The organism is Bacillus sp. 2CMS4F, from assembly GCF_023161785.1.
In the GTDB taxonomy this organism is placed as follows: domain Bacteria; phylum Bacillota; class Bacilli; order Bacillales; family Bacillaceae; genus Bacillus; species Bacillus halotolerans.
In genome coordinates, this window is the sequence record NZ_JALNTO010000003.1 from 56,659 (window position 1) to 172,001 (window position 115,343).

Below are 115,343 nucleotides of genomic sequence, written 5' to 3' on the forward strand. Positions count from 1 at the left end.
TTGATGCCGCGTTCTTCGGCTTGGCGCAAATGGATCGCAATATCGTGCTGCGGCACAGGCTGAATGCCGAGGCGGTCTTTTCCCTTTACCTGCATTCTGTATATGCCGACATTTTGTTTGCCGAAGTTGTCAGGGTCCTCAAGGTCGCGGGAGATGACGCATGCTTTGTCTAAATAGTAACCGCCGTCTCCTTGGTTAATTCTGAAAAGAGGCAGGATATCGAACAAATTGATGTCCTCTGTGATTTCATTTTCATGAAATGGCGCTGTTTCTTCGCGTTTGACCGGCATCGGAAACTGTTCATATCGCTTCGCAAATTCAAAAAACTGCTCTTTCACCGGTGTATCTTTCGGCAGTCCCAGCATCATCGCGTGGTTCGGCCAAGAGCCGATGACATTCATCGCGATTTGCGCATTGTTGTAGCCGTAAATATTGTTAAATAGAAGTGCAGGGCTTTTATCGCCAAGGTTGCTGGCTGCCCGTGCAGCTGCTCCCAGATCAGGCTCAGGCTTTACCTCTTCATTCACCGTTAACAATTGTCCCTCTTTTTCAAGGGCAGCGAGAAATTCTCTGAAATCTTGATAAGCCATCATCAAGCTCCTCCTTTTTGTTTTTCAATTCCATTCCAGCGCTTTGCCTCAGAAAGGCGCAGGCCGAATTGGTCCAAAGTTCTGAATACAATATGGTCAACCATTTCTTCTAAGCTGCTCGGCTGATTATAAAACGCCGGCATCGGCGGAAGAATAATCGTCCCCATTTTTGTGAGTGCAAGCATATTTTCGAGATGAATCTGGTTCAAAGGTGTCTCTCTTGTTAAGAGAACGAGCTTTTTCCGCTCTTTCAGCATGACATCAGCCGAGCGAGTCAGCAGATTATCCGCCATCCCGGTACGGATGCTCGCAAGCGATTTCATACTGCACGGCGCCACAATCATGCCATCGGTATCAAACGAGCCGCTGGAGATGGCAGCCGCCTGGTCCTTGTGCGAGTATGTGTATGTGGCCAGCTTTTCAACTTCTTTTAACGTGTAGCCTGTTTCATGTTTGATGGTAACGTTAGCCCAAGGAGACACAACGAGATGGGTTTCCACTTCCGCTGCCTTCAGCCATTCTAATAGCCTGACACCGAAGATAGCCCCTGTTGCCCCTGTCATTCCGACAACGAGTTTCAAATTTTGCCCCTCCTTTACGCTTGAATTCTGTCTTCATTTCAATCATACTCCTGATATATCCATATGAAAAATATTCGTTAAATCTATAATCAATACCTAAAAGGTATATAAAAGGAGGCCCTTCTTTGGACATTCGTCAGCTGCGATATTTCATTACCATTGCCCAAGAACAAAAGATCACCTCTGCCGCCAAAAAACTCCATATGGCGCAGCCGCCGCTAAGCAGGCAGCTCAAACAGCTGGAGGATGAGCTGGGTGTTGTATTGTTTGACCGTAATAAGAAAAAACAAATGACTCTTACATATGAAGGAAGCATTTTTCTCAAAAGAGCCAAAGAGATTCTGCACAGGTTTGAAGATGCGGTCATTGAGGTACAAGAGCTGAGGGAGGAGGTTGCCGGCACGCTGGCTGTGGGTTCGACGATTTATTGCGCCGCTCTTATGCTTGAGAAGGTGACGCAAATGAAAGAAAGATATCCGCACCTCACCTTTAATATTTGGGAGAACGAACCGGCAACGCTGTTAGAGCTGCTGGAAAGCCGGCAAATCGACGCCGCTGTCACGACAACCATGATAAAAAGCGATACCGTCCAATTTAAAAAGCTTGACGACATTCCATGTGTGCTCGTTCTTTCTGATGATGCCGGGTATACATGCGGAGACACCATTCAAATGGAGGACATCCCTTCTTTCCCGCTGATTCTGCTGCGGCCTGTGAACGGAAAAGGCGTTTATAACCAGGTTATGAATGAATTTCAGCGTCTTCAGCTGGAGCCGCGTATTGTTTGTGAATGCCACGACTCAGCAACACTGCTCAGTCTCGTCTCATCAGGATTTGGCGCGTCCATTCTGCCCGTCACCATGATTCCTGTTCATATGAGAAACCACATTCACACAGTTAAAATCGAAAACAACCCCTTCGTTATGACACCGGCTGTCATGTGGAGAACTGACAGTTATTTGCCAAAACCGGTACAGCAATTTTTGAATTTATTTTAAGTGTTTTTGTCTCATGAAAACCAAATACTTGACTCATACTAAAAAAAAGTTATCCTTTAAATTTGTAAGCTATTTTTTCATTTCAACAAAATTAATCAGAAAAGTGGGGAATAGAATGAAAAAAGCACTTTTAGCTTTATTCATGGTCGTAAGCATTGCAGTTCTCGCAGCTTGCGGAGCAGGAAATGACAATCAGTCAAAAGATAACGGAAAAAACGGCGATCTTTGGGCTTCAATTAAGAAAAAAGGCGTACTGACAGTCGGTACAGAAGGAACGTACGAACCGTTCACTTATCATGACAAAGACAATGATAAGCTGACTGGCTATGACGTGGAAGTCATCACAGAAGTCGCAAAACGCCTTGGACTGAAAGCCGAATTCAAGGAAACACAGTGGGACAGTATGTTTGCAGGATTGAATTCCAAACGGTTTGACGTCGTTGCCAACCAAGTCGGAAAAACAGATCGTGAAAACCAATATGACTTCTCAGACAAATACACAACATCAAGAGCCGTTGTCGTGACGAAAAAAGACAACAACGATATTAAGTCTGAAAAAGACGTAAAAGGAAAAACGTCAGCTCAATCACTGACAAGCAACTATAACAAACTAGCTACAAATGCCGGCGCGAAAGTAGAAGGCGTTGAAGGCATGGCGCAGGCCCTTCAAATGATCCAGCAAGGCCGCGTCGACATGACGTACAACGATAAGCTTGCCGTATTAAACTATTTAAAAACATCAGGCAACAAAAACGTAAAAATCGCGTTTGAAACAGGCGATCCGCAGGAAACGTATTTCACGTTCCGTAAAGGAAGCGGCGAGGTTGTTGACCAAGTCAACAAAGCATTAAAAGAAATGAAAGAGGACGGGACTCTTTCTAAAATCTCTAAAAAATGGTTCGGCGAAGATGTTTCTAAATAATATACCGGCACTGACGCTTGGCACGGCGATCCCGTGGGATCTGGTGCAGCAGTCATTCTGGCCGATACTTTCAGGGGGAATCTACTATACGATTCCCCTTACGATTCTTTCCTTTATATTCGGAATGATACTGGCGCTGATTACGGCGCTTGCCAGAATGTCGAAAGTGAGACCTTTGAGATGGGTGTTCAGCGTATACGTATCCGCCGTACGCGGCACTCCACTTCTCGTTCAATTGTTCATCATTTTCTATCTGTTCCCGGCCTTTAACATTACACTAGATCCTTTTCCAAGCGCAGTCATTGCCTTTTCCTTAAACGTCGGCGCCTATGCATCTGAAATCATCAGGGCATCTATTTTATCCGTGCCGAAGGGGCAATGGGAAGCTGGCTATACCATCGGCATGACACACCAGAAGACGCTGTTCCGCGTCATTTTGCCGCAGGCGTTTCGTGTGTCGATCCCGCCATTATCCAATACCTTTATCAGCCTGATCAAAGATACATCTCTTGCATCTCAGATTCTCGTCGCTGAGCTGTTCAGAAAAGCTCAGGAAATCGGCGCGCGCAATCTCGATCAGATTTTAGTCATTTATATTGAAGCGGCCTTTATTTATTGGATTATCTGCTTCTTGCTTTCGCTCGTCCAGCATGTCATCGAACGGCGTCTTGACCGCTACGTGGCCAAATAAGGAGGTTCCGAGTATGCTTTCCGTTAAAGGATTAAACAAATCATTCGGTCAAAATGAAATTTTAAAAAAGATAGATATGAAGATAGAAAAAGGAAAAGTCATCGCTATACTTGGGCCTTCCGGTTCAGGGAAAACGACGCTGCTTCGCTGTCTGAACGCGCTGGAGATCCCGAATCGCGGGGAGCTTGCATTTGATGATTTCTCCATCGATTTTTCAAAGAAAGTGAAGCAGTCGGATATCCTTCAGCTCCGCCGGAAATCGGGAATGGTGTTTCAGGCGTATCACCTCTTCCCTCACCGCACAGCCCTTGAAAACGTGATGGAAGGCCCTGTTCAGGTGCAAAAACGAAACAAAGAGGAAGTCAGAAAAGAAGCGATTCAGCTTCTTGATAAAGTCGGATTGAAGGACAAAATGGATTTATATCCGTTCCAGCTTTCCGGAGGCCAGCAGCAGCGCGTCGGCATCGCCCGTGCACTGGCAATTCAGCCTGAGCTGATGCTGTTTGACGAACCGACCTCAGCGCTTGACCCTGAGCTTGTGGGTGACGTACTGAAGGTTATCAAGGATTTAGCCAATGAAGGCTGGACCATGGTCGTTGTTACCCACGAAATCAAATTCGCCCAGGAAGTGGCGGACGAAGTCGTCTTCATTGACGGCGGCGTCATCGTGGAGCAGGGGCCGCCTGAGGAAATTTTCTCTGCTCCAAAAGAAGAACGGACCCAGCGGTTTTTGAATCGAATTTTGAACCCGTTGTAAAACCTTAAACAGGGCGCCTGCCGGCGGCCCTGTTTTTTTGTTGAGCCCCTTTCGCCTATTCCGCCCTTTTGTCAGATATGCTACAATGACAATCGATTGATTTTTACGAAAGAAGGGACTTCACGTGAAGCGAGAACTTGTTCTGCGCTGGACATTTTATTTTGCCGGTCTGCTTATTTTGTCTTTTGGTGTATCCCTTACGATAGAAGGAAAAACGCTGGGGATCAGTCCGTGGGATGCATTTCATTACAGCCTGTTTCAGCACTTCGGGCTTACCGTCGGCCAGTGGTCCATCATTATTGGAGCGCTCATCGTCGGATTCACGTCATTGTTTACGAGGGCTTGGCCAAAAATTGGGGCGATCCTGAACATGGTGCTCATTGGTGTTTTTATAGATTTTTTCAATTTTCTTCTGCCTGCCCCCTCCACCTACACAGGCTCCGTCATCGTCTTCTCTCTCGGCGTGCTGCTGATCGGCTACGGCGTCGGTGTTTATGTATCAGCGGGCCTTGGCGCGGGGCCGCGTGATTCACTGATGATGCTGATTACAGAAAAAACCGGCTGGAATGTGCAATGGGTGCGGAACGGCATGGAAATAACAATTTTGTTTGCAGCATGGGGCATGGGCGGTCCGATCGGGTTAGGTACAATTTTAACCGCCATCCTCACCGGTATCATTTTGCGCTTTTCGTTGCCGCAATCAATCCAGCTGCTGAATTATGCTGTGGCAAGGCGGACAGCCGCTGTGAAAGCAACTCCGCCTATACACTAAAACAAAGCCGCTTCGGCTTTGTTTTTTTATTTTCTCCTCTATATGAGTCTTGTTGAAGTATGATAGGATGGTTTTGACAATCTTTTGCAGACGGAGGATCTAGAATGAAAATTTACGGAATTTATATGGACCGCCCGCTTTCACAGGCAGAATCGGATCGGCTGATGTCTTTCGTTTCCGCTGAAAAACGGGAGAAATGCCGGAGATTTTATCATAAAGAAGATGCTCACCGCACCCTGCTGGGAGATGTGCTTGTTCGCTCTGTCATCAGCGAGCAGTACCAGCTGAATAAAGCTGATATCCGATTCAGCGCGCAGGAATACGGGAAGCCTTGCATCCCTGACCTCCCCAATGCCCACTTTAACATTTCCCACTCCGGCCATTGGGTCATCGGCGCGTTTGATTCAGATCCGATCGGCGTCGATATTGAAAAAATGAAGCCAATCAGCCTCGGGATTGCCGAACGTTTCTTTTCGAAGAACGAGTACAGCGATCTTTTATCCAAACATAAAGACGAGCAAAACGATTATTTTTATCATCTATGGTCTATGAAAGAGAGCTTTATTAAGCAGGAAGGCAAAGGCCTGTCGCTGCCGCTTGACTCCTTCTCCGTGCGCCTGCATGAGGATGGCCGAGTATCCGTCGAGCTTCCGGAACACCATACGCCTTGCTTTATCAAAACGTATGAGGTAGATCCCGGCTATAAAATGGCTGTGTGCGCCGCCCGACCTGATTTCCCGGAGGACATCACGATGATCTCGTACGAAGCGCTTTTATAAATGGCTCATCAGCAGCTTAATGCCGCGCTCAATATCTTCAGTCTTCACATTGGAAAGATTGATTTTTAATAGATTTTCTTTCGGATAGTCTGATAAATAATGGCGGTCAATCGCTTCAAGGAGAACCTCTTGTTTTTTCATCTTTTGAATCACTCTTGATGCCGGCAGGTCCTCAGGAAGCACCAGATGGGTATGCATGCACGGGGCCTGGCCGCTGGAAAATAGAAAGCGGCCGCGGCTCGATTGTCCGTGAGTTTGAATGGCTTCATGAAGCCTGAGGAACCGTTCCTTATAGGAATTTCTGATTTTCTCCTTGTGCCTGCCGAACATTCCGCTTTTGATGTAAATTTCTAACGCAGCTTGGGAAATCATCGAGCAGTCAATGTCGTTCAGCTTTTTGTACGTATGAAATGTGTCAGTCAGCGCATTTGGCAAAACGGCGGCCCCCACGCGAAGGCCGGGAAATATCATTTTTGAAAAGCTTTTTAAATAAATCACATGTGAGGACAGATCGTATGCGTACAGGGGGTCTGCCTTTTTATTTTCCTCGAGATCACCGAGATAGTCATCCTCAACAAGATAGACGTCATAGGCTTCCGCCAATCTTACCAGCTCTTGTTTGTCCCGTTCGGCCAGTGAGCTCCCAAGCGGGTTATGGAAGCGTGGCATCGTATAAAAAAATTTGATCGGTTCTGTTTGAAACAGCCGCTCGACTTCCGCTAAATCAAGCCCCTGCTCCGTTCTTTTTATCCCGAATGCAGGGATGCCCAGTGTCTCCAGCTGTTCAATCATCAAATGATAGCCTGGTTGTTCAATAGCGATCTTCTCTTTCCCATTGGGAAACGGCATTGCACATAGCAGGGATAGTGCCTGCTGGACGCCGGATGTGATAAACATATGCCGCTCGTCCGCAAATACCTGCTGATCAGCAAACAGCTTTTGCAGAACATGGATGAGCGACGGGAGGCCCTTCGGCGTTCCGTAGAGAAACAAATCATGCTTGTATGTATCAATCGCTTTGTTGATGCAATGCTGAAAATCCACATACGGAAAAATATCAGGGTCCGGCGCAGACGTTGCAAAGTCGATTGGGCCTGACTTGCCGTGATGCGGCTTCCTCGTCTTTTTCACAAGATAATAGCCGCTTTTCGGAACAGAATAGATAAGATGGCGTTTTTCCAGCTCTTGCAGCGCGCGGATCACCGTGCTTTTGCTGACTTGATAGCGGGCGGACAGCTGCCTGATGGAAGGCAGCCTGTCTCCTTCTTGATAGACACTGCTTTGCATCATTTCCTCTATCTGTATGAAGAGACTGATATACTTCTCCATTCTTTCTCCCCCTGTTTTGTACCGGTACAGTTCATTGTTTTTCTCATTGTACCGTTCCTATCCACCCCATACAATAAAAGGGAGCGGCCGGCTCTATTATTTATATAAAGGAGCACTTCCTGTATGTATAAAAACCAGCAAACCTCAGCTTATCTTGCAGCTATGTTAAACGCTTTGATTATCGGGTTATCCTTTCTTTTCGTAAAAATCGCGCTGCAATCGGCAGAACCATTTGATATTCTTGCACACCGGTTCACCCTTGCGTTTGCAGCGGCTACTATACCTGTCTTATTCGGATGGGTGAAGCTGTCCATCCGTTTAAAAGATGTAATGGCTATTTTGCCGCTCGCCCTGCTGTATCCGGCGCTGTTTTTCAGCTTTCAGGCATTCGGCCTGGTGTACTCGTCATCCTCTGAAGCCGGGATCATTCAGGCATCGATTCCGATTTTTACAATGGTCTTTGCCGCTTATTTTTTAAAAGAGCGATCGACGTGGGCTCAAAAAGGCTTCACCGTGTTATCAGTTGCGGGGGTCATGTTTATTTTTGTGATGAAGGGTGTGAACGTTGAATCGGCCAGCCTAAAGGGATCTGTACTCATTCTCTTGTCCGCTCTGTCTTCAGCTATGTACAATACCGCCGCAAGAAAAATGACACAGCGTTTCCGGCTGATAGAGCTCACCTACATCATGTCAGCGATTGGATTTGTCGTCTTCAATGCCATCGCCTTGGTTCGGCACGGCGCTTCCGGAACGGTCGGCACTTACTTCCATCCATTCCGGGAACCCGGCTTTATCCTCGCGATAGTGTATTTGGGCGTGTTATCCTCGCTCGTGACTTCGTTTATGTCCAACTATGCGCTGTCCCGGATTGAGGCGTTTAAAATGAGCGCCTTTAATCATTTGTCCACCATCGTGACGATGATTGCCGGAGTTGTGGTTTTGAACGAAAGCCTAGCCTGGTATCACCTTGCCGGTGCGGTTTGTATTATCATCGGCGTGCTGGGAAGCAATGCCGGTCTCCGAAAAAGAAAGCAAACCGAAAAATCCATTTCTATGAACAAATGAGATGTTATGTTAGAGTTGAAGAAAAAATGGTTTGAGGTGCAGTGTAAGAATGATTCAACACAGTGTCTTCCTAGAGGGAGCCATTTCATTACAAGATATGAGATGTTACTTTTTATCCCGGCAAAGAATATCAGCATTGTTTTATTTTATTTATATTTTTCTTCTATCTTTATTGGTGTATTCGCTTTATGGATTTCCGATTACCGTTTATGACAGCGAAACACTCGAAGTGATATATAATGGTATTTTCATAGCGATTCTATCCTTGATCTTTACATTGCTTTTGATTGCTTTTCATTATATAAGGCTGCGTACCAGCTATAAGAACAATAAACGGCTAAAACGCAAAAGGACATATACCATTAACCGGCAAGGCATTCAAATTCAATCCAAAAACTATAGTACATTGTTTGAATGGGATGAAATAAAGGCAGTTGCAGAATATAAACACTTTTTCTCTATCAAAACTTCTAGTCACCAGGTCATCTTAGTTCCTAAACGTTTTTTTGTATTCGAAAATGAGCTCCACTCATTCAGACAGCTTGTAAAAGAACATGTACGTGCCAAAAAAGTAAAATGACAAATTTAAAAAGAGGGTTTTCCCTCTTTTTTATGTTAATGAGATATGCCGCTCCATTGAGTAACATTCTCTTCAGCTAATGGAGATTTACCCCTCAACACTCTCTTCGTTATGAACATGATTGTTTTTTTTTGATTGGCGCCAGCTCCAATAATGCTGATAAACTTACAAGCACCAAACACACAACAATAATCAGCAAATAATTATGATTCATGTCAAAAAACAATCCGCCCACATACACACTGAGAGCGCCGGCGATTTGATGGATAAAGAAATTGATGCCTAGGAGCGAGCCGATAAGCCCGGTTTGAAAGCTTTCAGAAATGGACGCAGCGGTCAGCGGGATCACGCCTGTGTAGCTGAGTCCGAATAACAGCGTAAAGCCCAAGTACCAGAGCTCACTGTTATGAATGCCGAGTGCGGGAACGAGCAGGCAGATCAAGCTGATGAGACGAATGAAAAACAAAATGGACAGCATCATGCTTCTGCTGCCAAGCAAATCTGACAGCCAGCCTGCCAATAATCCCCCGATGATAATAAATGCCCCGAATGCAGCCATCATTCCGTTGATATGAGAGACATGCGCATCCTCCAGCATTGGAACGAGATGAGCATCAATGATTCCCATCGTAAATCCGCACGTAAATACGCCGAAGTACAGAATATGAATGAGGCGGGACTGCTTTAACACCTTCCAAAATCCCTGCCAGTCATAAGATTTTTTCACGGACTGACCTTGAACATTGGGCGGGTGCTTCATTCCGAAGGCCAAAAGAGGCAGCAGGACAGCCGCTAAGAAAATGCCCAATATTGTATACGCAGTTTGCCAGCCTGCATAGTAAGGAGCCGCAGCCCAAATCGGTGACAGCAGCAGCAAACCGGCTGAATTTGCATTGGTCAAAATGGCGAGCGCCAAGCCTTTATGCGTGTCAAACCAGCGGCTGATAAAATACTGTGTCGTCACGCCAACCGCGCAGGAATAGCCGATTCCGCCGAGCACTCCGTAGATCACAGAAAATATATGGACATTCGGCGAATGCGGGAGCGTCAAAAAGCTTGCGCTGATACAAATGGCGCCGATCCCCATAATCTTTCTGACGCTGAACCGGTCAATAAAAAAGCCGACAAAAAACTGAACGACTCCCGTTGTGATCATAAAAATGCTGACGGAAGCCGAAATCAGCGACCGATCGGCGTGAAAGGTCTCTGCCATCGGGAGCATAAAAAATTGAAAGGAATTTCTGAATGAGTTCATTCCGATGGCGAAGACAAACGTGAACAGCAATATTAACCATTTCATCTTAGGAGACGCGCGAAGGATATGCCGAGACATGTTTTCCTGACCTGCCTTTATTTGAGTATTGCGACTATTATATCATGAAAAAATTTACATTCTATATAAAAAAAGCGAACAGCACAGTGCTGTCCGCTTTTTCATTGGGAACTGGAAATCGGATGCTGATTCAAAATCGCAAAAATCCGTTCCGCCACTTCCTCCGTATTTGACAGCAGAAACATATGCCCGCCGTCAAATTCATGGAACGTGATGTGTTTCGCCCACTTCTTCCAGCCTTCCGCATCCCGGATGCATTTTTCGTCATTCAGTCCGTTAAAGACGTGGACCGGCGATTGGATCGGTGTCATGTCGTTAAGCTCGAATTGTTCAAGAGCCCGGTAATCCGATCTGAACGAAGGAAGAAAAAATGACATAACTTCTTTATTTTCAACGAGCTCTGCGGGCATTCCGCCTAATTTGATAATATGATCGAGAAATTGATCATCAGGCAAATGCGATACTTTTTTCCGCTGAATATGCGGCGGCTGAATCGCAGAAATAATCACAGCCTGCGGAAAAATGCCTTCACGCTCCAGTTTTTGCGCCAGCCTGAAGGTGATCATGCCGCCCATGCTGTGCCCGAACAGCACAAACGGCCGATCTGGATGCAAATGTAATTCTTGCTTGTACAAATCAGTCAGCTGCTCGAGATCCTCAACGGCTGACGTCTGATTCGTGCCGTGCCCGGGCGGTTCAGCTGCAAGCATTTCACACTCCCCCTGCAAAAAAGCATGGAGAGGGCGAAATGACGCCGAGTAGCCGCCGGCAAACGGAAAACAGATCAGCTGCGTTTTTTCCGATGCATCAAATGATTTGAAGAGTTGGCTCATTGGCCGGCTCCCCCTTTCATCGCTTCCTTAAGAAAGCGTTATGGTTTGTTTATTAAGAAATTCGCGCAAAATCCCGGCATTCCTATCAAGACATTCGCCCTGCAGCATTTCGGCGTGTGTACCGAAGCCTTTTTTCACACGATAAGCGCCCGTTGTCGCCTCTTCCCACGATGAAAGCCATTCAGGCATTTCAAAGTCAAGATCAGAGGTCAGCAAATCAATGTCCGCTTTCACTTGGCCCGAGCTGATAAGGTTGACGTAGTATGAGTAGAAGGCATGTGTTTTTTTCTTGAGCCCCTGCTTGACGGCTTCGCTATTGAGCGCTTCATTGTCCCGATTTACATTCATCAGCGCCTCGACATCGTTTTCGACCGTGCGCCCGTCCAGATCACTGACGCCTTGTTTTTTATAGGAATCCACCATGATAATCCGCTGTACAGTGCGTCCCTGCTCTTCAAGTTTTTTAGCGGCTTCAAACGCCAGGCTGCATCCTGCTGAATAACCAAACAGTGTCACAGGACCTTCCGGCTGAAGCTCCTTGATCAGAGCGGCATAACGGTCAAGACGGTTTTCCTCTTCAATGAAGTCAAAGGCGCACAGCTTGTATGACGGCAATTGCTTGGCCAGATTCTGATACATTAAGCCATATCCCAATACCGGCGGGAATGCGAAAATGATGTCATCCTGATCCTGATTCATGATTGTAACGTCCTGAAGTCCTTCTGAGCCTCCGTTTTTCAGATATGCTGAAATGCCGGCAATCGTCGGCGCTTCAAACAATAGCTTCACCGGGAGGTCAATTCCGAGCTCTTTTTTGATGCGAGAAGCGGCTGTCATCGCCTTTAAGGAATGGCCGCCAAGCTCGAAGAAATCGTCATGGATGCCGACTTGCTTTCTGCCAAGAAGCTCGGACCAGATTTGCGCGATTGTTTCTTCCGTTTCATTTCGAGGCCCAATCCATTCTTGCGATATCTGATCTTGCTCCGGTTTTGGCAGCAGACGTTTATTGACTTTTCCGTTTGTTGTTAAAGGAAGCTCGTCCAAGAACGTAAATGTCTGCGGCACCATATAAGCAGGAAGCTGTTTTTTCAGGTGTGCCTTAACGTCTCCTGCTGAAAGCTGTGTCCGGTTCACGAGGTAGGCGTTAATTGATGCGTCCCCAGACTCGCGGCGGTCCACCACGACGACCGCGTCTTTTACTCCGGGATATTCCTGCAGCTGTTTTTCGATTTCTTCCAGCTCGATCCGGTGTCCCCGTATTTTCACTTGATCATCAATACGGCCGGCGTATTCAATTGTTCCGTCAGGCAGCCAGCGAGCGAGATCCCCTGTGCGGTAAAGTGTTTCTCCCGGTTTGAACGGGTTGGCGGTAAATTTCTGCTTGGTCAGCTCATCACGGTTTACATAGCCTTTTGATACACCCATTCCGCTGATGCATAGTTCACCGACCGCTCCGAATGGCTGGAGCTGATTTGATTCATTGAGAATATAAATACTTGCGTTGCTGATCGGCTTTCCGATCGGCAGTGAGGAGATAGACTCCGGAATCTCGTGCACGACGTGAGCCGTTGCAAACACCGTGCCCTCAGTCGGGCCGTAGCAGTTAATCAGCTTGCCCGGCCCCATGATCCGCAGCGCTTTCCTGACGTGAGGCACAGACGCGCGTTCCCCGCCAAATAACACACAGCGAAGCCCCTTCAGCCAATCCTCTCCTGCATCTGTGAGAAGATTAAATAAAGCTGTGGTCGCAAACATGACGCTGACATTCTCTTGACGGATGAGACTCGTGAGACGGTCTGTATCAAGCAGTGTATTTTCATCTGCGATAATCAGCCTTGCTCCATTCAAAATGGAAGCATAGAAATCAAAGGTAAATGCGTCAAAAGCGTAATTCGATACAGATAAGAACGTGTCTTTTTCAGAAAACGTCATGTAGTCAACGTACTTCACTAATCCTTGAATATTGGCATGCGTCGTGATATTTCCCTTTGGTTTTCCGGTTGTGCCTGATGTATACATGATATACGCCGCATCATCGGGTGCAATCGCGGTTTCAGGATCGCTTGCCTCTTCTTCAAAACGGATGGGATCATCAATGATGAGTGTTTGGCCTGTAAATGGCAGCCGATTCGCTTGCTCTTTCATCTCTTGATGTGTAAGCAGACAAGCCGCCCCGCTGTCGGTCAGCATATATGAAATTCGGTCATCCGGCAGCTTAGGATCAACCGGCACATAAGCAGCTCCCGCTTTTAACACACCGAGAATCCCAATCACCAGTTCCAGCGAGCGCTTCGTGTACAATGCAACAACTGAGCCTTTGCCTGCCCCTTGCTTTTGCAAACGGCGTGCGAGGCGGTTCGTTTCCTCGTCTAATTCGTGATAGGACAGCGTTCGGCCTGCAAATGTGAGCGCCGGTGCACTTGGATTGACGTCCACCGCCTCCTTGAACCAATCCGTCAGAGGTTTTGGCTCACACGTTTGAGGTGCCGGATTTAAGCCGTTAAGCAAGTACTCTTTTTCTTTTTCGTCAATGAAATCAATGGTGCTGACAGGCTGATCCGGATGCTGAATAAGCTGCTGAATCGCTGTGAGAAGCTGGGATTTTAAGCGCAGCATAAACGCTTCATCAAACACATTCTCATTATAGGCAAGCTTGATCAGCATTTCGTCACCCGGGGAGGCCATCAAATTGAGATCGTAATTTGACTTCTCAAATACATGGACATCCTCCATATCGAATCCGTTTTGACTGCTTTCTTCATTGCTTGCATCCTGAAGCGGATAATTTTCAAACACGATGATGTGGTCAATCAATTTCGGCTGGTTGGCTTGGCTTTGGATGTCATAAAGCGGCACATATTGATGCGGTTCTGACTCAAGTGACTGCTCCTGAAGCTGCTTGAGCAAACCGTTGAATGTCATGTTTTCAGCCAATTTCACTCTTCTTGGAACAACGTTGATAAACAGGCCGACCATATGTTCAACGCCTTTGATTTCCGCGGGACGTCCGGAAACGACTGTACCGAAAGCCAAATCGTCAGACCGCTGATAACGGCTGATCAGTACGCTCCAAACTGCCTGTAAAGCGGTACTCAAAGTGGTGTGCTGAGATTTCGCAAGCTCTGTAAAAGCTTTTGTTTCCGCTTCCGGCAGTGAGAAGAGAAGTTCTTTCGGTTCGTACCCTTCCTTTTGTTTCTTTCTTTGCTCCGCAAACGTCGTCTGTCCTTCAAAGTCTTCCAAGTACTCGCGCCAGTAGCGGAGCGATGCTTGTTTATCCTGCTTTTCAAGCCACTTGATGTATTCCTTATACGGTTTGACAGGCGGCAGACTGTACGGCTTTTGTTCGCGCAAAGCATTGTATACCTTAAACAGATCCTGCACGACGATGCCGAAGCACCATCCGTCCAAAATAATGTGGTGGTAGCTCCACACCCATTCAAAGCTGTTGTCAGCTTTTTTGAAGATGGCTGCCCTCATCGGAATATCCCGCGTTAAATCAAAGCCTTTGATCTTATCCTGTGCTTTGTATTCATTGATTTTGTCCGTTTGTTCACTTTCGGATAAATGTGTCAGATCCATTTCTTCTATATGAAATTGACGTTTTTTTAATACGACTTGGACGGGCCTTTTTACTTTTTCGTGAATGAACACGGTACGAAATACATCGTACCGGTCCATGATGACATTCATGCTTTCTTCAAGGCATTTGATATTGAAGTCGCCCTTTACTTTCATCGTAATTTGTTCAAGGTAAAAGCTCTGGCCGGGATTAAGGATGGTATGAAACAGCATCCCCTCCTGCATCGGCGATAGGTAATACATATCTTGAACCTGATCTTTGCTAAATTGACTCATATGTTTCGCTCCCGCCTTCTGTAATTCCCTTGCATTTTTATTTCAAATTCTCCTCAAGCATGTCAAAGATATCGCCCATCTCATCCATTTCAAGGTCTCCCGCACTGAAGTCGCTCGGTGTGAATTCCTTGTCCTCTTTTTCCGTACAATGGCGGATGATCAGGAGGAGGTTTTCTTTAAACCGCTCCATTTGTGCTTCGACCGTTGCTCTTTCATATTCCTTCTCATTGTAGGAGCAAGAAAGGACAAAACGTCCGTTTCTGATCATGCCGCTGAAGCTTAAAGCGTACAGGGCTTCTGATTCTTCGCTCACTTGGCGTCCCATATCGAAAGCAGACGGTTCAAAGAAATCCGTTTTCACTTCACTGTCGAATTGGCCTAAATAGTTAAAGCTGATTTCCGGTGTGAAGCCTTGCGCTCCCGCTTGTTCTGTAAAGTAGCGGAGAATGCCGTATCCGACGCCTTTGTCCGGAACGCGGCGCAGGTTTTCTTTGACTGCTTTGATGACCGCTGAGACATCTGTTTCAGACATGTCGAGCACAACAGGATATTGTGCCGTAAACCAGCCAACCGTTCTGGAGATGTTCACATTCGGGATGATGTCTTCCCGTCCGTGCCCCTCAAGATTGATGCCGATTTTGACACCGTCTGTCCATTCTTTCATCGTTAATCCGAGCGCACTGAGGAGAATATCATTGATCTCGGTTCCATATGGCTGATGAACATCTGTTAAGAGGTGTTTAGTGTCTTCTTCATTTAATTCGCAGATGACGGATGATGTATGTTTGACAATCCGCTCCTCTGTTTCATCATCCTTCGGTACAGCAGAAACCTCTTCAGCGTCAATTTGCGCCCAGTATTCAGCCTGCTGCAAAAGGTGTGCTGATTGGCTGAATGCCGCCAATTCTTCCGCCCAATCCTTGAAGGAATTCGTTTTTTGCGGGAAGACGATTTTCTCTTCGTTCTCAGCCTGCACGTAGCCTGATGCAAAGTCCTCAAGTAAAATCCGCCATGATACGCCGTCGACCACGAGATGGTGTACAGCGATGAGCAGATGATCCCCTGCTTCCGTGCGGTATAGCTCCCCTTTCAGAAGCGGACCGTTTTGCAGGTCGAGACTGCTTTGCAGACTGTCAGCGAGAACCTTAATCTGGCTTTTCAGCATATCTTCATCTGAGCCGTACAGATCAACGATTTCGAAGCTGACCTCGCATTCGTCTATCCGTTTATACGCTTGAATGATATCGCCGTTTTCTTCACGGTAGACCATGCGCAGCGCGTCATGATGTTCAATCAGTGCCTGCAATGTCTTTTCAACCCGTTCCGGATCGAAGCCCTTCGCAGAATGAAGCATGACCGACTGATTCCAGTGGTGTTTGTTTGTGAAGTTCTTTTCAAAGAACCAGCGCTGGATCGGCGTCAGGATAACTTCGCCCTCCACAGGGCCTTGGTCTGCCTGTTTGCCTTCGGCACGCTCCACATATTGTGTCAGTTCTTCAATCGTCGGGTGCTGGAAGAGATCCTTCATTTCCAGCTTCCAGCCGTGCTGGTTCAAGCGGCTCGCCATCTGGATTCCTTTAATGGAATCTCCGCCGAGCGAGAAGAAATTGTCGCTGACACCGACTTCAGAAATACCGAGCACGTCCTGCCAAATGCCGGCAAGCAGCTCTTCCATGTCAGTGGACGGCGCTTTGTATTCTCCGCTTCCTGCTTCGATGTCCGGCTCCGGCAGCACTTTGCGGTCTACTTTTCCGTTTGCGGTAACCGGAAGCTCGTTTAATGTCACCCAGAACGCCGGGATCATGTAGTCCGGCAGGGTTTCCTTCAGAGCTGACTTCAGCGCTTCTATGTCAGCTGTTTCCGGTGTGACATACGCCGCGATCGCTGTATTGCCGCCTTTATCTTTTACAGCTGTCACTGCCGCATCCTGCACCTCAGAAAGCTGGGCCAGCTGCACTTCAATTTCTGACAGCTCGATTCGGTAGCCGCGGACTTTGACCTGCTGGTCGATCCGGCCGATGTATTCGATGCCGCCGCCAGTCCATTTCACCAAATCGCCTGTTTTGTACATGCGTTCACCCGGCACGAACGGATCGGCGACAAACCGCTTCGCGGTTTCGTCTTCCCTGTTCAGATAGCCGCGCGCCAGTCCGCGTCCCGCCACACAAAGCTCTCCGGCCACGCCTTCCGGCTGAACCTGATGGCTTTCGCTGAGAATGTACACTCTCGTATTGGCGATCGCGCGACCGATGGAAAGCGAGCCTTCCTCCGGATTGATTTCTGTGCTCGTCGCAACGACAGTGTTTTCGGTCGGCCCGTAGTTGTTGACAATCGTGTACGGCTGCTTAACCGCACGCTTCAGCTTGTCCCCTCCGGTCAAAAGCACGCGAAGTGATGTGTTCTCAAGCTCCATGAACTGTTCCGCCAGCTGTGTCGGCAGGAACGTGATTGTGACGTTGTGCGTTTCGAAATAGTCATTCAGGCGGGTGATATCAAGGCGGATCGCTTCATCAATGACGTGAAGCTCAGCGCCGATCGTCCAGGTCGGGAACATCTCCCAAATGGAAGCATCGAACCCGAAGCCCGCGTACTTCGCACTGCGGTCCTCCGCCGTCATGCCGAACGCGTCATGATGCCAGAAGCACAGATTCACAAGCGCATGGTGCTCGATCATAACACCCTTCGGCTGTCCGGTCGTTCCTGACGTATAAATCATATAAGCAAGGTGATCCGCGGTTGTGTCGGTCTGCGGATTTTCCTCATCGTTTTCATCAAGCGGCAGACTCAGGATCGTGCGGTTGCCGTCAAGAAGAATGACCTCGCCCGTGTAGCTGTCCGGCACTGAGATGCCTTCCTGTTTCAAGAGAAGCGTCGCGCCGCTGTCCTGTAGGATATATTCAATCCGCTGATCAGGATAGTCAGGGTCAATCGGCACAAATGCCGCTCCTGCCTTCAGGACACCGAGCACCGCAGCGGACATTTCAAGCGACGGCTTCGTGAGAATGCCGACGCGTTCATCCGCACTAATGCCGCAGTCAATCAAAATCCGCGCCAGACGGTTCGCCTTCGCATTCAGCTCGCCGTACGTCCATGACTGCCCGTTATACGTGACAGCCGGGCGGTCCTTGTGGCGCTGAACGGTTTCTTCAAACAGCTGATGAACCGTTTTGTTTGTCGGCACAGGCAGTGTTTTTCCTTTCCATGCCTCCAAAAGCGTTTGTTTTTCTGTCTCGTTGACGAGCGACAGGCTGGAAAGCGGCTGGTTTGGATTTTCCGCCGCAACCCGCAATAATCGCAGGACGTATTCGCTCCATTGCTCAGCAGTTTCTCTTGAGAATAGGTCAGTCGCATATTCCAGCTGCAGACCGATGCCGTTTTCGTCAGCGAAACCGCCTAATGTGAGGTCAAACTTGGATGTTCCTTGATGTGCCTCATAAGGTGAAATTGTGAGATCTTGCAGCTCAAGCTGTTCTTTATCAGGGTTTTCTGTCGTAACCATCACATTAAACAATGGATTCCGGCTCATATCCCGAGGGAGGTCTAACTGGTTGACCAGGTCTTCAAACGGATACTCCTGATGCTCAAGCGCTGACAGATTTGTCTCCTTCGCTTGCTCCAAAAGCTCTGCAAATGTCTGCTCTTCCCTTGCTTCCATTCTCAGTGCGAGCGTATTGACGAACATACCCGGCATGTTTTGCACGTCGGCATTCGTGCGGCCTGCTGTAACCGAGCCGATCACGATATCCCGCTGTCCGGAGATTTTGCTTAAAAAGACATGGAAGACGGTGTGAAGCACCATATGCAAAGTCGTTCCCGTTTCTGCTAGGAGTTTCTCAATCGCCTTTGCCGTTCCGCTTTCCGCACGGAAACGGACAGTATCCCCTTCAAAGCTTTGAACAGGCGGTCGGGTGTAATCGAGCGGAAGGTCAAGCTCCGGCAGTTCGCCTGAGAGAACTGAAAGCCAGTATTGCTCATGCTCCTTCATCCGTTCTTTCTGTCCGGCTTCATTTTGCCAAACAGCGAAATCTTTATAATGAAGCTTCGGCTCCGGAAGCTGTTCGCCTTTATAAAGCAGTGCCAATTCTTTAACGAAAATACCTCTTGATACACCATCCGCGATAATGTGATGCATATCCAATAGAAGCAGATGTTTTTGGTCTGCGATTCGGAGTAATGCCGCGCGAATGAGCGGAGCGCCGCTTAAGTTGAATGGCCGGATAAATTCTTTAATCTTCTGTTCCGCCTCGCCCTCTTCTGCATCAAACACGTGAAGATCAATTGATGCCTCCTCAACAATGCGCTGGACAGGCTCTCCGTCTGCTTCTGTAAATGATGTGCGCAATGATTCATGACGGTTTACGAGCTGGTTGAGTGATTCCCGCAGGCGCGAAATGTGAAGCTCGCCTTCCATAAGAAGAACCGATGGCATATTATAGCTGATCGTCTGCCGGTCAAGCTGATTGAGCACGTACATCCGTTTCTGCGCGGATGACAATGGATACACATCCTGTTTGTCAGCAGGCTTCAGCATGCGATAGCCGCCTGATGCTGCCGATTCCTCCATATAAGCCGCCAGCTGGCGTACAGTCGGCTGCTCGAACAGCGCTTTAAGCGGCACGGTTTTCTCCAATTCTGCCTGTATATTGGCGATGAGCATCATTCCTTTTAGTGAATGGCCGCCTAAATCGAAGAAGTTGTCATCTATTCCAATCGCTTCAATGCCGAGTGTTTTCTGCCAGATGCGGCAAAGGCTTTCTTCAAGCGCTGTTTCCGGAGCAGCTGACGCTTCATATCCGGATTGCGCTGCGTTCGGCTTCGGCAATGCGTTTTTATCGGTTTTCCCATTTGCCGTGAGCGGGATGGCGTCCACCTGCACAAAGAAGGCAGGGATCATATGAGACGGCAGTATTTGTGAAAGCTGTTTCCGGATCTCTGCTTTTTCAATGGCTTGACCCGCCGTATAATACGCGCAAAGCTCTTGAAGCCCGCCCTCAGAAACCGCAAGCACAACCGCTTCCTGAACTTCGCTGAGGCTAAGCATGACCGTTTCAATTTCTTTCGGCTCTATGCGGTAGCCGCGGATTTTCACCTGATCATCAGCCCGGCCGATAAATTCAATCGTGCCGTCAGCCAGTCTCCGGACGACATCTCCGGTCTTGTACATCAGGCTGCCCGGCGCATACGGGTTTTCCACAAATTTCTCGGATGTGAGCTGAGGACGGCTGAGATATCCTCTGGCAAGCCCCTGCCCCGTGATATATAGCTGGCCGCTTGCTCCCGAAGGCACAAGCTTCAATGATTCATTTAAGACAAGTGCGCCGGTATTGGCAATCGGCCGTCCGATTGTCGGCCGTTTCGCGAATGTGTCAGGTTCAGTCAGGTCAACCCGTCCGGCAATGGCGCCGATCGTTGCTTCGGTCGGACCGTAGTGATTGATAAATTCGGTATGCTGATATACCTTGCTGAAAGCTAAAACATCAGCCGGAATGATCTTTTCTCCTCCCAACACAATCAAGCGCAGGGATTCAAAGTGCGGCTCCTTTGTAAAGCTGGCCGTGTTCACCATCGTATGGAACAGGGACGGTGTCAGCTTGATATACGTGATGCTATGTTCCTTGATATAACGGCCAATCTGATCGGGCGCCGTATATGTTTCTTTCGGCACAATGTGAAGCTCACCGCCTGCTTGAAGCACAGGGAAAATGCTTGTATACCCCAAGTCGAATGCGTAAGACGAAAGCAAGACAGACTTATCCGTTTCAGCCAGCCCTGCCTCTTTGCTAAACCAAGAAACATAGTTTGTCAGATTGCGGTGCTCAATCTGCACACCCTTCGGTTTCCCGGTCGTGCCGGATGTGTAAATGATATATGCAAGATTCTGAGGCCCAGAAATCGGTTCCGGACGCTCCTTGCTTTCGTTCCGCCAATCCGCTTGATCGATGCTGATGACGGTTCCTTGATATTTCCCTATGGCAGTCATATTTCTTTCATTCACGACTGTAAATCTCGCACCGCTGTCTTCTAATGAATAGCGGATTCGTTCCTCAGGCGTATCCGGATCAATCGGAAGGAAAGCTGCTCCCGCCTTCATGACACCAAGAACAGCTGTCATTAGGTCAGCTGAACGATCCATGACGACGGCTACGATGTCTTCACTTCCTGCCCCGTGCGCGCGCAAATGATGCGCCAGCTGGTTCGCCTGTTCATCGAGCTCACGGTAGGTCAGCTGATTTCCGCCACAAATCACAGCCGGATGATCAGGTGTTTGCTGCACCTGTTTTTCGAAAAGTGACGCAAACGTATCATTGCCAGAATGAGTGGTTTGTTTTTTCTCTTCAAGCAAAGCTGCCGTTTCAACTGGTGAAAGAATCTCTAAATCAGACAGCCGTACGTTCGGATTAACCGCAGCTGCTTTGATCAAATTGACGAAGTGGCTGCTCCAGCGGCGGATCGTCTCGTCCTTAAACAAGGCAGTTGCGTAGTCAAAGCTTAAACCGATTTCTTCTTCCCGTTCGACAGCTTCCAAGGACAGATCAAATTTCGCCACGTGATGAAGCATGGAATAAGAAGAAATCTTCAAATCTCCTAATTTCAAAGAAGGAATCTCCATGTTCTGCATGTTGAACATGACGCTGAACAGCGGGCTTCGGCTTGTGTCCCTTGTGAGCGGCAGTTTTTCAATCAGTTCCTCAAGCGGATAGCTTTGGTGCTCGAATGCTTGAAGACTGACCGTTTTGACTTCGTCTAGGAATTGCGCAAAGGTTTTGTCCCCCGCAGGCGCTGTCCGTAATGCCACCGTGTTGACAAACATACCCGGCACACCTTGCAGATCAGGATGCGTTCTGCCCGCAGTCGGTGAGCCGACGATGATGTCATCCTGTGACGCGTACTTAGAAAGCAGTACATGAAATGCGGCTAAAAGGAACATGTACATTGTTGTGTCCGTTTCTGACAGCAGCGATTTGATTTGAGCTGTGATTTGTTTATCCAGCCCGAACATGACGCGCTCCCCGGAAAAGCTCCGTTCTGCAGGACGCGGGAAATCCGCCGGAAGATCAAGAACCGGCAGCTCGCCTTTAAACGTATCCAGCCAGTATGCTTCATCCTTTTGATGATCCGCATGTTCTTTTTGCCAGACAGCGTAATCTTTATAGTGAATCTGCGGGAGCTCCAGATCTGCGCCTTGATAGATTTTGGCGAGATCGCCGATGAGAATGCCTGTCGAGCTGCCGTCCGTAATGATATGATGCATATCAATGAGCAGCAGATGGCGTTCTTCTTCAAGCTGGATAAGCTTCGAACGGACGAGCGGCGCGCGGTTTAACTCAAACGGCTGAATAAACGATTTGATCAGCTCTTCCGCGTCTTCTTCCCGTCCCTTGGCAGCCTCCAGCTGGAACGATATGTTTTTATGAACGGTCTGTACGACTTCTCCGTCTATCATGTCAAACGACGTACGGAGAATTTCGTGCCGGTTGATTAATTGCTGAATCGCATGTTCAAGCCGGTCTTTGTTTACTTCTCCCTCCAGCAAAAGTACAGCAGGGACGTTGTAGCTTGTGCTTGCTTGTCCAAGCTGATTGAGGATGTACATTCTCCGCTGGGCCGGGGAAACAGGATAATGCTGCTGATAAGGTGCTTGCCTGATCGGTTCAAACGTCTGCTCCTCCTTGCTTTCGCTCTCTTCCAAATACAGTGCCAGTTCTTGGATGGTCGGCTTTTCAAAAAGCACTTTAATCGGTACTTCCTTGTGGAAATGCTCTTGAATTTTCGCCGTCATCATCATGGCCTTCAGAGAATGTCCGCCGATCATAAAGAAGTTATCTGTAACGCCTGCTTTAACGCCGAGTATCCCTTCCCAAATCTCGGCTAATTTCTTTTCACTCTCTGTTTTGGGTGCTGCATATTCAGACTGCACAGCGTCTGATTGAGGCGCAGGCAGTTCTTTTTTATTGATTTTTCCGTTTGGTGTAAGCGGCAGGCTGTCCATCTGGATCAAATGGGCAGGAACCATATAGTCAGGCAATGATTGAGACAGCGTTTTTCTCAGCCCGCTCACAGACACTTCGCGATCCGCCGTAAAGTACGCGCAGATTTCATTTTCATCCGCTTTGTTTTTGCGAATGATCACGGCAGCCTCTGTCACATGTTCGGCCATGTTCAATTTGGTTTCGATTTCGCCAAGCTCAATCCGGAACCCGCGCACCTTCACCTGGTTATCAATTCTTCCTAAAAACTCGATATTCCCGTCCGGAAGCCATCTCGCCAAGTCGCCAGTTCGATAAATTTTTTCACCCGGTCTGAATGGATCTTCGAGAAATTGCTTCTTCGTCAGCTCTGGGAGGTTGACGTAGCCCCGTGCCACGCCGCTTCCGCCGACACACAGTTCACCGGGCGCGCCGATCGGCTGCAGGCGCTGCTGCTCATCCATGATGTATGCAGTGGAATTTCCGATTGGCTTCCCGATTGGAATTGAACCGCTGTACTCGCGATCAATCAGAAAGCTTGTAGAAAATGTCGTATTTTCTGTCGGTCCGTATCCGTTCCACAGAGCAAGCGACGGCGATGCCTGTTTCACTTTACTTACAATATGCGGCACGAGCGCGTCTCCGCCGATGATTAAATGGCGCAGTGTGCCGAACATGCCGGCATCCTTTGCAGCAAGCTGGTTGAATAATGGCGATGTCAGCCACATCGTCGTAATTTTCTGCTCACGGAGGAACGCTGAAAACCGTGTCGCGTCAAGCAGTGTCTCTTTTTTCACCGGATAAAGCGCAGCCCCGTTCAGCAGCGCGCCAAAGACCTCAAATGTACCGGCATCAAAGCTGACAGCTCCCGTTTGCGCCATGCGGTCTTCTTCATGAACAGGAACGTATCCTGCATTTTTAACGAGACGCAGAATGCTTTTATGTTCGATCATGACGCCTTTCGGTTTTCCGGTCGAACCTGACGTGTACATGATGTAAGCCAGGTCAGACGAATCGGCGGGCAGATTCAGATTGTCAGCTGTTTCATTCCCTTCAAAGACGCCTTCCAGCGGGAGAACCGGTACTTGCAGCTGCTTTGCCTGTTTTGTATATGCCTCTCCAGCTAAAGCGATCCGAATCGAGCTGTCCTCCGCCATGAAACGGAGCCGATCCTCCGGAAGTGCGGGATCAAGCGGCACATATGCGGCGCCTGCTTTTAAAACAGCCAGCATGGCGGCAACAGTGTCTGCCGAACGGTCATTCATAATGGCTGCCGCTTCACCCTTTTGCAGACCTTGCCCAATGAGCTTTCTCGCCAGGCGGTTCGCCGCTTCGTTCAGCTCGCGGTATGTCAGCTCGGCTCCTTCATATACGAGGGCAGTACTTGCCGGTGTCCGCTTTGCTTGTTCTTCAAATACTTGATGAACAGCCATTCCTTCAGGGAGTTCTGATGAAGTGCTGTTAAAGGTCTCCACAATTTGCCGCTGCTCTTCTTCTCCCACAAGCCCGTGCTCACGCACAAAAGCGTCCGGCCGCTCAACAGCGGCTGTCATCATGCGGGTGAGATGTCCTGCTGTCCGTTCAATAAAAGCAGAATCAAATGCAGCGCCGTTATATTTGATTTTGACGGTCCATGTTTTACCCGGGTAAACAATGAGGTTGAAATCAAAGCTTGTTTGTTCAAATGCGCTCTCAACCTTAATAGAGAACCCGAGCCGGTCTTCCATGCTGCCGTTTTCAAGCTCTTGATCAAGCGGATAATTTTCAAAAGCGACGAGATGGTTCAAAAGACTGCTGTCCAAGGCTGAACGTTTTTGAATCTCGTAAAGCGGCACGTAATCGTAGCGCTCCGCCTCCACCGCATGCTGCTGAACGTCTGTGAAAATATCAGCGAATGTAGACTGCTGATCAACCTTTACACGCACCGGAATGGTATTGATAAAGAGCCCCGCCATTGTTTCAATTCCGTTGATTTCAGACGGCCGTCCCGATACGACCGTGCCGAAGACAACATCATTTGTAAAGTTATATTTGCTGAGGACGATTCCCCAGATCGCCTGAAACAGGTTAGGCCCCGTCACTTGATGGCGGTTCGCCGTTTGCTGAATGCGTGCAACCAGTTCCTCATCCCATGTAAATGAGTATTCTCTGTTCACATACTCTTCTTTTTTCTCCGGCAAGCGGCCCGGGAGCACGCTTGGCTGTTCAAAATCCGCCAAGCGTTCGCTCCAGTAGCCTTCCGCTTCTTCATTGTCCTGTTTTCCAAGCCACTTAATATAGTCGGAATATGGCTTGCCCTGCCCGTTTGCAGGTGTGCGGCCTGCTCTGAGCGCTTCGTAGTTTTGGAACAGGCTTTTCATCAGCACGCCCATGCTCCAGCCGTCCATCATAATATGGTGATTGCTCCAGACAAGATACAGCTGATCTGCATCAAGGCGGAAAACTGCCACCTTGAACAAAATGTCTTTGGCCAGGTTAAAGCCTTGGCGCTGAACGTCTTGTTTGTAACGCTCAATGTGGTCTTTCTGGCGATCCTCATCTGCATGACTGATATCTTCATAGTGCACCTTTGTCTTGCGTTCCGCTAACACAACCTGACGCGGCTTTTGCAGCTGCTGGTGCACAAATACCGTACGGAGAATATCGTATGACCGGATCAGTTCATTGACGCTTTTCTCAAATATTCCCAGATCAAAAACACCTTGAATGCCAAGCTCTAATTGTGTGAAGTAAGAGGAAGAATGCGGATCAAGCATCGCATGATACAGCATTCCTTCCTGCATCGGTGTAAGTGCATACACCTTTTGAATCGATTTTTTGCTCATATGCCACCTCTATTAAAAAATTTCCATTAATTTATCAAGCTCATCCAGCGTCAAATCGTCGTCGCCAAGGTCACTCGGCGTCAGTTCCGTGCCATCTTGAGATAGGCAATGTTCAATGATTCTATGAAGATGGGCCTTAAAGCTGTCACTGAATGTCTGTATCGTTTTTTCATGAAATTCGAGAGAGTGATAGGCCAGTGACATCGTCAGTTTTCCGTTTTCAATATATCCGACAACATCAAGCGCGTTCGGTTTTTCCGTTTCCGGGCTTAATGACTGTCCTGATGGCAGCTCTGATCTCGTGAATAAACCTGCATCCGACATTTCATCGAACTGACCTAAATAGTTAAAGCTGATATCCGGCTGAATGGAGAACGCCACATCTTCTTTATGCTCCGGCTCCGTCAAATAGCGCAAAATGCCGTAGCCCACTCCCTTATTCGGGATATGTCTGATGTCTTCTTTCATTTGCTTCAGCTGATAAGCCAGATCATCCGCATGCTTCATATCCAGCACCATCGGGAACATACTCGTAAACCAGCCGACTGTCCGGGAAATGGTCAGGTCTTCTACTATATCTTCACGTCCATGCCCCTCTAAATGAACACTCACTTGCTCCTGACCTGTCCACTCCTTCATCGCCAATCCGAATGCCGTCAGCAAAATATCATTCATTTCTGTGTGATAAGCCTCATGCACCTTGGTGGTAAGCTGTTCTGTCTCTTCAGCAGTCAGCGAAAATTCAATTGTCTTTGTATGTTTCATTCGCTGATCACTAGATTCGCGGTCCTTCGGAAGCTTCACCGGGACAGTCTGTTCTTCAAGCAGTTTCCAATACTCTTTTTCTTTCAAAAAAGCCTTGGAATTTGCGAAGTCTTGTAATCTCTCTGCATACTCCGCAAACGAATGGGTTTTCTGCGGAAGAACCGGCTCGTTCCCTTGCTCCAGCTGTGTATAAACCGCGGCGAAATCCTCCAGTAAAATCCGCCACGATATACCGTCAACCACTAAGTGGTGAATCACAAGCAGCAAGTGATCTCCGTCTTCTGCTTGGAACAAGCCTGCTTTTAACAAGCCGCCTTCATTCAAATCGATGCTACTTTGCAGACACTCCGCTTCTCTCTCTATGCGGTCTTCATGATCTATAGCCTGCCCCTCAAGCTTGGCGATCTCCAAGTGGACAGACACAGCATCAAGCCCTTTATTAAACTGAACGATCTCCCCTTGTTCCTCGCGGTAGACCATGCGAAGCGCGTCATGATGTTCAATCAGTGCCTGCAATGTCTTTTCAACCCGTTCAGGATCGAAGCCTTTCGCAGAATGAAGCATGACCGACTGATTCCAATGGTGTTTGTTTGTGAAGTTCTTTTCAAAGAACCAGCGCTGGATCGGCGTCAGGATAACTTCGCCCTCCACAGGGCCTTGGTCTGCCTGTTTGCCTTCGGCACGCTCCACATATTGTGTCAGTTCTTCAATCGTCGGGTGCTGGAAGAGATCCTTCATTTCCAGCTTCCAGCCGTGCTGGTTCAAGCGGCTCGCCATCTGGATTCCTTTAATGGAATCTCCGCCGAGCGAGAAGAAATTGTCGCTGACACCGACTTCAGAAATACCGAGCACGTCCTGCCAAATGCCGGCAAGCAGCTCTTCCATGTCAGTGGACGGCGCTTTGTATTCTCCGCTTCCTGCTTCGATATCCGGCTCCGGCAGTGCTTTGCGGTCTACTTTGCCGTTTGCGGTAACCGGAAGCTCGTTTAATGTCACCCAGAACGCTGGGATCATGTAGTCCGGCAGGGTTTCCTTCAGTGCTGATTTCAGCGCTTCTATGTCAGCTGTTTCCGGTGTGACATACGCCGCGATCGCTGTATTGCCGCCTTTATCTTTTACAGCTGTCACTGCCGCATCCTGCACCTCAGAAAGCTGGGCCAGCTGCACTTCAATTTCTGACAGCTCGATTCGGTAGCCGCGGACCTTGACCTGCTGGTCGATCCGGCCGATGTATTCGATGCCGCCATTCGTCCATTTCACCAAATCGCCTGTTTTGTACATGCGTTCACCCGGCACGAACGGATCGGCGACAAACCGCTTCGCGGTTTCGTCTTCCCTGTTCAGATAGCCGCGCGCCAGTCCGCGTCCCGCCACACAAAGCTCTCCGGCCACGCCTTCCGGCTGAACCTGATGGCTTTCGCTGAGAATGTACACTCTCGTATTGGCGATCGCGCGCCCGATGGAAAGCGATCCTTCCTCCGGATTGATTTCTGTGCTCGTCGCAACGACAGTGTTTTCGGTCGGCCCGTAGTTGTTGACAATCGTGTACGGCTGCTTAACCGCACGCTTCAGCTTGTCCCCTCCGGTCAAGAGCACGCGAAGTGATGTGTTCTCAAGCTCCATGAACTGTTCCGCCAGCTGAGTCGGCAGGAACGTGATTGTGACGTTGTGCGTTTCGAAATAGTCATTCAGGCGGGTGATATCAAGGCGGATCGCTTCATCAATGACGTGAAGCTCAGCGCCGATCGTCCAGGTCGGGAACATCTCCCAAATGGAAGCATCGAACCCGAAGCCCGCGTACTTCGCACTGCGGTCCTCCGCCGTCATGCCGAACGCGTCATGATGCCAGAAGCACAGATTCACAAGCGCATGGTGCTCGATCATAACACCCTTCGGCTGTCCGGTCGTTCCTGACGTGTAAATCATATAAGCAAGGTGATCCGCGGTTGTATCGGTCTGCGGATTCTCCTCATCGTTTTCATCAAGCGGCAGACTCAGGATCGTGCGGTTGCCGTCAAGAAGAATAACCTCGCCCGTATAGCTGTCCGGCACTGAGATGCCTTCCTGTTTCAAGAGAAGCGTCGCGCCGCTGTCCTGTAGGATATATTCAATCCGCTGATCCGGATAGTCAGGATCAATCGGCACAAATGCCGCGCCTGCCTTCAGGACACCGAGCACCGCAGCGGACATTTCAAGCGACGGCTTCGTGAGAATGCCGACGCGCTCATCCGTGCCGATGCCGCAGTCAATCAAAATCCGCGCCAGACGGTTCGCCTTCGCATTCAGCTCACCGTACGTCCATGACTGCCCGTTATACGTGACAGCCGGGCGGTCTTTGTGGCACTGAGCCGTTTCTACAAACAGCTGATGAACCGTTTTGTCTGTCGGCACAGGCAGTGTTTTCCCTCTCCATGCCTCCAAGAGCGTTTGTTTTTCTGTCTCGTTGACGAGTGACAGGCCGGAAAGCGGCTGGTTTGGATTTTCTGTTACTGCTCCTAAAAGCTGCACCCAGTATTGCTTCCATCGTTCAATCGTTTCCGGTGTAAACAGCGCCGTATTGTATTCAAGAACAAATGTGAGCCCTTCGCCGGTTTCGTCAGCTGTCAGCGTGATATCAAACTTGGCCGTTTTCCGCTCAAACGGATGCGGTTCAAGCTCGATTCCTTTCATTGTTAAATCTTTAATGTTCGCATTTTGCATAGAAAATACTGCGTCAAATAAAGGGTTTCTGCTTGTATCACGGTGAACCTGAACTTTTCCGATCAGGTCCTCAAGCGGGTAATCCTGCGCTTCAAATGCGCTAAGTGCTGTTTCTTTCACTTCGCCAAGATAATCCGCAAACGTCTTATCGCCCTTCGGATACGTGCGCAGCGCCAGCGTATTGACAAACATGCCGATGACGCGGCTGATGTCTGCTTGAGAGCGTCCGGCTACCGGCGAGCCAACAATGATATCGTTTTGCCCGCTCAATTTTGATAAAAACGCACTGTAAGACGCCAGAAGAACCATATACAATGTGGAATCCGTTTCCTTCGCAAGCTTGCGAAGAGCATCTGCTTTTCTTGCATCTAATGAAAATGCAATCCGGTCTCCCTCAAACGTTTGAACCGCAGGACGGCTGTAATCAGTTGGAAGAGTCAGCACCGGCAGCTCTCCTTCAAGCTCCTTCAGCCAATGCTCCTCTTGCTTCCGGTACAGCTCGGACTGAATAAACTGCTGCTGCCACACGGCATAATCCTTATATTGAATATGAAGCGGCTCAAGGCTTTCTCCGTCGTACAGCTTCGAGAGTTCATCAATCAGCACGCCGACAGACGCTCCGTCAGAAATAATATGGTGCATATCAAACAGCAGGAGATGCTCAGTTTCTGAAAGCTTGATCAGCCCTATTCTGAACAGCGGCAGCCGGTCAAGTGTGAACGGACGGATAAACTCAGAAACGATCCGCTCGGTCTCATCTTCTGGAGCTTCGAAATATGCCATATCAAACGCTGCTTCATCCCAGATTCGCTGCACCGTTTCTCCGTCTTTTATTTCAAAGGTTGTTCTGAAGGCTTCATGGCGCTCCATTAACTGATTCATTACGCATTTGAGCCTTTCAACATCCAGATGACCCTTCAGGCGCAGAACCGACGGCATGTTGTAGCTTGTGTCCGCTCCTTCAAGCTGCTGAAGCACGTACATCCGTTTTTGCGGAGAAGAAACAGGATAAGTCTCTTGTTTCTTTGCCGGTCTGATACTGATCGCTGTTCCTTTTTCAGCGGCGGCAATAGCCTGCGCTAAGCTTTCAACGGTCGGTGATTGGAAAAGATCCTTCAGAGAAAGCTCGGCGCCCAGTTCCTGATGAATCAAGGCAAGCATCTTCATCCCCGCTAACGAGTGTCCGCCGATATCAAAGAATTGGTCATAGATGCCGATCTGTTCAACCTGAAGCACCTGTGCCCAAATGTCTGCGACTTTTTGTTCTATTTCATTGCGCGGCGCAACATATGAAACACCATTTGAGATGTTGGCGTCAGGAAGCGGAAGCGCCCGACGGTCGATTTTTCCGTTTCCGGTCAGAGGCAGCTCGTCCATTTGGATAAATACCGCAGGAATCATGTAAGCCGGCAGATCCTTTGCCGTATGCTCTCTCAGCTCTTGCGCTGTAATTTCACCCTGTCCGACAAAGTACGCACAAAGCAGTTTGTCTCCCGCACCTTGATCGACGGCAAGCACAACGCTCTCCTGCACACGATCGTGGTTTTGCAGCTGGTGCTCAATTTCTCCGAGCTCAATGCGCTGTCCGCGGATTTTCACCTGGTGGTCGATCCGTCCGATAAATTCGATATCGCCATTCGGCAGCCATCTTGCCAAGTCACCCGTTTTATACATGCGTTCGCCTTTTTTAAACGGATGCGGCACAAATTTCTCCTCAGTCAGTTCAGGTCGGTTGTAATAGCCTTTCACCAGGCCTTCCCCGCTGACACACAGTTCTCCGGCGATGCCGGCAGGCTGAACATGTCCCGCGCGGTCAAGAATGTATACTTCCGTATTGCTGACCGGTTTTCCAATCGGAACGGACATCGTGTGCTCATCCAATTCATCAACCGGATGATACGTCGCGAAAACCGTGCTTTCAGATGGGCCGTACATGTGAAGCAGCTTGCCTTTTCCAACGGTCTGGAGCGCTTTTTTCACATGATCTACAGAAGCCCGTTCTCCTCCGAACATAATCTTGCGCAAAGTCGACAAGCATGTCGGATTCAAGTCCACAAGAAGGTGGAACAGAGCTGTCGTGATCATGAGAATGCTGATGTTCTCCCGCTCAATGACGCGAGAAAGACGAGCCATGTCCAGAACTGTTTCTTTCGGAACGATGACAAGTTTCGCGCCGTTTAAAAGAGAACCGAACACATCAAACATAAATGCGTCAAATACATAGTTTGAGAGTCCGAGTATCGTATCCTGTTCCGTAATGCTGAGATAATTCGTCTGCTTAACCGTGCGCAGAATATTGGCATGTGTCACGATATTCCCCTTTGGCGTTCCTGTCGTTCCGGATGTATACGTCAGGTTGGCCATAGCCGCCGAATCAAACGGCAGAGCGAGGTTTTGCGCATCGTCGTGATAGCTATCATCCTCATCAGCGAGCACGATGACGCCTTCGAATTCCGCTTTTTCCGCTAACGCCTTTAATTTCTTCTGGGTGAGAAGCACTTTCGCTCCGCTGTCTTGGAAGAAATGCTGCATCCGCTGAATCGGGTGTTCCGGATCAATCGGTACATAAGCCGAACCTGATTTTAATACCGCCAGGATTGACACAATCATGTCCATTGACCGTTCACATAGGACGGCCGCTGTCCTGCTTTCGCCTGCTCCCATTGAAAGAATGCCGCGCGCTAAACGGTTGGCCCGTTCATTCAGCTCACGATATGTGAGCGATTGCCCTTCATATTGAAGTGCCGGACGATCCGGCGTCTTGGCAGCCTGCTCCTCAAACAGCTGAACAATCGTTTTGTCTTTCGGATAAGGCGTTCTTTCCGGGTTAAACTGCTGAACTTGTGAAGCGGCTTCCTGTTCAGAAAGAAGATTGTATTCAGAAATTGGTTTCTCAGGCTCAGCCGCTACATCTTCAAGCAACCGCGCAAAATGCGTGAGCAGCCTGTCTGCCGTGCTTCGTTTAAACAGTTTTGTGCTGTAGTCTAAATCAAGATCAATGCCTTGGTCCGTTTCTCTGGCCTGAACCGTTACATCAAATTTGGCAATGTTGAAATTGGTCTCATGAATCGACAATGTCAAATCACCGACAGCCGGAATGCCCGCCGTTGCGTTTTGAAGACTGAACATCGTGTCAAACAATGGATGCCTGCTGATATCACGCGGTATGTTCAGGTCTTCAACGAGCCATTCAAATGGATAATCCTGATGAGAAAAAGCATCCAGAACCTGCTGGCGCACACGTGTGAGCAGGCTGTTAAAGGTCTCATCCTGCTTCACTTCGCTGCGAATCGCGAGCGTATTGACGAACATGCCGACAATGCCCTCTGTATCAGAATGATGTCTGCCCGCTGACGGGGTGCCGACAATGATGTCATCCTGCCCCGTATATTTAGACAGGAGCGTATAGTAGGCTGACAGCATGACCATATAAAGTGTGGCTCCATTTTTTTCAGCTAAACGATACAGGCGATTCTTTAACTCCGCATCCAGCTTGATGGAAACCCGGTCTCCTTCAAAGCTTTGGACAGGCGGTCTCGGATAATCGGATAGAAGCTGAAGCACTGGAAGCTCACCCGCAAAGGTTTTCTTCCAATACGCCTGATCCTCCTGGTATCCTTTAGCAGCCTGCACGCTTTGCCAGACAGCGTAATCTTTATACTGAAGACGGAGCTCAGGAAGCTGTTCACCGCGGTAAATCTGTGCCAGTTCCTCCAAAATAATGCCGATGGAAACACCGTCAGAAATCAAATGGTGCATATCAAACAGAAGCATATGACGGTTTTCTTCAAGCTCCATCAATCCGATTCTCAACAGCGGCGCTTTCGATAAGTCAAACCGGCGGACAAAAGAAGTCATAACCTCCTCATTTGAGCGGCCGCTTCTTTCAATCATCTCGATGTTGAACTGAACACTGTCATGAATTTTCTGTCTCGGCGTACTGCCTTCAAGCACAAATGACGTCCTCAGCGACTCGTGGCGGCTGATTAACCCGTCAAATGCGCGTTCCAGTTTTTGAATGTCTAAAGGCCCCTCTAAAATAGCTGCCGCCGGCATGTTATATCCGACTCCCGCATCTTCGAATTGGCTGACAATATACGTCCGCTGCTGCGCCAAAGAAAGCGGGTAATGTTCCTGTTTTTCAGCTGGCTCAATTGCCGCAAACGTCCTGCCTTCTTCACGCTCGGCCGCCTCAGCAAGAGCGGCAATGGTCGGATGCTCAAACACATATTGCAGCGGGATGTCTGCGCCCGTTTCCTTATGAATCTTTGTTAAAAGCGTCATGGCCTTCAATGAATGACCGCCCGTTTCAAAGAAATTGTCAAAGACCCCGGCTTTCTCAACGTTCAGCACATCCTGCCAAATCTCAGCGATTGCTTTTTCCATTTCGTTTCGAGGTGCGGTATAAGCTGTTCCGCTGACCGCTTTTACCTCAAGTGCAAACAGCTTGCGGCGGTCAACTTTACCGCTTGGTGTGAGCGGGATTTCTTTGATTTCTGTGATGTAAGCCGGCACCATATAGTCAGGAAGCTGTTTTGCCGCGTGTTCCCGCAAACGTGCTGGAGCAAATTCGCTTCCCTCCTTTTGCACAACATACGCACAAACCTCAAGATTCCCTTGGTCGTCAGGCCTCGCCAAGACGACAGCTTTGGCAACATCAGGCGCCTGCTGAAGCACGGCTTCAATTTCTCCAAGCTCAATGCGGTATCCGCGAACTTTGACCTGATCATCTTCTCTTCCTAAATATTCGATCGTTCCATTTGGAAGCCAGCGCACCACATCTCCAGTACGATACATGCTGTCACCGGGCACAAACGGGTCTTTTGAAAATTTCTCAGCTGTCAATTCCGGAAGGTTTAAGTAGCCTCGTCCTACACCGTCACCCGCGATATACAGCTCGCCCGCCACGCCTTCCGGCTGCAGACGGCCTTTTTGATCCAAAATATACAAGCGGTTATTCCCAAGTGCTTTACCGATTGGCACATACGCTGATTGAACTGAACTGTCCGGGTGGACCGGATGAACGGAAGCATCCACACACGTTTCAGTCGGCCCGTACACATTGGTCAAACAAGGAACGGCACCCGCTTCTTTGAACAATGTCAGAAGCTTGTCCGCCACAACAGAAGAAAGACCTTCCCCGCCAATCAGCAGGTGTTTGAGCTTAAGACCAGTCAAATCTCCCGCAGCAATCAGCATTTGCAGATGGGCCGGTGTTCCGTCCGTCGCCTCAATCCCGTGTCTGCGGTAATACTCGGCAAGAGCAGCGCCATTTGTCACCGTTTTCTTCGGTACAATATAAAGAGTCTGTCCCAAAAGAAGCGACGCGAAAATCTGTTTCACTGACGCATCAAAGTGGAACGGCGCAAGCAATGCCATCCGCAGGGTTTGGCTCTCACTCTGATAAACGGTCTGCTGCAGAGATTCAACCAAATGATGAACCTGGCGATGCTCGATCATCACTCCTTTTGGACGTCCGGTTGTTCCCGACGTATAAATAATGTAGGCAAGATCACCAGCATTCAGATTGACATCCGAAATAGCATCTGTACCGCCTGCAATCGCCTGATCAAAGTCAATAAGCTCAGCAGATGCACCTGGAGACGCAACCTTCGATTCAGTCAAGACGAAATCCGCACCGCAGTCCTCCAAAATAAATTGGATGCGCTCTGCCGGAAACTCGGGGTCAATCGGCACATAGGCTCCGCCGGCTTTTAAAATCCCCATAATGGCCGTGATCATTCGTTCAGAACGTTCGAGCAAAACGGCAACCGGGCTGTCTGCACGGACACCCTTCTCTTTCAGCACACTGGCAATGCGTGATGATTGTTCATGTAACGTTCGATAGGACAATGCTCGATTTTCAAACACAACCGCAGGCTGATCAGCAAGCGATTCAGCCTTTTCTTGAAACAGCGCCGGAATCGTCATGTTCTTGCGGTAATTGACCGGTTCACCGCCAGCCCGCAATAGCAGCCGCTCTTTCTCCGCCTCAGAAATCAGCGTCAATTCATCAATCGTATGATTCGGGTGCGTAAGTGCGTTCTCAAGCAATGTCATCATGCGTTCACAAACAATTTTGATTTCTTCGCTCGTCATTACATCAGTACGGTAGTCAAAGTCAATTGTAAGTTTCCCAGTATCCCATCGATCCTTCACATGAATCGAAACATCATTTAATCCGCTTCCGCTGAAAATAGGCTCCGTCAAAAAGGCAAGATTTTCTTCTTTCTGCCACTGCATCACCTGATACTCAAGAGAAACGGTAAACAGCTTTGTCACAGAGCTTTTTGTTTCACGAAGATCATTGATGAGAAGATTATACGGGTACTTTTGATGGCGAAGAGTTTTCATTAAATCCTTCATCCGGTCTTTAACAAAATCAAAAAACGCCTGTCCGCCGTCAATGTTTGCCCGAAGCGGAACCGTAGAAACAAACATGCCGAGCATCTGCTTCTCTTTCGCATTTGTCCGGTTGCCCATAAATGTACCAGTTACCACATCATTCTGCCCGCTGACTCTGTACAAGTAGGCGGCAAGCACCGATTGAAATACCGATAAAACGCTGACCTTGTGCTGCTCACAAAAGGATAAAATTTGCTTATGCAGCGCCTCAGGCACATCTTGAGAGAATCTCTCAGCATCTAAACTTCCGCCTGCAGGAGCATTCCGTTTCAGGGAAACGAGTTCAGGCACCGTTTCGAATTGCTTGTTCCAGAACGCTTTATCTTTTTCAAACCGCTTCGATTGAGCATAGTCCTGTTCAGACAAAACATGATCGATAAATGAATGCGAGATTCCTTTTTTTGTTTCTGATCCGCCTGCTAATTCCAAGTAAATGTGCATAATGGCGTTTCCGAGGATGTTCATGGAGATCCCGTCAGAAATCACATGATGAACATTTGCGTAAAACCATACTTCATTTTCTTTGATGGTAAACAAGGAAAAACGGAATAGATCACAATCGTACAGAGGCAGAGGTTTTTTCGTTTCCTCCCGGCCCCATTGTGAAATAGATTCTATCGCATTCGGATCTCCGGTGGTGTCAGTATGTTTTATATCAACAGGCCGATACTCGCTTATATATTGAACGGGCTCTCCATTATCATCGAGACGCAAACGAAGGCGCATTGCGTCATTTCTGCGCACAAACTCTTGAATCGCTTGCTCCACAAGCTTCCAGTCAATTTTTTCAGTTGAAACCAGCTTACCAATCCCCGCAAGATTTGAAATACTCGTATGAGGATAAAATTTTTCTGTATACCAAATTCGTTTTTGAGCATCCGTTAAAGGATAAAAAGTTATTTCCATATTATCTTACCTCCCCTAATCTTCAATAATCTGTAATATGTGCAGGATTATTTCTATTCCGTATCCTTTGACAGCTTTTGAATCTAATGGACTAACTGCTCAAAAAGCCAAAAGTACTACTTCTCAAAAGCGTTGCATCCAAACAAAAAACACAAAGCGACCTAAAAATAGCAAGCCGTAAGCATTGATTGCGGTGTCAGGCACAGGCAGATAAAGACCGCAAGCCCTCTTGCCCTAAAGTGAAACATTTTTGCCTATTTCTTCATTGTTTTCAATATTTTTAACCTTTCTAACGTTCACTTTAAATGAAAAAAATGTTTTTATCACCGAAAAATGGGTGAAAAGTTTCATGCGGGATACCGAAAAGATTCCAGTTTATTCACTGGGATATTTTTGCGGGATACCGCAATAATTTCCACTAAACATTATTTACAGAAAAATAAAAATTTTTAAAATGCACTCTCACGCTATTTCCCATTTATTATTGAAGCCATTTACAATCTTTACATCCCATATGTTTACCGCGCAAAAACCGAAAAACAGGCAAAAAAAAGACACCCTTAGCCAAGAGCGCCTTACAACGATTCCTTAATGACATTTTTGTCGATATCAATCAATTCCATATAGCCTTTCCCCCACTCATACATGGCATCAAGAATAGGCATCAGGCTTTCTCCTTGCGGGGTCAAGGAATATTCAACCTTCGGCGGGACAACCGGATACACTTCCCTGTGAACAATCATATCCTGCTCAAGCTCTCTCAGCTGATTCACGAGGATTTTCTGCGTAATATCAGGAATCAAAGCTTTCAATTCATTAAAACGTTTTGTGCCTTCTTTTCCTAAATGCCACAAAATGAGCATTTTCCATTTGCCGCCGATCACCGCAAGCGTTAATTCCTTCTCACAATTAAACCGTTTGTCGTCCATCCGGCTCAAAAGAAATCCCCCCTTAGTATACTTTTTGTATGTTAGATACGTATCATCACTTACTTACTTTTTGGCAGACTCTTTTTCATTATACTCACTCATAAAACCAAGCGAAAGAAATCTGATTGCCTCTTCTCACAGTATCCTCCAAGTAACTAGTTGACTTCAAAGTGCCTACTTCTCAGCTAAAGAGGGAACCTATAGAATGAAAAATAATTCGAATAAGGGAGTGGATCAACAATGGAATTACAGCTGGCATTAGACCTAGTAAATATCCCGGAAGCCATCGAGCTTGTCAAAGAAGTGGAACAATACATCGACGTGGTTGAGATCGGAACACCGGTTGTCATTAATGAAGGCCTTAGAGCCGTTAAAGAAATAAAAGAAACATTTCCGCAATTGAAGGTCCTGGCAGACCTGAAAATCATGGATGCCGGCGGATACGAAATTATGAAAGCGTCGGAAGCTGGAGCTGACATCATCACCGTTTTAGGGGCTACAGACGATGCAACAATTAAAGGCGCAGTAGAAGAAGCAAAAAAACAGAAGAAGAAAATCTTAGTGGACATGATTAACGTGAAAGATATTGAATCCCGTGCGAAAGAAATTGACGCACTCGGTGTTGACTACATCTGCGTCCACACTGGTTATGATCTTCAAGCAGAGGGCAAAAACTCTTTCGAAGAATTAACGACCATCAAAAATACCGTAAAAAACGCAAAAACCGCAATTGCGGGCGGCATCAAACTTGATACACTGCCAGAAGTGATCAAACAAAACCCTGACCTTGTCATTGTTGGGGGCGGAATTACAAGCGCAGCCGATAAAGCAGAAACAGCTTCAAAAATGAAACAGCTTATTGCCCAAGGATAAATAAAATGAAAACGACTGAATACGTAACGGAAATTCTCAATGAATTACACCGTTCAGCGGCTTGTATTTCTAATGAAGAAGCTGATCAGCTTGCCGATCACATTCTTTCGTCCAATCAAATTTTCACTGCGGGCGCGGGGCGGTCTGGCCTGATGGCAAAATCCTTCGCGATGAGATTGATGCACATGGGCTTTAACGCTCATATTGCCGGTGAGGTTCTCACTCCGCCGCTCCGCAAAGGAGACCTCGTCATTATCGGCTCAGGATCAGGCGAGACAAAGAGCCTAATCAATACAGCAGCTAAAGCAAAAAGCTTACACGGAATTGTTGCCACTTTAACCATCAATCCGGATTCGAGCATTGGAAAACAATCGGATCTCATCGTCAAAATGCCTGGCTCTCCTAAAGACCAGTCAAACGGAAGCTATAAAACGATGCAACCAATGGGTTCATTATTTGAGCAAACATTGCTGCTTTTCTATGATGCAATAATTTTAAAACTCATGGAGAAAAAAGGACTCGATTCTGAAACCATGTTCACTTACCACGCAAACCTTGAATAGCGTCACACAACCGGCCTGGAGATCAGGCCGGTTTTAATATCCCCTAAAATAAAACTTTACACCCAAAAACCCGATAAGTAATATGACCTACAAACAAACAGAGGGAGGAATTATGTTGAAAAAACAAATAAAGCTAAAGCTTGGAACTAAAATTCTCAGCTTGGTCTTCGCAGTTATTCTATTGTTTTCTCTATCAGTCGGCGCCGTAATGCTAAAAGACATTACAAGCAGCATGAAAAAAATGGCCACTGAAAAAGCCAAAGGCGATCTTGCTTTAAGCAGCACGTATATTGACGACGTGATTTTAGGGAACTGGGAGGTAAAAAACGATAAGCTATATAAAGGCGAGACACAAATAAACGGAAATGAAGAAATTGTTGATCTGCTTGGCAAAAAAACAGGTGACACCGTAACGATTTTCCAAGGAGATACACGGGTCGCAACCAACGTAATGAAAGACGGCGAAAGAGCTGTCGGCACTCAAGCTTCTGCTGAGGTCACTGACGCTGTTTTAAAAAACGGGAAGCAATTCTACGGACAAGCAGATGTGGCAGGCTCCTCTTATCAAACAGCATATATGCCCTTAAAAGATAAGGAAGGCAACATTATCGGTATGCTGTATACAGGAGCCAATCAAAGCATTTTAGCATCGCTTACCCAATCGCTGTTCACTCAATTCGCTATCGTTCTTGCTGTAGTTATTATGATATCTGTCATCCTTGTTTTGCTTTTCACCAGAAGAATCAACCGGCGGCTGAACGTATTAAAATATGCCTTTGAAAGCGCCGGAAACGGAGATATGACAATAGAAGTTTCAGACAAGTCCGCTGATGAGTTAGCAGAACTGAGTGTCTACTATAATAAGATGAGAATGAAGCTGAATCAGACAATCCAAACGGTACAGCAATCCGCCCTTCAGCTTGCATCAGCCTCTCAGCAGCTTTCAGCCGGAGCAGAAGAAACCAATCAAGCCTCCGAAAAGATCACAGAAGCTGTTCAGCATATTGCAAACGGTGCCAAGCATCAAATCACACGAATCGAAAACAGTGAAAAATCACTAGAGCAAACAACAGCTGACATACGGCATATTTCTTCAAATACTGCTGCCATTGCTGAGAAAGGACAGCTTGCGCAATCAAAAGCAGACATTGGCCAAAATGAAATTTCAAATGTTCAGGCACAAATGGATACCATTCACCATTCGATTGAAAAAAGCGGAGAGATCATTCAGCAGCTGGACGGCCGTTCTAAACAAATTGAACAAATTTTATCCGTTATCACCCAAATTGCCGATCAGACAAACCTGCTTGCTCTTAATGCAGCAATTGAAGCTGCCCGAGCCGGAGAACACGGTAAAGGCTTTGCCGTTGTTGCTGATGAAGTTCGCAAATTAGCAGAGGAATCTCAACGGTCTGTCGGACAGATTTCCAAATTAATCGCTGAGATAAAAAATGATATGACTGAATCTGCGCAGTCTGTTGAACATGTGAAAACAGAAGCTGCTGAAGGTGTAAACATGATTCACCGCACCAGAGACGCATTTAAAGAAATTGCAGCCGCAACAGATGAAATCACTGCGGAAATCAGCGATTTATCAGCATCTGTTACCAACATTTCAGCAAGTACGCAAAAAATAAATGAATCCTTTGCCGCCAATACAACAGACATTAAAGAATCAACAGAGAGTACCCGGCAGGCGGCAGCTTTAACAGAAGAGCAATTTGCCGCAATGGAAGAGATTACTGCAGCCTCAGAAACATTATCTCAATTGGCTGAAGAGCTTACCGGTATCATAAGCCAATTTAAAATGATTGATCAACCTGAAAATAGCCTATAATCAGTATCCAATATTTCAATTTGATAACGTTATTTTTTTAAAAATGAATATTTCGATCTGCTAAAATTACGATTTCTGCAATAAACCTAAGGCAAAACAAAAAATTTTAATCTTTACACCCAGCCCTTTCTGCATTACTCTTGGAGCAGTTTTTAAAGTTGCTGACGCGGGAGGTGATCATCACGAATGGACATTATAAAAACTTTACTTCTCGTAATAGTCGTCATAGCAGCTGCAGCTGTTGGCCTGATTAAGGGAGACTTTTTCTCAGACGATCAAAAAACGTCTCAAACAGAAGAATATGACGAAACACTGGCCTTCCCTTCTGAGCGTTACCCTGAGACAGCAAATCATATCAAGGACGCAATAAGTGAGGGGCATTCAGATGTGTGCACCATAGACAGAGACGGAGCTGAGGAACGCCGCGAACAATCATTAAAAGACGTACCTTCCAAAACAGGGTATGACCGAGATGAATGGCCAATGGCCATGTGCAAAGAAGGCGGTGAAGGGGCTTCTGTAGAATATATTTCTCCCGCTGACAATCGCGGCGCAGGCTCCTGGGTCGGGCATCAGCTGACCGATTACCCTGACGGCACAAAGGTTTTATTTACGATTCAGTAAACAGTTAAAAGAGGAGGAACAGCACATTGATCAAATCATGGAAGCCGCAAGAACTGACGATTTCATATCATCAATTTACTGTATTTCAAAAGAGTTCCGCACCGCCAGTCATCGATTGGACAGATGAAGCAATTGAAAAAGGATATGCGGAAGCGGACGAAGCCATTTCGTTTGAGGCACAGCGAAATTCAAAGGTATATATTCTTTTACGCCTTAACAGTTCAGAAACAGTTGCATCCTATGAAAAAAAAGTGATTGTTCCTTTTCACGTCACAACAGACGGAATTGAAATTGAAAGCATCATGTCCAAAAGGCTGTCCTTTGACCTTCCTAAAGGGGACTATCAATTCACATGCTACACTGTGCCGGCTGAGCTGTCAGATCTGCATGCTGACACTTATATCATTGATGCTGTTTCCGTCTAATGAAAAGCCCTGAGAGGAATACTCTCAGGGACTCTTTATACATTTTCTCCATTTGTCTTAATGACATCCTGATACCAATAAAAGCTTTTTTTCTTCAATCGTTTTAAGTCATGTTCATTCTCTTCGTCACGATTCACATAAACAAAGCCGTATCTTTTTTGATAACCGTTCAGCCAGCTTAACAGATCAGTAAAGGACCAGCTGCAATATCCAATCAAATCAACTCCATCACTAATGGCCTGTCTGCATTGCTCAAGATGCGATTGCAAATAATCAATTCTATAATCATCATGTATAGTGCCGTCTTCAACTTTATCGAATTCTCCTAAACCGTTTTCTGTAATAAACACAGGAAGCTGATAACGTGTTGTAATACGGCGAAGCCCGATACGCAATCCTACCGGATCAATCGTCCAATCCCAGTTGCTCGTTGTTAGGTTCGGGTTTTTCTTAGTTTTAAATAGTCCCGGCATCCCTGTTTCCTGATTAGTCCCTTTTTGTCCCGTCGTATTCATTTTCCCTTCTGAAACACCGTCGAGCGGATTTCGTTCGTAAGTAATCGTTTGATAATAGTTGACACCTACAAAATCCGGCTTCCCTTTGGCAAGCAGCTCCATATCACCCGGTTCGACTGTCGGCGCCCATCCCTGTTTTTCTAAATAGCGGAAAGGAATTTGCGGGTAGGTTCCCCAGCAGTACATGTCCAGCCACCAATTATTCATAAATTCTTCAGCATTTTCAAATGCCGTAATGTCCTCTGGATGACTGGTTAAAGGGTATGCGGGAGAATAAGCAAAGCTTGGTCCTATTTTGCCTTCGGGCACATATTTTCTGAAGGACTCAATGGCTTTCGCATTTGCCAGAAACGCAATATGATTTGCTTCGTAAAATCGTTTTCTGTCCCTCACGCCAGGCGGATGCATAGCTGTTAGAAAGCCGTGATTAAAATTGTAGTTTTGTTCATTTAACGTTACCCAATATTTCACTTTCTGCCCAAAGCGTTTATAAAGAGTAATGCAGTAATGATTAAAATCCTCTATGATGTTTCTCGACTCAAATCCGCCATACTCGTCCATAAGCGCCTGAGGCAAATCCCAGTGATATAAAGTCAAAACCGGCTCAATGTTATGAGAAAGCAATTCATCAATAAGGTTATCGTAAAATGCCAGACCGGCTTCATTGATTTCTCCTTTTCCTTTTGGAAAAATACGCGGCCAGCTGACAGAGAATCGATATGCCTTCAGCCCCATCTCAGCCATCAGAGCGACATCTTCCTTATAACGGTGATAATGGTCAACTGCAACATCACCATTGGTGCCCTTAAACGTTTTGCCGGGGATTTTCGTAAACACATCCCATACAGAAGGGCCTTTGCCATCTTCGTTCCAAGCTCCTTCAACCTGGTAAGCTGCTGAAGCCGAGCCCCATAAAAAATGTTTCGGAAAAGATTCTGGATGTTGATGGATCATTGTGTTAATCACTCCTGAAATATTTGATAAACCTATCATAGGCTATGAAACGCGTTTCATAGCAACACGATGTTAATCCCGGAACAGTTCAGCTAATATTTTCTCTCTTTGTTCAAGAAAATATCTGGTTAACTGGACGTGTTCAGTGCTTTCGTATTCTGTATGATGAATACTGCCCCCGTCAAAGCTGAAAATGTCAGCATTCGGATACCCCAGCAAAATTGGAGAGTGAGTGGCAATGATGAACTGTACATTTCCGCCTTTCACTAAATCGTGTATGACTCTCAAAAAAGCTAACTGCCGTGAGGGAGAAAGAGCAGCTTCAGGCTCATCTAAAAGATAAATGGCTTTTCCTTTAAAACGATGTTGGAACAGCGACATAAAAGACTCACCATGCGATTGCTTGTGCAGCGGCCTCCCGCCATAGGAGAGATATGGCTGTGGAGCATCTCTTTCCACTTCATCAAGATGAAGAGAAAGCTGATAAAACGATTCTGCTCTTAAGAAAAAACCATTTGTGATCTTAGGAAGCCATGATAAACGTATGTAATCTCCCAAATGAGAGTCTGACTCCTGCAATTCATAGATATTATTACGGCTGCCGCCCGCTGTATTAAATTCACACTTATCAGCAATTGCTTCAAGCAACGTTGATTTCCCCGAGCCATTTTCCCCGACAAAAAAAGTCACTTCTCTGGTAAATGAGATGTCGTGTAATTGACTTACAGCAGGGATAGTGAATGGGTATCTGTTAAAGGACGGGATCTTATCTCTAAGGAGTGTTACTCTTTTTAAAAACATAGCTTCTCCTCTCGCGTTAAATGAATATGTGAAGTAAAATCTTTTGAGCCATAAGAATGCGTTCTCATATTCCAAATTATATATTATATTGTCAGTATATTCTTTTTAACGATAATGAAAAAGCACCCAACCTCAATTGGATGCTTACAGCCTAATGTCTCTTTTCAAATTTATGAGGATGAGGCTTCGGAACAAAGCCGTTTTGTTTCATCATTTCAAAGTGTTTGACCATGTGATTTTTGATGTGATCTCCTCTTTCTTTAGGCAGAACTCCGTATTCTACATACTTTGAGATGACATCCTTGCGTTTTTTTAATATGTCTGCTTCCAGCTGTTCAATTTCTTTCTTTTGCTGTTCAGTCAGTGTAACGTTTGCAGGCGGCTGCTGATTCTGTTTTCCCGCTGCTTCAGCTGTGCCAGTTAAAGAAATAACAGCCGCGGCAATGAGCATTCCGATGATATTGACTTTCACTTTTTTCATCCAGTTTATTCCTCCTAACTTTTTTCATATATTTTGCTTCATTCTGTTTTTTATGCATACAAAATAGAAAGAGCGAACCATTATTCGCTCTTTCTGATCTGTTCGTCCGTATATAGTTCTTCTTCTCCCGGCGATGCGTAAGTAACGTATGTTCCTGCGATAAAATCATGCAGCGTCCGTTTGTCTTCTCTCAGCCCGATCATAAATAGGCTGACAATTAAGCCAAGCCCGAAGGTTATGCCGTAAACCAGTCCGGCAATGATGACTCGCATAATCATGGTTAACAGGCCGACCTGTGACCCGTCTTTTTTTACGATTCTGATTCCGCAAATCCTTTTTCCGATGAGATAACCTTGCCAAAATACCGGCAGCAAAATAGAGTACAGCAAAACGACCAAGCTGATGATCATGCTGTCGTTCGGGTCTTTTCCTGTGATCAGCCAATAGATCAGCAAAAGGGGCACCGAGACAATAATGTAATCCAGTAATGACGCTCCTAGTCTGATCCAAAATCCGGCTGGTTTGTAGATGTTCATGTAACTCCCCCGCCCCTGTCAGCTGAACTGTGCCGAACTTTCTGACTGCTTCAGACGCGGTGAGAATCGGGCTGATGGTTCCGAATTGGTTCGGCTTTTCAGATGTTTTTTCTTTCGACAGCGGGGTCCCGTCCATTCCGACACAATCAATAACGACATCCGCTCCGCCGTCCGTTTCATCATAAAGAAGCTTCCCGATCTCATCATGTTCTGTAAAGTTGAACGTTTCCACGCTGTTTGTCCGTTTTGCATGCTCCAGTCGATGAGGAACTTGATCCACGGAGATGACGCGTTTCGCTCCCTTCATCCAAGCGAATTTTTGCGCCATTAACCCAATCGGCCCCGCTCCCAGAATCAAGACGGTATCGCCTTTTTTCACTCCGCTGTGCTCCACGCTCCAATATGCTGTCGGCATCACGTCGGATAGAAACAAGACCTGTTCATCCTTAAGCTCACTGTCGGCAGGAACTTTGAAGGATGAAAAATCAGCAAACGGCACCCGCAAGTATTCAGCCTGTCCTCCGGGAAAATTGCCGTTATCTTCAGAAAATCCAAATAAACCGCCGACATCAGTATGCGGGTTTGGATTTGATTCGTCGCACTGGCTCTCCATTTGATGCTTGCAATAAAAGCATTCGCCGCACCCAATGTTAAACGGAATCACGACACGATCGCCTTTTTTTAGTGATTGAACCTCGCTTCCGGTCTCTTCAACTACTCCCATCGGTTCATGTCCGATAATATAATCCGGCGCAGCCGGAATCCCGTTTTTATACAAATGAAGATCAGAGCCGCAAATACCTGTTGCCGTAATGCGGATAATAGCATCTCTTGCATCCTGAATCCGGGGAGCTTCAACCTCTTTCACTTCCACATGCTCTTTCCCTTGGTATGTCAGTGCTTTCATCCTTGGCCAACTCCTTTTTTATGACTCCTTCCCTTCCCGGCTGCTTTTAAACTCTCAGCTTCATTTGTATACACAATTCGAACTTTTTGAAAACGCCATCAACATATTGCAACCCCTTATGTTCAATGCTATCTTTTTAGTTGATTAACAGATTGGGGGAAACATAGGTGAAATTATTCAAGCAATCCAAAGCCGTTATATTCAGTTTCACAATGGCTTTCTTTCTTATATTGGCAGCCTGTTCCGGCAAAAATGAAGCCGATTCCAAGGATACAGGCTGGGAGCAGATCAAAGAAAAAGGAAAAATCGTCGTTGCTACGTCCGGCACACTTTATCCTACGTCCTATCATGATACCGATTCAGGCAAGGATCAACTGACAGGCTATGAGGTTGAAGTTGTTCGAGAAGCGGCTAAACGTCTCGGACTCAAAGTCGAGTTCAAGGAAATGGGCATCGACGGGATGCTGACAGCGGTGAACAGCGGCCAGGTGGACGCTGCCGCCAATGATATAGATGTGACAAAGGACCGCGAGAAGAAGTTCGCGTTTTCTTCTCCTTATAAATATTCATATGGCACAGCAATTGTCCGAAAAGATGATTTATCAGGGATTAAAACACTGAAAGATTTAAAAGGGAAAAAAGCGGCTGGCGCAGCGACAACTGTCTATATGGACGTTGCCAGAAAATACGGCGCACAAGAAGTCATTTATGATAACGCGACCAACGAGCAGTATTTAAAAGATGTTGCCAACGGCCGCACTGATGTCATCTTAAACGACTATTACCTGCAGACACTGGCACTCGCGGCATTCCCGGATCTTAACATAACGATCCATCCTGACATCAAGTACATGCCGAATAAACAGGCGCTTGTCATGAAAAAAAGCAATACTGAGCTTCAGAAACAAATGAACGAGACGCTGAAAAAGATGAGCAAGGACGGCACTTTGACAAAGCTGTCGAAACAATTCTTTAATAAAGCGGATGTATCAAAGAAACTAGATGTCGACGTCCAAGACGTTGACCTGTAATCAGACGCCATGATGTACAGCATTCAGTGGGAATATATTTTCAACACACAGCTGGCGATTGAATCGTTTCCTTACGTCATAAAGGGGATAGGGTACACGTTGCTTATTTCTTTTGTCAGCATGATTGCGGGAACGGTAATCGGGCTGTTTATATCGCTCGCCAGAATGTCTAAGATTGCCCTGCTGAGATGGCCGGCGCGTCTCTACATTTCCTTTATGCGCGGCGTTCCGATTTTGGTGATCCTGTTTATCCTTTATTTTGGATTCCCTTATATCGGCATTGAATTTTCTGCCGTTACGGCCGCCTTGATCGGCTTTAGCCTCAACAGCGCCGCTTATATTGCGGAAATTAACCGTTCAGCCATTTCATCCGTTGAAAAGGGACAGTGGGAAGCCGCATCCTCGCTCGGTCTTTCATATTGGCAAACGATGAGGGGCATCATTTTGCCGCAATCGATCCGCATTGCGCTGCCTCCGCTCGCCAATGTATTGCTCGATTTGATCAAGGCATCCTCGCTCGCCGCGATGATTACGGTGCCCGAATTGCTCCAGCATGCGAAAATTATCGGGGGCCGAGAGTTTGATTACATGACCATGTATATTCTGACCGCACTCATTTATTGGGCCATCTGCTCCGTTGCGGCGGCTTTTCAGAATATCCTTGAGAAGAAATACGCGCATTATCTTTAAACAAACGTTTCATTAAAAAAAGCCGCTCCGCAGGAGACGGCTTTTTCCTATCGATTCAGCTTCCATTTAAATGGATCTTCAAACAGCGACCAATCGGAATCAAACTCATATTCAGTCAGCAAACATTGATCCAGCTCCCTCGTAATGGCGTCTTCATCCAAGTCTGTTCCGATAAACACCAGCTGTGTCAGACGGTCGCCGAATTCCGGGTCCCAATCTTCTAATATTTCCGGTTCCTGCTGTTTGATTTGCTCCTGCTCAAGCTTCGGCATTGCCGCCACCCAATAGGATACCGGCTCAATCGTTACGGACGGACCGGCTTGGGACATCAGAAGAGCGAGGCTGTTATGCGATGCGCACCAGACGATACCTTTGGCGCGGACAACATTTTTAGGCATTTGATCCATCCAGTGATAAAAGCGCGTTGAGTGAAATGGCAGCCGTCTTTTATAAACAAATGAAGAAATGCCGTATTCCTCGGTTTCCGGGGTATGGGCTGCATGGCCTGCCGTCAGCTCTCTTATCCAGCCGGCAGATCCGCTCGCTTCCTCGAAGTTAAATAGGCCCGTATGTAAAATCTCCTGCGGCTTGACGTTCCCTTTGACAGCGCGAATGAATGTAGCCCTTGGCTGCAGGGTGCGAAGGACTTTCTCAAGCTGTTCAAGCTCTTGCTCGCTGACTAAATCACATTTATTTAAGATCAGAACATCACAAAACTCAATTTGATCGATTAACAGGTCGGCAATTTCTCTTTCGTCTTCTTCCCCAAGTGCTTCTTTGCGGTCCAGAAGGCTGTCACCCGACTGATAGTCATGCCAAAAACGGTTCGCATCAACCACTGTCACCATCGTATCTAACTCACAAAACTTGGTGAGATCGATTCCCAGCTCTTCGTCAATATAAGAAAATGTCTGGGCCACCGGGATCGGTTCGCTGATTCCCGTCGATTCGATTACGATATAATCAAACCGTCCGTCTTTTGCCAGCTTCTCCACTTCGACTAACAAATCCTCGCGAAGTGTGCAGCAAATGCAGCCGTTTGACATTTCCACTAGCTTTTCATCTGTTCTGGAAAGCCCGCCTTCCTGCTTGACCAGCCCCGCGTCAATGTTTACCTCACTCATGTCATTTACAATAACGGCTATTTTTAAGCCTTCGCGATTTTGCAAAATGCTGTTGAGCAGTGTTGTTTTTCCCGCGCCAAGATAGCCGCTTAGTACTGTAACCGGAATTTTTTTTATTGTGATCATACCCTCTCAAAATAGAATCATTACGATTTAAATGCCGTATGTGTAATGGTGAATGCCGCTTTTCGCGCCCCAGAAATATTTCTCGCTGTCGGCCCGATTTCAAGTTCCGCAAAGGCACCCATCACGTATAACCCGTTCCCCCATTGCAAATCCTTGCCGACAATCGGAAAGCCGCAGCCGGCAAAAGGCAATTGCTCTGCTTGCGCTGCTTTTTGAACCCACTCGAATCGGCTGATGTCAGAAGCAAAGCCTGTTGCCAGCGCGATATGTTCGAATGTGCATGAACATTCATTTTTCTTCAGCTGTATGTGCAGCCGGCCGTCAGCTGTTTTTTGACATGATATCACTTCATCCTGAATGACCTTTATCCTGCCCTCTTCTCTATAGACAGCAAGCTTTCTTGAGATGTCCTTCGGGAAGGAGCCGCGATGTCTGGCGTTTGTGATCCATTGCCTTCTCTTTTGGTAGTCTGGCGTTTTGCTGAATCTTTTCATATACTTCGGGCCAAGCCAGCCCGGATCACTGTCAAAATCATAGGTGCGGAACGGATGCCTCACGAACATCGTCACGTCGTGCCCGTCATCTGAGAGCTTTATGGCGTAATGAGCCGCCGTGATCCCTCCGCCCACAACTGCCGCTTTTACGCCTTCCTGTTTTAACCCTTGCACATCCCTGTCAAACACATGATAAATGCCGTCATTCTGAAATGGCTGTGCCCACTCCGGCCAGCAAGGCTGTTGTGAAAAACTCATGGCTAGCACAACTCTTTCGCCTATGATTGTTTCGGAGGCATCTGTCCTCACTTCCCACAATCCGTTTTTCCTTCTCAAGTCTGTTACCATCCCTCTCTTCCACGCCTGATCAATATGTATCTCATCCAATACAGTTTCACAATGCTGATTAAAAAGCGATAAAGAGGGGCGCTTATACCTCCCGAAGAATACCTCCGGCCACTGGCTTTTATCCGCATACGTTTGCAGGCTGAACGGCTCGGTATCCATGTGATGGACCGATGGAGAGCGTAAATCATTCATCCGAATGCGGGCCGTATTTCTCTTCCAGCACTCAAGGGGCTGTTCATGAGGATCAATGACCGCAAGATCCTGGATAGACACCTTTCCGCTCTTCACCAGATGCACAGCCAAGGTCGACCCTTGAATTCCGCCGCCGATGATAAGCCATTTATACATAGGAGTAACTCCTTTCTCCTCAAAACGTAATTATTACGATTTAAATCGTATGTTCTTTTTTCCTTTTTGTCAACTGCTTTCTATTCAGCTGATCACAACTTTTGTGTGTTCAGGTATGTTTTCGTATATCCATTTCGCATCTGGAATGGATAGTCTGATACAGCCATGGGATGCTTTTGCCCCTAATTTTTTTGCTTCCTTTTCAATGACTTTTTTGTCCTTTGTCATGGGTACGCTTTAAAAAAGAAATTCTCCATGGTTTTTCCATGAGACCCAGTATTCCGCCCCTTCCTGATATCCTTCAGAGAAAAACCATTCTCCCCGTTCAGGCTCGATATGAAATGTGCCTTTCGGTGTGGAATCATCGATGGGTTTGATCGAGTCCTGATGAAACGATCATGGTATAGATGGTTTTGCTTCCGGCATTGATATAAGCCTTCTGCTGTTTCACGTCCACATCAATCCAGATATTTTTCAGCTGCTTGATATCGGGGTATTCTCCGCCGGAAGGCTTTGTCCAATCAATGCTTGTTTTCTCTGCCGTTATGAGTTTGTCTGTTTTCTTCATTTGAGATCCCGCTTTCTCGTCCGCGTATGATAAGAACAGGCTGACAGCAGAATTGACGTAAGAACAGCAATCAATAAGAATGACAGTTTCATAGTCATTCCCCCGAAAATCTAAGCTTCGCATAGGCATCGTGCAGATGAATTGATTCTTCATTTCTGCATTCAATATCAAAGGCCGACACCCACTCAAGCTCATATAAATCTGCGGCAATGAGACGGGCCAGGTCCTCAACAAATCTGGGATTTTCATATGCGGTTTCCGTTACGGCCTTTTCATCCGGCCGCTTTAGCACCGGGTGCAGTCTCGCGCTGGCATTTGATTCTGCAACGTGAAGCAAATCGGCTTTTACATCGACAGGGAGCAGTGCCGTTGGATGAATATCGGCCAAAATGCTGACCGTTCCTCTCTGATTGTGGGCACTATATTCACTGATTTCCTTAGAGCAAGGGCAAAGAGTCGTTACTTTCGCTGAGATACCGGCCCGCTGTTTAAACGGCTGATCTTCGTGATAAGTGACAGACATCAACATCTCAGCATGCATCAGCCCCACTTTCCCAAGCATTGGACTCTTTCTTTCGAAATACCATGGAAACCGCACTTCGACGGAAGCCGAGATTTGATCCATGTTTTCTGCAAGCTCTTTCGTAAATTGCTGAAGAGAAGAAAATGAGAGAATCCAGCCGTTTTGATGATAGCGTTGAAGCTGCTCTGTTAACCGGCTCATATTGATGCCCTTCTGATTCCGCTGCAGGCTGGCGGTCATGGTAAAATTCGCTGCTGTCGTTTGCTGACAAGGTTTCATCGCTGAGGCAACAGTGACCGGGTGAGACACATTGGTGACACCTACTTGCTGAATATCAAAAAAATAGTCTTTTCTGATATTCTGAAGATCCTTCATGTTCTCCTTTTCCACAGGCTTTTGCCCTTTCATGGGACTGACCGATCCAAAATATTGAAGACGCTCCGTTTTTTCCGGGAGCAGAATGTGTTGTTCCAATCAGAAAACTCCTTCCGCTTCAAATCGTAATAATTACTATTTATTCTGATTGGTTCACGAGTTAAAATCAAGAGAAAGTTGAAAACAGCAAAAAAAAGACACGCGCAATCGCGTGTCTCCCATTCAAACATCAAACATCCGCCGGGCTGCTTTCCGCGCTCCAGCTTTTTCTCCAGTAATATCCTGCGGCAATCACAAGCACAAACGCCAGCAATGCGATACAGGAAAACGTGATAAATCCAATGGCATATGTGCCTGTCATCTGTTTTAATGACCCTAAAATGTTTGGCAGAAAGAACCCTCCGATGCCTCCTGCTGCGCCGACGATACCCGTCACCATTCCAATTTCTTTCCGGAAGCGCTGCGGGACGAGCTGAAACACTGCTCCGTTGCCCATTCCGAGTCCCATCATTCCGACAAATAAAAGGATGATAACCATTGAAAGAGACGGCAGACTGCTGACTCCGGCCATGCAAAGAGCCACGATGACAAACAGAACAGAAAGAACCTTCGTGCCCCCGACTCGATCTGAAATCCAGCCCCCTACAGGCCGGAAAAAACTGCCCGCTGCTACACATAATGTGACGAAATCTCCCGCGTGAATTTTTGACAGCTGGTATTGATCGACGAAGAATATCGCCAAAAAGCTGGACAGCCCGACAAATCCTCCAAAAGTAACACTGTACAGCAGACAGAAAAACCACGTTTCCTTTTGTCCGAACACCTGCAAGTAGTTTTTGAGCGGCTGCGGCGCCGGTTGTTCAGGAGAATTCTTCGCCATGAAAACAAATAGAATAAAGACGATGATCAGAGGAAGAAGCGCAATTCCCATCACACTGTGCCAGCCGAACTGCTCTGCAAGCCGGGGGCCAAACAGTGTCGCAAACAAGGTGCCGCTGTTACCCGCACCGGCTATCCCCATCGCCAGTCCCTGCAAATGAGGCGGATACCACCGGCTTGCCATAGGAAGCGCAACAGCAAAGCTCGCGCCTGCCACGCCAAGCAGAATGCCGATCGCGTAAAGCTCAGTCAGCGTACGGCCGCCAAAAGTTCCCCAAAGTAGCGGGATCATTGTCACCAGCATTCCGGTCACAGCTGTTTTTTTCGGCCCGATTCTGTCCGTTAATACGCCTAATATGATCCGAAACACAGATCCCGATAAAATCGGCACAGCCACGATAAGCCCTTTTTCAAAGGGAGACAGGCCAAAATCCTGAGAAATATAAACACCAAGCGCCCCAAGCATAACCCATATCATAAAACTTACATCAAAGTATAAAAACGAGCAGAGCAAAGTGGACGGGTGACCGCTTGTTTTCAGTTCCGACAGCTTCATAACATTCCCCTTTCTTGACCCTATAAAAATTTCAATTTTCTGAATTAAGAATATATGACCTTATTTTTTCGGAAAAGACATGTGTAAGCTAATGTGACACGTTTAATGCGTTAACTGAGCATTGTGCCATAATTTTTGATAGGAGAAAAACTTACAAGCTGAGGCAAAGGAGGTCTGGCAAATGAAGAAACAAAGATTAATTGTAGCAGGGAACGGAATGGCCGGAATTCGCTGTATTGAAGAAATATTAAAGCTTCATCGTGACATGTTTGAGATTATCATTTTCGGCAGCGAACCACATCCCAACTATAATCGCATTCTCTTATCCTCCGTTTTACAGGGGGAGGCATCGCTCAATGACATTGTGCTGAACAGCAGTGAATGGTACGCCAAGCAAGGCATTACACTTTACACAGGTGAAACGGTCGTTCAAATCAACACAGACTTGCAGCAAGTCATCACAGATCAAAAACGCAGCCTGTCCTACGACAAATTGATTCTGGCAACAGGCTCCTCCCCTCATATTCTCCCCATCCCCGGGACAGACAAAGAAGGTGTTTACGGCTTTCGGACAATAGAAGACTGCCAAGCTTTTATCAGCATGGCGGAACGTTATCAAAAAGCAGCGGTCATCGGCGCCGGCTTATTAGGCCTTGAGGCGGCTGTCGGCCTGCGGCATCTGGGCATGAATGTCAGCGTCATTCACCACTCTCCCAGCATTATGCAAAAACAGCTTGATCAAACAGCGTCTCGTCTGCTTCAGTCTGAGCTGGAACGAAAAGGCTTAACCTTTCTTTTAGAGAAAGACACAGCATCCATTACAGGAGGCTCCCGGGCAGATGGTATCCGGTTCAGAGACGGATCTTCGATAAAAGCAGACTTGATTGTGATGGCGGCTGGTGTAAGACCCAATATCCAATTGGCTGCATCAGCAGGAATCGCCGCAAACCGCGGCTTCATCGTCAATCAATTCATGCAGACGAGCAAACCGAATGTGTATGCCGTCGGGGAATGCGCCGAGCACAACGGAATGGTATACGGATTGGTCGCGCCTCTTTATGAACAAGGAAAAGTCCTCGCTCAACACATCTGCGGCGCTCCCTGTGAAGGGTATCGTGGCTCTGCCCAATCTGCAGCCTTAAAAATAGCGGGAATAGATGTGTGGTCGGCAGGAAAGGTGCACGAAGACGCAGGCACGACGAGCATTAAGCTTCATGATGAACATGCCGGCTGCTACAAAAAAGCGCTCTTTGAGAACGACAAACTGGCTGGCGTGATTTTATTCGGAGACACACGTGATAAACAGAGGCTTCTCGACAGCCTGCTCAAACAAAGAGACATTTCCATTGTCAAAAAGCAGCTGGTCGAACCGGATCAAAGCGGCATTTCATTTGCATCCATGCCTTCCGCTGAACCCATTTGCCAATGCAACTCGGTGACAAAAGGTTTGATTGAAGAAGCGGTGCACACGAAAGGCTTAACAACGGTCGAAGAAGTTAAGCAGTGCACAAAAGCATCTGGCTCTTGCGGAGGCTGCAAGCCGCTCGTTGAAGACCTTCTGAAATACTTGGCCAGCAGCGAATATACAGAACCAGCCGGCCGGCCTTCGTTTTGCGGCTGCACTGATTTGACGGAAGATGAAGTCATCGCCGAACTGCACCGATGTCATTTCCCCGATCCTGCTGAGGCAATGAATCAGCTTGGCTGGAAAACGAAAAACGGCTGCCGCGTTTGTGTTCCGGCGCTTCACTATTACATGGAATTGCTGCAGCCTGGGTATATCCAGTCTCCTGAAACATCGCCCGAGGATACATGCACTCTCATTCCGCAAATGTACGGCGGGCTGACAAATGCGAAGGAACTCAGAAACATCGCAAACATCATCGAGACATACGGCATCCCCAATGTTTCAATAACTCACGGCCAGAGGCTGAAGCTTTCCGGAATCCGTCCGAATGACCTTGCAAACATCAGAAAAGAACTGCACATGCCAGTTTTCACTCATCAGCACCGCCGCTCGCTGCAAAGTGTCATAGCATGTACGTGCGGGGAAGATCGCTCTATTCAAAAGCTGGCAAGCCATATCGAAAGACATACTGACATGCTTTCCATGCCCGATCACATATCCATCAGCTTGTCGTGTGAAAAAGACTGCACCGCAGCAGCTATACAGGATATCGGCGCCATTCGAACACAAGAGGGCTGGGACATTTACACTGGCGGCATCCGGGGAGGGCATGCCCGTGCCGGAATGCTGTTTTGTGTGACGGATAGCGAAGAAAATACTGCCATTATGATGAAAGGCCTTCTTCAATATTATCGCGAAACGGCTCACTATGCAGAAGCGGTTCATCAGTGGATTGACCGCCTCGGCATCATTCATATCAGAGAGGTATTATTTGAACAGGATTTGCGGACGCAGCTGCTGGAAAACCTTCAAACAGACCTGTCATTGATACAAAATCAGCCTATACAGGCTGGCGCACTTAAGAAAGGATGAGGCATTTTGACTGAACGACTGCTTAGATATTTCCGCGAAAAACAGCAAGACGTCCAATCAGAAAAAACATACGACACCCAATGTCCGTTTTGCAGCATGCAATGCAAAATGCAGCTTGTGGAACAAACCATCGTCACACGGAAGAAGTATACAGCCATCGGCATCGACAATCCCACGACACAAGGCCGTTTATGCATGAAAGGGATGAACGCCCACCAGCATGCCCTGCACTCCTCCCGCATCACCCGGCCGCTGCTCAAAAAAAACGGTGAGTTTGTGCCTGTTTCCTGGGCTGAAGCGCTGAACTATATAAAAGAGCAAGTCACCCTGATCCAAGACAAACACGGCCATGATGCGATGGCTGTCTACGGAAGCGCCTCGATTACGAATGAAGAGGCATATCTGTTAGGAAAGTTCGCACGAGTCGGCTTGCAGACAAAATACATCGATTACAACGGCCGGCTCTGTATGTCCGCCGCAGCAACCGGAGCCAACCAAACATTCGGAGCAGACAGAGGCTTGACGACTCCCTTAGCGGAAATCCCCCACACCCGAGTGATCATTTTGGCCGGCACCAATATCGCGGAATGCCAGCCGACCATCATGCCGTATTTTGAACAAGCGAAAGAAAACGGGGCTTATCTCATTGCCATTGACCCCCGGGAAACAGCGACGACCAAAATAGCCGACCTTCATCTGAAAATCAAACCCGGAACAGACGCCGCCCTTGCCAACGGTTTAGTCAAAATCATCATAGACGAACAGCTGATAAACGAAGACTTCATTCGCACGCGCACAAACGGGTTTGATGAGCTCAAACAGCATACCGGCGCTTTAAATCTGGAAGACATCGCCGAACAGACAAGTGTTCCTTTAGAACAAATGCGAAAGGCCGCTATGAAGTTTGCCAAGGAAACGTCCGGCATGCTGTTTACAGCCCGCGGCATTGAACAGCAAACCGACGGAACCGCAGCTGTGAAAGGCTTCTTAAATGTGGTGCTGATCACAGGAAAAATCGGCAAGCCTTACTCGGGCTACGGAGCGATCACCGGACAGGGCAATGGGCAAGGCGCCCGAGAGCATGGCCAAAAAGCAGATCAGCTTCCCGGCTACCGTTCCATCGAAAACGAAGAACATCGGGCTTATATTGCAAAAGTGTGGGGAGTCAATCCGGATGAGCTCCCGCGAAAAGGCGTCTCAGCCTATGAAATGATGGAAAAAATCAACGATGGAGACATTAAAGGACTGTTTCTAATGTGTTCCAATCCAGCAGTCTCCAGCCCAAATGCCAACCTTGTCAAACAGGCGCTTTCGAAACTGACATTCTTTGTTGCGATCGACTTGTTTCTATCTGAAACTGCGAAATTCGCTGATGTCATTTTGCCCGCATCCTCTTACTTAGAAGACGAAGGCACGATGACAAATGTCGAAGGCCGCGTGACATTGAGGGAAGCGAGCCGCCCCTGCCCGGGAGAAGCAAAGCATGATTGGCAGATCATTTGCGAAATCGCGTCCGCTCTCGGAAAAGGCCGTTATTTTTCCTACACGTCTGCGGAGGATATCTTTAACGAATTGAGAGAAGCAAGCCGCGGCGGAATCGCCGATTATTCCGGCATCACATACGACAGGCTCAGACAAGAAGGCGGGATTCACTGGCCGTGTCCGGAGCCTGATCATCCCGGAACCGGGCGCTTGTTTGAGGACTCATTTGCACATCCGGATCAAAAAGCGGCACTAAGTGTGATCCCAAACGAACCCGTTGTTCCAAAAGATAAGCCGACCGCCGAATATCCGTTGTTTTTAACGACCGGAAGAGTCATGTCTCATTATTTAACAGGTGTCCAAACGAGAAAAAGCGCCTCTTTGGCCGCAAGACATTTTGAATCATTTATGGAAATCCATCCGAAAACAGCAGCGGCCTACAATATCGAAGACCGCGTTCTCGTGAACATCGAATCTCCTCGCGGAAGCATCACCGTCCGCAGCAAATGGTCAGAACACATCAGAAAAGACACAGTATTTGTTCCCATCCACTGGGCAGATGTCCAAAACGTAAATGATCTGATTGGCGACAGCCTAGATCCAGCGTGTAAAATGCCTGGTTTTAAGGTATGCGCCGTCCGAGTCAGACCTATTTAAAATTTTCATAAAATTTTTAGAAATTTTCGTATTTTTTGTTACATTTTATAACATGCATCTTAAATATTTCTTTTTGCTGTGCTACGCTGAAAAAAACATTGATAAGGAGCGGATCATCTGATGGGAAAAAAACAGCTAGTTCTTGTTGGTAATGGAATGGCCGGGGTAAGGGCCATTGAAGAGATACTGAATGTTTCAAAAGACGAATTTCAAATCACAATTTTTGGTTCCGAACCGCATCCCAACTACAACCGAATCCTTTTGTCAAAAGTGCTGCAAGGCGATACAGATATCAAAGATATTACGTTAAACGATTGGAACTGGTACGACGAAAACAATATACAATTGTATACCAATGAAACAGTTATTAAAGTGGACACCGAAAACAAAACCGTCATCACCGATGCAGACAGAATACAGCCTTATGATGAACTGATCCTGGCTACGGGTTCTGTCCCTTTTATCCTGCCGATTCCGGGTGCAGACAAAAAAGGCGTCACAGCTTTCCGGGACATAAAAGACACAGACACGATGCTCGCCGCGTCAAAACAATATAAAAAAGCAGCCGTCATTGGCGGAGGCTTGCTTGGCTTAGAAGCTGCGCGTGGTTTGCTGAATCTCGGTATGGAAGTCTCCGTTATCCATCTCGCTCCCTTCCTGATGGAACGCCAGCTTGACGCAACGGCCGGACGCCTGCTGCAAAACGAATTAGAAAAACAAGGAATGACCTTTCTGCTTGAAAAGCAAACAGAAGAAATTCTCGGAGATGACCGGGTCGAGGGCGTCAGATTCAAAGACGGCACAAGTGTTGAAGCCGATTTAGTCGTCATGGCCGTCGGCATCCGCCCGAATACAGCGCTTGGGGCCGAAAGCGGAATTCCAGTCAACCGCGGCATCATTGTCAACGATTATATGCAAACCGAAATCCCGCATGTTTATGCGGTCGGTGAATGCGCCGAGCACCGAGGAATCGCATACGGACTCGTGGCTCCGCTCTATGAACAGGCGAAAGTGCTAGCTAAACATATCTGCGGTGATGAAACGAAACCTTATGAAGGCTCCGTTCTCTCCACTCAACTGAAAGTATCAGGAGTCGAGGTCTTTTCTGCCGGTGACTTTAACGAATCAGACGAGAAAAAAGCGATTAAGGTCTTTGATGAACAGGATGGCATTTATAAGAAAGTCGTGCTGCGAGGCAATCAGATTGTCGGAGCCGTTTTATTCGGCGACAGCAGTGAGGGCAACCGCCTGTTTTCGATGATTCAAAAAGAAGCAGATATCTCTGAAACCTCTAAAATCTCAATTTTACAGCCTCTCAACCAAGAAGCCGGCACAAGTCTGACCGCTGCCATGAGCAATGATGAAATCATCTGCGGCTGTAACGGTGTGTCAAAAGGAGCAATTATTCAGGCCATCCAGGAACAGGGCTGTTCATCAACAGATGAAATCAAAGCATGCACCGGCGCGTCCCGTTCATGCGGAGGCTGTAAGCCGCTCGTAGAAGACATCCTTCAGTATACGCTGGGATCAGACTTTGACGCATCAGCCCAAAAAGAAGCGATTTGCGGCTGCACCTCATTGTCGAGAGACGAGGTAGTCGAAGAAATCAAAGCCAAAGGGCTGTCACATACAAGAGAAGTCATGAACGTGCTCGGCTGGAAAACGCCAGAAGGCTGTTCCAAATGCCGTCCGGCTCTGAACTACTACTTAGGCATGATCAATCCGTCCAAATATGAGGATGAGAGAACATCCCGCTTTGTTAATGAACGGATGCACGCCAATATTCAAAAAGACGGAACCTACTCTGTCGTACCGCGGATGTACGGCGGTGTAACCAACTCTCAAGATCTTCGCAAAATCGCTGATGTCGTCGACAAATACGAGATCCCGCTCGTCAAAATGACAGGCGGCCAGCGTATTGACTTGATCGGCGTGAAAAAAGAAGACCTGCCAAAGGTATGGGCCGATCTTGATATGCCGTCAGGCTACGCGTACGGAAAAACACTCCGCACGGTAAAAACATGTGTAGGCGAACAATTCTGCCGCTTCGGCACACAAGACTCCATGGCCTTAGGCATCGACCTTGAGAAAAAATTTGAAGGACTCAACACGCCTCATAAAGTGAAAATGGCCGTATCTGCCTGCCCGCGAAACTGTGCAGAGTCCGGCATTAAAGATCTTGGCGTTGTCGGCATCGACGGAGGCTGGGAGCTGTACGTCGGCGGAAACGGCGGAACCCATTTGCGTGCCGGCGACTTGCTGATGAAGGTGAAAACAAATGAAGAAGTCTTGGAATACGCAGGCGCTTATCTTCAATACTACCGGGAAACGGCAAACTACTTAGAACGCACGTCCGCATGGCTGGAGCGCGTCGGTTTATCCCATGTCCAAGATATTTTAAACGATCCGGAAAAACGGCAGGAGCTGAACGGCCGAATGAATGAAACGCTCTCTGTCCACAAAGATCCGTGGAAGGACTTCCTGGAAGATAAACAAACCTCTAAAGAATTATTTGAAAATGTCGTGACCACATCATAATGACAGAAACAAACATTGAGGAGGAATGGACATGGTGAACAAAGACGTCACAAAAGTATGTATCGGAAAAATCGAAGAATTGCCTGAACAATTAGGAAAAACAGTGTATATTGAAGATAAGGAGCTTGCGGTCTTTAAGCTTTCAAACGGCAGCATCCGCGCCATTGAAAACCGCTGTCCCCATAAGGGCGGCGTCCTTGCAGAAGGTATCGTCAGCGGCGAATATGTCTTCTGTCCGATGCACGACTGGAAAATCTCCTTGGAAGACGGAATCGTTCAAGAGCCGGATCACGGCTGTGTCAAAACATACGAAACGCTGATCGAAGGAGAATACGTTTATCTCGTATATTGATCAAAGACCGGATCACTTTCAAAGTGATCCTTCATTTTTTACAGTGACGGAAGGATGACATGATCATGAAAAACGGAATCGTATATTTTGTGGGCGCCGGACCTGGAGATCCAGGGCTCATCACAATAAAAGGAAAACAGGCGCTGGAGGAAGCTGATGTCATTTTGTATGACCGGCTCGCAAACCCTAAGCTGCTCGAATACGCATCACCAGACTGCCAGTTCATTTATTGCGGAAAATTGCCGGACCGCCATTTTATGAAACAAGCAGAGATCAATGCCCTGCTGATTGAAAAAGCGTCGGAAGGATTAACTGTTGTCCGTTTGAAGGGCGGAGATCCCAGCGTGTTTGGCAGAGTCGGCGAGGAAGCAGACGCTCTCCACCAGCATGGCATTCGCTATGAAATGGTGCCGGGCATCACCTCGGGAATCGCAGCGCCGCTGTATGCGGGAATCCCCGTCACGCATCGGGATTTCGCTTCGTCTTTCGCCATGATTACCGCACATGATAAATCCTTAAAAGGAACGCCGAACCTTGACTGGGAAGGGCTTGCCCGAAGCGTTCAAACGCTTGTGTTTTACATGGGTGTCAAAAACCTTCCATTTATTTGCCAGCAGCTCATCGCGTACGGACAATCTCCTTCTGTCCCTGTCATCGTGATTCAATGGGGGACGTGGGGCCGCCAGCGGAGCGTAAAAGGAACGCTGCAGGATATCCATCAAAAAATACAGGAACAGCAAATCACAAATCCCGCCATTATCGTCATCGGTGATATTGTAAACGTTCAAACACACAGCTGGTTTGAAAGCAAACCATTCATCGGGCAGCATACGATGATAGTCACTCATGGCGAAGATGAGCATACGCTGGCAGACAAGCTGCGCGATTATGGTGCCGATGTCATCGAATGGCCGAAATGGCGGACTGAAAAAATGCCTGCCAACGAGGATATTCTAGGACAGATCAGCACCTTTGAAGATATTTTCTTCACATCACGCCGTGCGGTTTGCGAATTTTTTGAAGCACTCGCATCCAAACGAATCGACATTCGCCAGCTGACCGCACGCCTGAGTGCAGCGTCAGAAGCAGGAAAGGCAGAGCTTATAAAACGCGGCTTCATCATATCCGAGCACCATCACAATTCACCTAAAAAGCTGATTGTCGGCAGCCGTCATTCAGTAGAAGAAATGCAGAAATCAGAGTCCTGTTTGAGCTATATCACCCATGAAAACGTCATAGATGAGCGATTCACCCGCATGACCGAACGGACGATCAGTGAGTCTCCTCTGCACATGATCATTTGCCCAGGCAAGCAGTCCGCTCAGCAATTGATCAGCGCAGGAGAAGAAATCGGCATTTCACCTGAACCTTCAGCAAACCGCCCCCCTGTCATCTGTATAGGCGATGTCGCGCCCGCCGCTGCATACGGGTTTACTGCCGTACAAGACCAAGAGCAATTATTTGCGTTTATACAAAATGAGCAAGTGGAGAAAAAGCTCCTCCACAGCTGATGATAAAGCCCTTTTCCAAAGGGCTTTTTTTATTTATGAACCAATTTTTTGTGGTGGGTGGAATACATCGCCATATTTTCCGCCTGAGGGTCCAGATAAGATTTCGCACTGTTGACGGCAGTCGGGCCTTCCGTAAAACCGCCGGCAATCAATCTGAGCTTGCTTTCATAATACGCCGCGTCCCCCGCAACAAACACGCCCGGAAGATTCGTCCGCATATGTCTGTCAGCTTTAATCCGGCCTTCTTCAATCTCGAGACCCCAATCCTTCATCGGGCCAAGATCAATTTTAAACCCATGATTAATAATGAGCTCATCAAGCTCGATTTCCTCGGTATGTCCAGACTCAGCATGACAAACGGTGACGCTTTCGATGCGTTCTTCAGTGCCGCTGAGATGTTCCAGCCGATAAGGAGTAAGCACCCGCACAGATGACTGCTTCATTTTTGTCACACTGCTTTCCAGTCCGCCGAATTCCTCCCTGCGGTGCACGACAGTAACAGACGCCGCAATCGGTTCCAGCTCATTAGCCCAATCGACCGCAGTATCTCCCCCGCCAGAAATCACGACCCGTTTGCCTCTAAACGCATCAAGCTTCTCCACTTTATAATGAAGATTTTTTCCTGCATATCGACTCGCATCCTGGCTGTCAAACTCATTGACCTCCAGCGTGCCCATGCCGACAGCCAAAATAACGGTTCTTGTATAGTGCTTCTCCCCCTCAGAGCTAGTCAGCACCATGGTTCCGTCATCCAGACGCTCAAATCCGGTCACTCGCTGATTCAGCACAATATCAGGGTCAAACGTCGCCGCCTGCTCCTTCAGCTGTTCGATCAGCTGCTCCCCGGCAATCCCCGGTATCCCGCCAATATCGCGAATGATCTTCTCAGGGAAAAATAAAGACACCTTGCCCCCGAGCCGCGGCAAAAACTCGATCACTTTCGTTTTCAGCTCCCGCATGCCGCAGTAAAAAGCCGTAAACAGCCCGATCGGTCCCCCGCCTATAATCGTGACGTCATACACCTCTTGATTTTCAGCCATCCGTCCTGCCTCCCATTCCAAATCTATCATTAACGTTATATCATTTAATTGAGAATGAATATCAATACAAAGTATATCATATTTTCCGTGCCTTTGTTTATTCATTTCTTCTCCTTGTGGTAAATTGTTGAAAACCCTATAATAGGCAGAAAACAAATGGGAGAAACAGATGAAAAGACGAGTCGAAACGATCACTTTCGAAGGACATACACTAGAATATTCTGTGACAGGCAAGGGAGCCCCCATTCTTGTCATGCATGGCGGGCATTCAAATTGTTACGAGGAATTCGGCTACACGTCGCTGCTCGAGCACGGGTACTCCATCATCACGCCTTCAAGGCCCGGCTACGGACGAACGTCAAAAGAGATTGGAAAAAGTCTTGCCGACGCCTGCCGTTTCTATGTGAAGCTATTAGATCATTTACAAATCGACAGCGTCCATGTGATTGCCATCTCAGCAGGCGGCCCGAGCGGCATATGCTTTGCCTCACATTATCCAGAAAGGACAAACACTCTGACCCTGCAATCCGCGGTCACCAAAGGATGGCTCACCCCTCAAGACACGGAATACAAAGTTGGGAGAATCCTCTTCCGCCCGCCGATGGAAAAGTGGATATGGAAGCTGACTTCTTCTCTGAATAACGCCTTCCCGCGTTTGGTGTTTCGAGCCATGAGTCCGCAATTCAGCACGCTTTCGTTTCAGCGAATCAAGTCCATGATGGATGAAAAAGACATAGAAGCATTTCGAAAAATGAACAGCCGGCAGCGCTCAGGTGAAGGATTCCTGCTCGACTTGCCACAAACCGCCGCTGTCTCTTCAAAAGAGCTGCAGGCCATCACATGCCCCGTACTGATTCTGCAAAGCGTTTACGATGGATTTGTCGACTTGTCACATGCACATCATGCAAAAGAACACATTCCTGACGCCGCTCTCTGTTTGATTCACTCGTGGGGGCACCTGATTTGGCTTGGGAAAGAAGCTGCTGAAACAGATAGAATCATACTCGAATTTTTGGAATCCTAAACAAGGTGAAACGATCCTTCCCCCTCCTCCGTCAAACAATCAGTGCCTTTTTTCGTGATATAATCAGAGGCAGCTTACCATGAGCGGAGGTTTTATTGTGACAGCACAATCGTCTTTTCTTCAGCTGAATTCTATTTTTATCAGTATTTTAATAGAAGCCATTCCGTTTATTCTGATTGGCGTCATTTTGTCCGGAATCATTCAAATGTTTGTTTCTGAAGAAATGATTGCAAGGATCATGCCGAAAAACCGGTTTCTCGCAGTCTTATTTGGTGCGCTTGCCGGCATCTTATTTCCCGCCTGCGAATGCGGCATTATCCCGATTACGAGGCGGCTTCTGCTAAAAGGGGTTCCTCTGCATGCAGGCGTTGCTTTTATGCTGACTGCTCCTATCATCAATCCCATTGTTTTGTTTTCTACGTATATTGCATTCGGGAATAGATGGAGCGTTGTCTTTTACCGGGGCGGACTGGCGCTGGCCGTTTCGGTGATTATCGGCATCATCTTATCCTATCAATTTAAGGATAACCAGCTGTTAAAGCCTGATGAACCCGGGCATCGCCATCATCATCACCACACCCTGCTTCAAAAGCTGGGAGGGACCTTGCGTCACGCCATTGATGAATTTTTCTCCGTAGGGAAATATTTAATCATCGGCGCCTTTATCGCAGCTGCGATGCAGACATACGTCAAAACATCCACTCTGCTTGCGATCGGACAGAATGATGTATCTTCTTCCCTCGTGATGATGGGCCTGGCGTTTGTCTTGTCGCTTTGTTCAGAAGTGGATGCATTTATTGCGTCTTCCTTCAGCAGCACATTTTCTTTAGGCTCGCTCATCGCCTTTCTCGTCTTCGGTGCGATGGTTGATATTAAGAATCTCTTGATGATGCTCGCGGCCTTCAAAAAACGATTTGTTTTCCTGCTGATGACGTATATTGTCGTGATCGTTTTAGCGGGATCACTACTTGTAAAGGGGTGATTGGATGTTTCGTCTATTGGTGCTGATGGGATTTACGTTTTTCTTTTATCATCTGCATACCTCAGGAAATCTAACAAAATATATCAATATGAAATATGCCTATCTTTCCTTTATTGCGATCTTCCTGCTGGCCATTTTGACAGCGGTTCAAGCTTATTTGTTTATCAAATCGCCTGAAAAAGGCGGGCATCATCATGACGATGATTGCGGCTGCGGCCATGATCATGAGCATGACCATGAACAAAACAAACCATTTTATCAGCGGTATTTTATTTATCTTGTTTTTATTTTCCCTTTGGTGTCAGGCATCTTTTTTCCGATTGCGACGCTTGACTCATCCATCGTCAAAACGAAAGGATTCTCGTTTAAGGCCATGGAAAGCGGAGACCACTACTCCCAAACCCAGTATCTGCGGCCTGATGCCAGCCTTTATTATGCTCAAGACAGCTATGACAAGCAGATGAAACAGCTGTATAAAAAATATTCTGGTAAAAAAGATATTTCTCTGACCGATGATGATTTCTTAAAAGGAATGGAAACCATTTATAACTATCCGGGTGAATTTCTCGGACGGACCATTGAGTTTCATGGATTTGCGTATAAAGGAAACGCGATTAACAAAAACCAGCTCTTCGTATTGCGGTTTGGCATTATTCACTGTATCGCTGATTCCGGCGTTTACGGGATGCTTGTGGAATTTCCGAAGGACATGGATATTAAGGATGATGAATGGATTCATATCAAAGGCACTTTGTCCTCAGAATACTATCAGCCATTCAAATCCACCCTCCCTGTCGTGAAAGTGACGGACTGGAACACCATTAAAAAACCTGATGATCCGTACGTTTACAGAGGATTTTAATTGAAGACGAAACCAGTACAAGTACTGGTTTCTTTTTTATTTCTTTTTCATCAGCATCAAATCAAGATAGAGCTGGCATCGCGTTCTGAAATCGCTTAAATCGATGGAGGTCATCTCAAGAATCTGCTTGATGCGGTAATTTAATGTGTTTTGGTGAATAAACAGCTGTTCTGCGGCTGGTTTTGTTTTGCAGTTGTTGAGGAGATAGATTTCCAGCGTCTTCAGCAGCTCGGTGCTGCTTTCTTGGTCTTTCGCTTTTAGTAAAGCCAAATCCTTATTTTCGTATTCCAAAAAGTCATTTTTCTGTTCAATGCTTTCTAAATAACGATAAATACCGAGCTTCTCATATTCATATGGAATGTTTTCCTGGTTGCCGGTTATTTCTGCGGCTTTAATGACTTCCAATGCTTCTGTATAGCTTTTGCCAAGTTTTAAGATGTGGTCATATTCGTTTCCGATACCGATATAGATAGGGGTAGGAATTTTTTGAAAGTGAAAATGTGTTAACAGCTTGTTAATGAATTCAGCAGCTGCTGAGGAGGCGGAGCTTTTTTGGGAAAAACTCGCTACGACGATGACAATATTGGATTCTATCGTTAAGACATGACTGACTTTATCCCGCAAATTCAGGTAAGACCTGATATTTTCCTTTAAATCTTCCACCGCTTCCCCATCCCCATTCGCGGCGTGCAGGATGACAACTGAAAACACAGAAGGCAGCACGGTGTTGATTCTCTCAGCTTCGCGCCTGAGCTCCTTTTCAGAAATAAATTGCTGATAGATAGCCCGTTTGATGAGGTCCTCAGCTCTTTCTTCCTTTTCCTGTTTCAGCTTGTTCGCTTTATAAATAATTTTTCCGACATGGAAGGAGGTCTCGTACAAAAAGTCAAGCTCTTCGTCTGTCAGATCACGATCCAGTTCCTGAATCCAGATATAGCCCATGACTTCCCCTTTATGCTTCGCACTCACGACTACTCTCTGATTTAACCCAATGCTCTCAATTTTATTGACGCGAAAAGGCTCAGGTTCTGTTTTCAGCTTTTCAATGATCCCGTCCTTCAAAAACCTCTCAAAAATCTGAACCGGACATTTTTTTGAAAAAATAGTCTGCTGGTTCGCAGAATCAAAATGGTTAATATAGTAAGAATTGTAGGCTAACAAAAAGAAATCCGCGCTTTCCAGTATCACTGGTTTTTGCAGTTCATAGCTGATAAAGTCAATCAGCTTATCAACATCTGAAAATGAAAAAACTCTCTCTAAAAGCTCTTCCATACCTTTTTTCTCCTATACTTTTTTACTTTAATCATATCCATACGGGGTCTTTTTGTATAGAAAAAAATACGTTTGTTTCCAAAAGAAAAAACAGCGGTCTTAAAAGGAGAAAAGAGGAAAAAGGGATATCCCCTTTCTCCTCCTTTCGATCTTTATTGTGACATCGTATCTTGGTAGTCTTTAAACTGGTCTGTAACATCTTGTGACGGAGCCTGCGTCAATACGCTGACGATATAGACAGATAATAGACTCGCAGCAAAACCAGGTATGATTTCATACAGAAAGTCCGAAAGACCGGCATTCGCCCAAATGATTACAGTTGCTGCTCCCACAATCATGCCGGCGAGTGCCCCCCATTTGGTCATTCGTTTCCAAAACAGACTGAGCAGTACAACCGGCCCGAATGATGCACCGAAGCCCGCCCACGCGTAGCTGACCAACCCAAGGATGGTATTGTTTTTCTCCCAAGCCAGAACTAACGCGACAATTGAAACAGCCAGCACAGCCAGACGCCCTAAAAACACCAGTTCTTTATCAGAAGCTGAGCGCCGGAACATCGATTTATACAAATCTTCTACCAAAGAGCTTGATGTGACAAGCAGCTGGGAAGAAATCGTACTCATGATGGCCGCTAAAATCGCAGAAATCAGAAAACCTGTGATAATTGGGTGGAACAAAATGTTTCCTAATTGAATAAAAATCGTCTCCGGGTCCTTTAATGTCATGCCCCGCTGATGGTAATAAGCGATTCCGCCCAAACCTGTCAGCACTGCGCCGACCGCCGAAAGAATCATCCATCCCATTCCGATTCTGCGCGCTCTTTTGATCTCTTTGACAGACGTAATCGCCATAAAGCGCACAATGATATGCGGCTGGCCGAAGTAGCCCAAGCCCCAGGCAAACAATGAAATGATGCCAAGAACACTGGTTCCTTTAAAAATATTAAACATATCAGGGTCCACAGAGCGGATCTCAGCAGTTGTATCACCTATTCCCCCGGTGTGGAAAAACGTAACGATAGGAACGAGAATAAGTGCTGCAAACATAATGATCCCCTGAACAAAATCTGTCCAGCTGACAGCCAGAAAGCCCCCAAACAGGGTGTACGCGACAACAACACCTGTCACCACCCACAAGCCGGTGTGATAATTCATTCCCAGGATGCTGTTGAACAAGACGCCGCCGGACACCATTCCGGACGATACATAAAATGTGAAAAAGACTAAAATGACAATTCCTGAAAACAGTCTGAGGAGCTTTGTTTGATCTCCGAAACGATTTTCAAGGAATCCGGGAATTGTAATCGAATTCCCCGCTTTTTCTGTATATGTTCTCAGCCGCGGCGCGACGTAGAGCCAGTTTGCCCATGCTCCAAGGCAAAGCCCGAACACAATCCAAACGCCGCTTAGTCCAGTTGAAAACATGGCGCCCGGAAGCCCCATCAGCAGCCAGCCGCTCATATCGGCAGCTCCCGCACTGAGAGCGGTTACAGCCGGACCTAAGGAACGTCCTCCCAGCATGTAATCCGTCAGGTTTGACGTACGTTTGTAGGCAAAGTAGCCGATCAGCAGCATCCCCGCCATATAAATACAAATTGAAATAATCAGCTGTGTGTTTTCTATGGCACTTCCTCCTCTTTTTTATAGTATATGGATGAAATGGACACCCCCGCAGGGAGGATGCCCATTTAGTCCCGCTTTAGAACATTTCACTGATTGTTTTTGCCTGCATGTGCAGTGCCAGGTAATCCGGACCGCCGGCTTTTGAATCTGTGCCGGACATTTTGAAGCCGCCGAACGGATGGTAGCCGACGATGGCTCCTGTACAGTTGCGGTTAAAGTACAGATTTCCAACATGGAATTCTTGTTTTGCACGCTCAATGTGCTTGCGGTTGTTTGTGATCACCGCTCCCGTTAAACCGTACTCAGTATTGTTGGCCACTTCTAATGCTTCATCAAAGCTTGATACTTTAGAGAAAGCGACAACAGGCCCGAAAATTTCTTCCTGCATGAGTCTAGCTTTCGGATCAAGGTCAGCAAAGATCGTCGGTTTGATGAAGAATCCTTTTGAATCATCACCAGTGCCGCCGCTTACTAATCGGCCTTCCTCTTTTCCAATCTCAATATAACTCATAATTTTATCATAAGAACCCTGGTCAATGACAGGTCCCATGTAAACATCTGCGCTGTCAGGGCTTGCCGTTACTTTAGATTCTGTAATTTCAATAACGCGCTCTAATACTTGATCATACACTTTTTCATGGACAACAGCACGTGAACCCGCAGAACATTTTTGGCCCGCAAAGCCGAATGCAGATGTAAAGATGGATTGAGCCGCCAATTCAATGTCCGCATCCTCATCGACTACAACTGTATCCTTACCGCCCATTTCAGCGATAACACGCTTTAAATGCTGCTGGCCTGGCTGAACTTTTGCCGCGCGTTCGAAGATTCTTGTACCGACTTCTCTTGATCCCGTAAACGTGATAAGGCTTGTTTTTGGATGGTCAACAAGGTAGTCACCGACTTCCGCTCCGCTTCCAGGAACAAAGTTGACAACGCCTTTTGGCAGACCGGATTCTTCAAGAACCTCAACGAATTTCGCAGCAATGACAGGCGTTGCGCTCGCAGGTTTAAGAACAACTGTGTTACCGGTAACGATCGGTGCTACTGTTGTTCCCGCCATAATCGCGAACAAGAAGTTCCAAGGCGGAATAACGACTGTTACGCCAGTCGGCGTGTATACATATTGGTTTTTCTCGCCTTCACGGCTGTTGACCGGTTTCCCTTTTGCCAATTCAATCATTTGGCGTGCATAATATTCCATGAAGTCAATCGCTTCAGCCGTATCGGCATCTGCCTCGTTCCAAGGCTTCCCTGCTTCTTTTACGAGCAAAGCGGAGAATTCATGCTTTCTGTTGCGGACTTTGGCAGCCGCGCGGAACAGGACAGCCGCTCTTTCTTCCGGAGACGTATATCTCCACTCTTCAAAGGCTTTAGCAGCAGCTTCAATGGCTTGCTCAGCGTGCTCTTGAGACGCTTTTGAGACTCTGCCGACTACCTCTTCTTTATTAGCTGGGTTAATGGTAACGATCTTCGCTTCTGTTTCCACTCTTTCACCGTTGATGACAAGCGGATAGTCTTTTCCTAAATATTCGTTTACTGTCGCAAGCGCTTTTTTAAACGCTTCTACGTTGTTTTGGTCTTGGAAATTTGTGAATGGTTCATGTTTGTAAGGTGTTGTCATTGTAATCTCTCCTTTTTTACTTCTTCGTCATTCCTTTGAAAGCAAATGCAATGTTTGACGGACGTTCTGCCAGGCGTCTCATAAAGTAGCCGTACCAATCCTCTCCGTAAGGCAGGTAGACTCTCATGTTATAACCTTCTTTTACGAGGCTGAGCTGGGTTTGCGACCGCATGCCGTACAGCATCTGGAATTCAAACATGTCATTGGAAATGCCGTTTTCCCTGGCAAGCTGCTTTGTATAATCGATCATTTTATCGTCATGTGTCGCAATCGCTGTGTAGTGACCATTTAAGAGCTGCTTTCGGATGATTTTTTTGTAGTTCTCATCGACATCGCTTTTTTCCGGAAAAGCCACTTTTTCTGATTCCTTATATGCTCCTTTTACAAGACGAAGGAACGGTTTCAAAGAATCCAAATCGTCAATATCGTTTTCCGTCCGGTACAGATAGGCCTGTAACACCGTGCTTACATACTCGTATTTCCTTCTGAAATCCTTGAAAATATCAAGCGTTTTCTGGCATCTGACCTCGTCTTCCATGTCTATGGTGACCATGACTTTATGCTTCTCGGCCGTCTGGACGATTTTCGTCATATTTTCATACACCAGATCCATATCTATATCGAGACCTAAAGACGTCATCTTTAAAGAAACGTGTGAGTTCAGCTGCTGATCCGCAATGGTCTCAATGGTTTGGATGCATTCTTCCGTGCGTTCCCTTGCGACCTCGGCGCTGTTCACAAACTCGCCTAAATGATCGACAGTAACTGACAAGCCTTGGCTGTTAAGCTGTCGAATGGTCGGGATTGAACTGTTAAAATCATTCCCGCCGATAATTTTACCCGCTGCCACCCGGCTTCCCCAGTTTCTCGCCATCTTATTGAGAAAGCCGCTTTTGGATAAAAATAAGAAAAAATCTCTTGTGATCACTTCCAACCTCAACACCCCGCAATCTAAGAAGTATTTGTATGAGTTTATTGTAAATGGACAAAACCGTCGTTCACAATATTCTCAAAATACAAAGATTCTGATTATTTTTGTGGGTTTCTCACAATCAGATAGTTAGAAAGTCGGGGGACTTCCTGTCGAAAAATGGAGAGAGGAAGCGACACTAAACATCAGCTTCCTCCATCATTCCACACTTCTTCAACAGTATTCAAAAGCAGACGATTCAACTCAGGCATGATATCTTTTTTGATGATTTTCATCGTTTTCGCCGCTTCCATAATCCTTTCAATCTCCGTTTCAATGAATTGGTGAATCACATGAATTCTTGCTTCAAGATCCAGTTCTTCACCTTTTCTTTTGCGCTCAAGCAAGGTTTCCATCTCTGCTCTCAGTTCGGGTTCCGTAATCAATTCATTCATCAAGACAGTAAAATCCATCGGCGGAATGGTTCCGTGCTTTTCAATCCACTTGCACGCCAGTATCGGCCGCAGCACGTAAAAATACTTTTTGATTTTCACCTCTTGCCCTTGCAGGTAATCCTTGACGTTTCTTTTTGCCATATTGATATAGTGATACACACTGGCTTCAGGCTTAAACGCTGTGCTTCGCAGCTTTCTCAGCTGCTCTGCGGTCGTAAAAGCTTCGTAGTACACAATGTCTGAGGACAGCCACTCAAGCAGCGGAGGGTTTGATTTTTTGAAAAGACGCAGCGTTTTTCTCAGTTCCCAGCCGCTGATATCCAGCAAATCGTGGATCGGCTCTTCAATGACATCCCGCTCCTGCTCAATTGAAAAATACCACTCCTTTTTCGGCACATAAATAAAGCGGACATCATAATCGCTGTCTTGCGACGGGAATCCCCAAGCACGGCTCCCTGATTCAACGGCATACACGATTTTAACGCTGTATTCCTGCTCAATTCGTTTTAGTTCATCAATGATTCTTTGTTTCATATATATTCGTCTCCCGTCTTTTTTCATTCCGGCTGTTTGCAGAAAAAAACCGCCCGATGATGCGGCGGCTCTTCACGTCTGTCAGCCTTTAAGATACTGCTTAAAGAAGGCAAGCTTTTCCGTTTGAAAGGCAGGGATATACTCATGCCCAAAGTAGCGGTACACCTTCAGCTCTTTTTCTGTCTCCAGATGGTTATAGGCCGCAAACACAGTAGAAGGCGGCGTAACCTTGTCAATCAGCCCGATCGACATCAGTACAGGCACCTTCACCCTGTCAGCCAGATTCATAATATCGAAATACGTTAGTGTATTCATGGCCCGCTCTTCTGTTTCCGGGCTGCCATTTCTTCTGAAGAAGGAATTGATTTCGAGATACGGCTGTTCAAGCGCCACATCGATGGCCCGATCGAAATTGCTTAAATAAGGATAATCAGCAACAGCGGCTTTCGGAATATCTGACAGAGCCGCGGCCGCAATGGTTATGCCTCCGCCCTGGCTTCCGCCCGTCACGCCGATTCTCGTTTCGTCGACTTCATCAAAGCTGCTGATGACTTCAAGCGCGCGGACGGCGTCCAAATAAACTCCCCGGTAGTAGTATGTATCTTTATCAAGAATTCCTTTCGTCATCCAGCCCAATGCGTGTCCGTGCGGAGAAATACTGGTATCCTCGCTGCCCTGCTGGCCGCGGACAAGCATGCCGAACGCAGCGTATCCGTGCAGCGCCCAATTGACCATTTCATGAATTTCTCCGTCATAGCTTGCATTGTAGCCGTGATATTTCACGATCGCCGGATGCGGGCCTTCTTTGTCAGGCACCGCATACCATCCGGCAATGCTGGCATTCCCAAAACTTTTATATGTGAGGCGGTATACCTTCACCCCATCAGCAGGATAATCAACCGGCTGTAAGTCAGGAACTGCTGGAACTTTGGCAAGCTCATTCAAAGAGGATTTCCAAAACTCAGAAAAATCTTTTTGGGCAGTTTTGTCAGGCTTATACGTTTGCAATTGGTCGAGCGGCATATCGAATAGTTGCATTTCCGATTATTCTCCTTTGTTTAATAAGATTTAGTTTACTCTATACTATCACGTTTTGAATATATTTTCTAAATTTTTTAACATCTGTTTTCTGATTCAATCCCTCGACGTGCATTCGTTCTTGTGATGAATATCCTTCTATCCTTGAACACCATATTCACTCTTCTTGATCAAACGTTTGTTTAACCGATTCCCGGCTCAGTTCCATAAAGGCCTGAGCGGTCAGACTGACATAGCGGTTCTTTAAAAATACAAAAACCAGAGTGCGTGAAGGCGCGGATTGAAGAGATAAATAGATGACACCCGGGTCTTTGTCTCTTTTGACCATATTTGGCGCCAGTGTTACCCCCAAACCGTTTGCCACAAGGGATTGCGCGGTTTCGATGTGGCTCGTTTTAAACGCCGCGTGTGGCTTAAAGCCGCTTTCCGCACATAGGTCAAGTACCGTCCGGCGAAAACCGTAGCCCTCCTTCAGCATAATAAAAGGAACGTGCTTTGCCATCTCAAGCGGCACGCACGGCGGCCGGCTCCCCTCTCCTTCCAGCGCTTTATCAATCAGTGCAGTCATGTCGGGCGGCATCCACCTTTGTTTTTCCTTTGGTACGGCAAGAACGATCGGCTCCGTCAGCAAGGGTTCAATGGAGAGCCTCTCATCCTCAATCGGCAAGGATAAAACAGAAAGATCAACCTCTCCTTTTGCCGTCATCTTCTCTAAGGCAGCCGGGTCTTTTTCGATAAGCTGAACCTCCACACGGGGATAACGCGCCAAAAACTGCTTCAGCAGCGGAGGAAAAATATATCTCCCTGTTACAGCCGGAATCCCGACCGAAAGCTTGTGTCCCAGTCCTTGAGAACGCTCCTGCATCTCCCGCAGCAAGTCATCCCTTGATCGAATGATGTCCTCAGCCTTTTCAATAAAACGGCGGCCGTGCGGTGTCAGCGTAACAGAGCCGTGTGACCTGTGAAAAAGAGTAAGCCCAAGTTCCATCTCCAGCTTTTTGATTTGCTGGCTGAGAGAAGGCTGGGTGATATGAAGGTGCTTCGCCGCTTTTGTAAAGCTCTGGCGGCGGGCAATTTCCGCAGCATATTCCATCACTTTAATATCCATTTCAGCCTCCATAGGTTGAAACTATCGAATTCATCATTTTTATATCTTGGACGAATCATAACAGACATTGCTAACATAATCCATATCACCACCAAAATTGAAGGAGCTGGTTCACTTGCCAAACGAAACTCCGTTTTCGAAAAATGCTGAGATGTACCGTGATGAGAAGGTATTTGCTGAGGGTGAAGATTTAGCGATGCTGATCAAAACTGCGGAATGCCGTGCAGAGCAGCGAGTGCTTGATGTCGGAGCGGGAGCGGGTCATACAGCGCTGGCTTTTGCCCCTTACGTCCAAGAATGCATCGGCATTGATGCGACGCAAGAAATGGTTGACGTTGCTTCATCTTTTGCGAAAGAAAAAGGCGCTGGCAATGTACACTTTCAGAAAGGAACGGCAGAGGAGCTTCCTTTCCCTGACGATTCATTTGATGTCATCACCTGCCGATATGCGGCTCACCACTTTTCCAATGTTCATCAAGCCGTCAGTGAAGTTGCACGCGTGCTGAAAAAGAACGGGCGGTTTTTCCTGGTCGATCACTACGCGCCTGAAGCTCCTGATCTTGATGAGTTTGTCAATCATTTGAACCGGCTCAGAGATCCTTCTCATGTACGCGAAAGTTCATTATCGGAATGGCAGTCAATGTTTACGGCCAACCAGCTCGGCTATGAAGAAATCCAAAAGTGGAATTTGCCGATTGAATACAACAGCTGGATCAAACGAGGCGGAACCCCCGCCGAGCGGGAACAGCGTATCATCAGCCATTTGAACAACGCGTCTGACTAAGCCCGTGACACCTTTTGCCTCGAACTGAATCAAAACGGAAAGCCTGAATCCTTTTGCTTAAAAGCGATATTGATCCAAGGCGTGAAGCGATAAAAAAAGCCGTGCATACCGCACGGCTTTTACATTGGCTGATAAAGATCCCAACCGATTTTTAACGTCTCCACAATGTAATCTGCAATCTCTTCAGGAGCAAGGTTGTCTGTTTCCACTTTTGAATTGTGCTTGTCATAGATGACTTTTCTCTCGTTAAACAGCTGCTCCATTTCATCCATTGACCGGTTATGCAGCACCGGACGGCTTTCGATCAGCAAATCCGCGCGCTGCTTCCAGTTCTCCCAAGACAGATCGAGGTGAAGCACCAGACAATGTTCGAGACAGCACTTTCTGATTTCCTCTTGTTTAAAAGAGCCTCCGCCAAGTGAGACAATTTTAAATCTTGTATGGTGGCATAGATTCAGGATATATTCTTTTTCTGTTTTCCGGAAAAAGTCCTCACCTTTTTTTTCAAACATCTCAGGGATCGACATGTTGAAATCCTTTTCGATTTCTTGGTCAATATCGATAAAATCTCTATATAATTTCTTAGCGACCAATTGGCCGATTGTCGTTTTTCCTACACCCATGAATCCAATCAGGACGATATTTCTTTCTCTTACTGGGATGGCTCGTTTAGCGTTCATCTTCGGCGAAATCCTCCTAAGGAATGAAAGTTTATCTTCATTATATGCTGATTTTGCGAATATTTATATAGGTACCGGCTCGGGCAACCTCTATTTCATCGTCATCCGGTCAAGCTTCCCTACAATAAACTAACAGAACCGCTCCGCAGTCAATATGTTAATAGCCGTGATGCAGAATAAAAGATGTAACATGACGAAACGTGTTTTTGAGCAGTCGGCTCCGTTTCTTTTTTGCGTTCAATAACCTTCTTGTCCGGATGACATTCATTGTACAACATTTTCAGAAATAATTTAATACTTCGACGCAAAAAAGCATTAAATGATTAAACGTCCTTCCTCTCTCTGCGTTTATCCGTTTTTCATCAGGGAAAAAGATGACGGGAGGGATGCGAGATGAAAATAAGCTTTTGTACAACCGGATGTAAAAAGCAAAATGTAATGGACGTCATTTCCTTTGCGAAGGAGCAGTCCTTTGACGGGATTGATTTGTGGTACGGCCACATCGAACAGTATGAACAGGACTTCGGGCCGCTGGACAGCCTTTATACCCTGCTGCAGCAGCATAAATTGAAGGTGCCCGCGGTCAGCTTATACACCGATTTTGTGACACAAGGAGAAGAAGAAACAAAAGAAGCAGTGAGAAAAGGGCTTCGGGCGGCGAGACAGCTTCACAGCCCGCTTATTCGCGTATTTGCCGGCAATCAGGCGTCAAACAGAACGTCACCGGAAAAATGGCTGCGTGCGGTTGAACAATTCCAGCAGGCTGCGCAAATGGCAGACGGCTATGAGGTGAATATCGGTCTGGAAATTCACTACGATACGTATGCCGATACACCTGAAGCTGCTTTAACATTTTTGAAGGATGTCGGCCATCCGAGACTCCGAACGATTTTTGACGGGTCAAATCTGCACGTGACCCGAATTGACCAGCTGCCCGCTTTAGAAAAAACCTTTCATACGATCAGCCATATCCATTTAAAAAACTACCGCTGGAACTTTGATAACTGGTATCTGAGCGAGCCAACTCCGATTTTCCAAGGAGATCTCGATCAAAAAGCATTTTTAAAAGAGCTGATGAACAGACAATATGATGGTTTTGTTTCTCTTGAGTATTTTGGAGAACATGCCTTTATGCATATAAAGGAATCGCTCCGCGAATATACGTCTGTTTTTTCCCGCTGACTCTTCGATCGAAGGGTCTTTTTTTGTATCATAAACAAAAAGGGGGATATCATGATGATCATTTGGATAAATGGGGCTTTCGGTTCCGGAAAAACACAAACAGCGTTTGAACTGCACAGAAGGCTGAAACCGTCTTACGTATATGATCCTGAAAAGATGGGGTTTGCGATGCGTTCGATGATACCGCCGGATATCGCTAAAGACGACTTTCAAAGCTACCCTTTGTGGCGGGAATTCAATTACAGCATGCTTTCCTATTTGTCAGATACATATCAGGGCATCATCATTGTGCCCATGACCATTACGAATGATCAATACTTCGATGACATTATCGGCAGGCTGAGACAGGACGGCCGGACCATTCACCACTTTACCCTGCTGGCTTCAAAGGAAACATTGCTGAAACGCCTGCGCACCAGAGCGGAAGGAAAAAACTCCTGGGCCGCAAAACAAATCGACCGCTGCATCAACAGCCTGTCTGATAGCCTCTTCACAGAACATCTCCATACAGACCAAATGTCTATTCAGCAGGTCGCAGAAACGATCGCTGCCCAAGCAAATCTGCCGCTTGAGCCTGATTCGAGAGGCAGCCTGCGAAGATTCACTGACAGATTGATGGTGAAGCTGAACCATATCCGCATCAAATAAAAGACGTTTTGAAAACATGTCCCTGATACATGCAAATGAATCAATAAATAAAAGCCCACTCCAAGAGTGGGCTCATGTTATTTCCACCAGTCATCAAACATAGAAGCTGGGACCTGGCGCTTATGCTCCGTCACGCTGTAGCGTTTCTCCAGCGCTTCTGACGCCTTCGCCGATACTTCTTTTCCTTCGAGATAATCATCAATCTCATCGTAGGAAATGCCAAGCTCAGTTTCATCGGACTGCTGCGGCTTTTCATCCAGCAGATCGGCAGTCGGTTCTTTTAAGTATAAGCGTTCTGGGGCATCCAGCTCTTTCAGCAGGCTTCTTCCCTGACGCTTTGTTAAACCTGTCAGCGGCAGGAGATCTGCGCCTCCGTCACCGTATTTCGTAAAGAAACCAGTCACGGCTTCGGCCGCATGGTCTGTTCCAATCACCAGAAGGCCTTCTTGGCCGCCGATCGCGTATTGAGCAATCATTCTCGTTCTCGCTTTTACGTTTCCTTTATTAAAGTCTGTCAGCTTATCGCCTGTCTCTTGCTGATATTGATCCGCAAAAGCGCTGACTGTTGATTGAATGTCAAATTTCCATGATTTATCCGGCTTGATGAATTTCAGAGCGAGCTGGGCGTCATCTTCATCCTGCTGTGTGCCGTGCGGAAGACGGACCGCGATAAATTGAGCATCTCCGCCCTCCTCGCGAATGCTTTCCACCGCAAGCTGAGCAAGTCTTCCCGCAAGTGTTGAATCCTGTCCGCCGCTGATGCCAAGCACAAGTCCTTTAGCGCCGGTTTTCTTTACATATTGTTTTAAAAAATTGACTCTGTCCTCAATTTCTTGCTTTGGATCAATTGAGGGCTTCACATGTAATTCACGCATAATCTTTTCCTGCATGCTCATCCCAATCATTCCTCCTGTACATTTTCGCTTGTTTCTTACTGTTCATTTCCCCGAATCAATGAAAATGAATCATGACTGTTATGTATCCATATTAACTATAGCACAGGTCTTATTTCATAGTGAATAAGAGAGATCAACTGACTTCAACCCGTATGGACGTCACACTGTCGCCATTGCACTTTCCTTTTTCAATCGGGCAGGAAGAAAACGCGACAACCAAATCCATCTCCGCTCTGAGTCTGACGTAATCCCCGGCATTTGACAGCGGCGTTTCCACAGACAGGTTCCCCTTCTCATCCAGAACGGTATTCATAAAAATCGCAAACGGATAATGCATATGCGGCTTCGGCACGCCGAACTGCTCAAGCGCCCGGTTCATATTGTCATAACACGTATCCTGGAACTCGTCCTTTTGTTTTCCGTATAACAGCCTGTTCATATCAGGACGGCAGGCGGGCAGAAGCAGGTCATGCTTGCCGACTGTATCCTCAATGAGCGTCAGCATCGGTTTATACAAATTAGAGTAAATATGATCGTTGACCTTCACATGAATGGAATGATTGGCATCAATAGTCGCTCCCTGATCAAGATGCTCATAAAAATCCTTTGCGTGGTACGCCACAAAATCAGCAACCTGCTGCCCCTCTACATCAACCACCTTCAAAATCTGTCCCTTTTTCAGCTTCAGGCCGAGTCCTTTCTTCGGCTGAACAATATATTGCTGTGTCATCCGCTTCGCTCCTTTTTCTATTAGTATGAACGTTTGCCATCGCCTCCATGTAAAAAGAGGCAAAAATCCGATGCATATAAGCCTTGCGCGGGTTGCAATCTAACCTTAGATAAAAGGGGTTGAATGTAAATGAGTCAAACAAAAAAAGACCAAGAAAAAGGAAATCTGGCTTGGTGGCAGCTTTCATTAATCGGGATAGGATGCACAATCGGAACAGGATTTTTTCTCGGTTCCAGCATCGCAATTGTGAAAAGCGGATTTTCCGTTCTGCTTTCATTTCTAATTGGAGCGATCGGCACGTATTTTGTATTCGAGCAGCTTGCCAAGCTGTCGGCAAAGCAGCCTGAAAAAGGCTCGTTTTGTGCGTATGCGCGAAAAGCGTTCGGCAGGTGGGCCGGCTTCAGCAACGGCTGGGTGTACTGGTCATCTGAAATGCTGATTACCGGAAGCCAGCTGACAGCCATTTCGTTATTTACGAAGCATTGGTTTCCTCAAGTGCCGCTGTGGGTATTTGCCTCCATCTATGCTGTACTGGGGCTTCTCATTATTTTTACCGGACTTTCTGTTTTTGAAAAAACAGAAAACGTGCTGGCAGTTATCAAAACAGCCGCTATCTTCATGTTTATCGTGATTGCCATTCTGGCTTTGTGCGGCATATTGTCAGGCGGAAAGCCGGAGGTACAGATTCCGAATGAGACGAAAGAATTTTTCCCATTCGGAGCTATGGGGCTGTGGACAGGCCTGATTTATGCATTTTACGCGTTTGGCGGCATTGAAGTCATGGGGCTCATGACGGTTCATTTAAAGAAGCCGGAGGAAGCCTCAAAATCAGGAAAGCTGATGCTGGCAACGCTGGCGATTATTTATATCATTTCAATCGGGCTCGCTTTGCTGCTAGTTCCTTTACACAAGTTTACAGAACAGGACAGCCCGTTTATTACGTCTTTAAAAGGATTTCATCTCGAAGTGATCCTTGATATTTTCAACGGCATTTTTATTATCGCGGGCTTCTCGACCCTTGTCGCTTCACTCTTTGCCGTGACAACATTGCTTTGTACGATGGCCGATGACGGCGACGCGCCGAAATGCTTTACTCTAAAAGAAGGCAAAAAAATATGCTGGCCCGCGCTCGGATTAACATTTGCGGGGCTTATCGTGTCTATCGTACTGTCTTTAGTGCTGCCTAAAAATATATATGAGCACATGACAACAGCGGCCGGGCTTATGCTTTTATACACTTGGCTGTTTATCCTGTTCTCCAGCAAAAAGCTGACCGATCCGGCAGCCATGGCGAAAACGCAAATTTATTTGGCGACAATTCTGATCGCGGCGGCTGTGTCCGGCACGCTGTTTGAAAAATCAAGCCGACCCGGATTTTTTGTCAGCTTGGGATTTCTAGCTGTCATTGCCGTTGTCACCTTGATCTATCAAAAAAAGCAGGGACACAAAGACCGCCCTGCCAGCTCGTGAACTATTTCATTTTGTTAAACATGTTCTTTAAATATGAAAACGGGCATTTTGATACCTGTTTTTCATCATCCCGGAGAAAATACTGTTTCCATTCCCGATTATGCTTTCCTCCGTACCAGCCTAAATGCGGATGAATCGGAGCTTGATCATAAGCCTGTAAACGGGATCGGATCAGCCTGCTCATGTTTCGGCCAGATGCGGTTGAACCATTTAGATCTTCAAACACCCATCTTGGCTGGAACGTGATCATAAAATAAGGAAAGCTTCGGCTTCTCCTCGCATCATGAGCCGGCGTTGCACACAGAATAAAATAAGGCTCACCGTCAAAACAAAACTCCCATTTACAATGCTCTGGATCGGCCGGAATGTCTTCCGGCCACTCTTTTTCATCTTGTTCGCTCAGTCTATTTAAAAAGCGCCAAAACAGCTCTTCATACGCTTCAATGGAATAATGCTCAGCCAAATCCTCCGGTGTATCAAACAACACAACGAGGGATGCATATTTTCCAGTGTCCCGCGATATCCTGCCGTACTCCGCAAGCAATGGAGCCAGTTCCTCCGCTGTCCGATTTTCCCGCGGATCTCCGGCAAAAGCAATGCGAAGCTGATCAGTCAGAAACGCCTGGCGTCCGGGAATGCATGGAAACGTATCCGCGTCATCCGCCACAGTTTCTGCCAGCAGCTCAAAAGCGATTCTTTGCCATTCAGGAAGCTCTTCTTGCATACGTTCCAGAAAACTTTTGGTGTAAATCCCCTTCACCATTGATCCACCTCCAGTATCATCTGGATACTATATTAAAACGGAAGGCGGCAGGTGACTGTCCTTCATGAATCAGCCCAATAACTGTTTGATGCCCTGGTAACCGAAGTAAAAGCCAAATACAAGAAGGGATATACCTGCAATTCCGGTTAATCCTCTCAAGAGCTTTTCATGAAGCAGATTTCTGAACATGCTGGCTGTAATAGCCATGCAAAAATCCCAGATTAATATGCCGATCATGATGCCGGAGCTATAGATCAGAAGCTGATTCATATTGTAGGCCTCTGCTGTTTTCGCAAGTATGCTTCCGTAAATCCCAAGCCAAAAAAGGATGCTCAAAGGATTTGACAGTGAAATAAGGAAACCCGAAGTGAACGTTTTCCTGTATGACGGTTTTCCCCGCGAGCTTCGTACATCCATCGGTTCTCTAACATTTTTCAGTGTTTCAATTCCGGTATAGGTCAGTACAAAAAAGCCAAAGAGCCACAAAAACGTTTTCACAAACGGAGCGGTCAAAAACTGCGACAGCCCGAAATAGATGAAAAGCATATACAGTCCGTCAGCTGTCATGGCGCCTAAACCAAAAATCCACGCATGCCAAAACCCGTTTTTAATGCCTTTATCAATTTGCGCCGCATTGACAGGTCCCACAGGCGCAGACAAGGACAGCCCCAGCACAATATAACTCAAAAAAATGTTCACCGGCCCGTACTCCCCTCTCTTACTCAACTTGTACAATTTATTCGGGAACGGGCCAAGCTATGCACAAAAATCACCTATTGTTTCAAGCGGTCAAGCTCTTCCTCTATAATATCGGAGGCTTTGGCGATAAAACCGAAAATCAGTTCCAATTCCTCCTCCGTATACTCGCGGCACAGATCCATCGTGGACTCTGACAGTGAACGGAACAAATCCTTTACATGCTGTTTAGAAGCGGTTAAAGGCACGATAATCACTCTTCTGCGGTCGTTCGGGTCCTTTTCGCGGGCCACATACCCCGCTTTTTCGAGGCGGTCAACAAGCGCCGTAACGGAACCCGTGCTGAGTCCCGTCTTTTTTCCCAGTTCGCCGGCCGTCATTGGCCCCGCTTCATTTAAGATGTCAGCTGATTTCAAATCGGTGGGAAACAGATCGAGAGCCTGAGCGGCTGCCTGATGAAACAGAATCGTTCTTGTGCCCAATTTCCGAAAAAGCTGAACGGCAGTCTTTTCCAACTCACTTCTGGAATCTCTTGTTGACAACTGACAGTCCTCCCTATAAAATCAAATTTATCTTGATAATCGAGATAATTAATAATCAAACTATTATCATGATATCAAACCTTACTTAGAAAAGGTAGAGGAGGCAGATTAAATGGATACAACAGCCGCAAAAAATCCTTCCACTAAATTTGTGGTTCTCGGTCTTTTGCTGGGCATCTTAATGTCCGCGATGGACAATACAATTGTTGCTACAGCGATGGGCAGCATCGTGGCTGATCTTGGAAGCTTTGATAAATTTGCATGGGTAACTGCATCCTACATGGTAGCAGTGATGGCTGGAATGCCGATTTACGGCAAGCTTTCCGACATGTACGGCCGAAAACGTTTTTTCCTGTTTGGACTTATTTTTTTCTTAATCGGGTCGGCATTATGCGGAATCGCACAAACAATGAACCAGCTGATCATCTACCGGGCTATTCAGGGGATTGGGGGCGGAGCGCTCCTGCCGATTGCCTTCACGATTATCTTTGATTTGTTTCCGCCGGAAAAACGCGGAAAAATGTCGGGCATGTTCGGCGCTGTATTTGGATTATCAAGTGTTCTCGGCCCGCTGTTAGGCGCTATTATCACAGACTCTATCAGCTGGCACTGGGTGTTTTACATCAATGTCCCTATCGGCGCACTGTCATTGTTTTTCATCATTCGCTATTACAAAGAATCGCTGGAGCATAAAAAGCAGAAAATTGATTGGGGCGGCGCGATTACTTTAGTCGTATCCATTGTGTGCCTGATGTTTGCGCTTGAGCTCGGCGGCAAAACATACGACTGGAATTCGATTCAAATCATTGGCCTGTTTATCATTTTCGCTGTTTTCTTTATTGCCTTTTTTATTGTGGAGCGAAAAGCGGAAGAACCGATTATCTCTTTCTGGATGTTTAAGAACCGCTTGTTTGCCACAGCGCAGATTCTCGCTTTTCTTTATGGCGGAACATTCATTATTTTAGCAGTGTTTATTCCGATTTTCGTACAGGCGGTATACGGCAGCTCAGCGACAAGCGCAGGCTTCATTCTGACACCGATGATGATCGGATCAGTGATCGGAAGTATGATCGGCGGAATCTTTCAAACGAAGGCAAGCTTCCGCAATCTGATGCTGATTTCCGTCATATCTTTCTTTATCGGCATGCTGCTGCTTTCCAATATGACGCCGGACACAGCGCGCGTATGGCTGACTGTCTTTATGATGATTTCAGGCTTCGGCGTAGGCTTTAACTTCTCGCTTCTCCCGGCAGCATCCATGAATGATCTTGAACCTCGTTTTCGGGGAACGGCCAACTCCACGAATTCATTTTTACGATCATTCGGCATGACGCTCGGCGTCACGATTTTCGGCACGGTTCAGACGAACGTATTCACAAACCAGCTCAGCGACGCCTTCAGCGGGATGAAAGGCTCTGCCGGCTCAGGTGCTCCGCAGAATATCGGTGATCCACAGGCGATTTTCCAAGCCGGCACACGATCACAGATCCCTGATGCGATTCTGAACCGGATCATCGACGCCATGTCATCAAGCATCACATATGTCTTTTTACTTGCTTTGATTCCAATTGTTCTCGCAGCGATCACCGTTTTGTTCATGGGAAAAACAAGAGTCAAAACAACTGAGGAAATGACGAAGAAAGCAAATTAATACAAAAAGCAGTACACCTCGAGTGTACTGCTTTTTTTCTATTAAACACCTAATCTTGCAAGAATAAACGTCCATATGCAGATGATCAATAGCAGAATCAGACTATACATCACTGTCCGTTTAAACAGCTTTGATTCCTTCCCTGTCTGGCCGACCGCGGCAGCGGCAATGGCGATAGATTGCGGAGAAACGAGCTTCGCCATCACCCCGCCCGCCGTATTTGCGGCTAACAGCAAATCAGAACCGGCACCGATCTGCGCACCGGTGACAACCTGCAAATGCCCGAACAAAGCGTTATTGCTGACAACTGAGCCAGTAATGAACACGCCGATCCAGCCGAGCACAGGACTGACAAACGGGAACAAATCGCCTGTTTTCGCCAGTGCCAGCCCGATGGAAGAGCTGAGCCCCGCGAAGTTGGCCAGATTGGCAAACGCCATCACAAAGCAGATCGTGACAATCGGCATCCACAGTTCTTTCCCTGTCTCCTTCAAGCAACTGAAGCCAGCCATCCCGATAAGAGAAATTTTTGCTGAACAGTCCTGTAACGATGACAGCCGCTAAAATCGCTGTACCGGTCGCTGACAGCAGATCGACTTTAAAGACTGCATCTAATGGCATGGCAGATGGGGCAATGGGCGGCATTTTCATAATTTGCTGATGCAGAAAAGGCATCTTGAACAAAAGCGTTGTCTGATAGAAGAGCCCGCCTTCTTGGAAAAGCGCTTTGAATGCAGGAAGGCTCCAGATGGTGATCGCCGCAGTTAAAATGTAGAAAGGAGACCACGCTTTGGCAATGTCTGCGGCGCTGTATCTCTTTTTCTCACCAGTTTCTTCGGCTCCCTGCTCACGATAAATCTGTTTCGGCTGCCACTTGCGCAGGAAAAGCGCAAGCCCGCCCATACTGAACAACGCCGCCAAAATGTTAGCTAATTCCGGTCCGAGCACAGCCATTGTCAGCGTCTGAACCGCTGTATATATACCGCTGACAACCAACAAGGCAGGCCAGGTTTGTTTGATTCCCTTCATCCGGTCTAATAAGAACACGAGTAAAAATGGAATCAGAAATGTAATCATTGGCAGTGTCCAGATCAATGCCCGAGACAGCTCAAGAGAAGACAAGTCTCCAATTTGCGCGCCTGTAATCACCGGTATCCCGATCGCGCCAAAGGCTCCAGAGGCAGCATTCGCAATCAAACAGAGCGCCGCCGCCTTTAACGGTTTAAAGCCAAGTTCGACGAGCAGCGCCGCACTAATTGCAATCGGAACACCAAAGCCGGCCGCGCCTTCCAAAAATGCGTTAAAACAAAAACCGATTAATAATAGCTGTAATCTTTGGTCAGGCGAGATGCCGGCAATGCTGGAACGAATAATGGTAAACTTCCCGGTTTTCACAGCGATTTTATAGAGCCACACTGCCATCAGGACAATGTAGCCGATCGGCCACAAACCGCTTCCGATGCCTAATAAAACAGAAGAAACGGCTTTTTCAACCGGCATGTGAAATGCCAATACGGCAACCAAAAAGCTGGCAACTAGGGTCAGAAATGCCGCAAGAATGCCTTTCATCTTAAAAACGGTTAAAGCTAAGAGAAAAAAGAGAATCGGTGTGAGCGCAACCAGTGCGCTCACATACTCGTTTCCAAACGGATCATACAACTGCTCCCACATTGACAATCAGCCCTTTACTCTATAGTTGCGTTCTAGTTGATGTTTTGTTCTGCAAAATGCGGTTTCAAAATGTTTTTGAGCACATTGGCGCTGTGGTTAAACTGCTCTTTTTCTTTCTCATTTAAGTTCAGCTCAGTGATGCCAGCGATTCCGCCGCGGTTCACGACAGCCGGCACTCCGATGTACACGTCATCTGCTCCATATTGTCCGTCCAAATAAGTGCTGACTGTTAAAATGCTGTTTTCATTATGAAGAATCGCTTTTGTGATTCTCGCAAGGCTCATGGCTACCCCGTAATATGTCGCGCCTTTTTTCTCAATGATATGATAAGCGGCGTTTTTCACGTCATCCACGATCTGTTCAAGCTCTTCTTGTTTGTATGCTTCGTTTTTCTCAACCAGTTCACTGACCGGCACTCCGCCGATATTCGCGTGGCTCCAGACAGGAAGCTCAGTATCGCCGTGTTCGCCGATAATATGAGCGTGCACATTGTGTGCTGCTGCACCGAAGTATTCGCTCAGCATGTAACGGAATCTCGCAGAATCAAGTGTTGTGCCGCTTCCGATCACTCGCTCTTTTGGCAGTCCGCTGAATTTCCATGTTGCATACGTCAGAATATCAACCGGATTTGTCGCGATTAAGAAAATGCCGTCAAATCCGCTCGCCATGACTTCACTGACGATTCCTTTGAAGATCTTTAAGTTCTTTTCTACTAATTCAAGGCGTGTCTCACCAGGCTTTTGGTTTGCTCCGGCGCAGATGCAGACAATATCAGCATCCTTGCAGTCTTCATATGTTCCGAAAGATGTTTTGACCGGATGCGGCGCAAACGCCTTTCCGTGGTTTAAATCCATTACATCGCCCATTGCTTTTTCTTTATTTAAATCAATGACCACAAGTTCATCTGTGATCCCTTGGTTAATTAACGCAAATGCATAACTGCTTCCAACAAAACCCGCTCCGATTAAAGCTACTTTATTTACACGTTCATTCATCATTTATCCTCATCCTCCAGTGTTTGTTTATCTTTGGTGTTTGTTTGTGAAGTATTTCACATTTATATTGTGCAACATTTCACAAACTTTTGCAAGAGAAAAGATTTGTCTGATTTATGAACAAAAAAGAAACCATCTATGATGGTTTCTTTTGGGATTTTTCCGCTGATCGCTTGCCCTCACTGAGGAAGAGAACCGCTTAATCCAGAGTTGTTATATAAACCATTTTGCACATAATCAAAGCCAGGCTGATTCTGGCCGGGCACTTGGGCACTGCCATTATTAAAAATCACTTTGGTGTTCGTTGTATCCGTATCCGCAGGCAGCGTCAGCGTGTAAATTCCATCTGCATTCTTAGTCATTGCTTTACCTGGCCAAGACCCGGTCAATTCGATTGCCCGGCCTCCATCATGTTTATAGATATAAGCATTTACATGGCCCCAATGATTTGGATTTTGATATCCGATGGTTTTGGCTGAAGACGGATCTCTTTTTACAAAGCTGTATTCCTGAGACCTCGTTACGCCATCACTGTTCGTTCCTGTTAACGTGATGTTGTATGTTTTTCCAAACGGGTCTCCTTTTCCGATCGTTAATTGGTCTCCATCCTTAAACGCAATCTCTTGCCCATTATTCATTTGATAAACGGCTTTTGTCGTATTCGCATTTGCACGCAGGGTGATCGTCAGCTGATCATTGAAAAAATGTGTCACCCCTGTTTTGTAATTCTCAAGAAAGACTTGAGGCGCATTTGCAAAATCGTCAGGATAAAGAACAGCCACAGATCTGGCATTAATCGTGCCTGTCAGTTTACCGTCCCTGACTTGAAATGAACCGGTCCCGGCTTTATTATCATAGCTGCCATCAGGTAATTTCGTTGAAGCATTTATGCTGACAGAAGAGGAACCTGCATTTGCCAACACAACACCTTTTGAGCCGCGCTGATTCATAAATATTTGATTGTTTCCATTCGGATTCGATAGCTCCTCAGGCTGTCCAGCCATTACATTGTGAAACGTATTGACCGCAACGATAGCCTGATCCTCAAATAAAGCACTCCCGCGATCGCCTATTTGGGTTTTCCCCGGGAATCTCACACCATTTCCGCCACCCTCAGGTCTTGAAAAAAAGAGAGGCGTACTGCTTGAGCGAGAAGCAATCACTGCCCAGCCTAAGCGGATATCGTCATCGCTCATCCATGTTGACTCCTCATCATCATTTGCATACGTATCATGCGATTCCACCCACGTGACTAACTTGTCGGCTGACACATCAGATGCATAATGGGAAATATTCGACACGCTCAGATTACGATTCTTTAAAGCAGACCTTATGGAATGTCCATAGTTTGATGCTGTGACATTCATATAATCCGCATATGCAGCATCTCGGGAAGCACTGTCTTGTAATATTTCTCCATATTGGAATTCTGCAGATGTATCTGTGATATTCGGCCAAAAATGACTGCCAAAATCACCGTCGTCCGGAAGCTCTATATGTTTGGCCGCATCATACCTAAATCCGTCAGCACCGTCATCCAATGCCCTTTCCAGGAAATGTTTCAGATATGACTGTACTTGTGTATTCTGCGTATTCCAATCATAAAGACCCAGCAATGAATTCTGCGTGACATCCCTTCGATCGGACCAATTTTTAATTTGTGTGTTTCCATGCGTCCAATTTGAAATACTTTTAATTTCATTTGAAATCGCAGCATAGTCACTGGTTGTGTGATTGATGACGGCATCGACAATAACCTTCACGCCATATTCTTCAGCCGCCGCACACATTTCTTTAAACTCTTCCTCGGAACCCAAGTATCTGTTGCCAATCTGGTAAGAGGTCGGCTGGTAAAGCCAGTACCAGTTCCCCATGCTTTTATCTCCATTATTTCCTTCCTTTACTTGATTAATAGGAGACGTCTGAATAGCGGTATATCCTGCATCATGGATATCCTTCATATTATTTTTCAAGGTGTTGAACGACCAATTCCAAGCATGAAGAATGGTCCCGCTTTTTATTGATGGCGCTGTATATTCATTTGATTGGTTCGCGGTCTCTGCATTTACAGCCACCGGCCCTGCCAGAATCAAATGAAACAGCAATAATAATCCAGCGAATAACGGCAGTAAAGAGGTATTTAATCGTTTTTTAGACATTCTGGACACTCCTTATTTCATTTTTCATTTCTGAAGACTTACTGCGGAGTCAGAAATCCCTCTTACTCAATCCTTCCACTTCCTCCTTTCAGACGAATGTGCAGACTGAAGAATTTTGTTAACGCTTACATTTTAAATTATCATACTCTATCTATCAAAACAACTTGATAGAGTCATTTCCCAAACAGACATCTCAAGCCGTTTTACATTCTTAAACAGCAAGTGGAGATATTGTCTGATTTATGAACAAAAAAAGAAACCATCTCTATGATGATTTCTTCTTAAACTCCTTTTTTACCGTTCTTCTGTAAGACAGCTTCACGATTCCGAATCGAAGCAGAAACAGAACGCCGCCGCAGACGATAAATAGGAGAAACATTTTCAGCCAAGCGAAGAATGTATGGGGAACTCCCCTGTCATACATCGTAAGCACCACTACCGCAAAGGCGACAGCTATTGATTCTATGAACTGCTGCTTCACCCGTTTATGCAGTTCTTCCTCGGTGTCTATTCTCGGCATCAGCATTCCAGAAGCTGATGCCCTGATGCAGTAATATAAGATGATAATGAACAAAAACACAAGGCTCGAGACCCATTCTTTAAACGGAAATTCAAACATAATGCCGCGGATGATCACATCCAGGAGCACAAACGCCCCGGCTAACTTGCCGATATCCGACCAGATCTTTTGTTCTTTTTCTTTTACTCTCTTATTTTTCCCATTCACGCCTGAAAGTCTGTTATGCAGATTATTCATGACCTTCCTCCCGCACTTTTACGAATGGCTTATGGCTTACATGTTACAATAACAGCCTGCGCTTCTGCAACGAATAAATGAAAAGCCCGCCGTACAAGCCGGCGGGCAGCAATGTTTAAAACGGCCCCCAATTGATCAGGACACCGATACAAATAAACACAAGCCCGATTAAGAACCAAATCAGAGCGAGCGGCAGCATAAACCGAAGCCACTTGACGTACGGAATTCCGCTGGCGGCAAGCACTGCCATCAAAACGCCGGACGTCGGGTTCACACAGTTGACGACCCCTTCTCCAAGCATAACCGCTTCCACCGCGACCTGTCTCGTGATGCCCATCAAATCAGCGAGCGGCGCCAGAATCGGAATGAACACAACCGCTTCGCCCGATCCTGAAGAGATGAGAAAATGAAGCAGGGCGCTGGCGATATACATGCCGATTGCGCCGGCCATCGGACTGAACCCGTCCAAAACCGAAGCCAAAGCATTGACGACTGTATCCAGCAGCTTCCCATTTTCAAGAATGACAGAAATGCTCCGCGCCATCCCGACAATCAGCGCACCGTATACAAGGCTCTGACAGCCGGTAATAAAAGTTTTGGCAATATCGTTTGCCGCAAGTCCTCCAATGAATCCGGCAAGGACAGAAATAAAAATAAACGTCGCAGCCATTTGGGAATCTGACCAGCCGAGCTTCAATGCACCGTACAAAAATCCGATCAGCGACAAACCCGCCACTCCCAAAATCAGCTTATGGCGAACGGTAAACGGCACAGACTTATCTTCTTCTTGATTCGCATCGCTCAATCCTGCCGCCGGGAACCAGTTTGTGCCTAACACACTGGCATCCTTTGATTTCTTTAATTTTCTTGTATACCAATAGATATAAATGATAGAAGACACCAAAAAGCATAAGTATATGACCACACGAAGGCCGATCCCCGAAAACAGAGGCAGCTCCGCAATCGATTGCGATAAGCCAAGCGGAGACGGTGATAAAATGGTAGAGTTAAACCCGGCATAGCAGCCAATATAAATAACAGCCGCACCCGCGACCGCATCCCATTTTAAGGAGCGTGCGACAATAAGGCCGATGGGGATGAATCCGATCACTGAATTCACGACAATTCCAGTCGTTCCAAGAATAGAAAACAACGCACCGACAATACAAATAAATAATAATTGCTTTGTGCGGAACTTGCTGATGACATTGTAAATCAGTCCGTTGATGGCACCTGTTTTTTCTAAAATAGCGATCGTGCCGCCTGTGAATAAAATCAGAAAAATAATAGGCGCTGATCCCACCATTCCATCCTGAAGAGAAGTGAAAAAGCTGATCAGGCTGACCGGAGACTGTTCAATTGAATGATAGCTTCCCGGCACCGCAGTGGTAACCTCCCCCTTCGTCACACGGTCAAATTCTCCCGCCGGCACAATATACGAAGCAACGGCGCAAATGAAAGCGATGATAAATAAGAGGACATAGGCGTCAGGCATGTTAAAGGCGGTGCGTTTTTTCTTTGGCTGTGTTTCGGCTGCTGGCATACTCATATTTCAATCCATCCCCCCTTTTTAGAAAATATCTATTATTCTGAAAAATATAAATATGTGCTATATTATAAACAGCCTATCTACCTGTTTCAATATAAAAAAAGGAATGAAGGAGGTTTTTCTTCCCATGCAAAAACTCTCAGAAGAAATGAAACAAACCGTCATGGACATCTTTGAACATCTTCACGCCAATCCTGAAGTCAGCTGGAAAGAATATGAGACAACTGAATTTCTTAAACAAAAACTCGAAGATGCAGGGTGCCGCACGCGCACGTTTTCAGATTGTACCGGAGTTGTCGGCGAAATAGGTTCGGGTTCGCCTGTTGTAGCTGTCCGCGCTGACATTGATGCATTATGGCAGGAGGTCAACGGCACATTTCGCGCCAATCATTCCTGCGGGCATGATTCGCATATGACAATGGCTTTAGGTACGTTAATGCTGCTGAAAAAACAGCCGCAGCTTCCGAGCGGAACGATACGTTTTATCTTTCAGCCAGCAGAAGAAAAAGGCGGAGGCGCTCTGAAAATGATAGAGGAAGGCGTGCTTGATGACGTCGACTATTTGTATGGCGTCCATGTCCGTCCAATTCAGGAAACCCAAAACGGACGCTGCGCCCCATCCATTCTGCATGGGTCAAGCCAGCACATCGAAGGCACAATCATCGGAGAAGAAGCTCATGGCGCACGGCCGCATCTTGGCAAAAACAGCATCGAAATCGCGGCATTTCTCGTCCATAAGCTAGGGCTGATTCACATCGATCCGAAAATCCCGCACACTGTCAAAATGACAAAGCTTCAAGCCGGCGGCGACAGCTCCAACATCATTCCCGGAAAAGCGACCTTCAGCCTTGACCTGCGGGCGCAAACAAATGAAGCCATGGAGACGCTGATCGCTGAAACAGAAAGAGCCTGCGAAGCGGCTGCCGCGGCATTCGAGGCGAAAATTGAACTTCACAAGGAACACAGCCTCCCAGCGGCAACACAAAATAAAGAAGCTGAAGGCATTATGGCTGAAGCGATCACAGACGTTATCGGAGCTGATCAGCTCGATGAACCTCTTGTTACAACCGGCGGCGAAGACTTTCATTTTTATGCCGTGAAAGTGCCGAACCTTAAAACGACCATGCTTGGCCTCGGCTGCGGACTTCAGCCAGGACTCCATCACCCGCATATGACCTTTGACAGAAACGCGATGTTTACCGGGATTCACATTTTAGCAAACGCCGTATTAAAAACGTTCCAAAAAGCAGATACACTCGCATCAGCCAATGCTTCTTAAATCAAAAAAGCAGCCTGCGAACAGGCTGCTTTCTTCATTATTTCTTCAGATCTTCAATTGAGTTGACGTTTTTCATATATTCAGGCACAACAAGACCCATCTTCACGCCAGTGATACTGACGCCTACATCATCATATTTGCCTTTATATTTGGCAGCGTATGGTTTATGGGTATTCGGCAGCCATGCGGAAAGGGATGCGTCCGCGCTTCCCGTCGCAATCGCCGTCCACATCGGACCAGCTTCTACCTGAGTGAGTTTCACGTCATAGCCCAAGTCTTCTAACACTTTGCCCATAACGTTTGTACTTGCAATCTCACTGTCCCACGCCACATAGGCAAGGTTGATTTTGTCCCCCTTGACCTTTTGCACGCCTTTGGTCCACTCCGCGATTTGATCCTTGTGCTTCTTCACATACTCAGCAGCGGCTTTGGAAGGTTTCTCGCCTTCTTCCACCTTGATCATCACTTCACCCATGTCGTCTTGCGTCCATTTAAACTGGCTCAGAAGCTTAACGGCATTCGGCTGTTCTTTACCGAAGCCTTTTCTGGTGATCGTATGAATCTCCTCAGCACTGCCGTAAGTTTTTTTCGGATCATCGAGATATTTTAATTTATATCTGGAGAACATCCAATGCGGTGTCCATCCTGTGATAATAATTGGTTTCTTACGGTCGTATGACTTTTTGAGCGTAGCAGTCATAGCAGCGCTTGACGATGAAATCAGTGTCCAGTCGTCCAGGTTATAATCCTTCAACGCTTGATCAGTCAGGCTCATAATACCTGAACCGGGGTCAATCCCGATGATCGTCTTATTCGCCTGTTCAGCCGCGGATGCATTTTCGTCGTTTTCTTGTCCGCAAGCCGCAAGTGAGAGTGCCAGCATGGCGGAAACACCGATACCGATGATTTTTTTAAACATCAGGCATTCCCCCTGCTTTTCTTCTTCACTTTAATATTTTGTGTAATACGGTCGAGCGTAATCGCAACGATAACGATAGCGATACCAGCTTCTACACCGACCCCTGTTTTCAGCTGTGTAACGGCGCTGTATACTTCTGAACCTAGTCCCGGCGCACCGACCATTGCTGCGATAACAACCATTGATAATGCAAGCATGATACTTTGGTTGATCCCGGCAAGAATGGTTTTTGTTGCAAGCGGAAGCTGAACCTTAAACAAACGCTGAGCTGTTGTAGAACCAAACGCTTCAGTTGCTTCAATCAGATCCGCGGGCACTTGTTTAATACCGAGAACCGTCATACGGATTGTCGGCGGCATTGCGAAGATAACAGACGCAACGACACCCGGCACAACACCGATATTAAAGAAGAAAATTGCCGGCAAAAGGTACACGAAAGCAGGCATTGTCTGCATTAAATCAAGAATAGGCGTTACGATACGGCGAACCGTTTCTTTCTGAGAAGCCCAAATTCCGATCGGCACACCGACCACAATCGAAATAATGACGGATGTGACAACCAGCGCTAACGTTTGCAGCATTGGGTCCCAATATCCTAAATAATCAATTACGAGAAACCCAATTAAAGTGAACAGCGCAATTCCTCTCGTACTGATCCACCATGCAAGAGCTGCGAAAATAATCGTTAACAAAATAGAAGGAATAAATCCAAGCCCGCTTACAATCCCGTTTACAAAAACGGCCAAGCCATTTGCGATTCCGTCGAGGAACCCGCCGAACGTTATTGTAATCCAGTCAACAAAACGGTCAATGATATCTGCTAAAGGTATTCTAGGCAGTCTATCCAATTTACTTCACCTCCTGTACAGAAGGATCTTGTGGTTGCTCATCAGTGCCTTCAACATTGATATAATCGTTATTGCCCGCAAGTGCACCAATCAGCGCGCCTCTTACGACAATCCCTTTCATTCTTTGCTTTTCATCTACAACCGCAATTGGAATATTCGCGTCAGACACAACGTCAAAAATCTCAGTCAGATACGTATTCTCTGGTACAGTCGTAAATTCCGTATTCAAGATATCCTGAAGGGATAAATCAGACTCGGCTGCTTTTTTCGCATCAGCTGCGTAAATGACACCTAACAATTGTTTCTGTTTATCGACTGCATAAATAGATGAAATCCCCAGGTTTTTCATCAGTGTTAACGCAACGCGAGGCCCTTTATCAATCCGCACCGTTTCAGCGCGTTTCATAATGTGGCCGGCAGTTAATACTTTAGACAAATCAACGTCCTCAACGAATTTCTCAACATATTCGTTGGACGGATTCATGAGGATTTCTTCCGGCGTGCCGATCTGAACGATATTTCCGTCCTTCATCAGCGCGATTCTGTCGCCGATGCGAAGCGCTTCGTCCAGGTCGTGCGTAATAAAAATAATCGTTTTTCCGACATTATCATGCAGATCCAGAAGCTCATCCTGCATATCTTTACGGATTAATGGATCAAGCGCACTGAATGCTTCGTCCATCAGAAGGATGTCCGGATTATTCGTCAAAGCGCGGGCAAGACCGACACGCTGCTGCATTCCGCCCGAAAGCTGATCAGGGTATTGGTGTTCAAATCCTTCAAGTCCGACAAGTTTAAGCGACTCAAGCGCTTTTTGCTGGCGCTCCTGTTTGTCTACACCTTGAAGCTCCAGTCCGTATTCTGTGTTTTCAAGAATCGTTCTGTGCGGGAACAGAGCGAACTTTTGGAAGACCATACTGATTTTTTTCCGGCGGACTTCCCGGAGCTGGTCTTTAGACATATTTGTTATCATGTCACCATCAATGTAAATTTTTCCGGCAGTCGGTTCAATAAGCCGGTTTAACAGCCGTACTAAAGTTGATTTACCGCTCCCTGATAGACCCATGATGACAAATATCTCACCATCATATACATCAAAATCTGCTTGGTTAACCCCAACGGTTGATCCGGTTGCTTTCAGGATCTCTTTTTTATTTTTTCCGTCGGCAAGCATTTGAACTGCTTTCTTGGTTTGTTTCCCAAAAATCTTAGAGACTTTCTCGACTTTTATCTTAATCGGTTTCTCATCTACACTCATATTTTCCCTCCATATTAAGCAATCTTTATTACCGTACCATTTATGTAACAACACACACAAACCGCATATTCTCTTTTATTCTGTACCATTTCATGATAAACATCCTTGTGACCCCAAGACCTTATTTATGCTTCTAAATACTCGGTAATCCTCCTTTATTATTGTATTTTACGGGTAAATTTAAGCCTTTTTTTATTTGAAAACGCTTTTATTGAACCGAAAATCCTTCTTCCTCTTATGACTTCAAGCTCCTTTACTGGAAAAATAAGTTGCTTTTTCATCTCTATGTAATGTATTATAGTTTCATGACTATGAAACAATCAGAAGACCATATCAGAGCTCACATATTCAAAGCATTGTCTGACGAATCCAGGCTTGCCATTATTCGTACGCTTTATTACAGCGGAAAAGAACTCAGCTGCGGCGAAGTAGGTGAAAAATGCAATATTGTCAAAACCACAGCATCTTATCATTTCAAAACGCTGCGTGAAGCGGGATTGACTGCAACACGAAAAGATTCACGGACAAAATATGTCAGGCTGCGTGAAGACACATTTCAAACATACCTGCCTGGCTTTCTGGAGACCCTCTAAGAAGGGTTTTCTATATACATATCTGTTTCATAGTTTCATAATTATAAAACTATAGGAGTGTTAAAAGTGAAACTTATTTGGCTTTTTTTCAGTGTAATGTTTGTCATCGGCACAGATACCTTTTTGCTCTCACCGCTTCTCCCGCTTTTGCAGGACCAATTCCATGTCTCCACTGATTTGTCAGGCTGGATGGTCAGTGCTTATGCGCTCGGTTATGCGCTGTTTGCTTTGGCAGCCGGTCCGATCTCTGACCGCTTTAATCGGAAAACAGTGATGCTGTCGGGGCTTGCGGGCTTTATCCTTTCCACGTTTTTATGCGGCATCGCTCCCTCCTTTGCCGCCATGTGTGCATTCCGTTTTGCCGCCGGTGTCAGCGCCGCATTTGTGACGCCTCAAATTTGGGCATCCATCCCTGTCATCGTCCATCCCTCAAAAGTGTTAAAAAGCATGGGGATTGCAACAGCAGGATTAGCGGCTTCACAAATGCTCGGGCTTCCGCTCGGCGGATTTTTGGCTTCCTTCACTTGGCACACGCCCTTTTTCGTTCTGTCAGCAGGCTCGCTGGTTCTCCTGTTCATTTTGGCGGCGGCCATGCCAGATATTCGTCCTGCAGAAGCGGCAGCACACCGTTCATCTGTAGTCAGCCCTTATCGTGAGCTGTTTTCACTGCCAAAAACATCGATGATCCTGCTTGCTTATTTTCTCTTTCAAACAGGAAATTTCGCCACGTTCAGCTTTCTCGGCACCTGGCTTTCTGCAGATTATCATCTAACCGTATCCCAAATCGGCGCCGCGATGCTTGTACTGGGGCTGGGAAATATGCTTGGAAGCCTTATAGGAAGCAAAGTTGCATCAAAGCTCGGAACGTTTAAGACATTAATCAGCGGCATGCTGCTGATGGGCGCGCTCTATTTTTCCCTTCCTTTCTTTCCTAACTTATTTATTGTAGAAACCAGCTTTTTTCTGACTTTCTTTATAGCGGGGATCATTTTTCCGTTAATGATGGGGATATTCCAATCCATTTCACCGAACGCGCGCGGAACGATTGCATCTCTTTCCAATGCGGCTATGTATGCAGGAACCACTGTCGGCACATGCCTTGCCGGACTTTTATATCAAAACACGCATCACTTTGGGGCTGTCACGGCATTTACGGCGGTTTTATTTGTCCTGTCTATGACCCTTTACCAAACAAGCAGAAAAAACAAACCGCAAGCTGCCGGTTTCCATGTAAAAAGCACCTCATGATGAGGTGCTTTTGTTATTCAAGCTCAGTTTGTTTCGTTTCTTTTCCCATAATCAAAATACACGCGACCGCCAGTAAAATGGCAATGCAAAAGATTGAAAAAATCACTGAAAACGAAATATGGCGGGCGGCGAGTGTTCCGACGAGCAGCGGGCCAAAAATGCCGCCGATCCTTCCAAACGCCGCTGTGGTTCCTGAACCTGTCGCGCGAATCGATGTTGGGTATTGCTCCGGTGTATAGGCATACAGCACGCCCCACGCGCCAAGATTAAAGAAGGACAACAGCATTCCAGCCGTCAGCAGCAGACCTAAGGAATCTGCCATTCCGAAGAAATACGCGCTTCCCGCTGTTCCGATCAAATAAATGACCAGTATCCATTTCCGGCCCGCCTTTTCGATCAGCCACGCAGCCGAAAAATAGCCCGGAAGCTGAGCGAGCGTCATCAGCAGAACATATTCAAAGCTTTGAATCATGCTGAACCCTTTTAACAGCATCACACTCGGCAGCCACAAAAACATCCCATAATAAGAAAAGACAACGCAGAACCAGACGATCGACAGCATTACCGTCGGCCGTATATACTGTTTCTCCCAAACGCTTTTCACGTTCTCCCACACCGATTTCTTTTTCATAGAAAGCGATTCGTACTTTGGCGAATCAGGCAATCCTGTCCGCAAGTACAGCGCATAAAATGCCGACAGTGCGGTTAAAAGCAAAGCCGCCTGCCAGCCGAAGCTTGGAATGACAAAATAAGAAATAAGCGCCGCTGCCAGCCAGCCCACAGCCCAAAAGCTTTCGAGAAGCACAATGACCCGGCCCCGTTTTTCAGGCACAACCGCTTCCGAAACAAGCGTTGAAGCTACAGGCAGTTCGCCGCCAAGTCCCATCCCAATTACAAACCGCAGAATGAGAAATGCCGATAAGCTTGTGACGAAAGCTGATATACCGCTTCCGATTGAAAAGCATAAAAGGGTAATGATAAATACTTTTTTGCGGCCGATTCGATCAGCCAGCAATCCAAACAAAAACGCACCCACAGCCATGCCGATGGAATTTACGCTTCCGATCCATTTCATTTCTTCAGGCGAAAGATTCCACTCCACGTGGAGCGCGGCGATAATAAACGATAATATTCCGACATCCATTGCATCAAACAGCCACCCTAAACCGGCGACACCCAGCAGCTTACGCTGGGATATAGGCTGTTGTTTTCCCATAGCCAACACCTCTGATATGCAAAATGATTACCGTTTAAGTTTACACCTGTCTTTACACATTGTCATTACCTAATTGATGTCAATCAAAAACCCCGCTTATGATTCACAAGCGGGGGTCTTTTTATTGCTGTAATGCTGCTTTTTTAATATTATCCTGCAGCTGGGCAATTCGTCTTGCGCCCTCTTCCCGAAGGCGTTTGTTTTCTTCTTCGATTTGTTTTGTTTCCTGCATGCCGCTGACAATTGTGTTCCAGGAGGATTCGATCGTTTCTATATCAATGCTTGGTCTGCCGGCCATTCTGGCAATTTCAACACTCTGGTTCGAGATGTTCTCCGCATTGCGTTTCAGCATCTCATTTGTCCGGCGGTCAAGCTCGCTCATAGAGTCAGCCACAAGCTTTTGGCGTTTCACTGTAACGGCCTGAATAATGCCGTTTTTGAAAATCGGAATGGTGATGATAAAAGCGGAGTTAATTTTCCCGATCAGCTTAGCGTTACCGCGCTGGAGCAGTCGGATCTGCGGTGCGGTTTGAAGCGCCACCATTCGCGCCATATCAAGATCATACACGCGCTCCTCAAGCGCCTGAATGCCGTTGCGCAGCGTATCGAGCTGCATTTGCGCAAGCTGGTTTCCGCTTGCCGCTTTTTCTTCATATGAAGGAAGGATTGACTGCATCTCTTCCAGCTTCATTTGACCGGCAACAACGTATTTTTCAAGCTCCATGTAGTAGTTGATATTGTTTTCATACATTTCATCGAGCGTGTAGTTTGTTTTTGTCATCTCATCTTTATATTTAGAAATCTCAACGTTGATTTTTTCAATTTCTCCGCCGAGCGTCTGGTACTTTTTAAAGATTTTCTCAATCATGCTGCCGCCGCGTTTGAAGATTTTGGCCATCAGTCCCTTGGGCTCGTCAAAATCATTTTTGTCAAAGCGGTCCATGATTTTTCCAAGCTGAGTCAGCATTGTGCCTGAGTCTGTCACACTTGTCGTTTTCATCATTCCCAAGATGCGGTCAGAGAACTTGGAAATTTCAACAGCCGGCTCCTTTCCATACTCCAGCAGCTCCATTTGGTTTTTCACGTCAATTTGCTGGGCGAGGCGCTGCACCTCTGGTTCCTGGCGGAGCTGCAGGCGGATATCGTCTGCCTTTTGCTGAGAAATTTCTTCGTTTTTATCGAGAACAAGCGGATTTTGATTTTCTGTTGTCATGCTTTTCTTCTCTCCTTACTTTTGGGTAATCGTTCTGAACAGCCTTTTCACGAGCGAAGGCTCTTTATAGTCCTGCTGAAACACCATGTCGTCCAGCCAGTGGATATCATACTGATCCTCTTCAATATAATGCTCAATGTCTTGATGTCCGGGAGGATTATAAATGACGATATCAATGCCGATTTCATTCAAAAACAGCAGGGCTGCGGCGTCTGATCGTGTGAGCTCACCGTTCATTTCCGTATGATACAGCACCAGTTTCGGAACCGTCTGCGCATAGTCGAACATTTGAATCAATTTCAGCAGGTTAGCGGGAAGGTTTGTTGTTTGTTTAAACAAATAGATCTGAACATCCTTGACCTGTTCCTGATGCAATGCCTTCAGCCGCGGGTGTTTGCACATTCTCGAGATCGTTTTAGCGATCGCGATCTGAATGCCTGCCGGAAGCTGTTTGTACTGCCACACATGGCTTGCGATCAGCTTGTCCGGATCGATGTTTCCTTCATGATCAAGCGCGTGGCTGTAATGAAATTGATAGTTCGATCTGATTTCTTCTGTAAGCGGAAAACTTCGAACCATTTCTGTTTCCGGATAATCCGCCATTGTATGAAGTCTGTTCCAATATTCTTTATTGTCTTTCGACACACCCATAATTTTGGCAAACACATTCGGAATATCGATCGAATGTTTATCGGCTTTGAAATTCGGGCGAATAAACGCACGTTCTTTCGCAATTAAAAACAGTTCATCATAGGTCGTTTTCAGCGTCACGGAAACCGGTGTGTGGTCTCTGAACTGCCAAGGCTTGTACAGCATGGATTCCTCGTGATTCAGCACATGTTCAATTTCCTTTGTCGATCGATACGCCACTGTTGATTTACGGTCAGGTTTTTCTTTCGGGAATGGCTGAAGGTCTGAGACATCCGGAAGCTTTTCCGTGAAGCTTAGCTCCTGCTTAGGGTCAACGAGCGTCAGCTGATCGGTTCCCGCCGGATGGAACAATAGAACATCACAGCCGACAAGCATCAAATAATATAAGAAATACAGCTGGCTTTTCGTCGCGTCTCCATACCAGACCACCTTCGGCATCTCCCGCTCTATATCGGCTTTTTCCAGCCAAGGATTCAGGTGGTTCAAGGAAAACTTTGAAACATCAAGAAGCACTCTGCGAAAATCAGGATGATTCAGCCCCTGCTCATGATTTTCGGCAAAGGTATGTAAAAGCGTCATCAGTGCTTTTCTTAAATGGCGGTGCAGCAAAGGATTGGAATGCTTCGCAATCAGCTGTTCCCCGTCCAGAAAGGCGACAAAGCGGCTGACCGAAAGGCCTTTTTCCTTCTGGTTGATGGAATGAATATGCTGAAGCGCCTGAAAGGTTTCGGGTGCAATGGTTTTATCAAGCGTTTCGCTCAGGACATAAATATGATCGTTTACAGAAAGTTCATACAGCTCGTTAAAGTAGTCGGTCTCATCAATGGGCGTGCCCAGGATTTGCCCGGCAAGCCTCGAAAAAGCAAGACCTTGTTCATTCTCATAGTGATCCCGCTCCGGCAATGGCTGAAACAGCATGCTTTTCCAATCACCATCGGCCGGAACAGCTTTATGAATGATTAGCTCTTCTTGTCTCATCATATCCTCCTTTCTGGTTTGTTTGTGTATATTACACGTGTTTTAATTTGGATATTTGCGATAAAACTGACGCTGTGATTTCTTCACCCGCCAGCATGCCGCTTGCAATCGTTTTGCGTAATTCCGGATCGTGACTCAATACCTCGCCGTGCGCGGGTGCGATGCCAAAATCGGCTTCCCGGATCAGTTCAAGATCAAGCAGCGAGTCTCCAGCCGTATAGATTTCATCAAGAGAGAGCCTGGATTTCAGGTATTCAACTGCTTTCCACTTATTAAGCGGATTGGGAATAAAGTAAAGCTTCCGCCCCTGCAGAGATACTTGCCAGCCCTTATCGGCGCCCCACTCTTTCACAGCGGATAGATCGATATACGGTATTTTTTCCTCATGTAAAATGAGATACACGAAATAGTGATGGGCGATTCGGGTTCTTTTTACCGCCTCTGATAAAGAGAGACCTGCGATTTCCCTCAGCATGGCCTCGATCGGCAGACACGACGCCAGCTCCTCTTTCATCAGCTCGCCCCACTCTTTCAGAGGCTCGCCGTCTTTTAAGATGCACCCGCCATTTGTTGTCACCGCGTATTCCGGCACAATGTCCTGCTGGAAACATACGATTCTCTTATACTGTTCGTTTGTACGCGTGGTGACGGGGATAAAATAGTGATCCTTCTGAATCTGATTTAAGTGCTCTTTTACGGCTGAGGAAATATAAGAAAGCTCCCGCCCATTTAATGTTTCAATCAGCTCAATCCCGGCTTCCTTATCGGGCGTGCCGATCATGCGCCTTGAATAAATTAATGTTCTGTCTAAATCGCTGGCAAACGCGTTCATAGGCTTTTCTCCGCCGGACGAATCAGCCCGCAGCAGCTGTAAGACATGTTCTCGTATTCTTCTACAGGCACTCCCCGATCCTTTGCCAGTAAAAGAATATGTTTCAGTGTTTCTTCAGCGCCAGGCTGAATCAGTATTTTCCAAGGCACTCTGCGAAGAAGCACACGGGTCGTTTCTCCGACACCAGGTTTAATCAGGTTCGTATTGCTGATGCCAAATTGCTTTCGGATCGTCTCAATGGAAGCCAAGCCGTCCCAAACCGGTTTCATACGTGCGCGCTGCAAGCCAATCGCCAGACGTTCTGCTTCTTTAAAAATAGACGGAAATTGCTCGGCTATCGTTTCAATATAGAATACAGAAACATCCTCTTCGCTCAGCTCACGGTAATATTTCGCCCCGTGAAAATCATCCGGCCCGATCCATTTTTCATTTAAGACCGTGCGGCTGACAAGACCCGAGACCGTAGAGTTCAAGCAGGCACTCGGAATCAGAAAATCCTCCTTCGTTCCGTAGATGTCCGCGCAATCACCCGGATCGGCAAGCACCGCAATTTCTGAGGAAAGTCTCGTATTCCAGCGCTGGTTAAACTGTTCGATGGATCGATTCAGTTCTTTAGTAATAGCGCCTTTGCCTGTCCAGCCGTCGATAAAGGCGATTTTTCCGTCTGGATGATGCTTCAGCATATACTGCAAGGCGTTTTTATCAATTCCCCTGTCCCGAATAATCGATATGCTGTAGTGCGAAACTGAGACGTGATACTTCATCTTGATGTACCGTTTGATCAATACACCGATCGGCGTGCCCGCCCTTGCCAGACTGCACAAAACCATATGCTCACCGTGTTTGGCGAAAAGCTGCTCCGCTACAGCTCCGACCGCTAACGCAACCTTCTGTTTACTGTCTTCAAGCGAGGCATAAAACAGTTTCATATACTCATCTGTCGGCTTATATTCGATCGGCAGCATCTCTGAGTAATGGGTGCCGCTTTGGATCGAGCGTTCCCGTTCTTCCGTGCTTTTTTCAATCGAAACGGCGGACAAATCTTTTAATAGAAAGGTGACATCCTCATTCGGATAGCTCCCAATCTGGTCAATTATCTCGGTCAATTCAGATCACGCCTTTCCTGAAAAAGTTACAATGTGGATATGCGGCACTTCTTTTTCTTTGAATATATGAAAAATCGGCTGTAACGCCTCATCCGAAACGGTCTTTTCAAGACAGAAAAAGACCTCGTCATACGCTCCGGCGGGGAGGTTATAGATAAAATGGCGAACCGCATCATCTTCGGGATTCATAAATGAATAACCGTTTTGCACAGCATAGCCCGCTTTGACAACAGGGTGAATCGGGCTGCGGGTAGTAGAGTGATAGGAAATGGAGCCCTGAAGATGCGCTGCGATTTTCATAGGAATGTACATCAGCTCTCCCGTTCCAAGCACAAGCGTTCTTCTCCCCTTCCGATACTGTTCCACATGCTGCGCAGCTAGGCGGCAGGCCTCGTGAACCGCCTGCCTGTCACTCGCCTTTAAGCCAAACCGCCCTGTTTCCTTCACATAAAAATGCTCGTCTGCGAATGTGGCCGGCTGATAGGGTAAGGATGCAAAGAAGCCGGACAAGTCGATGTCTGTTCTGTGTATTGCTGATTCCTGCGGCTTTGGTCTGTAATCGTAGGAGGACTCTGACAAAAGCTCTCCCTTAAAGGAAATGCGCCCAGACAGTAAAGCTGTTGTTGATATGGTAACCCCTAATTCCCGTTCCGCTTCAGCATAAGCTTGTTTGTGCTCCTCAGTGCGCCAATCCAATAAAGACAAAACAGCGTATTCTTTGCGGGGGAACTTCGATTGTATATCCCGAATGATATGCAGTGCGGTTTTTCCTGTCGTGATTTCATCATCCACGAGAATCACCGGGCAATCGTTGTTGATCATATGAGGTTCCGCATAGCACAGCTGATCGGTCGCATGGGAGTGCTCCTCGACAAATGTAATGGAAGGCTCGTTGTTTCGTATCAGTTCACGTGTTGTATGGACATACGACGCATTCTCAATGCAGTCATAAACCGCGTGTCCAAGGGCTGTCGCCGTTTCCGCAAACCCGATCACAAGCGGCGCCTCCTCTAGTGCAATACGCTGCTTTTGCAATGTTCGATAAGCAGCCCGAAGCCCGCTGTCCGTTCCTGAAAGAAACCCGTTCAGAATGTCGGCCTTCTCCTTCAGCTCACGGCCCGTTTTTCGTTCAGCGTACTCCAAAGCAAGCAGCCCTGACGCCAAAAGCGGCTTCAGCGGATGAACTGGAATATGCTTTCCCAGCACTTTGCTGACAAATAAAAAACCCCTTTTTTTGTTCACCCGCGCCGCCATTTCAAATAAGACTTGCTCCGGAATAGAAAGCGGATTGTCAGTGACCGACAGATCAACCGCCATATTGTCCAATATTTGAAGTGTTTTGCTGTTCGTTGAGCAAATCGGAGAAAGATCGGTTTTCATGATACACCCCATAGATTTCTGATTTTATTATGATGTTCTCAGCCCATTTCATATGGGGCTTCATCTCATTCATTTTGTTGGAAAAATGGCTTTTCATCACACCGATTGAACCGTTTCCGTGATGAATAATGCTTAACGCATCCATATAGTCTTCCTTTGATACAACATACAGGCTGTTTACCGCTTTAAGCTGAGACGGGTGAATGACTGTTTTTCCGTGAATCCCGTTAGCGATATCAAGCTCTGTTTCCTTCACCAAACCTTTGACATGCTCATTCAGCTCAGAAGGCTGGTGTGCTGACAGAAGGTGAGGCTTTTGCGCTGTCTGGAAATATTCCCAGACCGGTCCAGAAACGACAAACGTCCGGCCGAAATAATTGATGACATCCGCCATAAAATCGGAAATCAGGCGAATATCATAGATGGTTTGCCCCGGCTTTCTCCGGATGCCGTATAACCCGCACAAATCAGTCGCACCGATTCGCACATTTAAAATCAAGTCCTGATATTGATGCAGAACCGCACTCAGCTCTCCGAAAGCCTCCGGCCGCGTCTCTTTAGAAAGCAAATCGGGCGTTTCTAAAATCGGCATTCCATAAATCGGCGCTCTCATATCGTGAGAGATGTTTTCCAGCGTTTCTGCATAGTCACGGGCGTTCACTCCTGAACATTTCGGAAACACAAAACCGGTTAACAAATGAAGAAAGCGCTTCAAGCGGCTCGCCAGCTCCTGCAGCTGCTGCGGAGAACGCACCCTTACAAACATGAGCGGAAGATTATCCGGTTCTATTTTGTTTTGCTGAATCGCCTGTTCTATGCGCTCAAGCTGAATATTGAGATTATGTTCAGCCTGCTCGACTTCATGATCCCCAATCGCATCCTCTAAGCAGAAAACAACGGACGTTAGATCCTCGTACTTTTGTTCAGTAATCATAGCGGCTATGTCGTGGCGGGTTGCAGGCATATATAATAGGGCTCCCAGCGCTTGTTCAAGCCATTTTTTAGGCGCCTCTTTCGTGACCTGTTTCGGCACTTGATAAAATACATGCTCTTCTTGACGCGCTGATAAATAGTGGAAATACCGCAAACCAGTCACCCTCTTTTCTGTAACAAAAAAGGAAGGACATGAAACTCCCTCCTTGTTTTGTTTTATTCTTCTTTTGACGCAGCTGTTTGTTCGCGCACCTGCTTTTGTTTGTTGATATAGTGAATGATAAATGTTACCGCAAATGCAGCGATAATGATAATGAAGAATACAGAATGCGGCATTTCATAATGGAAAGCGCTCCCTGCCATTTTCAGAGCGATAATTCCGATTAACACGAATGCTGTGTTTTCAAGCTCAGGGATTTTATCGATCAGCACAAGGAATACTTTTGCGACTGTACGCATCATTAAAATACCCAGCATACCGCCGATCAAAAGAACCCATACTTTTTCAGACACCGCAAACGCGGCCAAAATGCTGTCCACAGAAAAGGCAAGGTCCATCAGTTCAACTGAAATAACAGTTGCCCAGAAGATACCGAACGTACGGACCATCCAAGAGTTTTTCTTAATACCGTCTGCTTCCTCTTCTTTTTCGCCGATCCAGAAGTGCTTAATGACGAGCCAAGCCAGGTAAAGCGCGCCAAGCACCTTGATCCACCAGAATTTAATGAGAAGCATACCGAGTCCGATGAATATAAATCGGAATATATACGCTCCGAATAAACCATACGTTAACGCTTTTTTACGCTGTTTTTCCGGAAGATGTTTCACCATAACCGCAAGAACTAACGCATTATCGGCCGATAAAAGGCCTTCCAGCACAACAAGGGAACCGATCAGACCCCAAGAAACCGGATCAGTCAGAACTTCCCCCCACATTTTCCAATCGAAAAATGAAGCATACGTAGACATGATGTGATGTAAAAATTCCAAGTTTTTTCCTCCTATTAATTGAAAACGGTGACTGCTTTATTTGTCACTCGCTTACACCTGCAAACCGTAGTTCCGGCATAATGAAGCAAGGCCGCCGGAAAAACCGCTGCCGATCGCATTGAACTTCCACTCGTTTCCGTGTCTGTACAGCTCACATACGACAACGGCTGTTTCAATGGAGAAATCTTCTCCCAAATCGAAGCGAAGAAGCTCATTTTGAGTCTCTTCATCTGCAACGCGTACAAACGCGTTTGACACTTGTCCAAAGTTTTGGCTGCGTGCTTCCGCGTCATGAATTGTAACTGTGATGCCGATTTTCTCAATGTGAGCAGGGATTTTTGAAAAATCAACGATGATCTGCTCATCATCTCCGTCGCCTTCACCGGTGCGGTTGTCACCCGTATGGATGACACCGCCGCTCGGATGCTCAAGGTTATTATAGAAGACGAAATCGAGATCATTCACACAGTTATCATGCGCATCCACTAAAAAGGCTGAAGCATCCAGGTCAAAATCGTGTCCGCCTGAGTACTTATTTGTATCCCAGCCTAAACCGATCACCGCTTTTGTGAGTCCCGGATTTGTTTTCGTTAAATCAACACGCTGTCCTTTTGCTAATTGAATGGCCATACTGCCTCTCTCCTTTCTGCTCTTCGTAATATGTCTTAACCGACTTGCAAGCCGTAGTCTGTTGCGATGCGGGCAAGACCGCCTTGGTAGCCTGAGCCGATAGCAGAGAATTTCCATTCGCCGTTGTGTCTGTAAAGCTCTCCAGCGATAATTGCCGTTTCAATAGAGAAATCTTCCGCAAGATCGTAACGAATAAGCTCTTCATTTGTTTCTTCATTGACAATGCGTACAAACGCGTTTGACACTTGTCCAAAGTTTTGGCTGCGCGCTTCCGCTTCGTGAATCGTGATAACAAATGAGATTTTGTCGATATTCGCAGGTACGGCGCTGAGATTGACTTTTACATTCTCGTCATCACCCTCGCCAAGACCTGTCAGGTTATCGCCTGAATGAACAACTGAACCGTTTCCGCCTTCAAGCTGGTTATAGAAAATAAAATCATTTTGAGATGCGCATTTTCCAGACGCATCTAAAAGAAATACACTTGAGTCAAGGTCAAAGTCATGTCCGCCGTCATACTTATTCGTATCCCAGCCTAAACCGACAACAACCTTTGAAAGACCCGGATTTGTTTTTGTTAAATCTACTTTTTGTCCTTTTGCCAATGAAATTGCCATGTTTCATCCACTCCTTTTTCTTTTATACGTACCGGTTGACAATATCTTCTAATCTCGTATCGTTTGTGCCTTCGCCGACCGCCGCGAATTTCCACTCGCCGTCCTGGCGGTAGATTTCAGCCGTAATCAGGCTTGTTCTGCCGGCATAATTGTCTTTCAAATTGTATTTGAGCATTTCTTCATGATTCGATTGATCAACAACACGGATAAAAGCATTTTGAATCATGCCGAAATCCTGTTTTCTTCTCACGCAATCATAAATATTCACAACAAATACAAGCTTATTAATGTTGGCAGGCACTTTCGCCAAATCAATTAAAATCTGCTCATCATCGCCCGCTCCGTCGCCTGTCAGGTTGTCACCTGTGTGCTTGACACTGCCGCAGCGGCTTTTCAGGTTTCCAAAATAAATGACATTTTTCTTATCAGTGAATTTGCCGTTTTCCAGCATCAGCACTGATGCGTCACAGTCAATATTTGGTCCGCCTCCGCCGAGCAGCTTTCCAAAAAAGCCGCCGCCTGATGAAACCGGGTCCCAGCCGAGACCGACCATCAATTTTGACAGACCCGCTTTTCCTTTTGTTAAATCAATTCGCTGACCTTTTTCTAAAGAAATTGCCACACGATTCACTCCTAATCATCGAAATGTGAATATAGTCACATTTATTTTTACGTACAAACGTAACTTGAGTATGCCGTAAATTATTAATATATACGTTTTTTATTATATCAAAGTTTCGTAAAAGTTAAGAATAATTGACGAAAATCCTCGAAAAAAATCTCCCATATTTGATATATGTTTTGCAAATCATATGAATGGCGGATCTTAAACAAACCATTTGACGTGAGCGAGTCATTTTGCCTATTCTTGTATCACATTCTAAAAAGCAACGGAAAGGAAGCGGCCTTTTGATTCATTTAAGCATACTTGATCAGGCACCTGTTTCTAAAGGAGAAAGCCCCGTGACAACCCTTCAGCATTCGGTCGAGCTGGCCGGACGAAGTGAAGAATGGGGCTATAAGCGTTATTGGTTTGCCGAACACCACAGCACGAAAGGACTGGCAAGCACGGCACCGGAAATTATGATCGCCCGCATCGCGGCTCACACAAACAAGATTCGTGTCGGGTCTGGCGGTGTGCTTCTGCCTCAGTACAGCCCGTTTAAGGTGGCCGAGACCTTTCGCCAGCTTGAGGCCTTGTATCCGAACCGGATTGACCTTGGCCTCGGGCGTTCGCCGGGCGGAACGACGAAAACCCGGCTCGCACTAACCGACGGCATCAAAAAAAGCTTAACCGATTTTAACAGACAGCTTCAGGATGTCTCTTATTTTCTGACCGATTTGCTTCCCGCCGGGCATCCGTATGCCGGGATCAAAGCGGCTCCTCTTATTGACACAGCACCGGAGCTTTGGGTGCTTGGATTAGGGGAGAACAGCGCAAGGCGAGCGGCCCATCAGGGAATCGGATATGTGTTTGGACATTTTATCAGCCCTGAACGAGGGGAAAGCGCGTTTCGCATCTATCGTGAAAACTTTCAGCCATCAGCCCATTTCACATCTCCGGCCGCACTGTTTACGATCTTTGTCATTTGCGCAAAAACAGATGAAGAGGCAGAGGAGCTCGCGTTAAGCCAGGATTTGTGGCTTCTTCGCGTCGGGAAAGGCTTGGACAGCAGGGTGCCAAGCATTGAGGAAGCGAAAGCATACCACTATACTGAATCAGATAAAAACCAAATACGAGAAAACAGAAAGCGCATGGTCATCGGTTCTCCAAGCACTGTAAAACAGCAGCTTCTAGAGCTGGCGGACCGCTATGAAGCAAATGAAATCATGGTTCTTTGCAATGTGTTTGATTTTGAGGCGAAAAAAGAATCATATGAACGTCTTGCCGGGTTATTTCTATAAAAAAAGCAGTTTTTCCCAAAGGGAAAACTGCTTTTTATTTTTATCTGCGCCCTTTTTTACGCTGAGTTTCTTTTTTGATAAACGTCCATATCCCCTGAACTGCAAATCCGATCAGGAGCAGAACAATTAACAGCAGGGTAATGGAAGGCCCTGGCGGTGTGCCGAGCTGATAAGATGATGTCAGTCCCATAAATACACTGAATAAGGAAATGAGTATGGCTGACATAAATACCATGTTAAAGCCTTTTGCGATTCTAATGGCGAAAGCTGCCGGCAATACGAGCAGTGCCGATACGAGCAGTACGCCGATAATCGGAATAATAACTGAGATCGCAAGACCAGTGACAATGCTGAATGACATCGACAGAATGTTTGTATTGATTCCGGACGTTTTGGCTGTTGCTTCATCAAATGTCAGCAGGTAGAGCGGCCTTTTCAGCACGATAAAATAAAGCAGGATCAACAATGTAATGATGCCGATAATATAGACCTGCTGCTGGTTAACCGTCACGAGCGACCCGAATAAGTACTGATCAATGCTCATATTGGCGGCGCCTTTCGAAAGGCTGATTAAAAACATCGCGAAGGACAAACCCGCCGCCATTAAGATGGCAATGGATACTTCCGAATATGTCCGATATGCCCGCCGCATGTATTCAATTCCGACCGCGCCGACAGTCACAACGACTATGCTCGCCGCGGTAATATTGGTGCTGAGGAAAAAGCCGATGGCAACACCCGACAGTGAAATATGCGAGAGTGTGTCAGCCATTAAGGCCTGCCTTCTAAGCACAAGATATACCCCTAAAATCGGGGCCATGATGGCGATCATGCCGCCTGCTAGAAAAGCTCGTCGCATGAATTCCAAGTCAAACATTTCCATCCGCCTTTTTCTCCTCTCTCTAATCGAATCACTTTATCTAAAAATTGCTGGACTTCATTTTGTTCATGAGTGACCATCACAACTGTGCGGTTATGATTTTTCACCAAGTGGTGCATGAATTCGTAAAACCCTTTTCTGCTGTCATAATCAACCGCTGTCGTCGGTTCGTCCAGCATTAAAAGATCGGGATTGCTGGCAAGCATTCTGGCAATACAGATTTTCTGTTTCTGGCCGCCCGACAAGTCCCCGATTTTCCGATGGCGAAGCTCCCACATTTCCACCATTTTGAGGGCTTTTTCTACTTCGATATGATCTTCTTCATTCAAACGTTTAAACCATTTCCCTTTTGTGTACCGGCCGGATTGGACAAGCTCAAGCACGGTGCTCGGAAAACCTGCATTAAATGAAGAGATTTGCTGCGGGACATACCCTATAGTCAGACGTTTTCCTTCTGCATTCTTTTTACTGATTGTTACCTTGCCTTCCCACGGTTTCAGCATGCCGAGCATCACTTTTATCAGCGTTGATTTTGAAGCGCCGTTTGGACCTGTGATGCCGACAAACTCGCCGCTTTCAATATCAAGAGATACTTTATCCAACACAGGCGTGTGGGAATAGCCAAAAACGATATCTTTCAATGAGACGAGATTCATGTCAATCTTCCTTTCTCACAAAGAAATAGTGTGCACCCTCCGGCGCACACTATCTTTTTATTTATCCAATAGTGAATCTTTCAGGGCATCGAGGTTTTGCTTCATGATGTCGATGTACCCTATACCTTTATCCTGTTCTTCTTTGCTTAAGCCTTCCAGCGTATTCAGCACTTCTGTTTTCGCGCTGATTTCACTGGCCAGTGTATCTGCAACCTTGGAGGATGCAATTTCTTCAAAATATATAATGTTCACGTCATGCTCTTTGGCATACGTTTTCAGTTTTGCTAAGTCAGCTGCACTCGGCTCTTGTTCAGGAGAAAGCCCTGCAATCGGAACCTGAGTCAGGCCGTATTCTTTTGCCAAATAGCCAAAAGCTGTGTGCTGTGTGATAAATTCTTTCTTCGCCGCTTTTTTTACGGTTGTACGATATAGTTTATCAAGATCCTGCAGTTTTGCAATATATTCTTTACTATTTTTCTCATAGTATTCTTTGTTATCCGGGTCTTGCTTCACGATTTGCACAGTAATATTTTCAACTTCCTTTTGCGCTAAAACAGGGCTGAGCCATACATGAGGGTCCATTTCATGGCTGTGTTCATGCTCTTCGTGATCTCCGTGTTCATGTTCGTGTTCTTCTTCAGAGCCCTCCATTAAATCGATGCCCTTGCTCGCATTTACGAAAACCGCATGATCTTGGCCCATGCTTTTTTCAGTTGAAGGAACCCAAGTTTCCATGTATTCGCTATTATAAACGAACAAATCTGCGTCCTGCATACTTGCAATATCCTTCGGCGTCGGCTCCCAGTCGTGCGGTTCGACAGAAGACGGAATTAAAAGATCCACATCGCCCTTATCTTTCACAATTTGTTTCGTAAATTCATACATCGGGTAGAACGTCGTGACAATGTGCAGTTTATCACTCTTTGAATCCGCTGACCCTTTTGTTGATGAGTTGCCGCATGCCGCAACCAATAAGAAGCACGCTGCAATCACAAACAAACCGCTCCATTTTTTAAACATAACGAATATCCCCTCTTTTTCACAATGACTTTAAATCAAAATGATAACGATTTTGTAATCCTTAATAATAATAAACCGAAGTCATTACGTTTTGCAAGATTAATTTTATGTTGACGCTATGTTTTTATTCTTCCCGCGTGCAGCGCGGATATATGTACTGAAAAACCCGGCAAACTGCGCCGGGCTGACGTCTTATTCTCTTGTGTTCAAAAGATATACTCTGCTCTCGTAAGGCTGAAACACCATTTCATCAGCAGTATCACCGTTGTTTTTATAATTGCTGAGTAAAAGGGACGCCTGATCCTTGCTGCAGCACTCCGGCCATTGGAATACAGCCTGCTCTTTTGAAAAATTATTCACCGCCAAAAGCTTCTGCCGGCCGTTCTCTCTGACGTATACAAACAGCTGCGGATCATCAGGGAGCAAGAGATCGTAGCTTCCTTTTATGAGATCTGCATACTGCTTTCTCAGGCTGATCACCTTTTTGTAATAGGCTAAAATGGAATCGGGGTCTGCCTCCGCTTCCTCGGCATTGATGGATGTATAGTTCGGATTGACCTTCAGCCATGGCGTTCCGTCCGTGAATCCGGCATTCTTCCCGCTGCTCCATTGCATCGGCGTCCGGGCGTGATCCCGGCTTTTGGCCAAGATAGAAGTCATCACTTCTTCAGGATCATAGCCGTTCTCAAACACCCGTTTATGATACATATTAATCGTTTGGATATCTTTGTAGTCCTCAATTCTCGTAAACGGCGCGTTTGTCATGCCGATTTCTTCTCCTTGATAAATATACGGCGTGCCTTTCATAAAATAAAGGACAGTGGCAAGCATTTTCGCAGATTCTTTGTGATATCTCCCTTCATCTCCGAAACGGGAAACGATCCGCGGCTGGTCGTGGTTGCACCAAAACAGAGTATTCCAGCCTTTATGTTCAAGCGTCTTCTGCCACTTTGTTAATACAGATTTTAAATCAGAAAGCTCCAAGGGCTTCAGATCCCAATTTTCTTTTCCCGGCTGCTGGTCAAGCTCCATATGCTGAAAGTGAAAAATCATATTCAGTTCATGCTTATCAGTTCCCGTATATGTCAAGCCTTCCTCCGGTGTGACAGAGCCAACCTCGCCGACCGACATGACATCGTATTGTGAAAATACTTCGTTTGTCATCTCTTTTAAATAGTCATGGATGCGTTCGCCGTTCGGCTGGAAGGGTTTCGGTTCTGCACACTGATTGACGTAGTCCCCATATGAAGGAAGGAACTCTTTCTTTGAGATCAGATGAAGCTGGTCTATCCGCAAGCCGTCGACCCCTTTATCGAGCCAAAACTTCATCATGTCATATACCGCTTGGCGAACGTCAGGGTTTTCCCAGTTTAAATCAGCTTGTTTGACGGCATTCATGTGCAGATAATATTCGCCAGTGTGCTCCTCATATTGCCAAACCGGACGTCCGTAGTCTGACACCCAGTCTGTCGGCGGGCCATCTTCGGTTCCGGGGCGCCAAAAGTAATAACTGCGGTACTTGCTGTTTTTGTCCAGCTCCGCTTCTTTAAACCACGGATGCTCGACTGAGGTGTGATTTAGGACAAAATCCATGACAAGCTTTAAGCCGCGCTGGTGCACCTCGTCAAGCAGATCATGAAAATCCTCCATCGTGCCGTAAGACTCCATAATCGTCTTATGGTCAGTCACATCATAACCGTAATCAACATTTGGAGAAGGGTAGATGGGACATATCCAAATCACATCTGCCCCAAGCTCCTTTATGTAGTCCAGCCGGGAAATCATTCCCCGCAAATCCCCGATCCCATCTCCATTACTGTCCTGAAAACTTCTTGGATATATTTGATAAACGACTGCATCCTTCCACCAGTCTTTTTTCATCCCGCACTCCCCCTGTTTTTTTCTTTCTACTCGAGCTGAGACGGATAAAGTGTCATTCCTCCGTCTACAAACAGTGTTGTGCCGGTGACGTAACTCGCTTCTCCCGATACGAGCCAAGCCGCTGCAGCAGCCACCTCTTCCGGTTTACCGAAGGCTTTCATCGGAATTTTTTTCAATTGCTTTTGTCTGTTTTCTTCTTTTTTCGTGTCGACGTTGGACTCTGTGGCGATGGTGCCCGGTGCTATCGCGTTGACGCGAATTCCCTTGTCTGCATAGTTAAGCGCCAGCGTTTCTGTCATCATCTTGATGCCGCCTTTAGAAGTTGAGTATTGAACATTAACTGGGCGCGGAATCTGCTGATGAACACTTGAGATATTGAGCACATTGCCTTTGATATTGTTCTTCATCATGTGATTGAGCGCGGCTTTTGCCCCCATAAAGGTTCCCGTTACGTTTACATCAATGA

At 46.6% G+C, this 115,343-nt stretch carries 84 protein-coding genes and 5 pseudogenes (2 of these 89 only partly in view); 32 read left to right on the forward strand and 57 right to left on the reverse strand.

Translation table 11 applies throughout. From position 1 onward, the window contains the following. Positions 1 to 590 carry the 5' end (the start) of a phenolic acid decarboxylase BsdC gene (gene bsdC, locus MTN95_RS07120; protein WP_024120198.1) on the reverse strand. The gene continues 832 nt to the left of window position 1, outside the view, so the window shows 590 of its 1,422 coding nt (coding positions 1–590); the start codon lies at positions 588 to 590; the stop codon falls past the left edge of the window. 2 nt (positions 591 to 592) lie between these two features. Continuing rightward, positions 593 to 1,208, reverse strand: a pseudogene (locus MTN95_RS07125) (non-oxidative hydroxyarylic acid decarboxylases subunit B). An 88-nt stretch (positions 1,209 to 1,296) separates the two neighbouring features. On the opposite strand from MTN95_RS07125, the gene bsdA reads away from it, so the two are divergent. From bsdA to MTN95_RS07155, 6 genes are all read left to right on the forward strand, one after another. After that, positions 1,297 to 2,169 carry a transcriptional regulator BsdA gene (gene bsdA / locus MTN95_RS07130; RefSeq protein ID WP_044161902.1) on the forward strand — a complete coding sequence of 291 codons (873 nt, stop codon included), beginning with the start codon at positions 1,297 to 1,299 and terminating at the stop codon, positions 2,167 to 2,169. A gap of 115 nt (positions 2,170 to 2,284) precedes the next feature. Beyond that, entirely contained in the window at positions 2,285 to 3,091 is an 807-nt protein-coding gene (tcyA, locus tag MTN95_RS07135) for a cystine ABC transporter substrate-binding lipoprotein TcyA (protein ID WP_105991513.1), read from the forward strand. Beyond that, a complete protein-coding gene (tcyB, locus tag MTN95_RS07140; RefSeq protein WP_059334481.1) occupies positions 3,078 to 3,782 on the forward strand; it encodes a cystine ABC transporter permease TcyB in 705 nt (234 codons plus the stop codon). The genes tcyA and tcyB overlap by 14 nt, the downstream gene beginning before the upstream one ends. A gap of 13 nt (positions 3,783 to 3,795) precedes the next feature. Next, positions 3,796 to 4,539 carry a cystine ABC transporter ATP-binding protein TcyC gene (gene tcyC / locus MTN95_RS07145; protein ID WP_024120193.1) on the forward strand — a complete coding sequence of 248 codons (744 nt, stop codon included), beginning with the start codon at positions 3,796 to 3,798 and terminating at the stop codon, positions 4,537 to 4,539. A 124-nt stretch (positions 4,540 to 4,663) separates the two neighbouring features. Next, positions 4,664 to 5,311 (forward strand): YczE/YyaS/YitT family protein, encoded by a 648-nt coding sequence (locus MTN95_RS07150; RefSeq protein WP_024120192.1) that lies wholly within the window; start codon positions 4,664 to 4,666, stop codon positions 5,309 to 5,311. A 104-nt stretch (positions 5,312 to 5,415) separates the two neighbouring features. Continuing rightward, positions 5,416 to 6,090, forward strand: coding sequence for a 4'-phosphopantetheinyl transferase family protein (locus tag MTN95_RS07155; protein ID WP_059291970.1), 675 nt, complete (start codon positions 5,416 to 5,418; stop codon positions 6,088 to 6,090). On the opposite strand, the gene MTN95_RS07160 is transcribed toward MTN95_RS07155, so the two are convergent. After that, entirely contained in the window at positions 6,085 to 7,419 is a 1,335-nt protein-coding gene (locus MTN95_RS07160) for an aminotransferase-like domain-containing protein (RefSeq protein WP_105955222.1), read from the reverse strand. The two genes, MTN95_RS07155 and MTN95_RS07160, sit on opposite strands and share 6 nt — an antisense overlap. Before the next feature lie 123 nt (positions 7,420 to 7,542). On the opposite strand from MTN95_RS07160, the gene MTN95_RS07165 reads away from it, so the two are divergent. Both MTN95_RS07165 and MTN95_RS07170 read left to right on the forward strand, forming a co-directional pair. After that, on the forward strand, positions 7,543 to 8,484 hold the full coding sequence (locus MTN95_RS07165; protein ID WP_044161909.1) for a DMT family transporter: 942 nt from the start codon (positions 7,543 to 7,545) through the stop codon (positions 8,482 to 8,484). A gap of 49 nt (positions 8,485 to 8,533) precedes the next feature. Then, entirely contained in the window at positions 8,534 to 9,064 is a 531-nt protein-coding gene (locus tag MTN95_RS07170) for a YcxB family protein (protein ID WP_105991518.1), read from the forward strand. 109 nt (positions 9,065 to 9,173) lie between these two features. Here MTN95_RS07170 and MTN95_RS07175 read toward each other — a convergent pair whose 3' ends face one another. The 6 genes from MTN95_RS07175 to hxlR form a co-directional block, all read right to left on the reverse strand. Beyond that, positions 9,174 to 10,397: an MFS transporter gene (locus MTN95_RS07175; protein ID WP_248337512.1), complete on the reverse strand. Its 1,224-nt coding sequence runs from the start codon at positions 10,395 to 10,397 to the stop codon at positions 9,174 to 9,176. Positions 10,398 to 10,498: 101 nt separating this feature from the next. After that, a complete protein-coding gene (gene srfAD / locus MTN95_RS07180) occupies positions 10,499 to 11,230 on the reverse strand; it encodes a thioesterase II family protein (protein ID WP_248337514.1) in 732 nt (243 codons plus the stop codon). Positions 11,231 to 11,257: 27 nt separating this feature from the next. After that, on the reverse strand, positions 11,258 to 15,085 hold the full coding sequence (gene srfAC / locus MTN95_RS07185) for a non-ribosomal peptide synthetase (RefSeq protein ID WP_248337516.1): 3,828 nt from the start codon (positions 15,083 to 15,085) through the stop codon (positions 11,258 to 11,260). Positions 15,086 to 15,122: 37 nt separating this feature from the next. After that, positions 15,123 to 25,877 carry a surfactin non-ribosomal peptide synthetase SrfAB gene (gene srfAB, locus MTN95_RS21715; RefSeq protein ID WP_483861564.1) on the reverse strand — a complete coding sequence of 3,585 codons (10,755 nt, stop codon included), beginning with the start codon at positions 25,875 to 25,877 and terminating at the stop codon, positions 15,123 to 15,125. A 12-nt stretch (positions 25,878 to 25,889) separates the two neighbouring features. Further along, positions 25,890 to 36,653 carry a non-ribosomal peptide synthetase gene (gene srfAA, locus MTN95_RS07210; RefSeq protein WP_248337518.1) on the reverse strand — a complete coding sequence of 3,588 codons (10,764 nt, stop codon included), beginning with the start codon at positions 36,651 to 36,653 and terminating at the stop codon, positions 25,890 to 25,892. 575 nt (positions 36,654 to 37,228) lie between these two features. Beyond that, positions 37,229 to 37,591, reverse strand: coding sequence for a transcriptional activator HxlR (hxlR, locus tag MTN95_RS07215; RefSeq protein WP_003241118.1), 363 nt, complete (start codon positions 37,589 to 37,591; stop codon positions 37,229 to 37,231). Between the two features lie 231 nt (positions 37,592 to 37,822). On the opposite strand from hxlR, the gene hxlA reads away from it, so the two are divergent. The 5 genes from hxlA to MTN95_RS07240 all read left to right on the forward strand — a co-directional run bounded on the left by hxlA (position 37,823) and on the right by MTN95_RS07240 (position 41,904). Further along, positions 37,823 to 38,455 (forward strand): 3-hexulose-6-phosphate synthase, encoded by a 633-nt coding sequence (gene hxlA / locus MTN95_RS07220; RefSeq protein ID WP_003224929.1) that lies wholly within the window; start codon positions 37,823 to 37,825, stop codon positions 38,453 to 38,455. A gap of 5 nt (positions 38,456 to 38,460) precedes the next feature. Further along, complete coding sequence (gene hxlB / locus MTN95_RS07225) at positions 38,461 to 39,018, forward strand: 6-phospho-3-hexuloisomerase (protein ID WP_105955346.1); 558 nt, start codon at positions 38,461 to 38,463, stop codon at positions 39,016 to 39,018. Positions 39,019 to 39,130: 112 nt separating this feature from the next. Then, a complete protein-coding gene (gene tlpC, locus MTN95_RS07230) occupies positions 39,131 to 40,855 on the forward strand; it encodes a methyl-accepting chemotaxis protein (RefSeq protein WP_248337520.1) in 1,725 nt (574 codons plus the stop codon). A 186-nt stretch (positions 40,856 to 41,041) separates the two neighbouring features. Then, positions 41,042 to 41,479: a DNA-entry nuclease gene (gene nucA, locus MTN95_RS07235; protein WP_024120178.1), complete on the forward strand. Its 438-nt coding sequence runs from the start codon at positions 41,042 to 41,044 to the stop codon at positions 41,477 to 41,479. 26 nt (positions 41,480 to 41,505) lie between these two features. Then, entirely contained in the window at positions 41,506 to 41,904 is a 399-nt protein-coding gene (locus tag MTN95_RS07240) for a competence protein ComJ (protein WP_248337522.1), read from the forward strand. Positions 41,905 to 41,939: 35 nt separating this feature from the next. Here the strand turns inward: MTN95_RS07240 and MTN95_RS07245 are convergent, their stop codons facing one another. From MTN95_RS07245 to MTN95_RS07265, 5 genes and pseudogenes are all read right to left on the reverse strand, one after another. Beyond that, positions 41,940 to 43,373: a glycoside hydrolase family 1 protein gene (locus MTN95_RS07245; protein ID WP_248337524.1), complete on the reverse strand. Its 1,434-nt coding sequence runs from the start codon at positions 43,371 to 43,373 to the stop codon at positions 41,940 to 41,942. A 72-nt stretch (positions 43,374 to 43,445) separates the two neighbouring features. After that, positions 43,446 to 44,174 (reverse strand): AAA family ATPase, encoded by a 729-nt coding sequence (locus MTN95_RS07250; protein ID WP_069487486.1) that lies wholly within the window; start codon positions 44,172 to 44,174, stop codon positions 43,446 to 43,448. A 151-nt stretch (positions 44,175 to 44,325) separates the two neighbouring features. Further along, complete coding sequence (locus tag MTN95_RS07255; protein WP_105991526.1) at positions 44,326 to 44,655, reverse strand: YckD family protein; 330 nt, start codon at positions 44,653 to 44,655, stop codon at positions 44,326 to 44,328. A gap of 80 nt (positions 44,656 to 44,735) precedes the next feature. Next, on the reverse strand, positions 44,736 to 45,191 hold the full coding sequence (locus MTN95_RS07260; RefSeq protein WP_248337698.1) for an RDD family protein: 456 nt from the start codon (positions 45,189 to 45,191) through the stop codon (positions 44,736 to 44,738). Between the two features lie 10 nt (positions 45,192 to 45,201). Next, positions 45,202 to 46,098: pseudogene (locus MTN95_RS07265) on the reverse strand (alcohol dehydrogenase catalytic domain-containing protein); the annotation flags it as partial. Positions 46,099 to 46,265: 167 nt separating this feature from the next. On the opposite strand from MTN95_RS07265, the gene MTN95_RS07270 reads away from it, so the two are divergent. Both MTN95_RS07270 and MTN95_RS07275 read left to right on the forward strand, forming a co-directional pair. Continuing rightward, positions 46,266 to 47,129: a transporter substrate-binding domain-containing protein gene (locus MTN95_RS07270; RefSeq protein ID WP_248337527.1), complete on the forward strand. Its 864-nt coding sequence runs from the start codon at positions 46,266 to 46,268 to the stop codon at positions 47,127 to 47,129. Between the two features lie 9 nt (positions 47,130 to 47,138). Next, positions 47,139 to 47,819: an amino acid ABC transporter permease gene (locus MTN95_RS07275; protein ID WP_105955353.1), complete on the forward strand. Its 681-nt coding sequence runs from the start codon at positions 47,139 to 47,141 to the stop codon at positions 47,817 to 47,819. A 47-nt stretch (positions 47,820 to 47,866) separates the two neighbouring features. On the opposite strand, the gene zinU is transcribed toward MTN95_RS07275, so the two are convergent. The 5 genes and pseudogenes from zinU to MTN95_RS07300 form a co-directional block, all read right to left on the reverse strand. After that, a complete protein-coding gene (gene zinU / locus MTN95_RS07280; protein WP_105955354.1) occupies positions 47,867 to 49,060 on the reverse strand; it encodes a zinc metallochaperone ZinU in 1,194 nt (397 codons plus the stop codon). A 29-nt stretch (positions 49,061 to 49,089) separates the two neighbouring features. Continuing rightward, positions 49,090 to 50,259: an FAD/NAD(P)-binding protein gene (locus MTN95_RS07285; RefSeq protein WP_248337529.1), complete on the reverse strand. Its 1,170-nt coding sequence runs from the start codon at positions 50,257 to 50,259 to the stop codon at positions 49,090 to 49,092. 84 nt (positions 50,260 to 50,343) lie between these two features. Then, a pseudogene (locus MTN95_RS07290) lies at positions 50,344 to 50,919 on the reverse strand (L,D-transpeptidase). Positions 50,920 to 50,921: 2 nt separating this feature from the next. Next, positions 50,922 to 51,824: a GTP cyclohydrolase FolE2 gene (folE2, locus tag MTN95_RS07295; RefSeq protein ID WP_248337530.1), complete on the reverse strand. Its 903-nt coding sequence runs from the start codon at positions 51,822 to 51,824 to the stop codon at positions 50,922 to 50,924. A 130-nt stretch (positions 51,825 to 51,954) separates the two neighbouring features. After that, positions 51,955 to 53,160, reverse strand: coding sequence for an MFS transporter (locus tag MTN95_RS07300; protein ID WP_024120167.1), 1,206 nt, complete (start codon positions 53,158 to 53,160; stop codon positions 51,955 to 51,957). Between the two features lie 181 nt (positions 53,161 to 53,341). Here MTN95_RS07300 and nirB point away from each other — a divergent pair, with 181 nt between their 5' ends. The 5 genes from nirB (at position 53,342) to cobA (ending at position 62,200) form a co-directional block, all read left to right on the forward strand. Beyond that, a complete protein-coding gene (gene nirB / locus MTN95_RS07305) occupies positions 53,342 to 55,660 on the forward strand; it encodes a nitrite reductase large subunit NirB (protein WP_248337532.1) in 2,319 nt (772 codons plus the stop codon). A gap of 6 nt (positions 55,661 to 55,666) precedes the next feature. Next, positions 55,667 to 57,799: an assimilatory nitrate reductase catalytic subunit NasC gene (gene nasC, locus MTN95_RS07310; protein ID WP_248337534.1), complete on the forward strand. Its 2,133-nt coding sequence runs from the start codon at positions 55,667 to 55,669 to the stop codon at positions 57,797 to 57,799. A gap of 120 nt (positions 57,800 to 57,919) precedes the next feature. Continuing rightward, positions 57,920 to 60,337 carry a nitrite reductase large subunit NirB gene (gene nasD, locus MTN95_RS07315; protein ID WP_248337536.1) on the forward strand — a complete coding sequence of 806 codons (2,418 nt, stop codon included), beginning with the start codon at positions 57,920 to 57,922 and terminating at the stop codon, positions 60,335 to 60,337. Between the two features lie 31 nt (positions 60,338 to 60,368). Beyond that, on the forward strand, positions 60,369 to 60,689 hold the full coding sequence (nirD, locus tag MTN95_RS07320; protein ID WP_024120163.1) for a nitrite reductase small subunit NirD: 321 nt from the start codon (positions 60,369 to 60,371) through the stop codon (positions 60,687 to 60,689). 59 nt (positions 60,690 to 60,748) lie between these two features. Continuing rightward, complete coding sequence (cobA, locus tag MTN95_RS07325; protein ID WP_248337538.1) at positions 60,749 to 62,200, forward strand: uroporphyrinogen-III C-methyltransferase; 1,452 nt, start codon at positions 60,749 to 60,751, stop codon at positions 62,198 to 62,200. A 29-nt stretch (positions 62,201 to 62,229) separates the two neighbouring features. On the opposite strand, the gene MTN95_RS07330 is transcribed toward cobA, so the two are convergent. After that, a complete protein-coding gene (locus MTN95_RS07330; RefSeq protein ID WP_044161960.1) occupies positions 62,230 to 63,240 on the reverse strand; it encodes an NAD(P)/FAD-dependent oxidoreductase in 1,011 nt (336 codons plus the stop codon). A gap of 169 nt (positions 63,241 to 63,409) precedes the next feature. On the opposite strand from MTN95_RS07330, the gene MTN95_RS07335 reads away from it, so the two are divergent. The 3 genes from MTN95_RS07335 (at position 63,410) to MTN95_RS07345 (ending at position 66,108) form a co-directional block, all read left to right on the forward strand. Beyond that, the gene (locus MTN95_RS07335; RefSeq protein WP_105955363.1) at positions 63,410 to 64,264 is read left to right on the forward strand and encodes an alpha/beta fold hydrolase; all 855 of its coding nucleotides are present in this window, start codon (positions 63,410 to 63,412) and stop codon (positions 64,262 to 64,264) included. A 97-nt stretch (positions 64,265 to 64,361) separates the two neighbouring features. Next, positions 64,362 to 65,246 (forward strand): permease, encoded by an 885-nt coding sequence (locus tag MTN95_RS07340; RefSeq protein WP_105991551.1) that lies wholly within the window; start codon positions 64,362 to 64,364, stop codon positions 65,244 to 65,246. A gap of 4 nt (positions 65,247 to 65,250) precedes the next feature. Then, on the forward strand, positions 65,251 to 66,108 hold the full coding sequence (locus tag MTN95_RS07345) for a TIGR03943 family putative permease subunit (protein ID WP_248337540.1): 858 nt from the start codon (positions 65,251 to 65,253) through the stop codon (positions 66,106 to 66,108). Positions 66,109 to 66,144: 36 nt separating this feature from the next. On the opposite strand, the gene putR is transcribed toward MTN95_RS07345, so the two are convergent. The 7 genes from putR to MTN95_RS07380 form a co-directional block, all read right to left on the reverse strand. Then, the gene (putR, locus tag MTN95_RS07350) at positions 66,145 to 67,380 is read right to left on the reverse strand and encodes a proline utilization transcriptional regulator PutR (RefSeq protein WP_010332961.1); all 1,236 of its coding nucleotides are present in this window, start codon (positions 67,378 to 67,380) and stop codon (positions 66,145 to 66,147) included. 152 nt (positions 67,381 to 67,532) lie between these two features. Next, entirely contained in the window at positions 67,533 to 68,987 is a 1,455-nt protein-coding gene (gene putP / locus MTN95_RS07355; RefSeq protein WP_105991541.1) for a sodium/proline symporter PutP, read from the reverse strand. Positions 68,988 to 69,078: 91 nt separating this feature from the next. Further along, positions 69,079 to 70,626: an L-glutamate gamma-semialdehyde dehydrogenase gene (pruA, locus tag MTN95_RS07360; protein ID WP_248337544.1), complete on the reverse strand. Its 1,548-nt coding sequence runs from the start codon at positions 70,624 to 70,626 to the stop codon at positions 69,079 to 69,081. A gap of 16 nt (positions 70,627 to 70,642) precedes the next feature. Beyond that, positions 70,643 to 71,554, reverse strand: coding sequence for a proline dehydrogenase PutB (gene putB / locus MTN95_RS07365; protein ID WP_081638229.1), 912 nt, complete (start codon positions 71,552 to 71,554; stop codon positions 70,643 to 70,645). 188 nt (positions 71,555 to 71,742) lie between these two features. Continuing rightward, complete coding sequence (locus MTN95_RS07370; protein WP_248337546.1) at positions 71,743 to 72,525, reverse strand: nucleotidyltransferase domain-containing protein; 783 nt, start codon at positions 72,523 to 72,525, stop codon at positions 71,743 to 71,745. 81 nt (positions 72,526 to 72,606) lie between these two features. Further along, a complete protein-coding gene (cah, locus tag MTN95_RS07375) occupies positions 72,607 to 73,563 on the reverse strand; it encodes a cephalosporin C deacetylase (protein WP_105955369.1) in 957 nt (318 codons plus the stop codon). A 157-nt stretch (positions 73,564 to 73,720) separates the two neighbouring features. Beyond that, positions 73,721 to 74,671, reverse strand: a complete 951-nt coding sequence (locus MTN95_RS07380) for a LysR family transcriptional regulator (RefSeq protein WP_248337548.1) — start codon at positions 74,669 to 74,671, stop codon at positions 73,721 to 73,723. Between the two features lie 115 nt (positions 74,672 to 74,786). Here MTN95_RS07380 and MTN95_RS07385 point away from each other — a divergent pair. Then, positions 74,787 to 75,548 (forward strand): annotated as a pseudogene (locus MTN95_RS07385) (class I SAM-dependent methyltransferase). A 26-nt stretch (positions 75,549 to 75,574) separates the two neighbouring features. Here MTN95_RS07385 and MTN95_RS07390 read toward each other — a convergent pair. Next, positions 75,575 to 76,135, reverse strand: coding sequence for a shikimate kinase (locus MTN95_RS07390; RefSeq protein WP_024120152.1), 561 nt, complete (start codon positions 76,133 to 76,135; stop codon positions 75,575 to 75,577). A 393-nt stretch (positions 76,136 to 76,528) separates the two neighbouring features. On the opposite strand from MTN95_RS07390, the gene MTN95_RS07395 reads away from it, so the two are divergent. Further along, positions 76,529 to 77,317, forward strand: coding sequence for a sugar phosphate isomerase/epimerase family protein (locus tag MTN95_RS07395; RefSeq protein ID WP_248337550.1), 789 nt, complete (start codon positions 76,529 to 76,531; stop codon positions 77,315 to 77,317). A gap of 54 nt (positions 77,318 to 77,371) precedes the next feature. Then, a complete protein-coding gene (tmrB, locus tag MTN95_RS07400; protein ID WP_248337700.1) occupies positions 77,372 to 77,965 on the forward strand; it encodes an AAA family ATPase in 594 nt (197 codons plus the stop codon). A gap of 77 nt (positions 77,966 to 78,042) precedes the next feature. On the opposite strand, the gene nadE is transcribed toward tmrB, so the two are convergent. Both nadE and MTN95_RS07410 read right to left on the reverse strand, forming a co-directional pair. Further along, positions 78,043 to 78,861, reverse strand: coding sequence for an ammonia-dependent NAD(+) synthetase (gene nadE / locus MTN95_RS07405; RefSeq protein WP_101860186.1), 819 nt, complete (start codon positions 78,859 to 78,861; stop codon positions 78,043 to 78,045). Between the two features lie 133 nt (positions 78,862 to 78,994). Then, positions 78,995 to 79,591 (reverse strand): DUF1989 domain-containing protein, encoded by a 597-nt coding sequence (locus MTN95_RS07410; protein ID WP_044161986.1) that lies wholly within the window; start codon positions 79,589 to 79,591, stop codon positions 78,995 to 78,997. 129 nt (positions 79,592 to 79,720) lie between these two features. Here MTN95_RS07410 and MTN95_RS07415 point away from each other — a divergent pair, with 129 nt between their 5' ends. Further along, positions 79,721 to 81,061: an amino acid permease gene (locus tag MTN95_RS07415; RefSeq protein ID WP_044161989.1), complete on the forward strand. Its 1,341-nt coding sequence runs from the start codon at positions 79,721 to 79,723 to the stop codon at positions 81,059 to 81,061. A gap of 1 nt (position 81,062) precedes the next feature. Here MTN95_RS07415 and MTN95_RS07420 read toward each other — a convergent pair whose 3' ends face one another. From MTN95_RS07420 to MTN95_RS07430, 3 genes are all read right to left on the reverse strand, one after another. Continuing rightward, positions 81,063 to 81,824 (reverse strand): YqcI/YcgG family protein, encoded by a 762-nt coding sequence (locus MTN95_RS07420; RefSeq protein ID WP_248337552.1) that lies wholly within the window; start codon positions 81,822 to 81,824, stop codon positions 81,063 to 81,065. A gap of 69 nt (positions 81,825 to 81,893) precedes the next feature. Beyond that, a complete protein-coding gene (locus tag MTN95_RS07425) occupies positions 81,894 to 82,523 on the reverse strand; it encodes a LysE family translocator (RefSeq protein ID WP_105955376.1) in 630 nt (209 codons plus the stop codon). Between the two features lie 74 nt (positions 82,524 to 82,597). Further along, positions 82,598 to 83,062: a MarR family transcriptional regulator gene (locus tag MTN95_RS07430; protein ID WP_105955377.1), complete on the reverse strand. Its 465-nt coding sequence runs from the start codon at positions 83,060 to 83,062 to the stop codon at positions 82,598 to 82,600. Between the two features lie 112 nt (positions 83,063 to 83,174). Between MTN95_RS07430 and bmr3 the strand changes: the two genes are divergently transcribed. Then, complete coding sequence (bmr3, locus tag MTN95_RS07435) at positions 83,175 to 84,713, forward strand: multidrug efflux MFS transporter Bmr3 (RefSeq protein ID WP_105955378.1); 1,539 nt, start codon at positions 83,175 to 83,177, stop codon at positions 84,711 to 84,713. A 41-nt stretch (positions 84,714 to 84,754) separates the two neighbouring features. Here bmr3 and MTN95_RS07440 read toward each other — a convergent pair. The 5 genes and pseudogenes from MTN95_RS07440 to MTN95_RS07460 form a co-directional block, all read right to left on the reverse strand. After that, a pseudogene (locus MTN95_RS07440) lies at positions 84,755 to 86,384 on the reverse strand (L-lactate permease). A gap of 32 nt (positions 86,385 to 86,416) precedes the next feature. Then, positions 86,417 to 87,382 (reverse strand): L-lactate dehydrogenase, encoded by a 966-nt coding sequence (locus MTN95_RS07445; protein WP_105955379.1) that lies wholly within the window; start codon positions 87,380 to 87,382, stop codon positions 86,417 to 86,419. Between the two features lie 176 nt (positions 87,383 to 87,558). Beyond that, a complete protein-coding gene (gene amyE / locus MTN95_RS07450; protein WP_248337554.1) occupies positions 87,559 to 89,538 on the reverse strand; it encodes an alpha-amylase in 1,980 nt (659 codons plus the stop codon). Between the two features lie 265 nt (positions 89,539 to 89,803). Beyond that, complete coding sequence (locus tag MTN95_RS07455) at positions 89,804 to 90,295, reverse strand: DUF6773 family protein (RefSeq protein ID WP_202852429.1); 492 nt, start codon at positions 90,293 to 90,295, stop codon at positions 89,804 to 89,806. 115 nt (positions 90,296 to 90,410) lie between these two features. After that, positions 90,411 to 91,844 carry a YfcC family protein gene (locus MTN95_RS07460; protein WP_024120138.1) on the reverse strand — a complete coding sequence of 478 codons (1,434 nt, stop codon included), beginning with the start codon at positions 91,842 to 91,844 and terminating at the stop codon, positions 90,411 to 90,413. Between the two features lie 127 nt (positions 91,845 to 91,971). Here MTN95_RS07460 and MTN95_RS07465 point away from each other — a divergent pair, with 127 nt between their 5' ends. Then, positions 91,972 to 93,123 (forward strand): M20 peptidase aminoacylase family protein, encoded by a 1,152-nt coding sequence (locus MTN95_RS07465; protein ID WP_105955382.1) that lies wholly within the window; start codon positions 91,972 to 91,974, stop codon positions 93,121 to 93,123. A gap of 37 nt (positions 93,124 to 93,160) precedes the next feature. Here MTN95_RS07465 and MTN95_RS07470 read toward each other — a convergent pair whose 3' ends face one another. Genes MTN95_RS07470 through opuAA form a run of 3 tightly spaced genes read right to left on the reverse strand, consistent with a single transcriptional unit; the run spans position 93,161 to position 96,148 of the window. After that, the gene (locus MTN95_RS07470; protein WP_248337556.1) at positions 93,161 to 94,042 is read right to left on the reverse strand and encodes a glycine betaine ABC transporter substrate-binding protein; all 882 of its coding nucleotides are present in this window, start codon (positions 94,040 to 94,042) and stop codon (positions 93,161 to 93,163) included. After that, on the reverse strand, positions 94,042 to 94,890 hold the full coding sequence (gene opuAB, locus MTN95_RS07475; RefSeq protein ID WP_024120135.1) for a glycine/proline betaine ABC transporter permease subunit OpuAB: 849 nt from the start codon (positions 94,888 to 94,890) through the stop codon (positions 94,042 to 94,044). The genes MTN95_RS07470 and opuAB overlap by 1 nt, the downstream gene beginning before the upstream one ends. Before the next feature lies 1 nt (position 94,891). Next, on the reverse strand, positions 94,892 to 96,148 hold the full coding sequence (gene opuAA, locus MTN95_RS07480; protein WP_105955385.1) for a glycine/proline betaine ABC transporter ATP-binding protein OpuAA: 1,257 nt from the start codon (positions 96,146 to 96,148) through the stop codon (positions 94,892 to 94,894). Positions 96,149 to 96,438: 290 nt separating this feature from the next. Here opuAA and MTN95_RS07485 point away from each other — a divergent pair, with 290 nt between their 5' ends. Continuing rightward, positions 96,439 to 96,741, forward strand: coding sequence for an ArsR/SmtB family transcription factor (locus MTN95_RS07485; protein WP_081638228.1), 303 nt, complete (start codon positions 96,439 to 96,441; stop codon positions 96,739 to 96,741). Positions 96,742 to 96,807: 66 nt separating this feature from the next. Continuing rightward, a complete protein-coding gene (locus MTN95_RS07490) occupies positions 96,808 to 97,989 on the forward strand; it encodes an MFS transporter (protein ID WP_248337558.1) in 1,182 nt (393 codons plus the stop codon). Positions 97,990 to 98,002: 13 nt separating this feature from the next. Here the strand turns inward: MTN95_RS07490 and niaP are convergent, their stop codons facing one another. The 11 genes from niaP to MTN95_RS07545 all read right to left on the reverse strand — a co-directional run bounded on the left by niaP (position 98,003) and on the right by MTN95_RS07545 (position 109,157). After that, positions 98,003 to 99,205: an MFS transporter gene (gene niaP / locus MTN95_RS07495; RefSeq protein WP_248337560.1), complete on the reverse strand. Its 1,203-nt coding sequence runs from the start codon at positions 99,203 to 99,205 to the stop codon at positions 98,003 to 98,005. Between the two features lie 121 nt (positions 99,206 to 99,326). After that, positions 99,327 to 100,418: a toxic anion resistance protein gene (locus MTN95_RS07500; RefSeq protein WP_010332934.1), complete on the reverse strand. Its 1,092-nt coding sequence runs from the start codon at positions 100,416 to 100,418 to the stop codon at positions 99,327 to 99,329. Positions 100,419 to 100,433: 15 nt separating this feature from the next. Further along, positions 100,434 to 102,047: a YceG family protein gene (locus MTN95_RS07505; protein WP_202852424.1), complete on the reverse strand. Its 1,614-nt coding sequence runs from the start codon at positions 102,045 to 102,047 to the stop codon at positions 100,434 to 100,436. 31 nt (positions 102,048 to 102,078) lie between these two features. Further along, positions 102,079 to 102,879: an HAD family hydrolase gene (locus tag MTN95_RS07510; RefSeq protein WP_248337563.1), complete on the reverse strand. Its 801-nt coding sequence runs from the start codon at positions 102,877 to 102,879 to the stop codon at positions 102,079 to 102,081. Continuing rightward, positions 102,876 to 103,985, reverse strand: a complete 1,110-nt coding sequence (locus MTN95_RS07515) for a cysteine protease StiP family protein (RefSeq protein ID WP_248337565.1) — start codon at positions 103,983 to 103,985, stop codon at positions 102,876 to 102,878. Before MTN95_RS07515 ends, MTN95_RS07510 begins: the two co-directional genes overlap by 4 nt. A gap of 6 nt (positions 103,986 to 103,991) precedes the next feature. Next, positions 103,992 to 105,302, reverse strand: a complete 1,311-nt coding sequence (locus MTN95_RS07520) for a phosphoribosyltransferase family protein (RefSeq protein ID WP_248337703.1) — start codon at positions 105,300 to 105,302, stop codon at positions 103,992 to 103,994. Then, positions 105,292 to 106,452, reverse strand: coding sequence for an HpcH/HpaI aldolase/citrate lyase family protein (locus MTN95_RS07525; RefSeq protein ID WP_248337704.1), 1,161 nt, complete (start codon positions 106,450 to 106,452; stop codon positions 105,292 to 105,294). The genes MTN95_RS07520 and MTN95_RS07525 overlap by 11 nt, the downstream gene beginning before the upstream one ends. Before the next feature lie 62 nt (positions 106,453 to 106,514). After that, complete coding sequence (locus MTN95_RS07530; RefSeq protein WP_024120125.1) at positions 106,515 to 107,288, reverse strand: TerC family protein; 774 nt, start codon at positions 107,286 to 107,288, stop codon at positions 106,515 to 106,517. 51 nt (positions 107,289 to 107,339) lie between these two features. After that, on the reverse strand, positions 107,340 to 107,918 hold the full coding sequence (locus tag MTN95_RS07535) for a TerD family protein (RefSeq protein WP_010332927.1): 579 nt from the start codon (positions 107,916 to 107,918) through the stop codon (positions 107,340 to 107,342). Positions 107,919 to 107,953: 35 nt separating this feature from the next. Further along, positions 107,954 to 108,535: a TerD family protein gene (locus MTN95_RS07540; protein WP_010332926.1), complete on the reverse strand. Its 582-nt coding sequence runs from the start codon at positions 108,533 to 108,535 to the stop codon at positions 107,954 to 107,956. 22 nt (positions 108,536 to 108,557) lie between these two features. Further along, a complete protein-coding gene (locus MTN95_RS07545; protein WP_010332925.1) occupies positions 108,558 to 109,157 on the reverse strand; it encodes a TerD family protein in 600 nt (199 codons plus the stop codon). Positions 109,158 to 109,444: 287 nt separating this feature from the next. On the opposite strand from MTN95_RS07545, the gene MTN95_RS07550 reads away from it, so the two are divergent. Next, positions 109,445 to 110,440 carry an LLM class flavin-dependent oxidoreductase gene (locus MTN95_RS07550; RefSeq protein ID WP_248337567.1) on the forward strand — a complete coding sequence of 332 codons (996 nt, stop codon included), beginning with the start codon at positions 109,445 to 109,447 and terminating at the stop codon, positions 110,438 to 110,440. 40 nt (positions 110,441 to 110,480) lie between these two features. Here MTN95_RS07550 and znuB read toward each other — a convergent pair whose 3' ends face one another. The 5 genes from znuB to MTN95_RS07575 form a co-directional block, all read right to left on the reverse strand. Further along, positions 110,481 to 111,323 carry a zinc ABC transporter permease ZnuB gene (gene znuB / locus MTN95_RS07555; RefSeq protein ID WP_044162037.1) on the reverse strand — a complete coding sequence of 281 codons (843 nt, stop codon included), beginning with the start codon at positions 111,321 to 111,323 and terminating at the stop codon, positions 110,481 to 110,483. Beyond that, positions 111,281 to 111,976, reverse strand: coding sequence for a zinc ABC transporter ATP-binding protein ZnuC (gene znuC, locus MTN95_RS07560; protein ID WP_024120122.1), 696 nt, complete (start codon positions 111,974 to 111,976; stop codon positions 111,281 to 111,283). The genes znuB and znuC overlap by 43 nt, the downstream gene beginning before the upstream one ends. A gap of 57 nt (positions 111,977 to 112,033) precedes the next feature. Beyond that, a complete protein-coding gene (locus MTN95_RS07565) occupies positions 112,034 to 112,996 on the reverse strand; it encodes a metal ABC transporter substrate-binding protein (RefSeq protein ID WP_248337569.1) in 963 nt (320 codons plus the stop codon). A 192-nt stretch (positions 112,997 to 113,188) separates the two neighbouring features. Beyond that, the gene (locus MTN95_RS07570) at positions 113,189 to 114,877 is read right to left on the reverse strand and encodes a glycoside hydrolase family 13 protein (protein WP_248337571.1); all 1,689 of its coding nucleotides are present in this window, start codon (positions 114,875 to 114,877) and stop codon (positions 113,189 to 113,191) included. 26 nt (positions 114,878 to 114,903) lie between these two features. Continuing rightward, positions 114,904 to 115,343 carry the 3' portion of an SDR family oxidoreductase gene (locus tag MTN95_RS07575; protein ID WP_227599061.1) on the reverse strand. Its footprint extends 337 nt past the window's final position, so the window shows 440 of its 777 coding nt (coding positions 338–777); the start codon falls outside the window, past its right edge; it ends in the stop codon at positions 114,904 to 114,906.

Bases quoted from the DNA above. Each gene is read 5' to 3' on its own strand.
- nucA (WP_024120178.1), top strand. From the start codon at position 41,042: ATGGACATTATAAAAACTTTACTTCTCGTAATAGTCGTCATAGCAGCT.
- MTN95_RS07380 (WP_248337548.1), bottom strand. From the start codon at position 74,671: ATGGATATTAAAGTGATGGAATATGCTGCGGAAATTGCCCGCCGCCAG.
- MTN95_RS07335 (WP_105955363.1), top strand. From the start codon at position 63,410: ATGAAAAGACGAGTCGAAACGATCACTTTCGAAGGACATACACTAGAA.
- MTN95_RS07330 (WP_044161960.1), bottom strand. From the start codon at position 63,240: ATGGCTGAAAATCAAGAGGTGTATGACGTCACGATTATAGGCGGGGGA.
- MTN95_RS07455 (WP_202852429.1), bottom strand. From the start codon at position 90,295: ATGAATAATCTGCATAACAGACTTTCAGGCGTGAATGGGAAAAATAAG.
- MTN95_RS07165 (WP_044161909.1), top strand. From the start codon at position 7,543: ATGTATAAAAACCAGCAAACCTCAGCTTATCTTGCAGCTATGTTAAAC.
- MTN95_RS07505 (WP_202852424.1), bottom strand. From the start codon at position 102,047: ATGAGACAAGAAGAGCTAATCATTCATAAAGCTGTTCCGGCCGATGGT.
- MTN95_RS07275 (WP_105955353.1), top strand. From the start codon at position 47,139: ATGATGTACAGCATTCAGTGGGAATATATTTTCAACACACAGCTGGCG.
- nasD (WP_248337536.1), top strand. From the start codon at position 57,920: ATGGGAAAAAAACAGCTAGTTCTTGTTGGTAATGGAATGGCCGGGGTA.
- hxlA (WP_003224929.1), top strand. From the start codon at position 37,823: ATGGAATTACAGCTGGCATTAGACCTAGTAAATATCCCGGAAGCCATC.
- MTN95_RS07160 (WP_105955222.1), bottom strand. From the start codon at position 7,419: ATGGAGAAGTATATCAGTCTCTTCATACAGATAGAGGAAATGATGCAA.
- tcyB (WP_059334481.1), top strand. From the start codon at position 3,078: ATGTTTCTAAATAATATACCGGCACTGACGCTTGGCACGGCGATCCCG.
- znuB (WP_044162037.1), bottom strand. From the start codon at position 111,323: ATGGAAATGTTTGACTTGGAATTCATGCGACGAGCTTTTCTAGCAGGC.
- bmr3 (WP_105955378.1), top strand. From the start codon at position 83,175: ATGGATACAACAGCCGCAAAAAATCCTTCCACTAAATTTGTGGTTCTC.
- cah (WP_105955369.1), bottom strand. From the start codon at position 73,563: ATGCAACTATTCGATATGCCGCTCGACCAATTGCAAACGTATAAGCCT.
- nadE (WP_101860186.1), bottom strand. From the start codon at position 78,861: ATGAGCATGCAGGAAAAGATTATGCGTGAATTACATGTGAAGCCCTCA.
- tcyA (WP_105991513.1), top strand. From the start codon at position 2,285: ATGAAAAAAGCACTTTTAGCTTTATTCATGGTCGTAAGCATTGCAGTT.
- MTN95_RS07570 (WP_248337571.1), bottom strand. From the start codon at position 114,877: ATGAAAAAAGACTGGTGGAAGGATGCAGTCGTTTATCAAATATATCCA.
- MTN95_RS07255 (WP_105991526.1), bottom strand. From the start codon at position 44,655: ATGAAAAAAGTGAAAGTCAATATCATCGGAATGCTCATTGCCGCGGCT.
- MTN95_RS07390 (WP_024120152.1), bottom strand. From the start codon at position 76,135: ATGAACGCTAAACGAGCCATCCCAGTAAGAGAAAGAAATATCGTCCTG.
- srfAC (WP_248337516.1), bottom strand. From the start codon at position 15,085: ATGAGTCAATTTAGCAAAGATCAGGTTCAAGATATGTATTACCTATCG.
- MTN95_RS07510 (WP_248337563.1), bottom strand. From the start codon at position 102,879: ATGAACGCGTTTGCCAGCGATTTAGACAGAACATTAATTTATTCAAGG.
- MTN95_RS07250 (WP_069487486.1), bottom strand. From the start codon at position 44,174: ATGTTTTTAAAAAGAGTAACACTCCTTAGAGATAAGATCCCGTCCTTT.
- MTN95_RS07540 (WP_010332926.1), bottom strand. From the start codon at position 108,535: ATGGCAATTTCATTGGCAAAAGGACAAAAAGTAGATTTAACAAAAACA.
- MTN95_RS07175 (WP_248337512.1), bottom strand. From the start codon at position 10,397: ATGTCTCGGCATATCCTTCGCGCGTCTCCTAAGATGAAATGGTTAATA.
- MTN95_RS07410 (WP_044161986.1), bottom strand. From the start codon at position 79,591: ATGACACAGCAATATATTGTTCAGCCGAAGAAAGGACTCGGCCTGAAG.
- MTN95_RS07470 (WP_248337556.1), bottom strand. From the start codon at position 94,042: ATGTTTAAAAAAATCATCGGTATCGGTGTTTCCGCCATGCTGGCACTC.
- MTN95_RS07170 (WP_105991518.1), top strand. From the start codon at position 8,534: ATGATTCAACACAGTGTCTTCCTAGAGGGAGCCATTTCATTACAAGAT.
- MTN95_RS07500 (WP_010332934.1), bottom strand. From the start codon at position 100,418: ATGACAACAGAAAATCAAAATCCGCTTGTTCTCGATAAAAACGAAGAA.
- tlpC (WP_248337520.1), top strand. From the start codon at position 39,131: ATGTTGAAAAAACAAATAAAGCTAAAGCTTGGAACTAAAATTCTCAGC.
- MTN95_RS07565 (WP_248337569.1), bottom strand. From the start codon at position 112,996: ATGTTTAAAAAATGGAGCGGTTTGTTTGTGATTGCAGCGTGCTTCTTA.
- amyE (WP_248337554.1), bottom strand. From the start codon at position 89,538: ATGTCTAAAAAACGATTAAATACCTCTTTACTGCCGTTATTCGCTGGA.
- MTN95_RS07370 (WP_248337546.1), bottom strand. From the start codon at position 72,525: ATGAAACAAAGAATCATTGATGAACTAAAACGAATTGAGCAGGAATAC.
- znuC (WP_024120122.1), bottom strand. From the start codon at position 111,976: ATGAATCTCGTCTCATTGAAAGATATCGTTTTTGGCTATTCCCACACG.
- nirD (WP_024120163.1), top strand. From the start codon at position 60,369: ATGGTGAACAAAGACGTCACAAAAGTATGTATCGGAAAAATCGAAGAA.
- MTN95_RS07465 (WP_105955382.1), top strand. From the start codon at position 91,972: ATGCAAAAACTCTCAGAAGAAATGAAACAAACCGTCATGGACATCTTT.
- srfAB (WP_483861564.1), bottom strand. From the start codon at position 25,877: ATGAGCAAAAAATCGATTCAAAAGGTGTATGCACTTACACCGATGCAG.
- MTN95_RS07300 (WP_024120167.1), bottom strand. From the start codon at position 53,160: ATGAAGCTGTCGGAACTGAAAACAAGCGGTCACCCGTCCACTTTGCTC.
- cobA (WP_248337538.1), top strand. From the start codon at position 60,749: ATGATCATGAAAAACGGAATCGTATATTTTGTGGGCGCCGGACCTGGA.
- opuAA (WP_105955385.1), bottom strand. From the start codon at position 96,148: ATGAGTGTAGATGAGAAACCGATTAAGATAAAAGTCGAGAAAGTCTCT.
- srfAD (WP_248337514.1), bottom strand. From the start codon at position 11,230: ATGAGCCAACTCTTCAAATCATTTGATGCATCGGAAAAAACGCAGCTG.
- pruA (WP_248337544.1), bottom strand. From the start codon at position 70,626: ATGACAACACCTTACAAACATGAACCATTCACAAATTTCCAAGACCAA.
- niaP (WP_248337560.1), bottom strand. From the start codon at position 99,205: ATGGGAAAACAACAGCCTATATCCCAGCGTAAGCTGCTGGGTGTCGCC.
- MTN95_RS07345 (WP_248337540.1), top strand. From the start codon at position 65,251: ATGTTTCGTCTATTGGTGCTGATGGGATTTACGTTTTTCTTTTATCAT.
- MTN95_RS07245 (WP_248337524.1), bottom strand. From the start codon at position 43,373: ATGATCCATCAACATCCAGAATCTTTTCCGAAACATTTTTTATGGGGC.
- putR (WP_010332961.1), bottom strand. From the start codon at position 67,380: ATGGAAGAGCTTTTAGAGAGAGTTTTTTCATTTTCAGATGTTGATAAG.
- MTN95_RS07285 (WP_248337529.1), bottom strand. From the start codon at position 50,259: ATGTATAAATGGCTTATCATCGGCGGCGGAATTCAAGGGTCGACCTTG.
- MTN95_RS07535 (WP_010332927.1), bottom strand. From the start codon at position 107,918: ATGGCCATTCAATTAGCAAAAGGACAGCGTGTTGATTTAACGAAAACA.
- nirB (WP_248337532.1), top strand. From the start codon at position 53,342: ATGAAGAAACAAAGATTAATTGTAGCAGGGAACGGAATGGCCGGAATT.
- hxlB (WP_105955346.1), top strand. From the start codon at position 38,461: ATGAAAACGACTGAATACGTAACGGAAATTCTCAATGAATTACACCGT.
- MTN95_RS07260 (WP_248337698.1), bottom strand. From the start codon at position 45,191: ATGAACATCTACAAACCAGCCGGATTTTGGATCAGACTAGGAGCGTCA.
- MTN95_RS07445 (WP_105955379.1), bottom strand. From the start codon at position 87,382: ATGATGAATGAACGTGTAAATAAAGTAGCTTTAATCGGAGCGGGTTTT.
- MTN95_RS07420 (WP_248337552.1), bottom strand. From the start codon at position 81,824: ATGGTGAAGGGGATTTACACCAAAAGTTTTCTGGAACGTATGCAAGAA.
- MTN95_RS07460 (WP_024120138.1), bottom strand. From the start codon at position 91,844: ATGAGTATGCCAGCAGCCGAAACACAGCCAAAGAAAAAACGCACCGCC.
- MTN95_RS07485 (WP_081638228.1), top strand. From the start codon at position 96,439: ATGTATTATAGTTTCATGACTATGAAACAATCAGAAGACCATATCAGA.
- MTN95_RS07395 (WP_248337550.1), top strand. From the start codon at position 76,529: ATGAAAATAAGCTTTTGTACAACCGGATGTAAAAAGCAAAATGTAATG.
- srfAA (WP_248337518.1), bottom strand. From the start codon at position 36,653: ATGGAAATAACTTTTTATCCTTTAACGGATGCTCAAAAACGAATTTGG.
- MTN95_RS07155 (WP_059291970.1), top strand. From the start codon at position 5,416: ATGAAAATTTACGGAATTTATATGGACCGCCCGCTTTCACAGGCAGAA.
- MTN95_RS07415 (WP_044161989.1), top strand. From the start codon at position 79,721: ATGAGTCAAACAAAAAAAGACCAAGAAAAAGGAAATCTGGCTTGGTGG.
- MTN95_RS07520 (WP_248337703.1), bottom strand. From the start codon at position 105,302: ATGGCGGTTGATCTGTCGGTCACTGACAATCCGCTTTCTATTCCGGAG.
- tmrB (WP_248337700.1), top strand. From the start codon at position 77,372: ATGATCATTTGGATAAATGGGGCTTTCGGTTCCGGAAAAACACAAACA.
- tcyC (WP_024120193.1), top strand. From the start codon at position 3,796: ATGCTTTCCGTTAAAGGATTAAACAAATCATTCGGTCAAAATGAAATT.